We start from the raw sequence: 115,343 nt of genomic DNA, 5'->3' as shown, positions 1-115,343 counted from the left end.
TCTATTTTCCACTTCCCCACGTTTCGACCCGGCATAAGCCGTCGCTTCCATCTCGATTAAGAAGGGTCCAAGACCGCTGGACACCGTCATCCGGACGGGATAAGGCGCAGAGATCATTTCTGCATACACTTCATTATAAGCCGCCTGATCCTCCATCGTAGCAAGATGTGTGTTGATCCGGATAATATGGTCGAGCGTCAAGCCAGCCTCCTGCAGAATAACTTCGATGTTGCGGATGCACTGCTCGGTCTGCTTGCGAATACCGTCCAGCGGCTCCAATGTCTCGGGATCCACGCCTACCTGACCAGCTACGTACACCATTTCGCCAGCTCTGATCGCATGGGAAAACGGCAGTGGAAATTTGGGTGCCTTGTCGCTTGTATATATTGTAGTCATCCTATTAATCCTCCTTGTTCGGCATAGGCTGGACAAGCGGCGCAATGCGCTCATGCCAGCGTGTAGCCTCCTGATAGTGATGGCCGATCGCAAGCAGCTTCTCTTCGCCCATCATCGGACCTGCAAGCTGCACGCCGATCGGCAATCCTGTCTCCTCATCCGCTCCCGCCGGGATGGTCATAGATGGAAGACCTGTGTTCGTGAATGGTCCGTTGAACATCGGATTACCCGTCTTGTAGCCCGCTAACGGCAATGTTGGCGTAGATGGCGTCAATAATACATCAACCTCGCCGAACAGCTTCATCATCTCATTACGAAATACAGTTCGTACCCGCTGCGCCCGCAAGTAATCCACGGCGCTAAGCTCCAATCCAAGCTCCAATTGCTCTCTCATAGACGGGCCATAGAGCTCCGGTGTTTCACGATACGCGTCCATATGGTAGGCGGCGCCTTCTGCACGCATCGTCATCTTGTGAGCGGCAACTGCTTCGTCCATACATTCTGGCATCTTGATCTGCTTGAACCGTATCCCCAGTCCGCGCAGCGTGTCCGCCGCGACCTCCGCCGCTTGTCCGATGGAGAGTTCCTCCGGGCGGAAGAAGCCCTGATGATCAGGTAATCCAACGACCATATCCTTGATTTCCCTGCGCATTGCGCCAGTAAACCGCGGGGACTCGCCAGGCAGCGTCCAAGGATCGCGCGCATCCTCGCCAACAAGCGCCTCCAGCACCATAGCGGTGTCCTCCGCGCTGCGAGTGAACGCCCCGATATGGTCTAGCGTCCAGCTTGCCGTAAATACGCCGAATCGGCTAATTCTGCCGAAGGTAGGCTTCATGCAGGTTAATCCGTTGTAGGCGGCGGGACGAAGCAGCGAACCAAACGTTTGCGTGCCAAGCGTGAACAACGCCATGCCTGCAGCCACTGCCGCCGCCGAGCCCGAGCTGGAGCCGCCTGGAGAATGCGTTAGCAGCCAAGGATTGCGTGTAGGCGGTTCTCCTCCTTGATAAGCGTATTCGGTCGTCGTTGTTTTACCTAACAGGATCGCGCCGCTGCGCTTAAGCCGTTCGACTACAGCCGCGTCATAATCGGGTATGTAGTCGCCGTTTACCTTTGACCCGCCTGAGGTTCGTATACCCGCCGTGCAGATGATATCTTTGACGCCAAACGGGATACCGTGAAGCGGCCCAAGCAGCTCGCCTCTCATCTGCTTCCGTTCGGACTCTTTGGCCGCCAGCAGCGCGCCTTCGGCATCTACCGTAACCCATGCCTTGACGAGCGGCTCCAGTCTCTCAATCTGGCGCAAACAATCCATGGTCAGCTCGACAGGCGAGAGTCGCCTCTCCCTTATCCATCTTGCCGCTTCGGCAATCGTCAGCACTTGTCCGGATATCGCGATCATGGCGACTCCTCCTTCGTCCAAGCGTTAGGCCCGACATGCTCCGTAAGTCTAAAGGCTCTGAGCAAGCGCAGCTCTCTCTCGAAAGCTGCACGCTCCTCCTTCGTGACGGGTCCGCTGAGGAATCTATCCTTTTCTGCCGCAACAAACCGCTCATAGCTTCCATCTTGTTCTCTATTCATGCTGGAGAAGCTCCTTTCTGTCTAGGGCATGAAGCTTGGATCAACCATGTCGGCATACGAGACGTCTTTGTCCAGATTGCCGATAAAACGCTGCATGTCGATTGCCGCCTGGAACGCGGACTCAGTCAAGGTACCGTCCTGCGGATACACGTTGCTGTCAATCATTCGCTGCACAGCATTTTCAACCACCTCAGCGTCGAGGTTAGGGAATTCCTTCTTTGCAATTTCCTTGGTACCTGCCGGATCCGAATGAATGAAGTCAAGCGCAGCCTCAAGCGACTTTACCATGCGACGAACGAGCTCAGGCTGCTCTTTGATCACTTTGTCCGATGTATTGAGGGTGGCAAAAGCAAAGTCCGGGTAATCCTTCGTGAAGTCATATACGATTTCCAAGCCCTGTACTAGACCTTGATCGAGCTGAGGCTCATAGACGACGGCAATATCCGCCTTGCCCGCAAGCAGCGTGCCAAGCTCCGAGCCATTCTGCACCTCGGTGATCGTCACATCCTTTTCCAGATCGATGCTATTATCCGCGAACAGCTTGCGCAGCAGGCTGTTGGAGCTGGTCGGAGCAATGCCGGTCACAATCGTTTTACCTACAAAGTCCTTCGGAGACGTGATGGTTGTTCCCGCCTTGGCAACCGCCCAAACCGGCGCGCTGCCCGACAGAATGCTGATGGATTTGGCTTCCCCGCCCTTGGCTTTGGCGAAAGAAACATGCTCGGGACCATGGAAGGAGAAGGCCGATTCGCCGGATATGACCGACGCCAGCGCTGCCGGACCGCTGCCTGCTGCCGTAATCGTTGAAAGCTCGATATTGTTTTCTTTCAAATATCCTTTTTCCTTCGCGACATACAGCGGCAAGTAGAGTAAATTATGATACACCTCTGCCACTGCGATAACATCAGTTTTTGTTTGCTCGCCGCCTGCATTGCCCGTACCCTCCGAAGCCACATTGACGTTTGCCGCCTCATTGCCTCCGCAAGCCGCTAATACTATAGTCCCTATGAGTGCAATACCCGTTAACTTTATCGATTGTCTCCAACTCATTATTCTCCACTCCCTATCTGTCTCTATTTTGGTTTATTACACCGAGCCTTGCGGTCCCTTGCTCTTGTTATCGCTCCATGGGAGCAACCGAGATTCCAGCATGCTGACGCAGGTATATAACAAGGCCGCTACGATCATTAACGTAAACACGCCTACCCAAACAGCGGGGAGATTAAATAGATTGCCTTCCACAAAAATCATGTGTCCTAGTCCCTTATCCGAGGATATGAACTCTCCGCCTACTACCGAGACAAGCGCCAAGCCGATGTTGATCCGGAATGCGGAGATAATCCAAGGCAGTGAGGATGGCACGATAATTTTCGTAAAAATCTGCAGCTTGCTTGCTCCAAAGGATTTCATTAGATTCACTTGAGATTGATCGATTTGATGCGTAGCTTGATAAGCCGACAGCAGCGCTACGATGAAGGTTGATACGGCCGCGAGCACCATTTTGGAAAAAATGCCTGAACCGAACCAGATAATGATCATAGGCGCCAACGCGATCTTGGGCACTCCGTTTAGCGCAACCACGAACGGATCGATAATGCGGGACACCGTTCTGGAAAACCAAAGCAGCAGACCAGCCAAGGAGCCCACCGCACTGCCGATCGCAAAGCCGGTCACCGTTGCCCTAACCGTTGCATAAGCGTCTTCCAACAATTGGCCTGAAGCAATCATCGATACAGCCATCTTGGCAATAGCCGTTGGCGATCCAAGCAAAAACGCATTAACCGTACCGCTTCGCACAAGCGCCTCCCATATCGCAAGCACGCTCGCAATAATCGCTAATCGCCAAAACACGATCATGAGCCAGTCCTTAAGCGCCGCGGCTTGACGTTTGCGAACAAAGCTGCTCTTGTCCTTTACGACCGAGTTCGATGCCGCCACTCCAACTCCACCTGATGGATTCGCCATTAGCCAACCCTCCCCATCTGAATGTCCAGCTCGGACCATATTTCCTCAAAGAACTGCTTAAACTTCGTGTCGCTCCGCGCCTTCATGGCAGAGCCGTATTGTGCCGACAATCCAATCTCGTAGGTTTTCTTGACAAAGGTCGGACGCTTGCTCATAACAAACACGCGATCGGATACCGAGATGGCCTCTTCGATATCGTGCGTGATCAGCACGCCTGTCTTGCCTTCGTTGCGGAGAATCGACAAGATCTCGTCCTCCAGCACAAGTCTGGTTTGATAATCCAGCGCAGAGAAGGGTTCGTCGAGCAAAATAATATCCGGCTGGGTCACCAGCGTCCTGATCAACGCGACCCGCTGCCTCATGCCGCCCGACAACGTAGACGGATAAGCTCCGGCAAATGCTTCCAGGTGATATCGCTCCAAATAACTCATCGCGATGTCCCGACGTTCCTTTTTGCCGATCCCTTTCACTTCGAGTCCAAGCGTAACGTTGTCCAATATGGATCTCCAGGGAAGAAGCAAGTCCCTTTGCATCATATAGCCGACATGTCCGGTCGATTGTCCGATCTCGTCTCCGCCTACCGTAATACGTCCTGAGGTTGGTGGCAGCAAGCCTGCTATTATATTGAAAATCGTACTTTTTCCGCAGCCGCTCGGTCCCACAATGCTTACAAATTCCTGTTCTCTGATGTCCATCGTGATGCCGTTAAGCACGGATATCTCCTCTCCCTCGGCGCTCACGAATGATTTGGTCACATTGGATACGCTAATGGCGCTCGTACTCATCGCTACAACCCCTCTCCAGCATTGCTATATGTCATGTCAGATAATCTTACATAAGTTATATTGTTATCTTAAACGTATTAAGCCCCTCTGTCATTAGCTCACCCATACATAAACATCTGATAATTTTGTATGCTCCATACAATCAATCTGCTTTGAGAACATCCTCCATGGCAAACGCTACTCGATACCCAAATGCCGTCTGAGCATCCTTCAGCTTGCGGCCTAGCAGCTTTTCGGCTTTTTCAAGGCGATAAACGACCGTATTGCGGTGAACAAAAAGCGCCTTCGCCGTATCGATCAGATTGCAATGATTATCGTAATAAGCTCTCAGCGTACGCAGCATATCCGACTGCTCCTGATCGCCTTTGCCCAGCAGCGTCTTAAACGCTTCATGATAGAATCGTTCGAGCTCATCAAGCGGAAGCATTCGTAATAGTCGAGAAAAATCCAGGCTGCGGTAAGCCGTAACGAATCTTCTTTTGTTCATGGATATTCCGCCCTGCAGCGCGCGAACCGCCTCTCGATAAGACAGTCCAAGGTCCAGCGCCGCAGCATAAGGGCTGCCGATGCCAAGCGAGTAGCTAAGCTTGTCTACCCCATAGATATCCTCTACCATTCGCTCCAGTCTCTGCAGCAGCTCGGTTTCGTTCCAGTCCGCTTGTCCGGGAAATAGCAGTACGCCGAACATATCATTTTTGGCAAACATCACAAACTCGACACCGAGCTTGATAAACTCGCGTTTCAATAGATGGTAGTGGCGGTCTCGCTCCGCGCTGATCCGCTCCGCTAGATTGTCGGCTTTCCCCGTTATTCCGGGGCGCGTCTCTGCGACTGCGTCCTCTCTCGCGACGATAAGCAGCGCACGTTTGTCAGGCTTAAACCCGTATCTGGCGCCGCGATGCATAGCTTCCTGCTCCGTACTGACGAAACCTTCGATTAAGTCCGAGAAAAAATCGTTTTTATACCTTCGTGACCGTTCTTTAACAGCATGCCGCTTGGTCAGCTCAAGTCCAATGACATGCGTGGCCTGCTCCAAAGCCAGCAGCTTGGGACCTTGCAACGGATAGTGCTGAGAAAATGCGAGCAGATAACCTTCTTGGCGATATGTAAAGATGGGGTGGCATTCTAATTGCCTGTAGGCTGGATCCTTTATTGCGGGAAGACAAAGTGAAACGGGGACATCAGGAAGACTCGCGCTCCTCATTGCATTCGCAATTCGCTCCAGCGCAGACGCGCTTTCAGGATTGCCCATTACCATTTCGTCCGAGGAGGAGAGCAGCTCATATTTGGCATCGAGGAGCAGGACTGGGCCGGAAACAATCGAAGCGAGCGCGCCGATAATTCCCGTCAATCCGCCGCCTCGCATCATCATATCCGCAAATTGTTTGTGGATCGTCAGTGTATAATGCAGCTCTTTGTTTTTGTTATCCAATAAAATACCTATCGATTCTCTAAAAATATCGCCTAATGTTGACTCGATCATGGACATCTCTAATATAGGAAAACCGAGCCGATCCGCTTCATCCAGCGCTTCCTGCGGAATACGAAGCGCGAACCGCTGTGTTTTGACAGCTAGACCCGCACAGCCTTTGTCGTGCATGCCGCGAATAACGTCGATCAGCTTCTCCGGGCTGTCCTTGAGCACATATCCGTTCGTGAGCAGCAGATCGCCAGGTTTAAGAAAGACCACAATGTCCGGTGCATCCATAATATTAACCGAAAGCACCTCGCGGACATCAACAGCGCCAGCGCCTGCCAATATGTGAGCTTCGGACATGATGGTCGATTCTATCAACTCGTTCAGCAGCATAAACGAAACACCCCTTCCCATTCATGTTATAAAATCTAACATCAACAGATCGGAGTGTAAAGAACAAAATTTGGTTGATTGAACCTAAATAAGCATGAAATTTGGACGATCTGAACAAATGAAGTTATAGCAGGGGCACGTCACCCACATCCTTGTTCACGAAGACAAAGGTAACCGCGTCCACGATCCGTTCATCTTCATCGACTACTTGAACCACGATCGGCTTGTATTTCTGGGTTGCTACACCTTCACGTACAAATAAGTAGTCCATCAACGTTTGCGGCGAGATACGGTACAGCTTGCCTTCCACGCATCCCCCTGACTCTACGATATCCGTTCCTCCTTTGCCATCCGATGCTCGATAGGCAAAGCCTAGCGTGAACCCTTCAAGTGTGCCCCGACCAAGCACATCGGCGAATTGCGCATCATATCCAGCATGTTGAATCCGCTCCATGTCCATGCAGCTGCCATATGCAAAATAAACCAAGCTCTCCTCCTTGCACATACGATCCAGCTTCCAATCTCCCAACGGAATAATAGCCTCGTCTCTTTGTGCTCCGGTATAAACATAAACCCAGGCCTCAACGACCCCCGCATCCGTGAGCGCTTTGATTCGAATTCGCTCATATTCGTTTCTCCTATCTCCCGGACCATAATAGTCCTCCAACCGATCGAGCTGAAGCAGCACCGTTTCACTTACCTCATACAACTCACCCGATACAAGCGAACTCTGCTCACCCATTCGAATAGCAGGGTAGCCGTATCCTGTATCCACCATAATACCTTCCACATAAGCGGTCTGTGCTATACGTGCAGCATTATTGAGCCAAGCGTGATTACATTCTCCGCATCTAAGCGTGCCATACACAAACACCTTCTCCATCCAGACATCCTCTCCCCTCGATAAACTAGTAGCTTCGACCTGTAAGCGGAGTCTCCTGCCCGTGGCATTAGAATAACCCTCTAACAATCGTTACAATTCGTGTTTGCCAGAAACAAAAAAGACGACCAATGGCCGTCTGAACAATTTGCTTACTGCTCCTTAAAAAACTGCTCGGCTTTCGCACGGTGTTCGTCTGTAATGTGCGAGTTTACCGCTTTGTAGGCAATGAATATTGCAGATGCATCATCAACATATCCGCCAATTGGAATAAAATCCGGAATGAGGTCGATAGGAAGAATCCAATACGCTAATGCAGCGATTGCCGTTGCTTTCACAGCAGTCGGAGTAGCGGAATCCATTGCGCAATAATACATCGCCACTGCTTCCTTGGCGAATGGAACTTTAGAAGCATATTTCTTCACTTTGGACCAGAAACCTTTGTCTACGTATTTCGTTTGCTGCTCTTGATTTCCGATTTTTGAAGTCCATACGCTAATATCGACATTAGGTTGATCCGTATGCGATGGCGCATCAGCTACAGCTACTGCAATTTCTTCATCAGAAATAACGGCTGGAATCACATCTTCATCGACGAGCTTTTCCTTGCAGTTCCCGCATACCGCCGCTTTCAGCTTTTGGGTTTCCACTCGATTCTGTTGTTCGCAGTTGGAGCATTCGACAATGATGTGTGGCATATAAATTCCTCCAATTTATTTGTTCGTAATCTCAATTCCAAATCGTGACTCTCAATCCAGTCACGCCCTTTTTATAGTACTATGGAATCATAAAAATTAAAATCTCTTTTTGCATGCATTTCTAAAGAACCACTTCTGAAGTACCATCTATTTGATGATCACCTGAACAAATGTCTTGTCTACTATTTATTTCAACGTAACTCCAAATGTGTTGCCATATCTCAAACTCACGTTCCAAGGCTGCTTCTTGCCCGTTCCCTCGTTCAGAACCTGGATTTGATTAGGCAGTTGAAGCTCAACAAGATAACTCCCCGGCTTGACCAAACCGTCTTTGCTAGTCATGTACCAAGGCAGCGTCACATCAAATGCTTCGTTAGGGGCCAGCTTGCCCTTAAGCGACGGAAGCTTCGTCTGTGAAATCAGCTTCCGGTTCGTGCCATCGGGATTCGCGCTGTAGACCGCGAAGGCAAGCGGCGTTTCATCGAGAACAACAGCCGATTTGTCCAAATTCGTCAAGGTAACCGAGAAATTCATCACAGGGTGATCCGTCACGCTGCTACCATCGCCAAATCCAGATGATGGAGCCATCATGCCGTATAGTGGGTAGGTCAAATATTCTTGCTCGCGTTCAGGTACCTCTCCAAGCGGGTTATTTTTGATACTCACGATGTTCTGCACCTTAAGTCTATAGGTAACCTTGGGGTCATATGCGAATCCAAGCAACGTTTTGAAAGGCCTAATATCGCCTGGTTTCGGAGGAATCAGATTTTCATCATCGATATAGAAGTATTGAGAGGTCCCGATTACAGATCCGTCTGCACCGATGGCCTCCAGCGCGATTCGTTTGCCGCTTAATTCTTTGTTGATTCGAATAATACCGCCTTTGACGACTCCCTTATCCGCTTCATCCATTGTTAAGTAGCCTGCAGAAAGAATTCCATCGTTGCTATTGATCGTAAGCCCTGTCTGGCTAGACTTGCTAATAATTTGAATCCTGTTGAGGCTGCCGCTCTCTGAGGTAGCGTTCTTAAAGGTAACATCCGCCCCCATGGCATTGGAGAACAAGCGCAGCGGGATATAGGTCTGATCCTTGTAGTTGATCACGGTTGTTCCTGTATCTGTAGTAAGCTCCTTCACTTGGCTTCCGTTCATAATCGTTATTTTGCTAGGGTACAATGTCCCCTGAATCGATTTGGACGTAATGGCCGCAGTCGATACACAAAGGACAACACCGCAGGCTAGTCCTAACCAAAATTTTCTCATTTTTACATCACTCTCCTTATCAACCTAGACGTCGAATAGGCGAAAAAGTTGCGATAGACGGGCAAATACATCAAGGCATCCCTACACGAATGTTGCTGTCAGATTGCATAGAAAAAGCACCTCCAATATTAACGGAGATGCTTTCATGAGCAGCGTGTCAGGATGTGATCAGCCACACTATTGTTTGTCGTATTCCTTATTCGCTGTATCCAGCATGTCTTCCCAATTAGCGAAATCGGTCTCTCTGGCAATATGTCGATCAAAGAGCTCACCGGCAATGTTCTCGATATCCTTTTGTGTTTTGGCTTGAAAGTTGCCTTTCACCAAAAACGCCTCAAAGCTCTTAAACGTAGAATTCTTGCTCATAAACGTTTCATTAAACAGCTTGTCTAATGCAATATTATTCGGGTCTTCTTGCATTGCATTCTGACCTTGCAGGTCTTTTAGTAGATCGTCAAACGACATTGGTTTTTGCTTTCTCAGAATATCACCTCGTAATTTTTTTATTCATTCAGTTTATCTTAACAATAACGACGCCCACGTACCTTCAAGCCACTTATCAAAATCAGCGCCTTTATCACCTTCGTAGGTATCGTATATATCAAGTCTCATCTTTTTGAATTTTTCTTTAAATTCTTCATAAGTATGTCCATTGGGCAAACTTTTTTTAATTCTTACCAGAACTTTTGATACCTCTCTGTTCAATTCGACTGTTTTTCTTGGTGGCAGCTGAACATCCTCGCCGAATTGCTTGAGCTTACGGTAGGCGGCTTCTCGAACTTGATACACAGTGTCGTTATTTAGTCTATGCGTAAGCACATCAATGGTTTTTTGAGTATTCCATTGACCGAGCTCTTCGACGGCATCTAACCGTTCTCTCCAATTCGACGTTCGATTGGCTGCCGTTCTTAATTCATCATAATTGGGGGGCAGCTCGTATTTGCTTTCACTATTATCCAAAGGATCCCATCCTGTTCTATTGTTGATTGCATCAAAGGCCTTGCATCTGCCTTGCTTGCCTTATTTATTTGTCGCGTTTGTCATTATTGGACGCAGCCGAACTGTCTTGATTTTTAGTGCCTTTGCTTTTATATGGCTTTGGCGCGTTTTTGGCTCTGTTGGCGGCCGCTTGCCATCGATTCCAGCCTTTTTTGTCCGTGCCCCTGCCTGTTCCGCCTTTTCCCTTAGCTTTGCTCAAGTGATCACACCTTATAGGATTCAATCTGTTGTTTCGCCAAACCTCATCATAACATAACTGAACGAAGACGGCTAGAAACGTTGTTCACTTGAAAATAACCCGCCCCAGGTTATTGCCCAGGGGACGGGTTATTTGCCAATCATCATGACTCCACAAGCGGCAAATGAATGGTTAGCATGCATCCATGATCATCCTCATCTGTGTCAAGCCACAGCTGACCTCCAAGCTCCTGCACTCTCTCCACCATAGCCCGCAAGCCAAAGCCAACCTTGTTATCCGTATAGGCAAGACCATCATTCCATAACTCGAACTCGATATTGCCTTCGAATGCATACAATTTAAACCGGAATTGCGTTCCCCGCCCATGACGAATACCATTCGTAAGCCCTTCCTTGAGGGATTGATAAAGCGATCTCTGCTGAGGAGGGGAAAGCTCGGGCAATTGATCAATGGCGTATGCAATAGAAACCCCGGTCGTTTCCATCGTTTCTTCAAGCAGTTGCTCCATCGCTACTTCCATTGGAAAAGCTCTATCTTCGTGACGCATCATCCGAACGGATTCTCTAATTTCGTCCAGCCCTTTGCGCACAAGCGATTGGGCGAGCCTCGCCTTCTCAATGCCCAGCTCCTGCCCTCTATCCAGCAGCATAATCGACGCTTCCAATTGCACGATCGAAGCCGTTAACGTATGTCCGACATGATCATGAATATCCTGCGAGATGCGCGTTCGTTCCATCATGACGGACACCTCTGCCAAAGCCTCTGCGCGTTCCCGAACGGAAGCTCTTAATCGATCGGTCGTCTGCTCCAGCTCTCGTGTTCGTTCCTGGACAAGCAGCTCAAGCCTTGTCGTTAAACCAATCAGCCTTAATTGCAAGCGGACGCGAGCAAGCAGCTCATGTCTGGCGGTTGGCTTGGAGAGATAGTCATTGGCTCCAACCTCGAAACCTTCCAGCAAGTCGGTCAACCGATCTCGCGCAGTTAATAAGACAATTGGCAGCTCATGAACATCATGCCGCTTACGGATTAATCGACATACTTCATAACCATTCAAGTCCGGAAGCATGACGTCAAGAAGAATCAAATCCGGCAGCGATGCCTCGATATCCGCTAGTGCCGCCGCTCCTGTAGAGGCTTTGCGAATATGTATAGGCAATGCGGACAGGTAGCTTTCCAATACCTGAAGATTGACTGGCTCATCGTCAACGATTAGGACGGATAGTTTAGGCATTCTCCCATCCTCTAAGTTGTCGTTGCCAGGAATCAGCTGATCCAGTCCGATTTCGGAAGAAGACTCTGCTTCCAATGTACGAATACCATCCCAATTGGTCGGAAGATACGCTAGCGGATCCATAGGAACTTGAGGTGCTTGAGGTGCTTGAACTGCTGGAGCAGGCTGAATAGGCGCCGACAACTCCCCGTTTAAACCTCCCTCTACAGCGACAGGAAGGGTAAATGTACATGTCGTCCCTTGCCCTTGCACGGATCGCACAGCCAAGCTGCCTCCATGAAGCTCCGTCAGCTTGCGTGTGATGGAAAGACCAAGACCTGTTCCTCCCCGATTGACGGATCTATCCTGCTCGAAAGGCTGTCCTAATCTAGAGAGGGTTTCTTCCGCAATTCCGATGCCCGTGTCAATGACGGAAACAGCTATCCAGCGCCCCGTAACTTGAGCACGAACGGTGATGGTGCCTTGATCGGTATACTTGACGGCATTGCCAATCAGGTTATACAAGATCTGCTGCAAGCGATTCGCATCCGCCCAGGCATGCTGCATCTCGTCATCTATTTCGCTATGAAGGGTAATGTCTTTCTTCGCGGCAATGATCTGGAATACGGCAATCACGCTGTTAATGGCATGCTCCATGGATACCGCCGATAATTCCAGATCGATATCCCGATGATTCAGCTTCGAGAGATCCAGAAGATCATCGATCAAACGAGAGAGACGCCTGCCGCTGGACACGACAAGACTCAGATACTCCCGCGTTTTCTCGCCTGTCGTTCCAGCCGGATCATCAAGAATGGATTCTGTTAGTCCGATGATGCCATGAAGCGGCGTTCTTAGCTCATGAGAGGTATTGGCAAGAAATTCACTCTTCAACCGATCAAGCTCCTGCAATCGATCATTCTGCTGCTCGAGACGAGAAGTATAGTCATGTAATTGAGCCCTTGCGCGAATAACGAGTACAATACCTATAATGAAGATCAATAGAAATAACGAGAGAAGAACGATATGGTTCAACAACTGATACAGAGCGGTTGGAAGATACCGAAAAGCGAGATGATTAATGACAGGAAATGTGAATGCCAGACGATCAATCGAAACGCTGAGAAGCACGACCAGCATGCCGATTGACAACCATCTCCATTCATTGCGGCGATGCTCGAAGGCACGAAAAATAGTGAACAGCACATACGGTGCCGCAAGCAGAATAATGCCGAATATATACACGAGTGAATGTTCATAGACTTGGGGCAAGAAAACGGATGTGAGTATCGCCCAGAGAGATAGTGTTAGAAATAGCTTGCGTAAATGCCGAAAGCCTCTGCGATTTCTATCTTCCACCAGCTGCTCAAAGATACCGCTCGCAGCCCAGGCTACGACCGGGTTGCCGATCCCCCCGTAAAACACTAGCTCGGGCAGGCCTAAATAAAGCGAAATAAACAATGTATGAACCAGGGAAGAATACCCCGCCGCTAAAGTGAGGACTACGAAATACAAATACATGCGATTGCGTTCATAGAATATCCAGGCTCCTACCGCAAGAACCATCATGAACAAAAAGCAGATGGACAGAATCATGCGGAGCGAATCCATCCTAATAAAGGTTGCCAACCAATCCTCTTGCGGTCCGGAATGTATGTGGCCTAATGGTCCCAAATCATCTCCATCGGGCCATATTTTCAAGTGCAGCTTGCGTCCCTCAGCTTGATCCGGAAGATCTGCCTGACTCCAGGACAACCACAAATTTGGCTGCGATACACGGCTCTCCGAACGGTCAAGAATTTGTTTGTTGTCCAAGTACGCAACGAAACGTGAAAGTCCGCGGAATTTCAGTTCCGTAGGTCCGGATATTTGATCAAGCTCGGGAGGCAATGTTCTCCTGACCCACAAGATATCCTTTGACTTGCCTTCAAGAGAGTCCATTTCCTCCAGAACCTCTGGAAGCGGCCTCCAATTAGCTCCGCCATCATCAAGCTCTCCATCCACAACCTGAAGGTCTCCTCTTACCGCTTCCCATTTGTCCTGTGAGTAAAGGGAGTAGAACGGAGTAGAGCTGGCTACTTGGGTGGCCTTCTGAAAGGGATAAAGAATGGCGGTTAAGAACATAATCGTCAATGAAAGTCCCATAAGTCCGACAACCCAGCGAGAGCGGGGCAGATAATCTCTTACTGTCGCCTTAATCATGGACGATCAAGCCATTCACGCAGTGTCATCATAGCAAGGGTTCGATCACGCGTTCCAAGCTTGGCGTACACACTGCTCACATAATTTTTGACCGTTCCTTCACTCATGAAGAGCAAGCTTGCGATCTCCTTATTGGTTTTCCCATCCATCATTGCTCTTGCGATTTCCTGCTCCTTGTCAGAAAGCCTAAGACCTCTGGCTTTCAGCCGGCTCGCGCCTACCATGGCCTGGGCGGAGACGTCGGAGGAAGTGATTCTGGCCGCAAGTCGCGCCGCAATAGAAGAAGGGAGCAGCAGCTCCCCTTTCACGGCATCCCGTATTGCTTGAGCGAGCTTCTCCCCGGGAATATCCTTAAGCAAGAAGCCCGTTGCTCCGCCCGCCAGAGCATCAATAATGTAACCATCCTCTGCAAAGGTGGTCAGGATGAGAACGACAGCCTGGGGCCAAGCGGCCTTAATCCGCTTGGTGCCCTCCAGTCCGTCCATGCCAGGCATGCGTATGTCCATCAAGACGATATCTGGCTTAAGCTCAAGCGTCATGGCCAATGCTTCTTCACCGTTGCACGCCATGCCGACGACCTGCATATCCGGTTGCAAGCTTAATATCGTATGCAGACCGTCTCTCATCAACGTCTGATCATCCGCTAATACTATAGAGATCACATCATTGTGCTCCTTCCAAATTGAACATAACTATTAGCCATTATACGAGAAATCATCTCAGCCAGCCATCACCAATTAAATCATGGATAATCCGCCATTAATTCTTGTATAAGTTCCCGTCAGGAACCGGCTTTCTTCGCTCGCCAGGAAAGTAATCATGCCAGATATATCATCCGGCACGGCTACGCGCTGCAGAGGCGTCATCGCCGCAACTTGCTGCTTGATCATCTCGGGCGTATCCTTCGAAGCCTCGGTTTGAACCAATCCCGGCGAAACCACATTCGCGGTAATGCCATGAGGAGCATTCTCCAGCGCTACATATTTCGCAAACGAGTTGAGCGCCGACTTGGCCGGACCGTGAGCAGCCATATAAGGCATGGGAGAATCTGCAGCATTGCTGGATATATAGATCAATCTTCCATATTGTCGAGCAATCATCGCGGGCAGTACCGCTTGCGTGATTAGGAAGGAGGCCTTCATCTCGTTATTCAGCTTCTCCGCAAACTCCTCCCAGCTCATATCACTAAGCGGCTTCATGACAAAGGGCATATTCGCATTGCATACCAAAATATCGATTCCACCCAGCGTTGCTTCAACATGACGGATAGCCGCAGCTACCTGCTCGTGATCCCGGACATCCGCTCTTACCGACTCTGCCTCCCCTCCGGCGCGACGAATACGATCGACAACTTCTTGCGCCGCTCCGGGTTGTTGCACAAAGTTCACCGCGATTTTCGCGCCGTGCTCGGCCATCCTGAGTGCTGCCGATGCTCCGATTCCTCGTGCTCCGCCCGATACAAAAGCAACTTTACCCAATAGATTCATATGTTTATTCCTCCATTACATGATTGTTTATGATAGCTTAAGAAGGCTTTAATACCATTAGAATCAGCAGTACTATGCCCAGGATGGAAGCCGCATCGTACAACAGATTGATACGAGAAAGCAGCTTTGTCCTCTCTACGCTGGCAGTGTGCTCCAAGCTTGACGCTTCCTCGCTCTGCAGAAGCTGATCAAGCTTCGCAGTTTGAGGGCTTAGCAAACCCACTACGATGATCTGGATGACGACATACAAGAGAAGCGACAGGACGATCCACAGCTCCGCAAAGCTCCACCCCGTTAAAGCGACCAACAGCACGCCGGAGACAACAGCAATGGATCCCCCGATTTTCGGAAAATAATTCAAAGCTTGCATAAGCGTAAGAGCCTGCCGGAGCTGATCCGTCCGCTTACTTCTCCTAAACAACACATGACCGAAATACGTCGGCCCAATTCCTAGAAAGGCCGAAACGACATGAATGACGACTAGCCACTCCATTTCCCAACACTCCCCTGTCTCATTATCAATGTTCTATTAACGGATTGGATTACTTTACTCCGTGATGAGCTCCATCCGCGCAAGCAAACGGTACATGATGACCGCGGCTTCACCACGCTTCAGCTTCGCCCTTGGGGCAAGAATCGTCGGCAACAATCCCTTCAGTAAACCTGCCTTGACGGCAGCTTGCATCGCTGGCCTTGCCCAATCGGACACAGAATCCGCATCTTGAAATCCGTCTAAAGCATGGGCTGCTGTCGATGATTCGATACTAGGGAATGCTCGATGCAGGATCGTGGCGAACTCTTCCCTTGTCATCTCGTCGTCCGGACGAAAGCGTCCCTGCGAGCCGCTCACGATGCCCAGGCTTGCCGCGAGTTCTACTGATTCCTTGTACCAGGCTTCGCTCTTCACATCCGAAAACGAGACGCCGCCCCCCGCGTCTTGCGTGCCCGTCACTTTCCCTGCGGCTTGCAGGATGGTTAATAGAAGCGTGACGGCTTCTGCCCTTGTCAGCTCGCGACCCGGCTCGAATTCATCGAGCGAAGTGCCCTGTAAGAGCCATCTGCTGGCCAATACCTCCACCTCTTGGCGGCTCCAATGGTTCTCAATATCAGAGAAGCTGACTTCCCTTAGGAACAAGGCATAGGTGCCCCACTCGGAAATATTCGCTCGAATCATCAGCTTCGACTTCTGAACAACACCACCTATATAGACCCACTTGCCAGGGTTGCGATCATCCTGCCGATAAAGGCCAACCTTGCGAATGTCAGCTTCCTTCAATAAGTTCCCATCCGCCAGCGCCTGCAAGGAAATTCGTTTCAGCGGCGGCAGCTCGGATTGAAGGGAATAAGCATCGCCCATCGGTTTCATCCCGGCGGGAATCATCCCCGTGCCGAGTGTTTGCCGCTTTGCTTGGAGAGCAGCTGATTGCTTGAATGTGCCTGCTGGCCAGCTTAGCGTAAGCGTATGATCGAACAATGTGTACTCGTTCGCGGCAGTTGATAGTTTCATTTCCGCCTGATGCGTATCCGAATTCGTATTTCCAGACCCACCCGTTCCGCCGTTCCCACCTGTTCCGCTTCCTCCATCGCCTCCTCCATTGCCGCCGCCATTGTCGGTTGCACGATGGACGAACGAGATGCCTTGCGAGCCGTTAAGCCGATGATCAAACGTGCGCAATTCGAATTCGTATATGTTGGATGAATCCAGCTGAAGCAAGCGAGCATGCTGTGTTCCTTTCATTACAATAAGAGATTCTTTGTATGCAGAAGCTCCTTTCACACGATAAGCCAGCTCCACGTGGTGGAAGTCAGCATCGATCGGATCCGTCCAACGGATGGCGAGCTGATCGTTCTCCCACACGGCCCTTGGCATGCTAACCTCGGCAGGGGGCGTCAAGTCCGCTAGCGGAGTTTTGACTGCTTTCGTGGCGAACGGTTCTGTTATTCCCGCCGATTCATTCCCATTCCCGTCCACGGTTGCCACTCGCAGATGGTAAGAAGTGCCCGGACAAAGCCCCTCGAAGGAAGCGCTGCTTCGGCTGATGCCGACTTCCATTTCCGTTGATTGGCAAGATGAATTCCCTATAGGTACTGCAGTTAGTTTATACGAGATGCCATCGCCCGTAATACGCGGCGTCCATTGTGCAAGCAATTGACTGGACCCTGACGAAAGCCGAAGATCTGTTGCCGCTTCCTCCGGCTTTGTGCCTGAGGGAAGCACAGTCAAATCAAAGGTCATTTCTTGCTCCATACCGACATGGGCATAGCTCTGCACATGAGACAACACGCGCATGACGTAAACCTCGCCTTCGACAAGCACCTTATCCGGGATGAAGCGGAAGCTCCTGGCGAGCAGTTGGCCGAGCTCATCTGTTTGCTCGTCTGCAGCCTCAACCACTCCGCTGACCTGGTCTCCTCTTGCGTTCTCCACGATAACCCCTGCGTTCTTAACAGATTCTGCAAGCATGTATTTGCTGAATACAAATCCAAGAGCCTGCCCCGCCACCGCTTGCCCGACAGTAGGAATCGGCGACTGTAAGGATACCATGCCTACATTGACATCGAAATGCGGGGGAAGCACCTCCAGATCGGCGCTTTGCGCGGGTTGATAACCTTCCTTCGTGTATAGAACGCGCCAACGCCCCTCCGGCACATCCCAGCCGTATTTGCCTAATGCGTCAGTGATTAGCGGGTTCTGTTGGCCGAACCACTCCGCGTCCCATTCGCTCCAATACCCTGGATTGTCTGGAGCCTCCTGGAGCAATGTCGCCTTAACTCCTTCCAACCGGTTGCTTGGCAGCGCCTCGTACGCATACCCGCTTGGGTCCCAGATCCATACCGGATCGGCGACTTTATTCTGCGGTTCCTCCTCCTCCTTGTCGTCTTCCTTCTTTTTGCAGCGATCAATGGCGCCTGCCGCAGCCATATCATCCCGCCACTTCTTATCCGCCTCGAACTCCTTCTTTAAATCGTCTAAGCGCGAACCCCACTTGCTCATCACGGCATCGTTAATGGCCGTCATATAAGCGGCTGCAGAGGCGGTGGCCCATGTAGGCAGCTTCGATAAAGCGACGCCGGCCACCAGTCCGATGCCGGTAATCGTATTTTTGACAAGCAGCCCCGTGCTGGCCATATCGAATAAATTCTCCGTCTGCTTCACGTAATAGTTGACGTTAGGCGCGTAGCATTCGTTTTGAATGACGTAATCCTGAAACTGCAGAAGTTGATCGGCATAATCCATGAAATCCATCGTATCTGCCACGTAGCTTTTCAAAGTGCCGAAATAGCCGAATGCTTTGTTGAAGGTTTCTGCCTTCGGGAACGCGACGGAAAAGGTGATCCCCAGATAGTCCGTCGATAATTCTGGACTAGGAGCCGAGTCGAATCGAGGCGCGAGCGTCTTCAATTCCTGGAGCAGCTGCGGCGTGATCGCGCTTCGAGCGATGCTGCCCTTCACGACGAGCGTCCCCGTCTCGTAATCCCAGGTTGGCTCAAAGCCAAGGTAGGGATCTTGCGTTTCCGTCAGCTTCTCGTATTTGACGCTCATCCGCACGTTCGCTTCGATAGCTTCCTTGCCGGGATAGACCACTCTGTACGTCGGCGTATACGCCGCTTGCGGATCGGGACCGTCCGTGCTAGGATCGGCTATGCTGTCCTTGACCTCCCCCCAATTGGAAGCGAGCTGCGACTGCTGCGCTTCCCACTGCTTGGCAGTAGGCGCTTCGACGCTAATGGGCTTTGTTAATGGAGCCGTATCATAGCTGACGAATATGCCCGATCCCATCTCACGGCCCGCCGGAATTACCGCTTCGTATTGACCCGGAGATTGCTCTATCAACGGTACGGAGGTTCTTCCGATCGAAACAACGGGATTGGAGATTCGATTCGAATTCGAAATGCCGAGTTTGACGAAGAAGGATTGACCGGGCACCACGACAAAGGGAAAGCGGGAGATCCCTAGCTCAGGATGGAAGACGGCCTTGCGTCCGCCATCTTGCTCGATCGACATCTCCGTAATTGCAGGAGCCGAAGGATCAACCTCTACTAACAGGGGCCTGGATTCTCCGTAGCCTGATTCTGTATGGACTTTCGCCGTCAATCGATAGATAGGCGATTCCTCCCAAATCAAGCCTTGAGACTTATCGGGCAACGTTACGTTCGCTGTCCAAAGCCCGCCTTGCGTCGCTTGAGCGCTTCCGACAAGCGCCATGTCCGCGTAGACAAGCACCTCCTTGCCTGCCGGTGCCCTGCCGCTTACCGTCAAGGACTTCTGCTTCACCCATTTGGGAGCTTCCAGTGTCACATCCCCAACGAGCAGATAGGCTGACCCGAGGGTTTCCTCCACGGCTTCCGAGCTGCCATCTATTCGATATCGTATCGAAAGCTGGTGCAGCGATTGTTCCAAGGCCCCGCTATCGATTCTTACCCGATAGGATAATGTACCTTTAGATCCGGCAGCCACGTCGCCAAGATTTATGGTGTAGCTGCCGCCGCCTTCCTCTGCCACCTCAACAGGAGCATTGTTCAGGATGACGCTATCCTTAAGCAGAGAAGATCCGGCAGCCACACCAATGACAAGCTGCGTATCCGTAACGGATGCTGCGTCATTCAAGAGGTATTCCGCTCTTAATGTGACAGAGTCTCCGACCGATGCCCGGTATTCATTCGATGAGTACCCGTTGCCCGGCTGTCCGGCGAATAATCTTGTTTTCCCCGTTAATGCGATCGGCGGAAGGTTAACTCGCTGGCCCTGCGAGACCTCAAGCTCTGTCCTATAGATTTCAATCGAATGATGATTATAAAATGCAAGCTTGTAATGACCCGCCTTCGGGAGCGACTCCATGAAAGCCCCGGTCTTTGAAAGTGCTTTAAAACGTATAGCTGACCATTTATTACTGCTGTTCTCGCGCCACGATAGCTGCATCGATTGAACGGCCTCCGGTCCCGGTCCTGTAATCGAACCCACAAGCTGAGCGGCCTCTTCAAACCGCAGCGTTGCCGTCGCTTCTCTCTTGCTGTCCAACACGACCGTGTCGCAAGAAGAAGAGAGACCCGCCTCGCTGCCGCTGGCGCATACCTCGAACGTATCGCCAGGCGTTCCGTACACAGGAATCCCCTTTTCATTGACACTGTTGGTCATTACGCCTGTCGATGCATTCAGGGTTTTGACTTTAAGGCCATAATGAACGGCGCTTCTCCAATCCGTGATGGCAACCGGCGTCAAGCTCCCGTCGATGCCCTTCGTCTCGACATCCAACACAATCATTCCGAAGCCTTGCGCGGTGAGCGCTAAATGGTGAGATTGGGTTTCGGATTCCCCAAGCGTGATCGGTACGAGTTGCGGAAGAGCATACAAGGGCTGTGCCTTCCTATCGGCGGATAAGCTGTACTCACCAGCCGGAACGCGAAGCTGATAACGTCCATCCGAATCGGATATGCTCTGCCCGGCCACGCTGCCGAACGATGTTAAAGCTTGAACCGTCACTCCAGGAACAGGCTTATCCTGCAAGGCGGTAATGCCGGTAACGATGGCGTATTCAAGATTGACGAGCTTGATTTGTTGCTCTTGATGGCCAGCTTGTAAGGTGTACTTCACGGGAGAAGGCGACTGGTATGGCGAATGAGCAAAGACGCGCACTTCAATCTCATCCCCCATCGAGAATAGGTTAGGAACATCTAGAATTCCCCATGATAACGTTTTTCCGCTATAGAGCAGCTCTCCTTCGGGCTTGCGAATTTCCAACCGTATGTTGTTTAATGACTTGCCGCCTTCATCCACGACGGATATCGAAAGCTCCGCCGCGGGCTTGACAGGGATATATAGCTCGCTATTTTCCCCGGGGCTCACGACGATGCCCGATTTCTCAGCCAGAAGATTTCCCGAGGCATCTGTAATGCGGGCCACATAATCCGCCGAGCCTTTGACGGCACTAACAACTTCAAGCGAATCGGGAAATACTGCAGCATTGCCCGATTGCTGCGCGCTGCTCCACAGGTGCACCTTTGCGCCTTGAAGCAGCTCAGGAGAGGAGGTTTCCAAGCTCACCTTTAAGGCTCCCGCTACTTCAATCGGGACGAGGATGGCATCCTTCCCCTCTGAAGGATTGCCTTCCTGAGCTACTCGAACGGATACAATACGAGCGGCGCCATCCGGTATGTTCCAATTTGCGCGATAGGAACGTGGTTCTGCAGGATCGGCGGCAAGAGAAACGATCGCTGATCGAGTGCCCGCCTGGTCAACGGTTTCGTATTCGATAGTCGCGGCAAGCTCCAAGCCTTCTTGAGCAAGCGAGCGAACTATTACGCTGCCACCCATTTGTGCCGCACCATTCACCTGATTCGGAAGCTCAAGGCTCGCTTTCGTAATTTTATCCTGCGGAGGCTCTTGCTCCTGACAGCTTTCTAGGCAGACATAGACCAATTGAGCGCCTTCGGGTCTGCTTGGTTCGCCTTCATACTCCTCATACGGAGCGTTCCAGAAGGTGTAAACGCCATGGCTGCCATCGCCCGTCAGAACGGCATGGCTTGCATCCAGCAGCTTCCCCAAGTAGCGATATTGCTTCTCCTTCGTCGTATCAAACAGCAATTCGCCTCTTGTCGTATAGGGCTCTAAGGAGCTGTAAGGATCGTAGTTATAGAAGTCTAAATAGACAAAGCGACCGTTCGTCGTCAGCTTGGGCACCTCTAAGCTGATCAGGGAATTCCCCCTCGTCTCCCACACCTGCTCCGCTTGACCGGAGCTCAGATCAAGCAATTCGGCCCTGAGACCGCGAGCATTGACGAAATTTCTGTATACAATGTAGCGGCCATCCTCGGACAGGCTAGGCCAAGTCACATCGACCGGGTATCGTTCGTCGTCTGCTCTATCCTCAACAGGAATATATTTCAGTGTCCCGTTAGTCGTGTCGTACAGGTATAGATTGTTAGTGTAGCTTTCTTGTACATCCGGGGAGATAAGCTCCGTTGAAGTCGTAACGAAAGCTACATAATGACCATCGGCGCTGATTGCGCCATGCTTGCTCTCTTCGCTTCCCTGTTCTCCGCTTGCAGCAACGCTGATTCGCTTCAGTCTGCTCGCCTCTGGCAAGGCAGCATCATAGAGATACACGTCTTTGACCCCGTTGGTATCCTCAGTGCTGAGGGCAAAGCTCGTATCCAATACAACCTTGGTGCCGTCGCGGCTGATCGCGAAATTTTCTGCTTTTCTGCTCTGCGTGGCGACCTTAGTGATCATGCTCGTAAGCGAATCATAGAGGCACAGCTCATATTGTCCGTCCTGATTCATTTTCCCGTAGACAATGTATCGTCCGCTTCCGCTGACTGCAAGCGAAGACTCTGTGCTGTCAGACCTTGGCGGAATGGCCTGGTCGATTCGTTTTATGCTTCCATCGGCTATTTGATACGAATAGAGGCCGGTCTCGCCTTCCACTGCACCTGGCATCTCTTGTGCATCCGTCAAAAATACGAGAACTTCACCGTCCTCACTGATTGCGAAATCATAAAAGCCCTCCTGATCGAGCGAGAATAGAATCTTCGTATATTGGTGATCCGTTGCCGTCTTTAACGGATAGGGTTCGGATTTATTACCATCCTTGTCGTACACAAACAGTCTGTAATACGAGAAGCTCGCTTCCGGCAGTCCCGTATGAAGGAAATAGAAGTCATCTGTTGTTTCCTTCAGAACCGTCCAGGTATCCCCCGACTTCCATTCCAAAGAATAACGATCGATATTTGGGGCGGGAATGTACTGCCCCGTCACTTCATCGTAAACGTGCATCGCGCTCCACTTGATCTCGATCTCGTTGTATGCCGGGCGGGCCCAGCGCAGATCAACCTCGCCATCCAGCCAGCTTGATGCCGCAGCTTCAACACTCTGAATTGGCGTTTCCTCGGCGCGAACCTCTCCTGCCCCGGACGACTGTTTACCATTCGATTCCGAAGCGAAGACGAAACTCGAACCGACATAATTGCTATTCACCAAGAACGTCAATAGTAATATAACAGCAACGAATTTAATTGCTTTGCTTTTGCCCAATTTCTCTACCTCCTTCTCCTTGTGTGCCATTGGCTTCACGACACTTTCCACATTTTCTCACGCATCGTGACTTTAGCATCAGGACCCTGGTACCCAACCTTGCCGTGACTTGGTCATGAATTGTCTGTATGACTTTCATGACGGCTCAGGCTGCGTGTCATGGGGACAGCATCTGAGGGAATGAAGGCGTTCAAGACCCCCTACGCCAAGATTAAGTTAGATAAACAAACAGCCCTACAGCGCTTCGGCGATAAGACCGAAGATCTATAGGGCTGTCATTCGTAATTGATCGAGCAATTGCTTCGCATGATTAGCAGCTTTCTCTTTCGCCGGCGGATCGATAAACTGATGCTTGCTCCGATCGAAACTGCCTATTCACCGTTTGTTTCGTTATTCCTTCGGAAACGCTACGTCAATTTCAACAAGAGGAAGATCTCCTTCCGTATTTTCGAAAGAAATCTCCACTGTTGACTTATACGCTTCCCTGTGCCGAATATCGATCAGCATCGGAACCTCTTTGTAATCCTTTGGTTTCCAAACGGCTGACACCTCGTAACTGCCCATCGGGACGTCTACTATGCGAGGTCCGTCTTCATTGATCGGCAGCTTTATTATAGTGTGACCCGTGCTGCCATTCATCAGCTTGCCTATCGACTTTAGAGTCAACTCCACATCAAGCAGATCAAACATCGGCGCGGTTGCATCGTCAGGATATTCGAGATCCCAGCTAGTGAGTGCCACTTCGCCCATGTAGCCTGCAAGAACAAAGTCGACGACTGCACCCTCGCTCGCCCCGAATCCCGTATTCGGTTCCGGCTCCAGATCGAACGTAAAGCTTTTTCCATCAGACTGGACCTCTACCTTGCCCCCCATCTGATAAGCCACGCTGACATCCGGAAGCTCCAGTCGATAATACCCGTCAACGTCGCTTACACCTAATACATTACTATTGTATAATAGCGTATTGTCAGCCCACACTTCTGCACCTTCAATCGGCCGTCCATCCGCACTGGTAACGCGCCCCTTGACCACATATGGCTCTGCCTTGGATGACTGGCTAGCTAGAGAAGGTGTTTGAGATTGAACCTGCGATTTATCCTTATACCATACCGCAATCGTTACTAAAACCAACAACGCCGTCACTGCAATTGCTGCTTTTTTCACTACTCGTATCCCCCTACGCAAAAATAGATTCCCCCGCAACAATACCGGATATGCCTTTTCTCAGATGCTCGCAAAGCAAGTAAGAGGCGGATGTCAGCTTGCGTCTGCTAATCTGTCTAAGCGAGAGCTGTTGTCGGTCATCAAATCATACAAATGAGAGACATTTCCGCTTTATAGACATGACTCTCGGATAACAAGCTCCGGCTTGATGATATCATGTTTCTCAGCACTGGGGTCAAAACCATCTTTAACGATGGAGATGATTCTTTCGCCGGCCACTCTTGCGTGCTTATCCACAAAGGTACGGACCGTGGTAAGGTGCGGCGTAAACCAGCGGCCCATGGGGATGTCGTTGCTGCCCATCACGGAAATCTGGTTCGGAACCGAAATTCCATTGTCCTGCAGAGCGCTAATGACCCCCAGAGCCATGGTGTCGTTATAGGCAAATATAGCATCGTACTGGCGCATACGATCCAGGTTGTCAGCAACCGTGTCGTAGCCCGATTTGAAATCAAAATTGGTGTAATAAATATCCTCTTCCGCGATTCCCATACCTTTTTCCGCTAAAGCATCCAACAGGCCCTGCGTGGTTAAATCGCCTGACTGGTGGTTTAGGATACGAATGAACGCAATACGTTTGAATTTACGCTTCGCGAAGTGTTCGCCCACCAGATATCCCATCGTATAGTTGTCGAGAGAGAGGCTGGGAATGAATTGCATTTTTTCGTTGCATCGCGTCATGGAGAATAAAGGGATGGACAGGCCCCTCAAATACTCAATAACCTCGTCATTCTCGATTCTGCGGAAGAGAACCAATCCCGCCAACTGCCGCTTCTTGATCACCCTGTCCAGTGCGGCCACATCGTCAGTCAAAGTCACATCGTTGAGCAGAATGGGATCAAAATCGTGTTGGGAAAGCGTCTCCTGAATACAGCTGAATTGATAGGTCCGGAAATCATCTTCCATGAAGCTGCGAAAATACGTGTACATCAATACTCCAATGGAATTAGAGGTTTGAGTCCGTAGGTTTCTGGCATTGACATTAAACTCAAAATTATGTTTTTGAGCCAATTCCATGATTTCTTGTTTTCTACGCTCTGATATTTGATCAGACCCGTTAAGGGCTCTCGATATCGTGGATTGTGAAACGCCAATAAGCTTGGCTAGCTCCTTTGATGTCATCCGCATTATGTAAATCTCCTTTGCCACACGCAACTTCTCCGCTAAAGGAGCTTGGTGGATTTCTTTAATACAATCTTATTATTCCTATGTGTTAGTTTACCAAAAATTTGCTTATTTTGATAGTTTGAAAAAACGGTAAAGATCCATAGACACGGGGACTTCTCTTCTGTGTGGACACGCCTTCAGCAGATGTGTAAGACCACCCGCTCAGCGGGTGGTCTTGTATTATCACGTACGTTTCAGAATAAAGTTGAGGCCGTTTGCGCTTCCGGAATTGTACCACATCAACAAATTGGCGCCTGGCGAAACGGAACTGGCGCTAATGTCCAGGAATATCCCGCTTCCTGCGTTGATCAGGTTGTATTTTTCCCCATTTTTAACGATCCACCAGCGCTGCGCAGCAGAATCATTGCTGTCGTTCTGGGCTACCGGGTTGCTTAGCGTGTTGACTCCGTTCTTGTTCTCCATAACCTTACCAGTGAGGAAATTTGTTATTTTGTACGTCCCATCGCTTTGCCGCTGGAACAGGAATATCTGCTCCTTGGAGCTTGCCGTTCCTTTGGCGGCGGTTTTGAACTGCGTCCCGTTGTTTGAGTCGGCTATGCTGATATTGGTTGCATTGGTATTGTTCGTGATGAAATAATATGCGTCCAATATCTTTTCTGGAACGATCTTCTTCCATACGGCATACAAGGTCATACTGGCGTCTGTGGCATAGGCTTGTTTCGGAACATATATCCTGGCGCTCCCTGCGCTGCTCGTATCCCATCCGTCAAAATAATAGCCCGCTCGAGTTGGGATTCCCCCTGACAAGTTCAGATTGACACCGCTAACCTTCATCTGTGGCGCCGGCGCTCCCGTGCCGCCATTGGCTTCATAACGTATGGACATACCCGCAGCGTTCAAGGTGAAGTTAAGACCATTCGCGTTTCCGGAATTATACCACATCAAGAGATTGGCTCCTGCCGCAACCGAACTGGAGCTGATGTCCAGGAAGATGCCGCTTCCTGCGTTGATCAGGTTGTATTTGGTTCCGTTCTCGACGATCCACCAGCGCTGCGCAGCAGAATCATTGCTGTCGTTCTGGGCTACCGGATTGCTCAGCGAATTGACTCCGTTCTTGTTCTCCATCACCTTACCGGTGAGCGAATTGGTCACTTTGTAAGATCCATCACTCTGCTGCTGGAACAGAAAAATTTGATCTTTATCGTTAACCGTGCCCTTCGCGGCGGTTTTGAACTGCGTACCATTGTTCGAGTCGGCTATGCTGATATTGGTTACATTTGTGTTGTTCGTAATAAAATAGTAGCCGTCTGTCACTGTTGCAGGAACAATAGGTTTCCATACCGCATACAGGGTGACGCTGGCATCCGCCGTATACGTCTGATTCGGAGCGTATACCCTGGCGGTTCCCGCGCTGCTCGTATCCCATCCGTCAAAATAGTAGCCCGCTCGGGTCGGAATTCCCCCTGACAGGTTCAGGTTCACGCCACTAACCTTCATCTGCGTTGTCGGCACACCCGTGCCGCCGCTTCCGTCGTAGCGTATGGACAAACCTGCAGGATTCAAGGCGAAGTTAAGGCCATTCGCGCTTCCCGAGTCGAACCAGATCAAGAGATTCGCCCCTGCTGCAACTGAACTGGAGCTGATGTCCAGGAATATACCGCTTCCTGCGTTGATTAGGTTGTATTTGGTTCCGTTCTCGACGATCCACCAGCGCTGCGCAGCAGAATCATTGCTGTCGTTCTGGGCTACCGGGTTGCTGAGCGTATTGACGCCGTTCTTGTTCTCCATCACCTTTCCCGTAAGGGAATTAGTAATTTTGTACGATCCGTCGCTCTGTCTCTGGAACAGGAAGATTTGCTCCTTGGTGTTAACCGTTCCTTTCGCGGCGGTTTTGAACTGCGTGCCATTGTTCGAGTCGGCTATGCTGATATTGGTTACGTTCGTGTTGTTCGTGATGAAGTAGTAGCCGTCTTCCACTGTTGCAGGAGCAATAGGCTTCCATACCGCGTACAGGGTGATGCTGGCATCTGCCGTATACGTCTGATTCGGAGCGTATACCCTGGCGGTTCCCGCGCTGCTCGTATCCCATCCGTCAAAATAATAGCCTTCGCGAGTAGGGATTCCTCCTGACAGGTTCAAGTTGACGCCGCTAACCTTCATCTGTGGCGCCGGTGCTCCCGTGCCGCCATTGGCATCGTAACGTATGGACATCCCCGCAGCGTTCAAGGTGAAGTTAAGACCATTCGCGCTTCCGGAATTATACCACATCAAGAGATTGGCTCCTGCCGCAACTGAACTGGAGCTGATGTCCAGGAAGATGCCGCTTCCGGCGTTGATCAGGTTGTATTTGGTTCCGTTCTCGACGATCCACCAGCGCTGCGCAGCAGAATCATTGCTGTCGTTCTGGGCTACCGGGTTGCTCAGCGAATTAATCCCGTTCTTGTTCTCCATAACCTTGCCTGTGAGCGAATTGGTCACTTTGTACGATCCGTCGCTCTGCCGCTGGAACAGGAAAATTTGCTCTTTATCATTAACAGTGCCCTTCGCAGTTGTTTTGAACTGCGTACCATTGTTCGAGTCGGCTATGCTGATATTGGTTACGTTCGTGTTGTTCGTGATGAAGTAGTAGCCGTCTGCCACGGTTGCAAGAATAATCGGCTTCCATACCGCGTACAGTGTGATGCTGGTTTCTGCCGTATACGTCTGATTCGGAGTGTATACCCTAGTGGTACCCGCACTGCTCGTATCCCATCCGTCAAAGTAATAGCCATCACGGGTCGGGATCTCACTTGCCAGACCAAGGCTTACGCCGCTTTGCTTCAATTGCGACGCCGGTGCGCCAGTGCCGCCGTTTGCGTCATAGAACACCTGATTTGAATTGAACGCTAGGTCAACAACCACAGGATAATGGTCGGAAGCATCGATTGAACTACCGTTGACATATACCCTATGAGTCAGTGCGGTAAAGCTGTTTGGATCATAGAATACCAAATCTTCGTTGACTCTGTTTGTCTCGCCAATACCAGCGGTATGGAATGTGCCGTAACCAGGAGTATGCTGGACCAAGGCGTTGTCGGTCGCATCCAGATAACCGTTTTGGATGACTAGATTATAAGGCGCATGACCTTTCCAGAAGAACCAGTCTCCGCTTAAGATAACGGGGATATCTCCGTACTTAACCAACAATTCATTTACTCTATCTATCGTTTGTTCGGCAAAGAAAGTAAACTTCCCACCCGGCATGAATTGATCGCCATAATGGTTGTTTGAGACAAGGAAGACGTGCCCAGTCGCTAGTTCCCTGAACAATCCCCATGTGTGGTAATGAAAGTATACTAGTTCCCCGCCATACAGCCTAAACCCCGAATCAATGACTTCATATTTTTCGGTACGGTATGCAATCGGACTTTCATGATAGGAGCCTATTCTTGGGTCTTCGAGCGTCGATAAGTCATAAACATTCTCGAAGGGAGCTTTATCAATCGTATAATAATCTTCTATTAAATCAACAATCCGATAGGCAATATCATTTAGGAATTCATTAAAGGTAATGATGTCCGGCAAGGTCGCCAAGTAGATATCCGCCGCAAGCTCTGCGCGTTGCTGGAATGAATATCCGTTCACGAATTCGGGCGAAGGGAACAATATATTGCTTTGCATGACTTTAATGTCCGTATCGACAGGAGACACCGCATACGCCTCCGTCTTACAATCCCCGGACAGATTTAGGCCGGTTCCTATTTCCAAGCTGCTTAGTCCGTTCAAATAGGCTTCGAAAGCGTCTTCCGCCTTGTCACCCGACATCTTGCCTTGGCTTACAATTAGCAGCTTATCGGAAGCGGGCTTAATCGTATAATAAACATTCGGCCTGTCGTACGCTGTGTAAACATCGATGCTGGCCTGTCTTGATGTACTGCCCACCAGAATTTCTTTGCTGCTTTCGGGTTCGGTATCGGGAACAACCTCCAGATTCGCTCCTGTTTTATTCAGGATCATGTCATGCACGTTGTTCGCCGATTCCTTTGAGAAAACCAGCTTCGAGTTATAGACGATCTTATATTCCGTGATCGGGTTGTCGTTAATGGTATAGTCTGAGATTCCGCTGTCCCAGTTATCTTCGACCTCCTCGCTGCCCTCCATGATTAGTCCGGCATAAACCTTTATGTTTTTGATGGCGGACTTTACCGTAGTCGGAGTGGTGGAGTCCTCGAAAACATCTTGAATAGCCAAAGCAAGGACATCGCTGGTATATCCGGATTCAAGATGTCTTTGGAGCGGTTTGCCTACATCTCCATTCAGAAGCTTGATGCCGTTGATATAAACGGTGATCTGATAGCCGTCGATTTCAAGAGCTACATGATTGTAGCCATCATCAACATATATACTGCCATCCTCCATCATAGCGTCGTTATATTCAACATAGGACGCATAACCATTAGGATTCTGCCCATACAACAAGGTGCCTTTACCCGCGGGATGGTCCTCGAAACCGGCCGAGCTCATATAGGAACCGTTGGTGCTTATTCGAAGCCCGGTACCTGCGTCTACCGGCATTTTATTCTGATAGGTAATCGTATATTTGGACCGGGAATGAAGAGAGAGGTTCGTATAGCCCCCGTATAAAGCCTGGTTCGCAACATCTAGTCCATATAAAGTCTCGCCGACGACGCTGTGATTCAAAGTCGATATCGTTGCGCCTTCTAATGCGTCATAAGAATAGGTCGCCATATCCTCTGAGGATTGATGATCAATGCCCGGCGTATACACTGCGCCCTGCTCTCCTATTGCGGGCTGCGTTAAATCAGAAATACTAAGTAACGGTTCATCATCTTCCACCGGCGTTATTCCGCCGCGAACCAATAATCCCTCGTATACCTTCACGTCATGAAGTCTCACAAACACGTCGGAACCGAAGGTAAACAATATCATCGATAAATTCTCGGTTCCAAACTCCAAAACAGGGGTAGACCCAACAAATGTATAGATGCCTCCCGATTTAATGTAGCATGAGATAACACCTGTTACGCCGTCCACCTCATACTTAAAGTATTGAGTCGCTCTTCCGTCCTGATCCATATCCGTATCTTTCTCAGGATAGGTAACGAACCGATAACCTTCAGGACCTTGCTCCTGATTGCCTATCTGATAACGTGCTACATACATCTGTCTGGAGCCAAAGGTACTGAAGCCATAGGATAAGGCGCCATTGCCGTTCAGATTCTGCGAATCGTTGAAGGCATGGACGCCCGCGCTTCCCGAGGCCTCGTCGGTACTTCGGGTTATAGAAAACTCAACCGTGTAGGTGTTGTTTTTAAGCGGCGTATTGGGAATTTCGCCGCCCCAGAAATAACCGGATCCCGCGGCTCCGCTAATCGTCGCCGAAGATCCATCCTGCGATATATCCACAATTGGAGTGCGCAAGTCGGCCTTGCTAATAAATCCCCAGTTGGGATCATTAAAATTTGCTTGGTACAGCAATTGTCCCTCCTGTGCTTCTAGCGAATTCGCCATTGCTGGCATAGATGGAAATAAAGAAAGCATCAAGAACACCGTTAGCATAATGGAGATCAACTTATTTTTCATCATAAATCCCTCCTCGCATAGTCGTTCTTAAAGACAAATTCCAATTCACACCCAGCCCCCCGATAGGTGTGAATGCCGCCTTCACCCTTTCCAAATTACTTTCCTTCCGTATCCTCTCAACGCGCGAGCAATACTCGCTTTGCGGGGCGGCCATTGTTGCGTGTGCTGTCGTACACGGCGGCGATTATGCCGCTTGGTCCAACTTCGACCACCCAATAACAGGTGCGGGTCCGCCCATCCACCACCGATCGCAAGGTGTGATAACCAACTCCGTTCGTCACACTCTCATGTCCGGTATGCATATGTCCTTGAAGCACCACCACGGATTTCTTGCAGTTTTCCAGAATGCGGCGTACCTCCGGGGCGTTAATAATGACATGGGGATCCTCGATGTCATCCAGCAATGCATGCACCATCAACACCACAATATCGGGCTCAGCCGCCGCCAAATCAGTCTCAAGCCAGCTTAGCTGCGGCTGGGGAACGTAACATTCGTCCCATTTGTTCATTCCTGGTCGGTAAGGAATGCCCTCGGCGTTGAAGTTACAGTCCAGCGCTACAAAGTGCACACCTTTGTGGTCGAAGGAATACCAGGTTTGTCCGCCCGGCATTTCCCACAATGCGGCGAGCTCGTCTCTCGGTACGGAATCTACGTCGTGGTTGCCTAGCAGATAATACATAGGTCCATTGAATTCGCGCATCACCGGCATGATAGCAGCCAGTGCCTCTCGGCCCTTGTCCGGCTGATCAGGCCAGTCAATGAGGTCGCCCAGGTGTACACAAAAATCCACGGATTGTTCGTTGAACGCGTCCATGCAATGACGCACTTTGCCTAATGCGTTGCGGTAATAACGCCCCATCCGCATAGGCCGCTCTGCATATTGGATATCCGCCAAAAGACCAAAGCTGAATTGTTCCATCTCATTGCTCCTCCGAATATAGGTAGGTGATTGATTTGATTGTCATTATAAATACCAGCCCCGGTAGTCTGGGGCTGGCTTCTATTATTGGAAATTGTATAACAACCCGCTGGTATTTTTGTTCGGGCCATTGGCTGACAGATGCGAAGTGTCGCCAATGCACACGAGTCTCGGGTTAATCCGGTACGTATCATATTGCTCCAAAAGCACCGTAGATACTGAGGTAGGCGGGAGCCACACCGAACGCCAAAGTGCAGCCACCGGTATGTCCATGATCAAGGACAATAACGCTAGCCCAACGCCATGGTGACAGAATATCGCTACGTCGTTGCCCATTAGCGGGATATCGCTCGTCCAGCCTTCGCCGGTCACCTGAATATGGGATTGTCCCAGCCATTCGAGCCAGTTGTTGCGTAAATCCTGAAATCGGTTGGCGGTGAGAGGCTGAGGGAACAGCTCGCTGTTTGCTCCATGCTCTTTTTCTCCACCTTCTACTACCCGCAATTGATGCACGGGCAGGTTCCAGATGACCACCGGGTCTATCAGCTGACTTGAATCCGGAGTGGCTTTCAGTTCATCCATCTCCCGCATCCAATTCAGGATCTGCACGGGTTTATCAATCCGCTCGGCCGTATACCGGGCGGTAGCTTGTGCCCTTCCCATCGGAGAGGAGAAGATCCTCTCCAGAGGCAGATGCTCCATTCGCTGTGCCAGTGCTTGGGCTTCGCGTACGCCAAGCTCTGTCAACGTGTCATTCTTGTAATCAGGGTCGCCATGTCGAATAATATGCAGCCTCATAATCAGTTGTCCAAGAAGGCTTGAGCTTCTGTTTGCGCCCGTCGCAGTGTTTCGGTAATATCAGCATTGTTCAGATAGCTTTCATCCAGCGCCAATTTGAAGGTGTTGGACACATCAGAGAATTTGCTAGAGACCATGAAAGGGCTTCTCAAGATCGGAAGGAACTCTAATGTCGTAGCCATCTGAGGTTTTTCCTCATACATCGCCTTCATCTCAGGCAAATCGTAGGCGGATTGACGCGGGCCGAAGTATCCGCTGGCGATCATCCATTGAGCGGAAACTTCAGGGCTGGTCATGTATTTCACAAACTCCCAGCTTGCATCAATTTTCTCCTCTGCATGCTCGCCGATGATAACGAAGCCTCCGCCGCCCAAGAGCGCAACCGGATCTTTGCCGTCGCCGGCCGGAATGCTGGTGATGCCCCAGTCGAAGGTCGCAGTATTGGATACATTACCCAAAGAACCGCTGGAATTTGTCATCATGGCTGTCGTTTCGGCAAGGAAATTCTCCGCTGCGCCGCCGTAGCTCGTGTTATCCTCTGCAAGGCCGGAGTCCATCAAGCCTTTGAAGTAAGAAACGGTTTCGATAAGCTCGGGATTGTCAAGGGCCATGGTCTCCATATCCTTATGAATGACGCCGCCATTGGACAATGTTAGAGCCTCGGTCATCCAGTTATCGCCCATAAACTCAAAAGGTACAAGGCCATCATCGTAGGCCTTAATGGCTTCACTAGCCGCTTTCAACTCACTCCAAGTAGCGGGTGGGTTCTCGGGGTCAAGGCCAGCTGCCTTCAAGATATCTTTGTTATAGTACATGATCGTGCCGCTATGCTGGAAAGGCATGCCGTACAGCACATCGCCAGGGTATTCGAACAACGTGAAGAAGCCCGGTATATAATCGTTCAGGAAATCCTGCGGCTCCTTGGCGATCAGCGTGTTCATATCCACCAGCGCGTCGATGCTGAGCAGGTTGGAGAGATTGTAGCCGCTAAGTACGACGTTCGGAGCATTGCCGCCGGAGATGGCCGTAAGGGTCTTCTGCAAGGTTTCATCGTAGTTACCCGTGAAAGTGGCAGTTACGCGGATGTCGGATTGCGATTTGTTGAACTCGCCTACGATCTTCTCCATGGCTACAGCTAGCGGCCCCGAGGTCTGAGTTGGGAAATAATAGACCAACTCAACCGGATCGCCTTTACTCCCGGAATTTGTCGACGAGTCTCCTGAGGTGTTGTTGCTGCAACCAGCCATAAATACAAGAGTCAGAGATAACGTGGTGCTAAGCAGTGCCCAGCTTTTGTTTTTCAACATGCTACTGTTCTTCATTGAACTTTTCCCCCATTCTAATGTTCATGCATAGGCCAAACGTATATCTTACAAAGTTACAGACATCATGGGCCGGAGCTCATGTCGCGGCTGCTTACTTGATGCCCGAAGTGACGAAGCTGTCCACCAGTTGGCGTTGGAAAAAGATAAAGGCTACTAGCAGAGGCAACACGACTAATATCGCAGCCGACATGGTTAATCCCCATTCCGAGGCGCTTTCCGCTTGAGTGCCGAAGTAGGCCATGCCCACAGCAAGGGTACGCTTTTGCACCGATTCGGTAATGACCATAGGCCAGAAGTAGTTATCCCATTGATACACGAGCGATGTGATCGAAAACGCGATGATCCGGGATCTTATTGTAGGTAAACCAATTACCAGCATATACCTGAAATCTCCGCAGCCATCGATGCGAGCGCTATCCTTGAGCGCGCCGGGTATCTCCAAGAATGCACCGCGGAATATGATGATGGCAATGGCCGAAGCTACACTTGGAAGGGCAATGCCCAGCAAGGTGTTGTACAGGTTCAGTCCATTGATCGTCATATAGTTGGGCAACAGCAGGCTTTCCGGAGAAACCAGCAGTCTCGCCAGCACAAACAGGTAGAAGAAGCTCTTAAGCTTGAACTTAAGGCTGGCAAACGCATAGGCAGCCGGAATACTTATGCAAAGCTGTGCTACCAATACCCCCACCGCTACGATGATCGTGTTTTGATAAAAAACACCCCAAGGCGCCCGGCGGAACACTTCCTGCATATTCTCCACAAACATGAACTTCGTTGGAATGATTGAAAGCGGCTGCTTCAGCACATCCATCTGATCTTTCATACTGGTAATAATGATCCATGCCAAGGGCAACAGGAACATAAGACTGATAACCAGAATAATGGCGTTAAACACGATCATGGACGCGATTTTTTTGCGTTTGGCCGACGCGCCGCCGCTTTTGTCCCAAACAGAATTTGCTGCTTTAACGCTCATATTCAACCTTCCTCTCGCCGTATTTCAGATACACGATTGTGAAGGCAACCAATACGAGCAAGAATATCGTACTCATGGCACTGCCGTAGCCAAGGCGCCGATTAATGATGCCTTCCTGGTAGATGTAGTACATCAGTACATTGGAGGAATGGCCTGGGCCGCCCTGCGTCATGATTGCGACAAGATCCATTGATTGGAAACTACTGGTGACGCACAATAGACAAACGACGAACAGTGTAGGAGTCAGCATTGGCAGCGTGAGTTTGAAATAGCTCTTAATTGGATTATTCGTTTCCAGCGCCGCCGCCTCGTAATACTCCTTGGAAATGTTCTGCATCCCCGCCAAAATCAACAAAAAGCTGAAGCCAAGCGATTTCCATACCGAGACGATGATGAGTGCCGGCAGCGCGTAATCATAACTGCTCAGCCATGGGATACGTTCGTCCAGCATCAAGTTAATGGCCCCGCGTGACGGATTGTACAGATAGATCCACACCATGGCGGCCACAGCTATAGGCAACACGTAGGGATAAAAAGCCGACAACCGAAATAATGTGCGGAATTTAACAGCCTTACTGTTGGCCACTGCCGCTAACAGCAGCCCCAGCACCATGGTGAGAATAACTTGAGAAAAGCCGTAAATGGCCGTGTTCCCAACAATTCGCCAGAAGTGCCGATCCTCCGTCATATCCGAATAGTTGTCGAGACCGACAAAATCCATTTGGGTCGCAATGACGTTGGTTTCCACAAATGATAAGAATACAGTTCGCAGCATGGGATATACACTGAACACCCCAAAAATGACCACCATGGGCAAGATATATAGATACGGTTTAACTTCCCATTTGGCCGATGACCCTCTTACCAATAGCTTTCCTCCCTCCTAAAGGGGGTTGACTTTGACCCGCTCCGTTGATGTCTTCCGCATACTTTTAGACTACTTTGCAACATGCGTAAGATCCGCCAGTGCACTTGGTGGATGAGTCTGTTGCAATTACGCATTCGTATGCGTTATTCAATTTATATCATACTTCCGAGTCGCTTGCCTAGGTGTTTTACAATTAAAACAAAATAAATTTAAGCGTTTACATTGAATTTACAATGGTTGTTGTGAATCTCATTTACAGCTAATAAAAATAAATATTACAATATTGGCGAGGGATGTAACGATCGTTTTCCATCTTAGCGGAAGCGGCTATTACTTTGCTTAGAGGCGGCTTTTAGGTAATCATCATGTGGATGAGTCTGTTGCTTCTCGCACCAAATCCGGGTTCGCAGGCCAAGCAGGATACAATCCATGTTCCGAGTTATGTAGCCAAATAGAACGACATGAAACCCTTCGCTTCGCATACATGCCTAAAAATGAATTTTCGAAAAGGAGATTTAAAAATCAAAATGCGCTCTCTACATTACCCATAATATGGTTTTGTTTATTGCGCTTACTCTGCCCGCGACGCGGGCAATAGCCCGAAAAAGTCGGGCTATCCCGCTCTCTCCGGCCGCGACGCAGGCAATAGCCCGAAAAAGTCGGGCTATTTCGCTCTCTCCGGCCGCGACGCGGGCATTAGCGAACAAAGAGCCCACTTCTCCATCAAATGGAGAGGCAGACTCTTTGTGCGTTCATCTTCACTACGATAGTTTTTCGCTCTTCGGCGCAACCTTGCCCTTCGCCCCTAACCTCGATGTTCCTCCGCCTCATCATGCTCCTTGGTTCCAAACTCACGAAGTAACGCGCGCACTTCACTCGTTGATTTGGCACTCATTAAGTGATTTCTAAGCTCGCTTGCTCCTCGGAATCCGCGAACATAAATTTTGAAGAAACGGGCCAGAGCACTAAACGAACGTCTTACCTCTGCCGAATAATGATCATGAAGATCGAGATGCAATCGCAATAAATCAAGCAATTCCTCACTACTGTGCTCTTGCGGCTCTTTCTCAAAAGCATATGGATTTTGAAAAATACCGCGTCCGATCATAATTCCGTCCACACCGTATTGCTCAGCGAGTCGCAAGCCTGTCTGACGGTCAGGAATATCCCCGTTAATGCTCAGCAGAGTATCTGGTGCCACCTCATCGCGAAGCTTCTTAATTTCCGGAATCAGTTCCCAATGTGCATCGACTTTGCTCATTTCTTCTCTTGTGCGCAGATGAATGGACAGATTGACAATGTCTTGTTTCAAAATATGGGTCAACCAGTCGCGCCATTCGTCTACGTCACTAAAGCCGAGCCTTGTTTTCACACTGACGGGCAGTCCCCCGGCTTTAGCCGCCTGGATGATCTCCGCAGCGAGTTCGGGTCGGCAGATCAGGCCGCTTCCCTTTCCATGCTCTGCTACATTCGGTACAGGACATCCCATATTAATGTCGATGCCCTTGAACCCTTCCTTCGCCATGCCAATGCTCATTTCGCGAAAAAATTCCGGCTTATCTCCCCAGATATGTGCTACAATGGGCTGCTCATCTGCGGTAAACGTCAAGCGCCCGCGCACACTGTTGTACCCTTCCGGATGACAATAGCTCTCTGTGTTCGCAAACTCCGTAAAGAACACATCCGGTCTGCCTGCCTCACTAACAACATGACGGAACACCACATCCGTCACATCCTCCATCGGCGCCAGTACAAAAAAAGGTCGCGGAAGCTCACGCCAAAAGTTCTCTTTCTTCATCATTACCAAACTCCTCTATGCCTGCCAGAACAAATTGCTGTCCCGTAAATAGTAAATTTCTTTGATAAAGTATAACACAAGCCCACGAACATCATAATCAACTGCTATCATTTTTTCATTTGACAAATTCGGGACTTGAACCCTGGAGATCGCGCCTACGCTTGGCGCACCATAAAAAAATCTCCCTTTGGTTAAATTCCAAAGGGAGATTTTCCATTTCATTTACTTAGTAAACCCCGTCACAACATTTTTGAAGATGGTGGCTACTGCCGCTCTGTCGGCATATGCGGTTGGTGCGAATGTGTTTCCGCCAATTCCGCTTATGATGCCATAACCTTGAATAGTTGTCACAGCATCCTTCGCCCAATCGCTCACCTCGTTTGCATCTGCAAAGGCTGGTTTGTTGGTGCTTTCTAATTGAATGCCCTTGTACTCCAAATAATTATGAAGCATCACAGCCATTTGCTCGCGAGTGATGGGCGCGTTTGGTTCAAACTTGCCATTCCCAACACCCGAAACAATGTTGTTATCAACTGCCCAAGCGATTGCAGCGCTATACCAAGCATCCGTATCAACGTCTTCGAAACTGGATGTATCGTAGCTGGCAAGGTCTGCTCCCTCCAGATTCGCAATGACCTGAGCAAACATAGCTCGCGTCATCTCCAAATTCGGTGCAAACTCATTGTCGCTGACTCCATTGAAGAGCTGGCGAGCCGTTACAAACGCTACTGCGTCCGCATACCATTGTGCGCTTGAGACATCTGCAAATTCCACTTTATTATAGCCAACAACATAGCTGGAGAAATGATTAACCGTCATCTTGACTGTACCAGTCGCAGAATCATATAACCCCATAACTTGTTCAAGTTTTCCGTCCTTACTCAGGTAGTATACGACTACAGCGTTTGGATTCTCTCCTTGGCGTAGTGTATACGGAACCGATACGCTTGCTGAACCGCCCTTGAAATCACTGATCTCTTCATCGCCGCTTGTAATTGTAAAATCAAATATCGGTCTGTCCGCAATCTGCTCTTTCGTTGCTCCGGACACTGCAAGCGTGCTCGAATCAACAACTTTTGCAGATATTTTCACGTCGGCTTTTGCCGCTTCGGCAATTGTTTTTAGCGTTAGCTCGTCAAGCGTAATGGTTGCAATAGGCGATGCAATAACAAGAGCCTCTACCCGAGCTTCGGCTATGTCTTTCATCGATTTGCTTGGAATCATCGCTTCAACGGTCTTGGACTCCGGAGCAGCTTCAACTTTGATTTCAAGAGTGGTTTCTTTATCGCCCGCAGCTTCCGCGAAAGCAATTACATCCTTTATTGCTTGCTCGGTTAGAACGGCTCTAGCTATGCTGCCTTCGGCAGTTTGTATGACCTCAGAGGTGACATTGATTTTGTTTTGGTCTACATTCGGCGCGCCTGGATTTACGATTACATTGCCATTGCCACCTGTGCCGCCAGTACCTTCATTGCCTGTATTTCCAGAATCATCATCTTCTTTATAATCAGATGCGATAGAACCTATAGATAGAGAGCCCGATTGTTCTCCATCCTTGAATCGATAGACCGGTCTTTGACCCTCTCTAGTAAAACTCGCCTCTGCTATTGCAAAGCCTTCATTGTTGGCGCTAGGATCGACGCCGCTTGCAGGCATGATGTGAGTCGTTTCCGGATTGACTTCTCCATGAAGTGCTATTTTTGCCGCGCGGTTATTATATCCATTATCCGCAACAACCCAAAGCACATTTTCATAGGTATCATAGTCAAGAGCCATTGCTCCACCAATCTGCGCGTCAATATCAGCAATTTGTACAAAGCTTCCATCCTGGTTTAGAACATAAGCATATACATGGCCATTATCTTCTAATGCCACAAAGAACACGCCGCTTGCAATGGCATCGGGATATTGAGTGGCATCAAAAACAGCATTCGTATTTTGGTCATAAAGTTTGCCGTTAACATTAGCGTTTGATACCCACTCTACAGCCTCGATCCCCATATTGGCCGAAACCTGTGGTAAAGAAGCAGTCAAATCCCACTCCTGCAAAGCTACCAAATCGTTACCCTCAACATTCGGATCAACTTGCAAAATCATATTAAAGTTAACGCCCTTATCGCTGTTATCACGTTCAGAGGCAATATAAACCAAACCATTCTGATCGACTGTAATTCCTTCTGCATCCGGACCTGCTGCGTCTGCATCTTCTGCGTCTTTTGTGAATCTAATTCGCTTCCCGTCTTCAAAGCCCGATGCAAAGCTTAACTCTCCATCTTGTGCAACGTCCAGAATCCAAAACTTCCCTGTACCGTTATCAACTGCATATAGTTGACCATTAAAGAAATCCAGCCCTGAAGAATCTTCTAAAAATGTCGGTTCAAGGTCGAAAATCACAACGTCACCATCACCTGGCCACGCAATGACATCAGGGATACCATCGAATGTATTGGGTGCGCCTGGGGTTGCTTCTTTTGTATTCCTATACTCGTTTCCACTTAGGTCAGGATACAATCCCCATGTAGGATTAGTATGCTCTGGCCAAGTTGTGCTGGCTATCAATCTCTCATTTTCAAACAAACGTACATAATCATTTTTCCCAAGTCCAAAGCCAAACACCTCATCGGTCAGGACCAAAAATCCATTTGCAGCAATCGTTGTGCCGCCTGGGATCACATATTGATGGGTATCATCATCGTCTTTCATGACTAGGCCCGAAATATCTAACGTTTCGCCTGTTGGATTAGCAAGCTCGATCCAGTCAGGTCCGTCATTGGAGTCATCAGACTGCACTTCATTTAATATAACTGGATTTGTTACAACATTGGCCTTTCCTTTAGTCGAGGTCGAAAATTCCACAAGCTCGCCGGTTCCATCCGGAATTCGTGCGTATACACCAATTGCATGGTCTGTCCACGAATATTCTGCAATGGAAACACCGTCTTTATTAAAAATAGTAACAACATCCGCTTTTCCTAAACCAAATGTAAAATGAATATTTTGATCAAACACATAGAATTGACCCGGATTAAGAGTAGTTCCCTCACCTACAGGCGTAATATCGGCAGCATGTCCTACTGGATCATTATCATATAAGAACCAACCGGATAGATCTACGACTGTTGTTCCACCATTATAAATTTCAACCCAATCCGTTACATCATCGTTAGACTCTACTTCATTGACTACAATTTGAGGTTTATACCAATCGTTCTGCAGTCCCTTTGTTTCTCTCATTAAAACAAACGAACCCGTCCCGTCTGGATATCTTCCGAAGGATGCTGATGCTTCGTTGCCTTCATAACTAGCATGCCCTGTCCATGAATATTCGTCCAATACATTGCCTTCCAAGTCATATAAACGAATCGAATCCCCGGAACCAATCCCGATTGCTGCCGCGAATTCACCTGCTGCGAACGTATCTGACTGATCATTATAGACTTGTCCGGCTGTATCAGCCTGGACCACCAACAACTCGCCTGCTGGCAGCATTGTTCCTTCTGCAAACCTCCAGCGGTGGTCATCAGAATTGTCACGAATCTCATAACCAGACAGATCCATTTCTTCTGTCCCTAAATTCATAACCTCTACCCAATCATCCGGCGACGAATTAATTTCGTTAATGACTAGTTTATGTGCGGGCAGCTCTTCTTGCTCTACATTATTCAACAAACCTTTGGTAGGCGCCTGATCAACAAATGCCCCACTACCATCCGGAGCCCTCGAATATGTGCCTACTGCATGACCTGTATACAGATGTGAGTCCATTAACGTACTGCTAGCATTATACAAAGAAACGGTATCATCTTTTCCCAGAGACAGATTGTCCAGCACGGTATCATGCTCGATAACCAGAATTTCGCCAGCTGCTAATAGAGTACCGTCCTCAATGCGCCATTCCGATTCTTCTTCCACACGCTCTAACCCTTTATCATCTGTAACAAACCATCCACTGACATCTACAGCTGCATCTCCGATATTTATAATTTCAATCCAATCGATATCTGAAGCGGTATCATTTGATTCGATCTCATTAATAAAAACTGTATTCTCTGCTTCAGATGCCTGTACATCCTGCATGGGGAATACTACCATGGATAAAATAATAAACAGATTTAATATGCTTATCGTCTTTTTCCTTTTGCTCATCTTCAATGCCCCCTATTCGATGGGACTCGTAAACTACTCCTATTTCCGAGCCGCTATCGCTAATAGTAAGACACTATTGTAAAATTACAGCTTTATTTGTGTGGTGTATTTGTAAATTCAAAGTCTGGTTTCAAAGCGAATATCAACTGGTATCCTTAGCTTCTACTTCCTCATAGAAACCATCGTACGCGGAATCCATTCACTACTCTTCAAACCTTTCAATTCTCATCCATTGTTACCATCGCAATGAGATTCTCCACATTGCGGTAGCCCCTAGCCCGTCGTTTTGCAGCTTGCACGAGGCCATTAATTCCTTCAAGCAAACCGTTTGTCATTATGCTGTGAAACCAACGAAGAATCCCTTCTTCATCCTTTTTGACGGTTTTCGCAAGATCAATCATGGGTTGTAGCTGCGAACGTCTCGCGAACAACGTAATGTAGCGATGCCCTCGACGCGACGAGGTTCATCGACGGCAAACCGTTTCAAATAAAAACGACCCGCCAAAAGGTCATTTTTTTCAAAATGTCCTCTTGCGGGTCAGTCAAATCCGCCTTACCAACCAACGATAATCTTGTCTGCAATCTACAATGTAATCCACGTATACCATCTCATCTTGTATCTGATACAAAACCAGATACCACTTCTCAACGTACATCTTGTGGTACTTGTTTGGCGGAATAAACTCCTCTTCCAGAAACAGGAACCGCTCCGGCATACGAACCAGTGATCTTATCGCCTGAAGCATCTCGTTCTTTCTATTGCGAGCAGACTCAGGACTCGCCTCGGCAAGAAATCGAATATGATTCGCGAGCATGTTCCGAGCACGATCTGATACGATCACCTTATATTTTGGTGTTTGATCCATGTTCAGCCTCATTTATAATATCCTCTAAATACGTATCCAGTTCATCCAGCGTCACTCCAGCACGCCCAGACAAACGATCCTCTTGCACAGCCATTAGCTCCTCACGCAATTTAAGCATCTTTTCTCGGCGAGAGAAGGCTTCTATGTCCATAACTACAAGGTCTCCTTCTCCATTTTTAGTTAGATAGACCGGTTCTCCAGTCGTTTTACACAGATCAGCTATCTCGTTGTAATTTTGCCTAATACTTGCCGATGGTTTTATTAACAACTCGCCACCCCCTTTAATAGTAATTTGATGATCATATTATATCCTTATTATGCTATCCAATCAATTATTGTACCTATAAAATCAAAATAAAAGCGACCCGCCAAAAGGCCATTTTTTTTCGTATAAATCCGGAAGATCACGCCAAACTTGTCGGTGACATCGCCGAAGCCGGGGAACAAGTTTATTTTGTGGGGAGGGATTTTGCCCCTGGTTATATAGGTCCCATTCCAATAGACTCTGCCGGCGCGATCGTTCTGGATTGATCGAAGGCAATATCGGTTGCTTCAATATTCCTGAAAAAGCTCGTATTTGGCCCTAATAGGGTGAAGAATCCGCCATGTCTCGACATAAACTCGATATACCAGGCTTCATCGGCGAAAGAACCGGAGAAATCTCCCCATACTTCAATCGGCTTATTCATGGGATCCAGAATATCCCCGAACAAATCATATCGATCATCCTGAGGAATATCGCTTAATCGAAACGCAAAGCTCTTCTCTGCTGCTGTACGGTCAAGATTTACCGGTTAAAATCCAAACGCGTTTATAGAGTTCCCACCCATGGCAGTATCCGTCGCAATGGCCATTGCAGTCGCTAAATCCTTGGATGCACCTGGCATCAGATTCACAAGCGCCCATTGATAGGCATCATTATTGTCTGCGAAATCCCCTCGATAGTAGTCCGTGCATTCACTTCAGTCAGTTGCCGTGTAGCTCCAACGATATTCTGAAATAACTTATGTGCCTGCTGCTTGACCAATGGGTAGGTATCGAATGGCTCATTGCGATAATGGCCATAAGGCCCGACGTCACCCGAGAACCCTTGAATGAACAAGGAAATAAAGTCCCCACCCGTTTTTTCTTCCCATTCCTCCATCGCCATCCCTACAAATTCGGATGATATTCGATTGAACGGATTGCAGAGCAAGGTGGGATGAACCGCGCAATTCACCATTGCACCTAACCATTTTCCGTCTTCTTGTTCAAATACAACTACATTCAGATCCTTATTTATCTGAATGTTGTCGTTATGCTGCAAGAGAGGCCGCCTGTTGACAGCTACCTCCGTAAAACCGGTAGCGATTTTCATATGAATAGGCATAAGATTTGCTATTGCTTCCCCGATCTCCTCTTCGACTCTTGCAACACATTCCTCGTCAAAATACGCTGGCGCACTATGCGTATGCGTTGCGCTTACCAGAACAGCATCCTCAGACGTCTCGCCTGCCAGCGCCCATCTATGTCGAGAACCATTCGGCAAACTATGTTGAAGAATGCGATAGTCCCCGCCGTTGCCGTCCGGATCAGATGCCAGAAAGTCCTGTTCACTTACTAAGCAGCAATCCATGCTAAGGATTACTTTGCGAGCAAACCCATCATCAATAACCGCGATTCTCGCAAAGAGATCATTCAAGAGATCTTTGTCAGAGTCTGCAATATATAATTTCGGATCATATCCTTGAAGCGGTGACGGTACCTCCGGCGTTAACTTGACTTTACGAAAAGCAGCTTTAAGCTGATTACTGGTCATATTCCGCTCCTTTACCGGTTTAACTTAGTCATTATCTTAGCAATGTTTTATGATCATCTGAAGGATGTACAAATGTAATATATTCTGATTTTTTTAGATTACTTCATCTATAGCACTAATAGGCCGCCCTCACTCAGGGCAGCCTGTATGGAGTCATCAAACCTCCCTCTTGTATGCGATTCGTTTGTAGTTTCCAAGCTGTTGTACGAGGTGCTAGTAAATTCATCGATTTCCGCAGTCAACCAGCCATTATAGCCAATTTCGATTAACACTGCTGCGATTTCCGATTGCAACTGCTCCCGGCTCGGAATCCCGCTGACCGCCTCGGAGCGTTCCACATTGCATGCTCAGAATTATTAGATTCATGATATTAGTACTTCGGCGACCATCCGATTCGTTAATGAGCCCAACTTCTCGATCTCGATCGTAACGACATCGCCATCTTGCAGCCATACTTGCTTGTGTTCCGGATAGCCCAATATGACGCCTTCCGGCGTACCCGTAAGAATAACGTCGCCGGGAACGAGCGTCATATGTTGGGAGATATAGCTTACGATCTCATCGCAGTGGAAGACCATATCAGATGTATTGGAGTTCTGACGAATCTCTCCGTTAACGAAGCTGCGGATATTCAGATTGTTCGGATCGCCGACTTCGTCAGCCGTCACCAGGTAAGGGCCGAGGGGACTGAATCCGTCGCAGGACTTGCCTAGCAACCATTGAGGAGTACGCATCTGCAGATCGCGGGCAGACAAGTCATTCACGCAACAATAGCCGAACACATAATCCAAGGCGTGCTCCCGGTCGATATACTTCGCTTCCTTCCCGATGACGATGACGAGCTCGGCTTCGTAATCGACTCTAGAGGTCACTCTCGTCGGCAATGGAACGTCTGTACGGTGGCCGGTCAGCGTATTGTTGAACTTATTGAACAGAATCGGATATTGAGGCAGAGGCATATGCGTCTCTTCGGCATGTCGCTTGTAATTAAGGCCGACGCAGATGATCTTATTCGGGACCGTTACGCATGGCTCAATCGCTAAGTCTTCTTCATTTAATAGGATGGAAGATAGTGCAGCGGGAGCCCATTGTTGATCTAAGAGTGATTGCAGTCGCACAATCGCCTCAGCTCCTCCCGCTATAACCTCCATTACTGTCGTTGGAGTCGATAGATTCGGATTGGGCGATAATTCGATGGCCTTCGAGACATCGAATATGCCTTGGGTTGTTACGACTCCGAGACTAGATCGTTCATTGCGTCTGAACGTTAACAGCTTCATAATAAGTCGCCTCTTTCCTGAATATTAAGTTATCACTCATTAGTCATGATCCGAACAAGTTGCTAGGGCTTTAATAGAATCTTGGCGATGCCCCCGGGACTGCCTAGTAAGGTCTCAAAGCCGCTCGCTCCTTCTGTTAACGGCAGTATGCGAGTCCACTGATCCATTTGTAACAATCCCGACTCTAACCACTCTAGCGCAACCGCGAAGTCTTGCGGCGCATAGGCGAATGCGCCCATACACACAATCTCACGTCGTATGATGTCATTGATCGGCATCTCGCTGTCTGATTCATGCAATCCCGTGAATACGACTGTTCCCCCTGCTCGAACTGCCTCGACACAACGCTTGCGTGTGACGGTTGCTCCGACAGCATCCACCGCCTTGTCATAATCGCCTTCCGCAGTGGTTGCCCCTTGACCGCCTAATGCATTGGCAATCGCTAATCGATCTGCATTAATGTCGACGATATCAATATGCTTAAGGCCATGAATGCGAGCCGCTGCTAGTACGAACAAGCCGATCGGCCCCGCTCCGTAGATAAGAAGCCGGTCCTGCGGCTGCCACTGCAGCAATCTGCCGATATGCGCCGCGCACGCCAGAGGCTCCGCAAGTACCCCTTCCTCGAGAGATACGGAATCCGGCAGCCGCAGCACATTGCTCGCAGGTACCGCTACATATTCCGCGAAAGCCCCAGGGCGATGAGCACCGAGCAATGCACGTTTCTCGCAGAGCTGTTCCCTAGCGCTTAAGCATTGCACACATTGACCGCAAGTGACGAGTGGATTCACGACAACCCTGTCTCCCTGAGCCCAATGGTTCACAGCGCTTCCCATCCGTTCAACGACTCCGGTGAATTCATGCCCCATGATCAGCGGTGGCTTGCGGAGAGAATTATGTCCCAGATATCCGCCAAGCTCGGAGCCGCATATGCCGGCATATGCGACTCGCACGAGCAATTCATTCTCCTTCAGCTCAGGAATGTCCGTATCCCTGATATTCATCACGCGCGGCCCTTCGTATACGAGTGCTCTCATGCTCACACCTGCTCTCTGAATGTTCAATTCACCCGATATCGATTCAAGACCTCTTCATTGACTTCCACACCCAGCCCTGGACGGTCAACCGGCACAGTAACGTATCCGTCCTTGAACTCGATCTCCCGACTGACCAGATCGCGAGCGAGCGGAGAAGAAGACACCGTATGCTCAATCATAAATCCATTCGGAATAGCTGCTGCAAAATGAGTGCTGGCTGCGACAAGAATGCCCGTCTTGAACGCATGCGGCACGACCTTTTTGTGTCGGTCATAAGCCAGATAAGCAATTCGTTTGCCCTCGGTTAGTCCGCCTACTCTGCCAAGGTCCGGTTGAATAATGTCCAGATGCCCTTCGTCCAGCAGACGCTGGAAAGCCAATCTCCCGGCTTCCTGCTCACCGCCGGCAATCATGATTTTGGAGCGATCGGCCAGTTCACGATAACCGTTAAGATCATTGGAATGCACCGGCTCCTCCAGCCAGTAGATGCCGTACTTCTCGTATACCTCGGCCATGCGCAGCGCCCCCTTAAGATCCCATGCGAGACCGGCATCGATCATAATATCGATGTCATCGCCAACAGCACCCCGGATCGCCTTGACCTGCGCTTCGTCAAACCTTGCGTTGCGGCCGATGGGCCCCCAGCCAAACTTCATCGACTGGTAGCCCTGCTCCACATAACCTTCCGCCATCGCCACCGCTTCTTCGATCGTCTCCGGCATCAGAGCGCTGGCATAGGCTCTCAGCCGCTTGTTAAAAATGCCGCCCATCATCTCACAAACAGGCCGATTCGATGCTTTCCCTACAATATCCCACAAGGCCATATCTACGCCACTGATGGCGTGCAGTGCGGGACCGCTTCTGCCGAAGTAGATGGTTCCGCGATACATTTTGTCCCACAATCGCTCAATCTCGAATGGATTCTCGCCAATTAACAAGCTTCTGAGACCGGTAGCAATCGAATGAGAAGGCGGCGTATCTACAACGGCCTTGGCTACGAGCGGAGAAGAATCCACTTCTCCAATCCCCGAGATTCCTTCATCGGTATGTATTCGAATCACTAACGTGTCCTGCGTGCCGTCGCATTGACTGGCATCCAGATCAGGCAATCGCAAATAAATCGCTTCTACTTCCGTAATTTTCAAGGTCGATTCCCCGTTTCCTTATGAATGATAATGCCGGCCGCTTGGAGCAAATCATTCCGCAGCGGCGTAAAGGTTTCCAGCACAAGCGAATCTTCGAGCGCAAGCACGTCATGCGGCACGTCGCCAGGTACGTAAATCTGCTCTCCGGCGTGTACTACTTTTTCTTCTCCGCCAAGATTCATCATGATCTTTCCCGACAATACGAAGCCAAGCTGCTCATGCGGATGGGCGTGCTCGGCGCCATACCCGCCCTTCTTGAAATCGATTAACATGCTCATCATCCGCTCTCCGGGGGCAAGCACCTTGCGGCGAATGTCCGGACTGATGGTCTGCCACTCGCCATCCCTTCGATGTGGTTCCGTCATCGCATATTGTCCTCTCTTCCTCATATCCCCTATCAGAAGGTGATGGATAATCCGCCGTCTACCGGCAATATGGCTCCCTGAATATAAGAGGCTTCCTCCGACGCGAGAAATAAAATCGCGCGTGCGACCTCATGCGGCAAACCGGGCCGTGCAAGGGCGATCTTGCGCTGCTCTACATAGTAGCGCTTGAAGTCCTCCGTCTCCAGCTCATTGACACCGCCAATAACCGACAAAGCCGTATCGATAAAGCCAGGCGATACGCCGTTCACGCGAATGCCAAGCGGAGAGAGTTCTAGCGCAGTACCACGAGTCAATTGGTCAAGCGCACCCTTGGCCGCATTGTAGTGACTTGACTTCATCAAAGCCCGCACACCGTTGATAGACGACACGTTGACGACGGCTCCGCCGCCCGTTCCCTTCATGGCCCGCGCCGCATACTTGGTGCACCAGTAAGCCCCGTTTACAATCGTATCGAATACGGCCCGCCATCGCTCCGTGCTCTCCTCCATAAAATCGCTTTCATAGAACATTGCCGCATTGTTGACAAGCACGTCGATCCGTCCGGTGAGCGTCATCGTCCCCTCGATCAACCGCTTTACGTCATCCTCAACGGAAACATCGGTCGCAATAAAATGTATTCGTTCTTTGTACCGTTCCAACCGAAGCAACGCCTCGGTTCCGCTCTTGGCGCTGCGTCCTGCCATGACCACATTTGCGCCTTCGGCGGCAAAATGCTGGGAGGTCTCTAGGCCGATGCCCGTTGCCCCGCCCGTAATAATGACCGTACGGCCGTTAAACCGACTCATTGCATATCCCTCCTTTGCTCCCGTTTCCCTCGCGTATCAATGCGGCAGCAGGGATCCTGTATAATTGCGGGGATACGCCTTGGCCCGAACGAACCCTTCTGCATAACGAACGCCGCTCTGAATTCCGCGGAACCTCGACATGACCTCGATCATCTCGATCGCATTGGAGCCGTATTGATCCTGCAGCCAGTCCCCTACCTGACTCACATGTTTGCCCAGCATTTCTTTTTTGGTGTTCATAGTCTCCGTGATGTCCACGTATTCGTCCGGCTGGAAGCCGATGCCCGCCACACTGTCGATAAAATAGACAACAGGAATTTTTTTTAACGGTTCGCTCACCGTAACGATGTTAGGTACGGTTGTCATAATCGCCACATCATTCGCCACCTGCCCCGTTACCGTGTGGTCGGGATTGTATAGATCCTGCGGCCAGTGCGTCAATACGACATCGGCATTACTGCAGCGCATCGCTTCAATAAAAGCCAGTCTGACCTCGGCTGTGTCGAACAGAAACTCGTCCGGATAATTGAGCCAGAGCAGCTTTGCGCCAATGACCTCGGCCGCAGCAATCGCCTCCAGCCTCCGAATTTCCGCAATTTCTTCCTTAGGCAATACGGGAGACCCTACTTCTCCATTTGTTGATACCGCAATCGTCACTTGATCGCCGCGCGCGGCATATTTGGCAAGCGTCCCGCCGCACAAAATTTCTGCATCGTCGGGATGAGCCACTATGGCAAGTACATTCATTTCCTATGACCTCCTACTATTATCGTTTCTGTTGTCGTTTCTGTTATCGTGGCTTGTAATAACTCCATCATACTTTCATGAATAGTTGATTGTCAACAATCTTCAATTGATCGTTGAATGAACATCGAGATTCGCGTATAATACCTATTAATACTTGTGAATAACCTCTAATAGGAAATAGAAATAGACTTAAAGGGAGAAATCATAGATGAAGCCACATCAATTCAAAAGTCAGGAAAACTTGTCCTTGCGGCAGCGAATCTTCTCCGATATTCGGGACGCCATTCTGCGCGGTCATCTTAAACCTGGAGACAAGCTCCGTGAACAGGACATCTCTGCCCAAATGTCGGTCAGCCGAGGGCCGCTTCGCGAAGCGTTACGCGATCTGGAAGCGATCGGACTTGTCGTCAGTCAACCATACCGAGAAACGGTAGTCGCCGATGTACAGGTGGATGAAGTTGTCGGGTTGCTGATTCCGATTCGCCTGCAGCTGGAGCTATTTGTTCTAAAACAGCATAACAATCAGCTAGACGAAGAGCTGTTTCAAGATCTGGAGGGAATCGTTGCCGACATGCAGCAAGCCGCAGAAGAAGATGACCTGTTCGCGCTTGTCGAAGCGGATATCCGTTTCCACGAGCGAATCATCGCACTGGACAAAACATCCTATGCGCAACAGATTTGGCTCAGCATCGTAAATCGGCTCCGTCTGCACTTTATTAAAAACACAGGCATTTTTCCAGATCTGCATAAGGTGCCGAAGGAACATCAGGAGTTGATAAAAGCCCTTCGCTCGTATAATGAGGAAGCAGTAGCTAAGGTATGGGGAAGCCATATTCGCGACGAGGATTGCCTGTTGTGTTTTAATCAAAATTAGGAAGGAGCTTGGGCAACTTGGCCACTGAGCTCGAAATGCTAATGAACCGCCATCACGGCGAATTTGCTGCTTTGCAGGGGATGGACGGTTCTTCCCTGCTGGTGTTGCCTAGAGGCGGGAGACTTCTGGGCTTAGTGCCCGGAAAAACCGATGCCCCCCTGCCATTTTGGACGCCTGCCACAGCAGCTTCTCGGGATCATTGGAATGTAGGCGGAGACCGTACCTGGATCAGCCCTGAGCTGGAATACTTCGTGGATTCCGAAGGCCAGTACAGTGTTCCTGGCTCTCTGGATCCCGGTAACTGGACGCTGGAGTCGCACTCAACAGAAGAAATTCGACTGGGCATGGATGGCGTGCTCCGTCATCGCACCTCAGCGATACCCATCAAATTTCAAATCAAAAAACGGTTCACCTACGCGCCCAATCCCCTGCTCCAAAATGGCTCTACGGTTTCGCTGGCCGATCCCGCCGTCAGCTATGCAGGCTGCGAAACGACAACCGAACTGTCACTGGAACCGCTGGGGAATGCAGACCACCGTACTGAGGCGGAAGGCAACGGTTATTGCAACTTATGGAGCATCCTGCAGCTCCCCTCGGACGGCGAAGCGCTGATCCCGACGTTTGGCGGGGCGCAGCCACTCATCATGTTCGCCGACAGTCCGCCGGAAACGCTTGGAATCTCTCCCTATGGCATGCGTATTCCATGCGGCGGGTCGTCCAAGTTCAAGCTGTCGTTCGACGCTATTGCCTCAACAGGACGATTGGGCTACATTAGGCGTCTCAGCGAAGACGTAAGCACACTGATTATTCGTCAGTTTGCCGTGCAGTCCGCAGGGATTTACCCGGACTATCCACCCGATCAGCCCTCCTATCGCGGGTCGTGCGTGCAAGTCTTTAACGATGGCGGGCAGTTCGGCAACTTCGCAGAGCTGGAGTATCATGCGCCTGCCCTGCCGATTTGGAAGCCGGGACAAACATCCGATCACTCTACGCTGTTTTACTTTTCAGGGCCTCCGTCCTCCATTAAACGTATTGCAGAGCATATGCTTGGCATGCCTGTAACCTAAGTGTGTAAACCTATTCCGCCAGAAACCAACGGGGCGGCAGTCGAACAAGAGGCGTACGCCTCGCTGTTCAACTGCCGCCCTTTTTTCTGCCTCTACAGCATAGCTGTTTCGCGATCCCATTCCAGCATACAAAAATCCCGCTACATAAGTAAATCAATGGCTTGCGAGAGCCGCCTTGCGATATACTCATTAACGAAAGGTGACGGATGAATGGTGTCGTCGAACAACAGCTCATAATCCAGTATTCCGTCATGGACGCAACTCTCAAAATAATGAGCGAAATCAATAAAACCGGCACCGCTTGTGCGAGCAAACTCCCTTGCCGCTTCGTAGTAATCCTCATAGCGGATAGGAGCCGATTGTTCGCCTTCAAACATAATCCGCTTGTCCCCCGGCGTCGTTAGGAAAAGATAGTCAGTACGCTTCTTTCCATCCTCATTTAAATGTCGGCTTAACTTGTCTGTTAATTCATGCAAATGGCTAGTGAATACCGCAAGCGGCGTTTGACGAAGATACTCGTTTACAATCGGCGCCTGAATCACGACCAGAGTTGGTGTAAAGGGAACATATCGAAGCAATTGATTCATATGCGGCTGAGACTCATCGTTATAACTTGGCGTTCCATCACCCAGCCATTGACCGACCGTATGACCGCCCATCGAAAAATTACGAACATTGTTACCGTCGAACACTACGCCACGCAATGCGACAATCGGACATGACAATGGTTCATGCTCCGGTTCGAACGATTTCGCTTTCGTATTCGCGCCGGCATGGGCAAAACGGAGACGCCCCTTTTGTTTCTGCCCATAATTGATGCAATAAACGACCTCTGCCTCACCCCCGGCAAAGTATGTATCTATTATAATGCGTTGACCATGCAAGACTTCGACTTCACCTCCAGCGGCGGGAATATGCGTACCCGAGACCAATCGCGTAACCTGAGGATAACCTTCACGGGGAGGATAGACATATCCGCTTGCAAATTCCTTGACTCCCCCGAAAGTTTCGAAGCTCACCTCCAGTCTCGCTCCCCAACTGCTCGCAACAACACCGATATAGAGCTTTGTAGCATACGAGGTCATATCCCAATTCAGCATAGACTCTCCTACTCGACGCTCTGGCAGCACGATCAACTCTTCGCTGAATTTGTGATCCGTAGCCAGGTAACCCCAGGTTTTGCGATCATCCCGATCGCTGGCTCTAGGCGCATAGATACCTGTTGCATTATATTTATCACGGATTGGGCGTGTCATCCGTACAACCGGACCGCTCCCGCTGCTTGGAGCGAATCCTGCCGTCGGATGGCTATAATCTACCTGACCTGAATCTGCTACATACCATCCGTATTTGCCAATGATATGTTGACGCAGCCTGCCGTAAAAACCATTGCTGTATGGAGCGGCCATATGCGGGCGTTTAGCCGAATGAACATCGTATTCCGGCGAGCCTTGGCCCCAGCCGTGGCTGTCGCCTAGCAGCAGTATTTCGGCATCCGTTGTAAGATGCGTTCTGCGCCTCTCTGTAAGCGCAGGGAAGTTGCCCGCCGTTAAATGGAATACATATTTTGAAAAAAAGTTGAGTTCATCCACTGCTACTTCTCCTCTGTTTTTGCTTTATTTTACTATTCCACTCGAAAAATTGTCAACAATCTACTGTTGTCAAAAATCAAAAAAACAAAGGCCGCACTAAATGAGAATCTCATCTCGAAGATTTTGACATCCGACGGTTCGTTTTTTCGTTCCACTCGCGAATATGCTGCAGCCATGCTCTGGAGGCGTGGGACAAATAATGCTGTCGACTCCAGAAGTAACCGAGAAAGATCATCTTAAAGAGCACGAGAGGATCAATCGCCGGACGCCATTATCTTGGCAATATAGGTGGCGAACCTTTTCATATAAGAATGGCTGTCGAGACTTCTCGACAACCTGAAAGGCATAGGAAAATTCCTATGCCTTTCGTACTCATTATGATTATGCGTTCTGTATCGCCTGATCGCTTAACCGCAAAACCAGTGGCTGCAGCGTAGTAAACGATCCTCGGATATTCATGATCTCCCTATCCTTCAATGATACATTGTCATCCAGATCCAGCAACGTCCAGACACCGTCTTCTTGCAAACGGTGGACATACGGCTTGCTCCAGCTCGCATCGATGGTTAACGAAACTTGCTCAAGCGGATCGAGACTCAAATTGTACACAGCAATCAGCTTGTCGCCGGTCTCAGGATGTTCTTGCGCGCTGACGAACACATTCGGAGCCTTGGCCGCATAAACCGGCAGCTTGCTCCTCCCTAACCATTCCGTAATACCTCTGATCTGTTCCTTGCGCTTATAGTTGAAAATAGATGCCGAAACATTCTGCTGCAAGTCATATGCCATTACCGCAACCCGACCGCCCAAGCTATTTTCATATAGTGTAACCGCAGGAACGATTGCTTCTTCGACGTCGTTCCAGAACTCTGACATGACCAGAACCTCCGGATGCTGGCACGCAATATGGAATACACTCGAATATTGCTGAACAGCCTGTGCCAAATTGGTAAAATACATCGTAGTCCCAGCCCCTGGATCCGTCCATTCATCCAGCTCCGTCAATCGTTCGCTGACAAGCGTATCGAGCAGCGCAGCTTCGAGCTCTGTCACATTAACGCCGAGCAAATCTCCATATCCTCTGCGGCATGCGTACATGGCGGCAAGTCCGTCCAGAAATACACCGCCCGAACTCAGCAGCTCACGCAGCTCCGCATCGGACAGATCGAGAATATGCTCGCCGCAAATCATCACCGGTCCCTTCCCTGCTTGAGCGGTGTAGGGAATACCCATCTTGCCTAATACCGAGGCCCATGCCGATGTCACCAACACGTGGGGGTGGTTGCCGACAATAGGCCGATGCACATGTGCTTGAGGTCGGTACAGGAGATGCGGTCCGACCATACGATAACCTTCCACTGAACGCTTCAGCTCGGTAAAAAACGCCCTGTTTCGAGCGATCATCCGGAAGTAGCCTTCCTCCTCGAGCGGACCATCCGTATATTGCGTCACATAAGACAAGGAGCCGTCAAGACCGTAGAATAATGCCAGCGAAATAAGCGCGCGCAGCTTGGTCGCCGAAAAAAAGAAACGTGAATGCGGGAACGGATCGGATTCGTGAATCAGCTCAAAATCTTCGCCCAGCGTCTGCTTCGAATGAAGCATATGAAAGGTCAACGTTGCAAATTGATCCGCCTGATCGCTGCTGTAATCACTGCCGAACAAACGGACGAGCGGTTTCGTCGTCCCTGCCAATGCTTTGGCTACGTCTTCTGTCAGATTGCCGTCCACATCGCAAACATATGGCTGACATAATGCCATACGCGTTTCCGGCGCGATCTCGTCAACCGCTCTCCGCATGCCGGCCGCCAACTCCACAAGGGAATCCCTCATCAGGTTCGCCCATACCTTTCGATATTCCACAGCTTGATCGCCGCCTAAGCGGAACTGTGCCTCAAGCTCTTCCCTGGATACCTCTTTGCCTACAAGCTTTGAGAACCGCTTCATATGCAGCGGACAGAAGCAGCCAAATCTGACGATCCCCTGATTGCTCAGCTCATAATCATCTTCGAAGAAAATATAAGGCGGTCTGCCCCGCTCAACTACCGTTTTCATATATACGTTCATCGATGCGATGAACTGTTCGTCCAGCGGACAATATGCCCCTTTGGAAACAGCGCCGTCGACGCCCATAATTTTATGTGCCTGCGCATCTAAGCTGGATGGCAACAACTCGATCGACAAGCTCGGCGAGCACCACCAACCTACTTCTATACCCTCGGGTGCCAAAGCTTGACCTACTTCGCCGACGAGATCGCCGAAGGCTTGGAACGATTGCAAGACGGCAGACCCTGTCGCCTCTCCATCCCACACCGGAAAACAGAGAATGAATCGGCGCAGCCCCGCTTCCCGGTTTAGCTTTCTCATGGCTTCTATCATGATTTCTTTTCTATTTTTTATAAACAAGATCGGAACGATTGGATCAAATAAAAAGTCCTTTATTGCCACAACACTACATCCTCTCCACGTTCTTCAAATAGTTATACATGGCTTGTGCCGCTTCAGCACGATTAACAAAAGCCTTTGGCGCGAACTGGTTATTTCCTCTTCCTACCATGATGCCGCGCTCTGCCAAAGCTTGCGTCGCTTCCTGCGCCCATGGAGAAATTTGTGCGTCATCCGAATAGCTATGCGACATAGAAGACTGGAGCGCTTGCTTTGATTGCCACTCCATAGCTCGCTTAAGCATAACCGCCATCTCCTCCCGCGTAATTGACGCATGTGGAGCAAAGTTACCTACGCCTTGGCCCTCGATCAATCCAGCCTGTGCCGCAGCATTGACCGCGCCTGCAAACCATGCACCGGAGCTTACGTCTGCAAACATGCCGCTTCCGCTCTCTGCAAGCCCCAGCGCTCTCGCAAGCATTGCAGCAAATTCAGCGCGTGTAATCTCTCCGGCAGGTGTAAACGCTGTGACTGATGAGCCTTTAACAATTTGTCTGGCGGCAAGCTCTTGGATCGCATCATGAGCCCATTGGAACTTGGATAAATCATCGAATTTCTTCACAAACAACAAGCCGGCTATCCTGCCTTCTTCCAGCAGATGAACGGTTATGCGACCTTCGGATAATTCACCCTTCAAATAAACGAGCTCTCCGTTCGCTTCTATACGATATAGATGGAGGTTTGCCGTTTCTCCCGAGAACGGCCAGGTAAGCGTCAGTGGCGTGCTGAACGGCCGCACCGCTTGCTCGTTCGCGCTTTGTTTCCATGTTACCGACACGCTCCATACCTGGTCCTGCAAGAGTAGATCAGCGTTTTGTTTGTTGGCAGCGAGCGAAACAAGACTTTGACCTTCCTTCTTCGTCGCGGCTTTCAGTTCGAGCGTCAGCATGTCGGAGTCGGCCGCTTCGTCCGACCTCAGCATTTCATCCACCCATTCGGGACTCAGCGTAAGCTGTGCGTCGCCCTGCCCAATAATCGTAAGCGGCTTATGCTGCGCAAGAAGCTGCTTGAGCAGCTCAATCGAGATAACTGCCCTCTCTTGTCCTGCTCCAAGCGTAATTTGCGGCTGCTGCGATACAATATCCTGCAGCTTCAGAACATACTCGATTGTAGATCCGCCATTTTCTGGCGTGCCTCCCGTATTGCCGCTGCCAGTGGATGGCTCAGACGGTTCTACCGAGTTGGCTGTCCACTTCGCATATGCCGTTACATGGCCTGTGATCGGCGCCTCGAAGTCGAACGCAGTGACATAGGTTTCATCCGTATACCAGCCGCTGAACGTATAATTCACTTTCGTCGGGTCGGCAGGCTTTGTCGCCTTGCTGCCGTGGGTAACGGTTTGATCCGTCAGCGATGTGCCGTCATTGGTCTCAAAGCTCACCATGTAGCTGTTTACTGTCGGCAGCGCCTTCAGCTCAAATGCAACATAGTTTACCGTTGTCAATCCATCCGAGAGACCGTTGTCCGCCAAGCTGAGCGCTACTCCGTTCGGATTGAGCGGTAGCACCAGATTAATATGCGCCGTAGCTCCTATCCGCTTTCCAGCTTCAGCCGTGATGCCGATCGTGGTCCAAGGAATGGCCATCTCGACCTGATAGCCGTCCGCTGTACGCGTGCTCTGTTGTATAATTCCTTGTGTCAGGCTGGCATTCGCAGCACCGTTGTAATAGGTTACAGGATCATCAACCCTGATTGTGTATTGATGAGTGCCGCTATCGCGCGTTCCTTGAACGAAGTTGCTGTCCACAAACAATTCGACACTTGAATCTGCCCACACCGGATTCGTAGTCGTGGATCTGATGTAACTATCCGCTACATCGAAAGCCGCGTACAAATAATCGGGGCTCCATAGTAATCCCAGTCTGCCGCCATTGTTTGAATCCAGCAATTGGCCAAAGGCTTGATAGCCAATATTCCAGTTTGTTTTCCAGACCGCTTCATTGATTTCGCCATCGATCTCTATCTCAGTGTCGTGTGCGCCTTCAAGTCTATAAATCTTTTTTTCTTTCGCAAATCTTTTGGGCAGCCAGGCCTCCGAGGTTTCCGGGTCCTGCGAGCTGCTCGTTGTCAAGGATAGCTTGCCTGCCGCTGGAGCGTTGGCGTCATTAACATTCTTATCATTCACATGAGCGGTGATGCCAATAATATTATCTTCTATCGGCGAAATGCCGAGCGAGCTCCACGGTATGGCAACCTCGATACTATAGCCATCAGCTGTAGTGGAGTAGCCATATATAACCCGTTCTTCAGCTTTGGGCGTCTGTCGATATACGTGTACCTCATCGTCATTTACTCGGAATACATAACGTACCGTGTGATCATCATAATGGCCTCGCTTGCCCGTTCCATCCACATAAATTTCGACCGAGTCGTCATCCCACGGATTCGCCGCACCAGCATTCACAATGTGCTGATCCTCTACCTCTACCGCTGCAAACAAATATTCGTCATTGTAGGAGAAGGAGGCTGAAGACTGAATATCCGTCGTACCCGATCGATAAGTCAGCGGCGCTCGCGTATCCCAGATTTGCTCCTGCAGCTTGCCGTCGGCGTATGGGAGCGCTTGGCTGAATGGAAGATCGTACTGCTTCATCGCCTCTGTATCCACGCCCAGCAGATGCAAGTCGCTGAAATAAAAATCCGCAGCTTGTTCGCCTTGCCATGTCCAGAACAGAATAGAGGAGATTTGAGATTTGTTATTTTTCAAGAGCGACACATCGAACGAAAAGTGATTGCTGCCAGGACGAAGCGTCCCGAGCAAATGGTCAGACGATGCGCCCATGCTGTCAAATAATTTGATGTACATGAATCTGTCCGTACTGTCCGCATTAAATATATCGACTTCTATCGTTTGCGCCCAACTCAAATCCTTTAACGTTTCGTTTACCGGAATTCGGATGCCTGGATAACGTTCTTGCTGATTGTTTGCAGGAATGGTCACCTGCAGAGCTTTGCCGTCTCCCGTTGCATGCTCCTCCGTCACGCCCAAGATCGTAACGCCGTCCTCAGCGGTAATTCCGCTAATCGATCCCTCATCCTGGAAATTATGAATGACCTTTTTCAGCATAATCGGCTCAAGCCCGCGTGATTTCAACCACACCCGTTTCGTCAGCGTGCGCTCGATGCCGCCTTTCGTCAGCTCGATAGATAATTCATTCATGCCTAGATTAAAGTCCATCACATAACGATATTGGTCGCTCACGTTATTGCCGGGAATTGATTCAGCAGGAACAGACACGTTATCTATTAATACTACTGTCCCCTTTTCGGTGTATACAACGACTTCCTTTTGAGATTGTTGATTAGGCATATCCCTGAACAGGACAAGCGCTTGCGGATTCAATGCCAGCTCTTCGATAAAATCGGAGATTTCGCTTCTTACCTGCTGCAGGTCTTGCGGATTTTTGGTAAATGCTTTTACATTCGTAAACAATCGGTCATAGTAAGGCTGGATTAATTCCTTGGCAGATACTTCTACTCCTAGCTGCTGAGCAGCTTGTTTAATCCGCTCCTCGAGCAGCCACAAATATTCGAAATCCTGGTTTCCATCGCGAATCGCCTGCAGTCTCAGCGTAGCGATCGGGCTGTTCATGCCGTATTTGTGGCCAGGGTACATAAGAAAGCCATCTCCGTTGGCGCCATGGAATGCCAGAGGATCATTCCAAATATCTCGCGCTACATACGATGCTCCGTTCCATTTGGCATAAAGGTTAGACAGCCAATACAAATTCCCTTCAATTCCGTAAGAACGCTGCATCCACGGGATGAGCCGCGCGCTGATCAGATCATCATCAATATGGTAGGTAGGATAAGGATGAGTAGGTATGACACAGCCGTACCACCACATATTTCCACCGTTTGCTTGAAAATTCTCTACCTGCTCCAAATACTCTTCGCTTTCGAAATCTCTATATAATGGTGCAAACGTATTAACATCATCGCTGAGATCTGGATGGAGACCAACCGTAACTATATGTCTTAAATCAGGATCGATATCCGCGATTTGCTGGCTTCGAAGGTTAACCAACGGGTATTTTTCCGGACCCGGCTCATCAATTTCTCCCCCCAGATAGTAATAAGCTTTATCGAACAAACCTTTATCCTTCAAGCTTTGAACCAGCTTCTCCGCTCGGCTGTCCTCGCCGTTTGGCCCTTTGTCAAAATCGCCTATCGTATAAGGAATATTGAATGCCGATACGCGTGGATCATTGACGTAAGGCGCAGCCATATCAGCATAATTGTCGTAATCATCTGACGGAATAGGCAGGTAGGTTGGCGTCACGTGATAGTTCAGTAGAAACTCATAGTAGTTCCGCATGACCTGCCAATATTCTGACGAGTCCTCTACCAATCCCGGGTAACCATATGAAAGGTTCCAGCCACCCCATACCGCAAAAGCAGTTTGCGCATGATTTTCTACCGGCAGTGCAAAGTCTCTGACCTTTACCGAAATCGGCACTTGCTGCACTGTACCATTGGCCGTAATCGATATGGTTCCCGTATACAATCCTGCTGGCGTATTCTCATCGGTCTTGACGGTAAACCAGATCGCTTGATTGTTTCCGCTTTGCACCTGTATCGACCCATGCAAGGCCATGTATGGCGAATAAGGAATTAAAGCATCCGGATACCAACCGGGCTCATAAGCGCCATTAGACTTGCTCGTCGTTTCGACATAATGCTGCACGAACTTCTCAATCTGACTTGCTGCAATGGTTCCATTGCCCGAGGTCAAATCCGAAACTTCGGCGTTGGTGATATTTACAATGCCATCCTCAGCAGTTAACAGCACCTGTCCGCTCTGATATTCACGTCTTGCCATCTCCAAATGTATGGAGGTCGATGCAAGCGGTGCAGCATCGCGTTTCAGATTCGAGATGCTCGAAGCTGTCCATACGTGATAGGTGCCTTCTGTCGTGTCGGGGTCGCCAGCGTTTAATTGAACAAGCGACACATCGTCGAAGTATGCCTTGCCCGTACCTCCTGTTATTAGAAGGTATGGCGTCACTTGTCTCATGCCAGGCAAAATCTCAAATCGGAAGACAAGCTTCTGCCATTCGCCTGTAATGTCAGTCTGGACCGTCATTCGCGATGTCATCCAGCCATTGTCGCCGTAATAATCCAAATTTACCGCAGGCCGTCCGGCCATATTGGGATCGTCCGCCTTGACCCATACGGACAGCTCGTATTCTTTGGAATCGTCAATCGGTATGTTAGACCCGTATCTCCAGTAATAGTTCCAGGATTGCGTATCTCCGCTATTCGGATATTCAAAATAGATGCTGGAGTCGCCGGCATACTTAATATCATTGCTGATTCCAAAATTGGCGTTTCCCGAATTTCCCCAACCGACCGGCAAACCTCCTGCCTGCTGTTCAAACCCTGCGTTTTCGAACAAATTTACGGCTGCCGCTGCTGCATGCTTTGGCCCGCCACCTGCTCCGGCAAATACCGGGACGATTAAACATAAGATCAGCCATTGCATTGCCCAACGTTTGCTCTTGCTTCTCCAATTTGCCATCTAGACTCACTGCTCCTTTTCATCCTGATAAAATGAGAGCGTTTCCAAATATAATCCCCGAGCTCCCTCAACCTGCGGAGGAGCTCCGTTCAGCTGCTTTCATCGCAATGAGCAATTATTCCTTTACGCTCCCCATCACGATGCCTTTCATAAAGAAACGTTGCAAGAACGGATAAGCGAGCAAAACGGGAAGTGCTGCAATAAAAATTTGTGCGGCCCGGCCTGTCCGGCTATTCACCCGCAAATATTTCTCAGCTTCCTGTGCGCTCATATCCGATAAATCTTTGGAAACAATCGTTGTTTGCAAGAAGGTTTGCAAAGGATAATTTTCAGGCTGATTCATGTAGATGAGACCGTCGAACCAGCTGTTCCAATGCAAGATAATTGTGAACAACAGCACTGTCGCAAGTGCAGGCAGCGATACCGGTACGTAGATGCGCCACAGAATCGTCCAATGATTCGCTCCGTCCAGCTTGGCTGACTCCTCCAGCTCCTTCGGAAGATTGCGGAAGAAGTTGAGCAGCAGTACCACATTGAACACGATAATCGCGGACGGAATAACGAGCGCCCAGATCGAATCAATTAATCCCGTTGATTTGACCACCATATAGGTAGGAATCAGGCCACCGCTAAATATGATTGTAAAAACGAAGTACCAGGCATATATCGATCGGAACCGAAATTGCTTGCTGTCCTTCGACAACGGGTAAGCCAGCAGCGTCATGAGCAGCATGCTGATTGAAGTACCGAGAACGGTACGCTCCAACGTGACCCAGAACGCTTGGAGAAACGCTTTTTTTGCTAAAGCCGCTTCATAGGAAGCAAAGGTAAACTCGACCGGCCACAGCCTGACTGCTCCGGCCGATACGGCTTGAGCCGAGCTTAACGAAACGGCGAAAACATGAATGAGCGGAAATAGACAACTAAAGGCCAACAACGTCAGGAAGACCATGTTACCTATCGTAAAAAGCCGGTAGCCGATACTTTGTCGATACGACGGCATGACGATCACCTTCCTTAAAAAATTCGATAGTTGGCCAAACGATATGCCAAGTAATATGAGATCGTAATAAGCGTGAAAGATATTACCGACTTAAACAAGCCGACAGCTGTAGCTACGCCGTATTGGAATTGCTGTAAGCCGAGACGATATACAAATGTATCGATGATATCGCCCGTTTCGTATACCTGCGGGCTGTACAGGTTAAAGATTTGCTCAAAACCTGCGTTGAGGATATTTCCGAGGCTTAATACAGCCATCAGCACAATAATCGGTGTCATGCCTGGCAGCGATACGTGCAGGATTTGTCGCCAACGCCCGGCACCATCCACCTCTGCCGCTTCGTACAGCGTCGGATTGATCGAAGTTAATGCCGCTAGGTATACAATGGTTCCAAAGCCGAATTCCTTCCAAATATCGGACATGACGACTGTAAACTGGAACCAGCGATTATCACCAAGAAAATATATCGGCTCGAAGCCAAGCCAGCTCAGCATCTGATTGACGATTCCCGACGACGGAGACAATATGTCGATCAGTATCCCGCTCAAGATGACCCAGGACAGAAAATGCGGCAAATAAACAAGCGTCTGAAAGGTTCTGCGGAACAGCGATTGCCGGACCTCATTTAGCAAAATAGCTGCCGTGACCGGCACGACGAGGCCAAGCCCCATTTTCATAACGGCGATAACGACCGTATTGATAATAATGCGCGGCGTATCCGGCATAAGCATGACATATTGAATATTTTCCCACCCTACCCAGGGTGAATCGAAAATGCCTTTGGCGGGCAAAAATTTCTTAAATGCGATGATGGTACCTACCATTGGTCCATAGCTATAGATCAGAACGATGATCAAGCTTGGGAGGATCATCAAATGCAGCAGCCGGTTTTGTCTCCATTCCTTGATTAGCAGTCTGCTCTCCTCCTTGAGGAAAGGAGAAGGCCGTGAACTTCTCCTTCTCCCTCCGAAGCCATTGTTATTGTTGCGACTTGTACCAGTCGTTTACTTCTGCTGTAATCTGATCGCCGCCAAGCGACTTCCACTCGGAGATAAAGTTATCGTATTCGTCCACGGACGAGGCGCCCATAATAATTTTGGTAATCATCTCGTCCTCCTTCGCCTTAAGCACACTCATCTTATCGCCCATTGTCGGCGTAGGAGCGCCATAGAAGCCATTAAAGTGGAACAAATCCTTCTCGTAGCTGTCATTCATCATGGCAAATGTGCCTCCATCCTTGACAATCAAATACTGAAGCCAATTCGGGAAAGAAACTTCGCCTTCGATATATTTTTTGGCTGCTTCATACCTGGCGATCCGGTCTACATCCACGCCTAATATCGATTTGTCGCCTGTTTCCAGAGCTTGAGGGATCAGCTTTCCTCCAAGTATGTAAGCATCCATAGAGTTTACAACGATTGGATTGATGTCCCAGAAAAACTTGCCAGTATCTTTGCGCGCTTCTCCGAACACAAGAACGCTGTTCTCTTCTGTTGGGTGGAGGCTGTAATCAATCCACTCATTCAGCAGCTTGATAACCGCTTCCGGATTCTTCGCATTTTTGTTGATGACATAGAATCTGTCGACAGCCGCACTCGCCGGGTTTAGCGCTGGCTTATCGTCAATGGATGGGATCGGATAGACTTGCCAATCCTGAACAAGCTTCCCGTCCTTCACAGCACTCTCGAATGCGGCGCTGTACCAGAAAGCGCCATAGGTCAAGCCGACACGGTTATTGGCGATTAATTCAAGTTCCTTGCTCGTGTCCTTAACTCCGAATTCAGGATCAATTTGTCCTGCCTTGAACATGTCTTGCAGCTGCTTCAGCGCCGTCTTCATGTTCGGATCTATACTGCCGTATTGCAAATTGCCGGCATCATCCTTCACCCACTGTTGCGGATATAAGTGATTGCCCGCGAAGAAGCCGGACAATGCCAATGATTTGGACAGAGACAAACCGTATGCTTTCCCTGCGCCGCCCGTATCACGTTTCGAGAACGCTTCTGAGATCGCAAACAAATCCTCCATCGTCTTTGGTTCCGGCAGGTTCATCTCTTCCAGCCAATCTTTGCGAACCCAGACGTAGTTCATCGCGTTGAATGGGCTGTTCGTAACAGGAATCGCCATCAGCTTACCGTCAAAGGTACCTGCCTTCAGCTGTCTTCCGTCATCCTTCATAAACTCGTTTTTTGTATCTTCCGATGCAGCGTTGTCCCACAGCTCGGTTATGTCCATAATCATGTCATTGTCGACCAATTGTTTAAGATCGTTTATGCTGACTTTGTAGAAATCCGGCAAATCGTTGGATGCAATTGCAATTTTCAACTTCGAATCGTAGTCGTTGACAGTGCTGACGACCCAATCGTTTTTCAGCTTAATCCCCAGCTTTTCTTCGTAATAATTGTAAATCGTATTATTGTCGATCGTATCGTCCGGATCGAATGCCTGTTCTGCATCGATGGTGCGGATCGTTGTCAACTCGATCGGCGGATCGTACTTGCCAAGTGGGTCGATCGGTTCCGAAGTTTGACTTGCGGTTTCCGTCGCGTTAGAAGATGCGTTGCCTTCCTTCGTATTCGTATTTTGGCTGCTGCTGCAAGCGGTCAGCGTCAGCAGTATTGCAGACAAACATGTAGCCAGTACGACTTTGGTATAACGTTTCACATTTAGTTCCCCCTGATCTCATAGTGTTGTACCATGACTCGTTGTAACGACTGCAGGAGCGCTTTTCTCCTCCATGACACAAGTATAGTAACTCGCACACACCCGTACTAGATTCACCTGTTGACAACCCGTTACATTCCTTGACTACTTCACAACAAGCCGCAACGGCTACAGATCTCGATACTCCTGAGGCGTCATGCCCATGTTTGATTTGAAGAAGCGGATGAACGATAACCGGGAATCGTAACCAACCATACCGGAAATTTCATAAATTTTACAAGCGGTATGCTTCAGCAATTCTTTTGCTTTCTCCATCCGCGCCATATTGATATATTCAGACAACCCGATTCCCGCCGCCCTTTTGTACAATCTCGACAAATAGGAAGGATTGAGGTGAACGACGCCAGCGAGCTTCGCCAAGGATACATCGCCTGCCAAATGACTGTCGATGTAATCGTTAATTCGGAGCACGACAAAATGTTCGTCCTCCACGACCGGATAGTCGCGATTGTCGAACAGCAGCTCGGCCAGCTTACGAAAGTAGGAGCGCAGCTCCTCCCAGGACAGATTGACATCGACATGCGACAAGCGGTCCAAGCCGATCTGCGGGGCCAGATTTCCATCCAGCGGGTACTGATTAAGGTGAGAAAGGAAAACAGAAGCAAGCCCGTGATATACCTCCAGCTTAACGAAGCCAGAGCGGTTCTCGAGCACCGCTTGATCGATAATTTCATCAAGTAAGCTATTAAATTCAGACTTTTCATCATGCTCGAGATAATGGCTGAGTAGTCCGATCTTTTTCATTTTGCGATTGGCCAGCTTCGCTTTGGCCGCTTCAAGCGAGGAACGCGGGGCATGCTGACCGGCCAGACTTCTCAGTCTCACCTCGCTGCCCGTCCCCTGCTCTCCCCACAGCCGCGACAGCAGCGCGTCATTGGCCTCCGGAAGTGCTTCCCATCGCACAGCGGCATGACTGATTGCAAATGATACCGCCAGACCGATCGTCTCGCGACAATTCATCTGAATGGAATCAAGCTCATCATATACCCATTCAAACCAGGCATCCTCCGCTTCGTCTTCAGAACCTGCTCCGGTCTCTCCGTGCGATTCGGCCGGCTGTAGCAGCCAAGCCACATTCGAACCGTCCACCTCCGCCGCTACCAGCCTTACCGCTGATTGCAGCCTTTCCGCTGCGATGTTCTGAACTGCGTACAACATTAGCTTTCGGCCTTCGCGCGTTTCTTTGCCGCCCCACGAGTCAATGCGTCCAAGCAGTACATACACCGGTTGCTCCGTCGACAAACCGATCTTCATCTCGTCAAATCGGGAACGAATAGCGGATTCGGATAGAGGGGCATTACCCTTAAGCAGCTCGTTAATGTACTGCTGCTGCAGGAGCAGTACCGCTTTCCTGTTTTGGGAATCCACCTCCAGCAGTTTCCGGTTTGCCACCGCTGCCACATTAAGCTCTGCAAGCGCCTTATCAACAGACTGCACGATGTTGTGATCGCTTTCTGTCTTCAACAAATAATCAAAGCCGCCGCCAGATATCGTTTGTTTGACATATTGAAAATCGTCGAAGCTAGTCAGGAATATGACTTTGCATATCGGCCAGCGCTGCTTGATTTCGAGCAGCATCTCTGTTCCTTCCATACCCGGCATTCGAATATCGGACAGCACGATGTCAATTCTCGTGCGACCTAATATTTCAAGTGCCTGGTGTGCTGAATATGCCTTATACAGCTCAAGCTCCGGCTTCATCTTGCCAAACATCTTCAATAACCCTTCAACAATGACCGGCAGATCATCCACAATCAGCATTCTATGCATACGTCTCCGCCTCTCCGTTGCTATGATGTTTAAGCCGAATTTCCACACATAAACCGCCGAGCTGCGACCTCGACAACCTCAAGCCGCTTCCAGGGCCGAACATCAGCTCAATTCGGCGATGCACGTTGATGACGCCAGTTGTTTCTTCCATAAAGTTTTCATTCCTGGACATATTCGCCGCCAATGCCTCCAATTGGGCATCTGACAGCTCTTCGCCGTTATCCTCGATCCAGATCGACAAATAACCTTCCGATTCGGAGACGTGTACCCAAAGCTCTCCACTTTGAACAAGCGGGCCGAGTGCATACTTATAGGCGTTCTCCAATATAGGCTGAACAATCTGCCGCGGCACGAGCAGCTCCCCATACCCGTCTGCAAGCGGCTCAAATTCGACATCAATACATTCTCCGTAAATGATCGACTGCATATCCACGAAGATGCCCGCTTGCTTCATTTCCTCCCGCAGCGGAATTTGATCGTCCGCATTACGAGTGATGAACCTGAAATACTCGCCCAAATGCAACGAGAACTGATAGGCGTCGTCATTCGCACCATTTTGAATCAGGCGGTTAAGGCTAAACAGGCAGTTGTACAAAAAGTGAGGATTAATTTGGGATTGCAGCCGTTTGAGCTCGGAGCGCTGGCTGAGAATCTCCTTCTTGTACACTTCACTGATCAGCACGTCCAGCCTGCCTACCATGCTGTTGAACCGATGATATATGTATTGAAACTCGTCGCGTCTCTCGCTGACCTCAATCGGCAAGAGCTTGCCGTCCTCCACCTTGCGAAAAGCGGCTACGAGACGGCGCAGCGGATGATGGATGATGCGGTAAATCGAAATAGCAAACAAAAGGACAATACATAATGAAAATCCGAGCAGCGCCCAAATCCAGCGTTCATAACGATGCAACGGACCAAGAACCTTTTCCTCCGGAACATACACAAGCAAGGTGGTATTCAATACATTCGATTTGTGGTACGAAATTAGATAGGGATCACGCTCGAACACAGAAGGGCTCATACCTGACGACATCTCTTCCGCCAATTGCGTCTCCGCAAACTCCATCATCCCCTGCGTAACCTCATCGTTCTGCTCATTAGTAATTGTCCAGTCCTCATTGGCGTTCAACAGGATCGAATTCCCTTGATCCGGACTGACTATATGCCTCAGACTTTCGCGCAGCTTGTCTGCCGATAGCTCGACAACAATGACGAATACAGGCTTCCTCTCGGATGATGCGCTCACAGGAAAACGCATGCTCATAAATAACCGTCGGCCAATTGCCATGACCCGGCTCGGATCTACATTATTCGCCAGCTTCTCATATTCATCTGTGGGAATGTAGGACAAATAATCGTTGGAGACGACCGTTCTGTTGCTAAATGGGAGAAAGACCTTCGCCTCTGCAATGTACACACTGGAGGCTTCCAGCATATGGAGTCGATCTTGGACGACGAGCACTTGGCTTCTGCGACTATAATCCATGATCGGATCCTCCGAAATGCCAACCTCCATCAGTTGTTTATCAATCGCAAATTCCAGCATCAGCTGGCTAATACCTTTAAGCGCAATCTCCAGCGACTGTATATAGAACTCGTCCCTACTCTGAACAGATTTGAATATTTCCTCATAAATCGTACGGCTCCCTTGCTGGTTCAGCAAAAGCGTCATCCCTGACAGCGGTAACAAGACCGCCAATAAAGCTGTAATCAGCTTGGCAAAGATCGTAAATCTCGTACGTTTCTTCGATGAGGCGAACATGATCTGTCCCTCCTTTGCTATCATTGTATGAAATGCGCACTGCGCATCCAAGTTACATCTGTTGACATCGCATTGCATCTATTTACTTCTAGTAGTAATGAGTATTTTAACTCATTTATCTCCAGGAGTTGGAGGAAATCGGATATATTTGATACGACTTAAAGGTGCAGATTGAGCTCATTTCTCCGGGAATGCCGATTTGCACAAAAAAAGACGTTTCGCATCCATACACGAAACGTCTTCTCCTTCTTCTTCGTCTCCTTCTTCTTCAGTCCCTCACCCGCAATAACCTCAACCCGTTCAAAGTTACGAGCAGGGTAGCCCCCATATCAGCAAAGATCGCCAACCATAATGTCAGCCATCCTGGAATAATAAGAAGCAAGGCGATTATTTTAATTGCAAGTGAAAATGTAATGTTCTGCTTAATGATCGACAGTGCTTTACGGCTCAATTTTATTGTGAAAGGCAACTTCGACAAATCATCTGCCATAAGAACAATATCTGCTGTTTCCAGGGCTGTGTCCGTTCCTCCTCCGCCCATTGCAATTCCAACTGTCGCAGTTGCCAATGCTGGAGCATCATTGATGCCGTCACCTACCATAGCGACCTTTCCGTGCTGTTGCTGAAGCTGCTTCATGGCTGTTAATTTGTCTTGTGGCAACAGTTCAGCCCGGTATTCATCTATGCCCACTTGGTGAGCAATCGCTGCAGCTGTACCCTTGTTATCGCCTGTAAGCATAACGGTTTGTGAGATGCCTAATTTGCGAAGCTTTTCAACGGCTTGCTTGCTTGTGTCGCGTACTTCATCAGCCACTGCAATCAGTGCATGTATTTCATGTTCAGTTCCAAGAAGCATCACGGTCTTACCTTGACCTTGAAGGAGGGCAATATCCTGACTGATCGTTTCATCAATATGATTTGACAGCACTTCTTCATACAACCGGGGGCTTCCAATGAAATACAATATACCATCGATTTGCGCTCTAGCCCCTTTACCCGTAAGCGAAATGAATCCATCAGCAACGGGAATTTGCACCTCAGAATTGTCAGCCTTCCTTACGATAGCAGAAGCTAATGGATGTTGTGACCACTTCTCAATTGCCGCCGCAATAGCGAGACACTCCCTTGCAACAGCAGTCCCGTAAACCTTAATATCCGTTACATCAGGAACTCCCTTCGTCAACGTTCCCGTTTTGTCAAAAGCAACAACGGAAAGCTTTCCCGCTTCCTCCAAGTGGACTCCGCCTTTTATCAAGACACCGTTCCTTGCGGCGTTACCTATAGCCGTAACAATTGCAACAGGAGTAGACACAACTAATGCACAAGGGCAACCGACAACCAGGACGGCTAATCCTTCATAAATCCACTTCGACCACTCTCCGTCACCCAGCAGAGGCGGCAATATTGCGATTGCCACTGCAATGATCATAATCGCAGGCGTGTACAGCTTAGCAAATTTGTCAACAAACGCTTGAGAAGGAGCACGTTCTGCTTGCGCTTCCTCTACGAGGTGTATTATTTTTGCAATTGTCGTATCTTCAACCCTTTTCGTTACTTTCACTTCCAATAATCCTTCTTCATTAATCGTGCCTGCAAATACTTCATCATCGATCCTTTTGCTGACCGGTATAGATTCTCCTGTTATTGCGGCTTGATTTACTGTCGAGTTACCCTTGATGACATTTCCGTCCATAGCTATTTTCTGCCCCGGCTTAACGATCATCCTATCACCCACACGGATTTCATCCACATGAACCGTAAATTCCAGGCCGTTTCTTATAACAGTCGCTTCCTTCGGGGCAATGTCCATAAGGGAACGGATGGATTGTCTCGCTTTATCCATCGAATAGGATTCCAAGGCTTCACTTATTGCGAATAAGAATACAACGGTTGCCCCTTCGCCCCATTCTCCAATCGCCGCTGCTCCAAGTATGGCAACGGTCATAAGCGTATTCATGTCGAACTGCAGGCGAACCAAATTCCGAAGACCTTTCAGAAACAGCTTAAATCCGCCAATGAGTATAGAAAGAAGGTAGGCAACCATCGAGAATATGTTTTCCTCGCCCCATTGCTCCGATATCCCCCATCCTATAAGAAGCAAAAGTGCAGAAACCGCTGTGCGAATGGTTGATTCGCGCTTCCAGAACGGTTCTTTGGTCATCTCAAGCTGTTGCTTCTCAGGATACACCTTTAGCCCCTCAAACGCCCCTGCTTTTTCCAGCTCCTCCATGCTTGCGTCACCAAAGATCGTAATTTTAGCCGCACCAAAATTAACCTGCGCATCTTGAACATTTGGAAGTGCTTTTACATTTTTCTCATACGTGCCTGCACATCCCGTGCATGTAAATCCCTGTACTCTGTATACGCTTCTTTTCAGGCCCTCAGTCATACAGGTACAACCTCCTTACGATGAGCCATTGCAAGCATCACAAGTTGTTTCACATGTTCATCATCCAGCGAGTAGAACACCAGCTTGCCTTCTTTGCGTGAGGTTGCCAACCCCATATGTTTGAGCAGACGCAAATGATGTGAAGCAGTGGCAATACTTGAGCCGATAATATTGGCTGCATCACAGACACATAACTCCTCTTCGATGCAGAGAGAATAAGCTATTTTCATTCTCGTATCATCCGCCAGCACCTTAAACATACTTGCAACGGTTGTCGTATCCTGCTTCTCCAGATCGTTCCTTACTCTATTCACCTTTGCTTCATCAAAGCATAAAATTTCGCAACAATCTTTTTTGGACATGTCCCCATCCGCCTCATTCAAATACATGTTTGAATAGATTATAACCTATCCTGAGAATTAATCAAATGATTGTTTGAATGACTTGTCTTCAAACGAATATGCCCAATATTGATGGTTTGCATGGAGTCATTCCTTTCGTATAACCGCAGCTAATGAATAGAAAAGGCCGAGCAACGATTGCTCGACCTTTTATTTGATACAAGTGAACCTATAAACCACCATTCGTTTTCCTTTCAACAAACCTTCATTCTACCGTTGATCTTGGCGATATGATTTTGGGCTAACCCCTGTTATTTTTTTGAATATTCGGCTAAAATGCTCCGCATTGACATAGCCGACCATCTCAGAAACGTCGTATATTCTATGACCTGCTTGAAGAGCCTCTTTCGCTTTCGTTATTCGCAATTGCGTCAAATATTGTATAAAGCTATTGCCGATTTCCTTTGCGAATTGTTTGCTTAAGTAACTTTCACTGACACCGACCAATTTGCTGATCGTGGACAGATGGATTTCTTCGTTATAATGTTTATCTACGAATGCTTTCGCTTTCGCTACGGGCCGGCTAAGCCAGCCTTCAGCATCGTTCTGCATAGGCTTAAGAACCATACGGAGCTGCTCGATCAGTTGTTCAATCCACACAGAAGATTCGCGAATCGTACTCAGCTTGCGAAGTTCTTCGATTGGATGCTCGCCTTGCGTTTCGTTAAGCACATCATTCCATGACAATTCTTTCTGATACAGCAGCGATCCGAGATCCCAGATCAGCTCGCCTAATGCCGATACAATAGCGTTGGACTCCGCCGGGAATCTCTCGACCAGCTTGTCCATGCATGGCGCAAGCTTCTCTCTCCAAGCAGCTTTTTCAGGATCGGTAATCGCTTTCAATAGCGCAGCTTTACTGAGCGACCACGTTTTCTTCCAATCTTCGTCTTGCATATCCGCAATCGCAGTAAGCGGCTTGTCTGATTCTGGATAATATAATCGGTCGTAGCCTTCGTAGTATGCAAGCCCAGACAGTCGTTCGGCTTGACGATACAGTCTGCTCCAATCCTCCACAGCTCTCCCTTGATCACTTATGCCGATGGCAAAGCTAAGATTAAGAAACTGCTGGAGCCGAATCATCGCCGAGGATAAGATGCCGTTGACTGTCATCCTCACGGTCATGGTGCTCATATGACTAGGGCAAGAGAAGAACAAACAATAATGGCGTTCGTCAATTTGGCATACCCAGCTCGAGCATTCCTTATCCCATGATTCGATGACCGAACGGAGTGTTTGAACAATCATGTCATGCGTATTTCTAGCCTCAATGACATTGGCAAAGCGAATAATCGCAACAAGATTGTTTTTCTCCCCGATCATTCGCCTCACATAATCCTTATCCGTACTGGAAGGAGTACTTGAAGTGGCAAGACGAAGGACAGTTGCAATAACCTCCTTGTCTTCTGAATCTTCCTCCTGTGGTCGGACTATGCGATCTTGTTGTCTCGTATTCAATTCTCGTACAATCTTCTCTATGACTGAAGCCAAATAACTTTCATCCAAATCGGATTTGAGCATGTAATCATATGCTCCTAACACGAATGCGTCGCGTACGAAGCTATAATCCCCGTACGCACTCAACATAACGATAAGCGGTTTGCGAGCAAATGACGCTTGACTGATCGAGGTCAATAGCTCCAAACCATTCATACGGGGCATCTGAATATCGGCGAACACGATATCAATATCGTCGCGGCTTTGGAGCAATTCCATGGCCTCTATCCCGTCTCCAGCCTCGCCAACAAGCGTGATCGTTGACGAGACAGAGCCTATATATTGCCTGAACGCAAGTCGAACGAGCGGTTCATCGTCTACAATGATAGCTTGATATGTGGACACTTGTCTCCCCCAATCACAACACTTGCTTCATTCCAAACTATTTTATTACCCTTTGACTGCTCCGTCCATCAATCCTTTGAAAATATACTTTTGGAAAATGATGTATACCGTTACACTTGGCACTAGAACAAGGATAATTCCTCCGCAAAGCGAGGACAAATCTGATGATCGCTCGCCTACGAATGACATCAATGAAGTCGATAGCGTGGCTAGTTCCTTTGATGGCATATACAGATAAGGAATATAAATATCGTTCATAATCGTTACTGCCTTCAAGATCCCGAGCGTTGCTGTCGCAGGCAGAAGCAAAGGGAAAATGATAGACATAAAGGTTCTAAGGTAGGAGGCGCCGTCCAGCATCGCACTTTCATCCAGCTCTTTCGAAATCTTCTCGAGAAATTGCAAGTAAATATAAATTTGTAGAATGTCCGTCCCAATATAGATTAGAATCGGTCCCACTAACGTATCGTACAACCCTAGCGAATGGATAATTTGGAACCGAGCAATTTCTGTTGTGTATGCTGGAATGATCATTGAAGTGACAAACAGCATAAAGATGATTTTCTTCTGCCTGAACTGAAACCGATTCAATACATATGCCGTCATCGTTCCTAATATCGCATTAAAAAAAATCGTAATAGCGGTCAATCTGACTGTATTCCACAGCCCGACGAGCATGTTGCCTTCCTTAAAGGCGTTTACGAAGTTGTCGAAATAGAACCAGCTATTCGGAAGCGCAAGCGAAGACGAATTAATAAGCTCCTCACCTGACTTCAATGCTCCGAACAATACGATTAATAAAGGCACGAATACGGTAAGCACGATCGCCGCATATACGAAATAATAAAAGACGTTACCTGGCAACGCTCTTAATTTTTGATTCATCGACGTTCGCTCCTATCTTTAATGATCCAATTCTGCACTGCGGAGAAAATAATAATGAGGAACAAGAGAATAACAGCCATTGCGGACGCAAGTCCGTAACTGTTGAACTTAAATGCCGTGAACAACGAATACAGACCGAATGTGCTGCTCGCATTTCCCGGACCTCCGCCAGTCAGTATGAACGGAATATCGAATTGCAATAGAGCGCCGGTAATATTCATGAATAGAACGATCTCCAACACGCGTCGCACGCCTGGCATCGTAACATGCAGTTGACGTTTCCAGAATCCGGCTCCATCAATCTCTGCCGCCTCATACAAGTCTTTCGGAATCGATTGCAAACCAGCTAAGAACAAAATGACGTGAACGCCTGAGAACCGCCATACCGATACGGCCACTAGCGAATAATTGACAACATTAATGTTGCTAAGCCACCCTTGGATCCAGCTCTCAAGACCAAGAGCCGTCAATGCTGCATTCAATGGGCCATCCAATGGATAATAGATAAAGCTGAACATATACGCCACGGCCACGCCGTTAATTATGTATGGCAACAATACGGAAAAACGGAAGAAAGTACTTCCTCTCATCGCACGGTTCAACATGACCGCCAACAGAAGCTCCAGTGGAATAGCGAGCAAATGGATTAGAAAATATAGTCCATTGTTTCGAATCGCAATCCATACATCCGGCATTTCATACAGCACCTTGTAGAAGTTGCTGAATCCAACGTAGTTCTTCGTTAAGCTATAGCCATCCCAATCCGTAAAGCTATAATGGAACAGCTGCAGTGTCGGATAGATCAGAAACAGCAGCAATAGCGAAATGGGAACGAATAAAAAACCGAAAATAACCAATCGTTGCTGTGTGCGAAGATTCAATTCTCATACCTCCTGACATAAAGAAAGACGGGCAATCTCGTGAGTCGAGAGCGCCCGCCTCGCTTATATCTATCTAATTATTTCGTAGCTTCAACTGCTTTCTTCCAGCTAGCGTTCAATTTCGCTTCAACGTCGGCAATATTTGCGCCTGCAAAAATTTCTGCTGCTACTTTTTTCTCATCATATTGAGCGGCTGCTTTCACCTTAGCAAACTTCTCATCAGTAGCGTAATACATAAGCGGCTCGAATGGATGATCCGCATCCACTTTGACGAAGAACGGCAAATCAGCAGTAACATCTGTCATCGTAGATGTATTTTGCTTCTTGTCGATGTATTCTTGGTAAACATCCTTGCTAAACATCCACTCGAGGAATGCTGTTGCTTCTTCTGGATTTTGCGTGTTTTTGCTAATGCCATAGAATTGATCGGACATCATCAAAGAAGTAAGCGGCTCGTCCTTCGTTGCTCTCCAAGGCAGCGGGAACGCATCCAAATCGGTGTCATTCGGTACTTTAGCCATATGATCGGCATAATACCATTGTCCTAACGCAATCATCGCCGCTTTGTTCGATTGGAACAATTGTGTAGATTGATCGAAACCAATTCCTAGCGCGTCTGGACCAGCAAGCTTTTCTTTGGCAATCGTGCTAACAAGATTCGCTACTTTATCAAACGTTGACCCTGCGCCGAAAGGCTCTGGAGTATTAGCGAGATTAGTTAAGTATTGCTCATCATTCGATAGAATGTGTGGGCCGAATTCCGATATCGGATAGAACGTCCAGTCGTCTTTGCCCCCGATGGAAAGCGGGATATACTTTCCATTGTCCTTGATCTTCTGCATGACTGTTACAAACTCATCCAACGTCTGAGGTACTTCTACTCCAACCTCCTTGAAGATGCTAGGACGGTAGTAAACGTACTCAGAGAAGGAAACAAGCGGTAACCCTAGAACGTGATCTTCGATCTTGCCAGGGTACTTATTCCGCGCAGTCGCATCCAGGTCATCGAGCGGCAATAAGGAATCTTTATAAACGGGTAAGTGAGCAGGCTTCATCATGAATACGTCCGGCAAATCCTTGGCTGCAAGTCGCACCTTCAAATATTGACCGCTATTGTCAGGAACCGTCTCAACTTCAACGCTAACGTTCGGTTTAACTGTCGAATATTCTTTTACCTTCTCCGTCCAGAAGTCAATATCTGTTTTTGATTCCCACATGGCTAGCTTAAGCTTCACCGGCTGAGCGTTATTTTGCGTAGAATCCTCAGTCTTCTGATTGTTCGAGGTCTGAGAACCATCCGTGTTATTCGTCGCGTTACTGCCGCATCCTGAGAGTATGCCCACCGATACTAATCCTACTGCAAGGGTAGCATTGATCCATTTCGATCTTTTCATCTTCTAAAAACCCCCATATTCTGATTTTTTCCTGCTGGTCCTTCGTCTAACCTGTTATAAATATACATCGAATGAAAGCGCTTCTACATGATGGTTTTTATACAAATCTGATCTTTTTTGATGCTTTATCATGATCATAAAAATCAGGGATCAAGACGCTTCAGCATCATCAGCAGGCTGAATAATAATCGGCAGACGAACGAATACCTTGGTGCCGTGCGGCGTATTAGACTCGAAGCGGAGCCCATATCGGATTCCGTAATGCAGCTGAATACGATTGTGCACATTCACGATTCCCATCCCGCTGAATGTGTCCTGCGTAATTCCAGTTGAAATTTGATGCATCATATTTTCCGAAATACCTTTTCCATTGTCCGAAATTTCGAAGATGAGGTCATTCCCCTCTTCTCTCGCTGTGATTTCAATGGCACCTGGATAATTAATGTTTTTTAAGCCGTGCGTGACAGAGTTCTCTATGATCGGCTGCAGCAGCAGCTTCAATAGACTGCACTCCGTAACACTGGATTCGATATTCCACACTGTCGTGAACTGAAGTCCGTACCGTATTTCCATTATGTATAAATAATGTCTCAGATGATCGATTTCGTCAGAGACCGTTGTATGCATGCCGCCTCGATTAAATGAGGAGGATAGCAGGCGAGTAAGCGCATGGGTCATGTTGCGAATGTTATCCGCCTTACTGATGAGTGCCATGAATTTAATGGAATTAAGCGTATTAATAAGAAAATGAGGATTGATCTGCGACTGCAACGCTGCGAATTCTGCTTTACGTTTATCCTTCTCATTAGCCTCCTTTTGCTCAATCAGCACCTTCACTTGATCCGTCATCTGATTGAACGTATTACCGATCTTCATCATTTCCATACTTCCTTGTGCATTAATCCGCACATCCAAATCCCCTCCCGAGACCCTGTTCATTACGCGCAGCAGCTCACGCAAATACTTGGATATATTCGAGACGAAATAAAACGAAAGCAATAGAAATGCGATTCCGATAACCGCGCCAATTACGATGATTATCGCAAAGGCTTGTTTATATTTCATAATTAAATCGTCATAAGGAATACGCTGAACGATTTTCCAATCCGAATTAAATACATTCGAATATGTAACGAGAGATTTTTCGCCATTCGAATCTACAAAAGAGCCTTTATTGCTATTTCCAAACCTATTCATCCAATCTTCTGGTATCATGCTACCTCTCTCGACCAACGTATTTGTTGCTACCAGCTTACCTGATTGGTCGACGATCGAGATTTCAGATGTTTGGTTATCACGGGATAGTAGGATGTTGTCGAATGCATCGCTATTGAAGGTGAACAAGATGAGTTCAATCTCATTAAGAGCGTTATAATCGCTAACGGCTATCGCAGACGCCATCATGTACGAATTATAGTTACCGTATATCAGATTCGGTAGCATACCAAGAAATTGAACGCGGTTCGGCTGTTCAAGCGTTTCATTGTACCAGCTCTGCTGGCGTACACTATGATCGTCCTCTACCATATTTCGTTGATACGAATAGGAGTCTCGCTCTGAATAGAAAAAGTTGATCGACAATAACCGTCCCGATACCGTAGAGGTATATTTTTCGATGATGGTTTTCAGCTTATTGTTCGCCGATTGTTTAGCTATACCTGATGACAGATGTATGTCCGAAGCGACGGACTGCACCTCGGGATCTACGCCGATGGATGCAAACAATCCTGCCATTCGGTTGATTTCCTGCTGGACAGAATAGGCGATCGCCTCGGTCGTCTGCAGCGATCGCATTGTATTCTGCTCTATCAAATCTTGCTTATACATGTTTAATACGAAGAAACAGATCAGTAGAATGGGAAGAAATACAACAAGTATAAAAAACATCCTCAATATCGTCGTAATGCGCCATTTTCTTACCATGGATGCTCTCTCCTTAAAAACAGCAAGAAGCCGTCCCAGTGGACGGCCCTGCTGTATAGATGTGGAAACTACTCCAAATAGTCAAGTAACCTATATAGTAACACCGCTGTTTGTGCTCTAGTCAGTTCTCCTTTTGGATTGAGAGAATTGTCCGTATTACCTTTGAAAATGCCGAGCTGGAGGCAAATGCTTAGTGCGTGTTGGGACCAGCTTGCTACTTGATCCGCATCATTAAACAGATCCAAAATCTTATCTTCCGAGCTGTTAAGCGTCGGCAGCTTGCCTTTCATCTGAAGCACTCTTGTAATGATAACCGCCATTTCCTCACGTGTAATGGCACGTTCAGGATCAAAGCTGTTGTCACCGGCTCCATTCATTAATCCTGCTTCCGAAATTGCAGCAGCCGCTTCAGCATACCACTTATCTTCTTCCACATCCGTAAACGAAGATGAAGTGCTTGCTTTCAGATTAAGTATCCGTGTGAAGAGAGTTGCGATTTCGGCACGGGATGTAGAAGCATTCGGAGCAAACTTTTCACTGGATTGACCATTGAAAATGCCTTTTTTCACTAATGCTTCGATTTCCTTGCTCGCCCAATGTCCGACTGTGTCCTGGAATATAGACGAGGCATCCGGATCTGTTTCCGGATCTGTTTCCGGATCTGTTTCTGGATCTGTTTCTGGATCTGTTTCTGGATCTGTTTCTGGATCTGTTTCTGGATCTGTTTCTGGATCTGTTTCTGGATCTGTGACCGTTCCTGGATTAGATCCTCCGCTGTTAGCCGTTACTTGTACTGTAACAATCGCTTTCATTGCAGTACCCGCAACAGTACCTTCAACTTGGAAGGAGCCTGCTGCCGCATATTGCGAAGGGTCAATTGAATCCCATACTACAGAGACCGCTTGCGTCGAATCGTCACTGTAGGTTGCGATCACTGTCGCCGGCAACGTTGGCGCTTGTCCCGCCTTTGTCTGCACCGTCACGCCTTGGATACTTGTCATTTCGACAACTTCTACAAGCTCAAGATCGGTTATAGCATTCTCCAGATTCGTTCTCGCCAAGTCGACTGTCTCGATCGTTGCATCTACGTCTGTCATCATCGCAATTGCTTGCTCCAGCGCTGTTGCAGCAACCTCCCATGACTCGGCAGTATAATCCGACTCCTGCAACAACTGTGCATCAGCAATCGTTTGTGATAGAAGTGCGATAGATGCGTCAAGTCCATAATTCTTAATATAGAAATCATCGATGATTAGTGCAAAATCAGAGCTTGCAGAATTGGAGCCCGCAGTCAAAATTTTGAATACAACTTGATAATCTGCTAGATTACCCGTCGTAAATATCTTGCTGTAGCGTGCAAATCCACCAGCTGCTTCCCCGGCTTTATTGCCCGGATTCGCCTTTGGTTGCAGCGTCTCGTTCCATAGAACGGTACCATTAGCTCTCGATCTCACGGACACTTCATAAGTAACCTTACTTTCCATTGTGTAAATGAAACCTAATTCATATTCCTTATTAGGCTGTAATTTTACACTGGCTTCATTTGATTTAATATGTTTGCCTACGTCCTTCTCATTGAGCTTTAATGAGTTATTCCCATCAAGCACCCATGTCATCGCAGGGCCAACTTGATCAATGCCTGGCAGAACGATTGGGTTATTATCCTGCGGATTACTTTGATCCGAGGCAATATGAATCTGACGGCTTCCGCCACCATATTCGAAAGGCCCCCATCCTTCATGTACATTCTCGAAATCTTCGTAGATGATGTAACCTGTATTATTGACGTTCATCTCAGTCGTCGTATGCTGCCAAATTCGAATATCATCGAATTGTACCGCGCCTGTTCCTGCTTCAGCTATTAGCTTAACGGTCCCCGTCGTTACACCGGCTGGAACTTTGAACTCAACGTTCATTCTCTGCCATGACGTTCCCACGTATTTGAACGAGCTCTGGTGAACACCATCGATGCCTGTTACATAATTCGAATAGGTTTTGCCATCCAGGATAACTTCAAGCGAAGACTTCCTGCCCTTCGGCGTTTGAGTCCATACGCTGACCGTATAATCCTGTCCTGGCTGCAAGTCTGTAATCTGCTGCTCCAATACGCCTGCATTGCTGCCAAGCTCTGCGAATCGATTCCAGTTGGACCTTCCGACTTCTTTCGTAATATCATATTCCACATCGCCTTGTACCATCTTAATGGAAGCGTTGGACTGGTCATCCGCGAACCATGACCCTGCAACGTTCAGCTTCTCGGAATTGAAGGCAAAGTCCTTAATCAAGCTGCCATTACCCCAGTCCCCTGCAGAAGGAACAATCGACAGAGCGTCAGCCGTCGCAGGATACAATACATAAGGAGTGTTCTTGTTCGCCCCAGTGATCGTTAACTCTCCGCCCACATTGGTAAGCGTATCGATTAACACCTTTCCTTGTTGCGTCAATTCATACATGTCAAACGAAGCTATGTCTTTGAACTCATCAGTTAACTGCCATGTCGTTGTATTACCGGTCGTATTCCAGTGATACAGCTTAGCCCCATTATTGACGTCTAACTTTTCATTCGTCTGGATATCCCAAGTCCAAGGAATTAACGAGTCGGCTTCTCCAGCATGACGCTCAGATGAATCCGTCGTTGTTCCCGTATCCATCCATGTAGAAATAATTTTACCGTCTTGGGAGAGCTCAATCTTGTTCGTGTTACGATTCCTCTTGGAAACAACACCATCTTCGAAAGTGACTTGATCCGTTTCATACTTCAATACACCATGATGCTGCATGAACTTAGTCGGGAGCACTTCATTATAGAATACGGTCACGCCCTGCTGAACATCAGGCTTAGAATCTCCCCACGTCGTAACGCCTGGAATTTTCAGACCTTTAAACAGTGCATTGCCAACAAAGATATCCAAGTTGTTTTTAACCATTCTGGACAATATGCTTTTGTTCCCTTGGTTCGGGTATCCCAAATCCGGTCCCCAGTGAACAAAGTTCACACCAGGCTCCATAGGTCCCGAGAATTCTGTGCCTACTTTCACCCCGAGGTCATTGGCGTAATCCAACAGCTTCTGTCCGTTAAATTCATTGCCTGTATATACGTCAATATAGTAGAAATCAACTGCAGGATCGTTCGGGTTAGCTGGATCTTTGGTCAGATTATACAAGTTAGCCATGCGAGACTGAAGTTGACCGGTCAACACATCCTTCGTCTGATCGACATAATAACTTGTATCGATCCAATCCCAACCTTTCAGCAAATTATCTTGCTTATATCCGTTCGATGTTGCTCGACTCAAATTCGGATAATACAATTCATTCGCATCGAGATGATATTCTGTGGCGTTAAGATGAACGCCTACGCTGAGGTTATATTTATGACCCTCGTCAATTAAATGGTTAAACTCCTTTAAACCACCTTGTCTTACTCCAACATTGGAATACGATGGAATATCATCATCATGCCCTTCCGCTTGATAACCCTTCTCCAGAATCATTTGACCGAATCCATCGGTATAGTTATAGAGTACTTTACCGGTATCCAGCGCGTTCAGGAACGGATCATTCGCTTGGCTCGCGAAATTGAACGCAATGTACATCATATTGTTCATCATATCTTCTGCGCCGAACGGCTGCGTATAAATATTTTGACGGTAAGCAACTGCTGCATCTTGCCAATCTACCTTCGCATCCTCATTCTGATCTTCGGTAAGAGCAATCTCGAACCAAGGCAGATTTTCCGTTACATCACTTTGAACATGACGATACGTCCATGAGCCGGCTTTCATTGCAATCTTGCTGACAAGCGGCTTCTTTTCCGCCTTCACCAATATTTTATTACCGCCACTCATCACATTGTTTTCCATCGAACCGCCTAGTCCGTTAGCGCTCACCATCGTCATAGTCGTACCGAACGACCCCGACACTGCCATATTAGCCAAGTTTTCTACAATTTCTTCCGTAACTCCGTGCCATTGGCCATCTGACTTGCTCCATGCATAAGTGGCGCCATTCATCGCACTATTCACGAAGAATACCGTACTGTTCAACTCCATGGTTCTGATCTTGATGTCGCCGGACTCTTGGATGTCAGTTGCTTCGAATCGGATTACATGATCAGGCATGATTTCAATGAATGCTTTAATAACAACATTGATTTCATCCACGCTCATCGTATATTCGTATTTGCTCTCGCTTACTTTCTCCGATACCGTCGTCGTCACATAGTCCATATTGTTAATTTTGATCGTATTTGTTTGATCTTCAGCTGCTAACATCGTCTTACCATTCAGCTCATAAGAAACAAAACTCGGGAAGTCCTTATTAATCGTAACAGTTAATCCGTCTAGCGCAATTGTATCTGTTTCCGATGCCAGTTGAAGCTTCGGCATAGACTCCTGCTCTACGATTTTCAGATTAGCAACCGTCATGCTTTTACCGCTGTACCAACCCCGAACACCGAATTTCCCGGCGTCCATCGAAGCTTCGTTGTCCGTGACAACTCCCATATCCTTCCTCACGCCATCTGGGCCGGTAATAGCGAAAGACACCGTGCTTCCTATTAATTGAAGTTCAACTTTATATACAGTATTTGCTGCCATCTCATAATTGACAGGGAAGTTGGAATCATTTCCGTTAGCAGAAAACTTCCACTGACCGTTAATATCATGAACGATAGACACGTAATGCGTAATATCTTTACCTCTCAATATAAAGCCGTAACGTCCGCCATCCGCTCCAGGATTAGCACTTGTTTTGAAATCAAAGGTAACCTTCTGGTCTACCATTTCAGGGCTATTATGATCTGTTACAAAAGATACGCCTGGCAGGTTCAACTCTACACTACCTTCTTCGCTTGCCACGACAGTTGGAGAGCTCGCATCCATCGCTTTCCAATTAGGCTCTGGAGTCGTATAATCCGGCGTATAGATTCTAATTTCCTCGGCTGTCATCGCATCAACTTTCACATGAACGGCTGCATTTCCAGCATTTACAATTCCATAAGGCCCTTTGACGAAACCTTCCGCTGGAACCGTGCCGACAAATACCCCGTTCACATAAAGCGATAATTGATTATCAACAAGGTGAACCCTCATAACAACATCTTTGTTTGGAACAACTGCAGTACCGCTGCCAATTGGTACATTACCTGACACACCGTCAACGCGATATACCCAGCCCCCTTGTCCTTCATGAACAATGGACGCATTACCAATCTTCATCCCCACAAGCGATGTATCTGCCTGTAGCTTCAACTGATACATGCCGTTATCGACAGGGAGAACCGTATTGTTAACTGCAACACCTTCCGCTACTATGTCGCCTTCCAAATACCCATTGCTAACCAGATCATGACTAAGTCCAGTCCAGTCAGATGCTGAGACGGTCTCATAATATTCTTCAAAATACAGCTTGTTTGCCAGTAGGGACGTGTCCATGTTTAAGAATTCTTCTGTGAATACGATATTATCCACATACAATTCTCCAAGGCCATATACACCAAATTGGCCTATTCCAAATTGCTGGCCAGCTGGCAGCTGAGCTGTCAGCTTGGCGCCATTAATGCTTAATGAAACAGAAGAATCGGAATATTGCACACCAACTTTATTCCAATTCAACAACATAGGAACTGAATTTAGCCCGTCTGTTCCTGTGAAATTATAGGTAGCTCCTCCTGTTTCCAACTTCCATTGGCCATCCGAATACTTCACAATGGAATTGCTGCCAATCGCGAAACCGATGTCTTGCGTTGTCGGTTTCACATCCAACATATATGTAGCACTTTGTAATGAAGGTGCATCCGTGTTGAAAGATGTTCCTGACAGGTTGGACAGTTTCAAGACGCGATTGCTGCCCTCTTTTATAATGGCACTCGTAGCATTAGTCCAGTTGCCTTGCACTTCATCTTGGAAGTTATTGTTATATTCTACAATAGCTTTCGGCGATACGATCTTATCCGTGTACTGCACGTTATCAATGTAGAGTTCCACCGAGCTCCTGATCCGAAGACCCAGACGTCCGGCTGTTGAACCGAATTTATCTAACGTAATATTGCCAATCAATTTTTTATTTAAGTAGACCGTTATCGTTTGTCCGTTAAAGTTATACATCAGATTGTTCCATTTTCCTTGAATCGGATATGGAATATTAAGCTTACTGCCCCAACCGGAATTGGATTCCGGTATCCACTGATTCGGATCGACACCAATCTCGTTAAATACGCTTCCAGAGTCGTTCATTCCGAAACCAAATGCGAAGCCTTGGCCATTGCCAAGCGTAGCAGGCGAAACCAGCTTGAAATCTAGTGACAGCGTGCCCTTCTGAAGCTGTGGCGCATCCAAGTCTACACCACGTTCACTAGATGTTCTCTTCACAGACAGCACTTTGTTTCCGGTAATGTCCGTTTTAACTGTCGCATTAAGATTGGACCAATTCGGTGTGTAAGACGGATCCTCATAGTCCTGCACATAGTCAATGCTCGGTTCTTCCATCGAACCGGTGCCTTGGATATTCAGCGCTTTAATCAACACCGTTCCCTCTGCATACCGTTTATATAATGCAACCTTGCCCAGCTCGGCCACCTGACTCAATAAATTGGTATCTTTGTTGTAGTAGGTTATGCCATCAACTACGACTAGTAACCTTTCTCCTCTAAATCCGATTTGAATCTGATAATCCGTGTCCCGCAACAGCTCAGGACCTGTGAATGTTTCCCATGCTCCTGAATTATCAGGGGCTTGAATGACCCATGTCGTCCCGCTGTCGTAACGAATGGCCAAGCCTTGTGTTGAATTGTAAGTACCTAGTACAAAACCTATATTACTTTGAGCTGTACTAGAATATCGAAGTGTTGTGTCTATAACACCCGCAGACAGCCATGGGCCATTATCCCAGGCAGCCACAATGCTGCCTCCCGACAATGTGCTCATATTCACGGTTAATCCGTTATTTACAGAAGTCGTTCCGCCGCCCCTTACAAAAGTCATAGGCTCAGGCTGCATCGACTGATAGTTATTGGCGTAGGATACCAAACTCTCTCCTGCAGGAATATTATCCTGAATGTCGGTCAATAGTTGCGAGTAATCTGTATCCGGCTCAGCCTCATCAGCAAACGCCGCCTGAGCTGGCAATGCTGCAAGCTGAGCAATAATAGCAAAACAAAGCATCCAAATATGCCACTTGTACCTATTGCTCTTATTATTCTTAATCATACTCTCAAAGCTCCCCCTTTTTTTGTTCACGAAGATTATTAATAATATAGAATAGATGAAAACGCTTTAAAATGATCATTTTTGGTTTTACATGATTATTTTTGATTAATTATATCATTCACATTAAAAACCTATCACAAGAAACAATTACCAATGGTTGCATTTCGTCAGCAACGGGAGTTACTTGAGGAGCACCTTCCATGGAGTCCAGCAATTAGTCAACTTTGTAACGTGGAACTTATGATTGATACATTTCGTTAGATGGAGCGCGGAGTGCTCTGGAAACTGGCACACTCCATGCGGAGCAGGGGAAAAGCTGGAGATAGCATCAAATGCTTACCTATTACTACTATCGCAGCTTGATCGGACTGTCAAACAATAGGAAATCCATTCAATCGTTAATTGGCACATACCTAAAGAAAATATCCACTAGGATATTTTAGGGTTGTGGGAGCAACTAGCTGAATCGAGGTTATCGAACTTGAGGGCATGTGGACAACTGGATCAGGAGGAAAATAAAATGAATGAATGGTTTACAGTTGAACAAATTGATGAAGACACTTATGCGATTAGTGAATACAAACGTTGGGAGGGGAGGCTCACTGTTGTTTACTCAATGGAACAGAACAGAGTAGGCTATATACTTTGCATAATCCTCATAGCAACCGATAACCCTCCGTTTTCCATACGTTGGAAGCCTCATTGCTTGAGTCTTATAGAAATCCGGATTCTGAAATGTCGCAAGATTTTATAGCCGCTTAATGAACGGTGACGACAAATCCTTTTTTTCAATATAAACCATATTGGAATAAACGACATTTACTTGTGAGGGCAAGTCAACCGAAAGTACAGCAGTTTGTTCGCTGTTTCCTGTTTTTTTCCAGGGTGGATCCTGCTCGGCAGTTTCGTTCCAAGCACCGGCACTGAGCAAAGAACCTTCTTTTGTCATTTCATAGATTAAATGTTGAACTCGATCTATCGAAAGCTTCTCTATTCCCGTTAGATAACTCCACTGGTCCTCATAAGGCTGAAACGTCTCGTCCACAAATACGCTATTTCCATCCCGACGAGAAACTCCCTGCAGAGGAAGTGCAATTAAGTTACCAAAACCGCCTTTTGGTAGAGTATCTTGGTTCGGAAACAATCGATCATAAGAATCTAAAGAAATCTGATACCGGCGTTCCATCGTCTTCGTTAATATGACGTATCCAAATTTCCTTGCGATAATAGCATCTATCGGTTGCTGAAAAAAGAACCAGATATGTCCTCCATTACCCGAACGAGATCGCTCAAGCGAAGCCGGAATGTGCCATTCCTTGCAGGTTACCACTATAGCTGCAACATCTTGCTGCCAATTTTGCTTATCGAAATCCATAGCAAGAAACCAACAAGTCTCATCTTTAAGCATAGGGTAGACACCAATTGTACGATTTATTGAAGCATCGAGATGCCGATAAAAAATTTCATCTGACAAAGGCTCAAATGCTTGATAGGCGCATTCCGAGCATTTTATTTGAGGCTTTTTGCAAACATTCGTCCATTCTTTCTGGCAAACCGGCGAATATCCTGATTTTCTTAAGAGCTTCTATTTCTTTCAAAGCCCTAAATAATTGTTGTTCCAGGTCGTTACTCATACTATCTCCTGAAATTATAGGGGTTTTGGACTTGTCTTTATTCTATCATAGGGGACTAGCTAGATTGATATGAAAAAAACCGGCTCTCTAACTTATATTAGAAGAGACGGTTAAGCTTAATTTGAATCATATGAGTTCCATTCCTCACGCGATTTGACCACTTCTTCTAGAAGTTCTTTTCCTCGTTCAGGCGTTAGAGTACCGGCCGCTTCCAAAAGGTCATCAACGGAATAGTCGTCTTCTTGAGCTTCCACAGTTTGCTTGTCAAGGTCAATCAATACACGAGGGTTATTTATGTTGAGATTTTGAAGGATGGATTTTATCGCATTCGCAGCTTGTTGATCCCTTTTTGTGGGGATCATGGTTATCCCTCCATTGTCAAAATTGATAACTAATTATAACACAGAAGATGCCAATTCAATAATTACAAATTCCCACATTAGCGTGGAAATTCAACTCCGAGTATGTATGCGTCGTATCCTACCTGCTTTCCAACACATGCAACTGGAGGACATCAAACCCAACCATATTGTAAATTTTCTTCTTTAGATTCGGTGATGAATTTCGATCTTTCCGGAGGACAAGCCTCCGTTTTTTTTATCTCCACGGCTGCCTTCTTTTTCGAGTTTATCAAGATCTAAGCCGCACAATGACAATAACGAAGACGCCTAGGAGTTTCCTGGCGTCTTCGTTTCATTTCGGTTCAATTTATACTGAACTCTTCTTGAATAGCTTTATGACACTTTTAACTTATGTATGCTTAAATTCTTTGTCCTTGAGAATGAAATCCTGGATGGATTTACTGAGCTCCTCTAGTTCCATTTCACTTTATACAGGGGAAGTGAGCACAGCTTGTCCCGAATCCGTAATACGCTCAAGCACTTCTTCAAAATTTTCTGGAACGAGCTGAATTTTTATTTTGCTCATATTCCCCTCCCACGAATAAACGATTAATTCGATGGTTGATACTACTCTGTATCATACTTCACCAACAAAGCGACCGACTCCACGTGCAGTCCAAGGAAACATATCCACCGGCGTTACCTCCACCGTGCGGTAGCCGCCGTCCTCCAGCACGCGCAGATCGCGGGCCAGCGTGGACGGATTGCAGCTGACGTAGACGACGCGCTCTGGGCGCATCTTCAGGATCGTGTCCAGCAGTGCAGAGTCGCAGCCCTTGCGAGGCGGATCCACGACGATGACGTCGGCCTTTGCGCCTTCTTTGCGCCAACGCGGAATGACCACTTCGGCTGGTCCCGCCTCGAAGGTCGCGTTATCCACACCATTAAGCGCAGCATTGCGCTTCGCATCCTCAATCGCCTCAGGTACGATCTCTACCCCGTACACATGCCCGGCCTTGCGCGCCAGAAACAAGCTGATCGTGCCGATGCCACAGTAGGCGTCAATAACGTTCTCGTCACCAGACAATGCCGCATATTCCACAGCCTTGCTGTACAAGGCAACCGTCTGGGCAGGGTTGACCTGATAGAACGACCGCGCCGAGATCGCGAACCTGATGCCGTCCAGCTCATCATAGATCACATCGCTTCCCCATAATGTACGTGTCTCGTCCCCAAAGATGACATTAGTGTTATGTTCGTTCACGTTCTGCACGATACTCTTGAGACCCGGCAACTCGGCGCGCAGCTGCTCGATCCATTCTGGCTGTCGAGGGCTATTCGAGTTAACAGTAATCAACTCATCGAACGCGTCACCGCCCTCCTTGTTGATCCCGAGCCATTTGGCGATAGGTCCGAGCGAATGGGTCGGATACGTGTTTGCGTTAAAATCGCAAATCATTTCGCCTCGCCAAGTTAAGCTGCCGTCACTGTAATGCAGCAAATCTCTGACATCGTGGATGTAGCCGCACTCCGCATAAGTAATTTCCCCAAATGCCCCACCACTGGCCATATGCTGGATCATCATATTTTCACGTGTATAACAATAATTTTCTGCCATCATATAAATAAGTCCGGTTTCCTTGACCGCTTCAATCATCTTCCAGCTTTCTTCCACGGTTTGTGATCCGATCACTTCGCTTAATACGTGTTTCCCTGCTTTAAGCGCTAAGATTGCCTGACCTGCGTGAATCAACATCGGCGTTGCCAAGAATACTGCATCAACCTAGGAGCTCTCGAGCAATTGCTCGTAGCTTGTGAATGTGATGATGCCCGGAAACCTCTCTTCCCACCCCTTCAACACGTCCGAATTCAAATCACACACGCCGTTAATTCCGCCTTATCCATAAGGCTGCTAAGCGCATTGGTGAATGCTGATCCTCTTTGCCCGCCTACAACCACAAGCCTAATCTTCTTGCTCACCTATACTCCTCCTTCTTCAACAAATCGATTGGTCAAGCCGAATACTTAGCTTTTAGAAAAACCGGCAAGAATATATTCGCTCTTGCCGGGCAGCATCGAATGGTTCCTACTGTTTAGCGCTTCTTTAACTCGAAATCGTCTACATACAGTACTTCCCCATTGAAATTGCTAAAGCCAATGCCAATATACAATCCTTTTACTTCTTTCCCATTACTAGTCTCAGGCACTGAGATATCCCAAGTAAGCGTGGTCCATTCTCCATTACTCTCTGTCGCGAAAACACTTGGCCCAAAAACAACATCAAATCTTTCATTTGCTTCATCAGTATAATAGGCATGCAGTGATATAGTCTCACTGCCACTTAACACTGCCGAAGTTTTGAAATCGAAAGTTACCTTGTAATCCCCTTTCTCCGGCAAGGTAATACTTTGGACCGCATACGTTTCTGGATGGGCAATGACTTTCAAGCTATAACTACCGCTTTTTGCTTCTTCAGCTACCCTGCTAATTTTTCCGGCTGCTACATAAAACTCCCACGGCAACGCGCTGTACGGACCGTCATAACCAATCTCGAATGAAGCATTCCGATTGACTGGCGCCCCGCTTACACCACCAATGGTTACGACATTACTTAAAACTTCAGAGCCGCCAAGATACTTCACCTTGTAAGCTAACTGCTGGTCGCCGGACGTTTCCGCTAGTGACGTTACGGTTAATGTAGCCGTTCGTGAAGCGGCATCCCACGCGACTGCGGCAGGCGCCTCGGACATAGCATCTTGCCCATTCACCACTGGAATGATCGCAAAATCACTAACGACTGGAGGATTGGGAACTATGCCATCCAATTTCACTTCTAACTGGCCATTCATGGCCATTACGCTCGCAACCGTTGGAACCCCTGACAATTCTCCTTCAATTAAAGAGAAGTCATCCACATAAATCGCACCTTCCCCGGGTTCACGATAAACAACAATGGTTGCATGTGAAAAATAATGCGGTACCGTAAACGTAACCGAGTATTGTTCATAGGTATCCGTATTAATGGTTGCCCAGTCTCCAGCTAATCCCACGTTAGGGACATTCCAAAAGTTAATCCCGACTAGGTTTTTCACGCTCATATTCCCGTCAAGCTTACCATGGAAGGAAAGTGTATACGTCTTTCCGCCCTCAAGATAGATCGTTTGCTCACGACTGCTCACCTTTACACGAAGCGCCTTCGTCCCCGTATGCGCATCATCTGTCAACTCAGCTATTGTATCTGGCCAATCATGCCAATGTTCAAATCCTTCTTCAAAGCCGGGGTTTCGAATGTCGAAACTACCAGTAGCAGCAATTAATTTCCCGAGAAAATGACGTACATTCTCTTGCTCGGCTGTATTTGCCATAGAGTCTATATATTGAGCAGTCGACCCATTTGGTTGATTAGAGATCCAGTTAACAAGGAGCCAGTTATGGTTGTTAGAGACGATCTCCCAATTAATAGAAAACGGAACACGCAAATACTCGTCATTCTCATATCGCTTAATATGAGCCAGGCGTTCGCTATCAAACTCTAATCGATCAATCGCAATTTGTAATAATGCCATGGCTTCTTCTTCTGTTGTAGGCTCCTCAAATACTTCCGTCAAATTCGGATAAGAATGATAGGATAGTTCATAATAGCGGAACATGGTCAACATATCCTCTGCCCGTTTCTTTTGCTTCGGTGTCACTGCCTTTGCTACAACTGATTCCAATAATACTCGGCTTGCATTCATATCCGCAGCGGAAACATCACTCAAATAACTAGCTGAAAACAGCGGCATAAAGTTCGTTCTTGGAAAGTTGTTTTTCCAACCCTTATACCAGCCTAAGTCCTCGAGTTGCCCTTCCCAAAACTGCTCCCAAATTTCAAAATAAGCCTGCAAATCCGCTGCTGCATCTTCCCCTACAGCGCGCTCATACCACTCTTCCAACAGTGCATCCTTGTCTTGGTAAGGGTCCCATTGCAATTTCATAGACAGCCAACCCTTAGGCCCCTCCCCAACGTTCGGATTCAGCTCTCCATAAAAGGCGCCCACTCCCTGTTCAGCCGCATAAATATAGCTTTCTTGCATCAAATTCGTATACACTCTCGGCACCATATAAGGCATTCCGTATAAATATTCATAGAACGCAACCGTCGCGCCTGTCTGTGCCCATCCCTCTGTTACCGCATGCCCTTCTGCTTTCAAGTCTGGGTCTTTCCAAGAAAGCCTGTCGTCCGTAATATAAACAACGACACGAGGATCAATCTGCATGTCTGTAGGTGGATCGTATACATTATAGTACGCATAAGTTCCTAAATATTTGTCAGGATGCTTTGCAAATACACCAGCAGCAACTTGATTAACCCACTCGAAGAAAATATTAGATGTATCTACCATACCGATTGAATTCAGTTTGTTAGGATAATCTGGGTGAGCAGGATTCGCTTCACAGAAGCTGGTTGTATCATTAATTCCGATCGAGTATGATTCAGCCTGCGGATGTTGGTCAAAGTAAGTATTAATATTCGCAATCGCTTCCTCTACAATCCCCTCAGCAGTAAAACAAGGCTGCCATGTATGATCCTTGCTCAAGTCTGCCCCTGCTGCATAAAATTCTGGATTTGTATCCTTGTACACAGCTGGGGGAAATAAATTGTATAAGTTGTGTCCAAAATCAATATGCCAGTGTATTTTATTGTTCCGCTTCCACTGCTCCTCTGTAGACCACGGCGACACTTCGAATGTACGGGAGAAAAAGGCAGGTTCTTCACTGACTTCATCCCCGATTGGGACTGAAAGCTGATTCGACTCTGGAACATCCTCCCAGTCCTCTCCTGGCATTAGCCAGAGAACACCGACATATCGTTCCAAAAATTCTGAAACACCGAACTCTGTCCCCCATGAAGTAGGACCTGCAATTGTAATCTTCTTTCCATTTTGGTGAATGACAAAACCATCGCTATCCAAATCCTGTAGCAGCGTTAATTGCTCTTGAACACTCAAGCCAAACTTTCCAACATAAATCAGCGTTTGAGCAGCTTCAAGTTCAGATTCAACCGACGCTGTCGATTGATCTCTCTCCTTCAGCGTCTGATCATCAGACTCCAAGAGTAAATTACCAGAATTGGTAGTATCAATTGGTTGATTTTTCATAATTAACTGGGCATCATCAATAAACACATGCTCTTTGCCTACGAAATTCTCCAATGTTAAACCAAGCCTTGCTATGCTTACTTGCTTGCCATTAACTTGTTGAGAAATCTCACCCTCCCATTTCAACTCTGTCCATACACCCTGACTCGTTTTCGCATTTACTACATCACCCCATTTTGTATCAATAAGTTGGCCATCCGCATCGACTAACTCAATGAACACTCTAATGGTACCGTTCGTTGTTAACGATTCTGGAGTGAGAAAATAGGCTGTATACTCATAATCTCCATAATGTGTTAAACTAACTTCTTGATTAGGCCACGCCGCTGGCACCCCGCTTGCTTTAAAGCTATAGCTTCCGCTTCTAGCCTGTTCATTGCTGCGCATTTTGATGCTCTTTCCAGAGCCATCAACCCAAAATCTCCACGGCAGGGCTTCCGTTACTCCGTACTGTGTTTCAAACGATGGATTCAAGTTTAACGGTGCACTCGGATCCGCCTCGATCGTCATTGTTTCACTATACAACGGCGTAGTGTTTTTATAGGTGATCTTATATACTACGCTTTGCTGAACACCTGCCACGGCAAGGGGAGGCAGATATAAAGTCGCAGTTTTTGATTCTGTATCCCATTCAACAGAGCTCGGACGAATGCTTGCACTTTCAGCCATCCCGTTAATAATCATCGAAATACGATAATCCATTACAATCGGAGCAGAGGGAAGCTCTTCATAATAAGTCACTTGAATAGTACCATTCTCCGCTGCTATTTTATTGGACTTGGAATTATCAACAAGCAGCTTTAGTTGTGCGCCTGTTGATTTCTTCACATATTCGATCAACTCATCTGCAGCAGACTTTGTTTGCATATCCGCATCTCCAGATATCACAACAGCAGCAACTGGACTACCATCCTTTACAATGACAAGTTCATCTGGATCTGGTGTCGGTGTCGGTGTTGATGTCGGTGTTGATGTCGGTGTTTCTGATGTAGGCGTCGGTGTTGGTGTTTCTGGTGTGGGTGTAGTCTCCTTTCTTTCTTCTTCGATTGTTCCCCCGGAAATCAACTTCGTCGCCGCGATTTGTGAATAACCCGAAGTAACGACTCGAATATTGGAATCCCATTTGTCTACAATTAGCGTTCCTTGAATAGTGGAGTTCCTAATGGAAATTTCACCGCCGCCCCAAACGTACGTATTGCCATGTACGATGACGCCGTCAAGCTTGATATTCCCCTGTCCCGCTCCCTGCGTAATGAATAGATCGCCGTAGATAACGATGTTCTCTAGTATTACTCCCTCAGTGTTGATGACTAGATTACCGGAAGCATCACTTGAGTAGCTGCCTTCTTTCTGAATCAAAGTTCCCATTACGTTGTCCAGAAGCTGAATAACCTCTGCTCTTGAAATATTGCTTTTAGGGGAAAATTCCCCATTCCCTCTTCCCTTCGCATATCCTTTATCATACATGGCTCTAACAGCTTCAAGCGCATATGAAGATATGCTTTCCTCATCCTTGAAGCTGTCTGTCTTGTGACCACTAGACATAAGCTTAAAAGCTCTGCTGATAATGACTGCGGCATCTTCACGGGAAATATTCTTATTAGGTTCAAATTTACTTTTGCTTACACCTTGAATAATTCCTGCCCTATAAATCTTCGCAATATCATCTGCATACCAATCGCTTGCTGCTACATCCTTGAAAGGGTGCTCTGATTTCTGCGTGAACTTGAACACTCGGTTAACAAAGGTAACAAATTCTGCTCTCGTGATAGGCTTGTCAGGCAAATACTGATCTTTCCCCTTACCATTCAGCAGCCCTTCCATCAACCATTTATTCATGACTGGATAAGCCCAGTGATCAAAAAGCTCTGATGTCTCAGCATCATTAGCTGTTTCTCCTCGCACGACAGCACTATTTGGAAACATGATCGTAACGAGAATGCAGTAAACCACCAATAAAGACATCACAATTCTCAATTTCCGATTCATACAAGTGTCAACTCCCTTTAATTTAACTTGTTCGTCAGGTTACTCTTTCACGGCTCCCAATGTAATCCCATGAATGAAATAACGCTGCAGAAAAGGATATACCACTAAAACCGGAATCATCGTAACGAGTATTTTCGCAGCGTTCAACGTTTTATTGGACAGCTTGGCTATTTCTTGCAACTGAGTGGAATCCATCTCCTGAAAATTAACTTGTACAACCAACTGCTGAATATAGGTTTGAAGCGGATAATTCTCAGGCCTGCTCATTAGGATTAATCCCTGAAAAAAGTCATTCCAATGGGCTACTATACTAAACAATGTAACGGTAGCCAGCGCAGGCAATGCAAGCGGCACATAAATACGAAGCATTAAGTACCAAGGCCCCGCACCATCTATATAAGCAGCTTCTTTCAGTTGCTTGGGCAGATTTCTGAAGAAATTCATCACTAATATAATACTGAATGCGGGTACCGCACTTGGCAGCACCAAGGCCCAAATGGAATTCATTAGCCCTAACGACTTGATAACAAGGTACGAAGGGATCAATCCTGCACCAAACAGCATTGAAAATACGATCATCCACATATACACATTACGGCCTTTAAACTCGCGAGTATTCATGGAAAGCGGGAACGCCATTAATATAATCATTACAAGTTGAATCGAAGTGCCGAGCAGAACCCGTTCTATCGATACGGCAAATGATCGAAAAAACTGCTGATCATTTAATATTTTCATATAGGCATTCCAGGTAAATTCTATGGGCCAAAATAAAACTTTCCCACCCTCAGCCGCCGACTTCTCACTAAACGAAATTGCGACCGTATGCCATATTGGTGCTATGCATATAAGGGTGATTACAATTAATAGAGCTGCCAGTATATAATCCGTCCGTGTCATCCGTCTTTGACTTATCCCCATACTTTGCATAATTCTCCTCCATTAAAATATCCGGTAGTTGGCGAATCGGGAAGCCAGCCAATACGAGATGACAATTAATACAAAAGAAACAATCGATTTCAATAGCCCCAACGCGGTTCCAAGGCTATATTGAATATTGAGAAGAGCAACCCTGTACACATAAGTATCTATTATATCTCCTGAATCATAGACCAAAGGATTGTACATATTAAAAATTTGATCGAATCCTGCGTTTAATATATTACCTAGGCTTAAAGTTGCGAGTAGGACGACCGTCGTACGAATACCCGGCAAAGTAACATGATAAAGCTTGCGCAATCTGCTGGCTCCATCAACCTCCGCAGCTTCATACAAATCAGGACTAATACCTGTAAGCGCTGCCAAATAAATAATGGTACCGAAACCAAACTCCTTCCACACATCACTAAGAACGATTACGGATGGAAACCAACGATTTTCTCCTAAGAACATAATAGACTCTCCACCCAATGCTTGAATGAAGCCATTAATCGGCCCATCTGTGGACAGCAGTTGAATAATGATGCCGGAAAGAATAACCCATGACAGGAAGTGTGGTAAGTAAACAATCGTCTGAATCCATCTCTTTAGCTTGGCAAACCGCAGTTCATGGAGCATAAGAGCAAATAGTAATGGCACAATCAGATTGGCAAGCATCTTCATGACCGCAATAGAAACCGTATTCGTAAATATCGTTCTGCTATCTCTCAGTTCAAACATATAACGGAAGTTGTCTAGTCCAATCCATTCTGAATGTATAAATCCTAATCCAGGATTATAATCTTGAAAGGCGATCACAGCACCCAGCATTGGAATAAAACTAAAAATGACTAACAAGATCATCCCAGGCAGCAGCATGATATGGTAATGCATTTGAAATCCCCGGTTTTTCATGTATCATTTCACCCACTCTTCCCCAAAAAAGGGCGTTCGTAAAGATTCTATCCAATACGAACGCCCCTCCATTCTATTTATCATTTAACATTTCTTCAATTTCTTTCATAATTTGTTCGCCCCCGGATTTTTTCCACTCTTCAACAAATCTATCAAAGTATTCCAATGGCTCTCTGCCCATAATAATTTTGGTAATCATTTCTTGTTCCATTTTTTGCAGAGCAGGCCACTTCAACTCCATTGATTTGGTTTGGGAATAGAAAACGCCTGATACTTTATTCATCGGCACTTCGAGCGCCCCTCCGCCTACTATATACGCATTGGCGAACGTCCAATTGCCTGCTTCAACTCTTGGATTTCCTCTCTCTGCAATGATTTTATTGTATACATCTAGTCGTCCTGCATCTAAATCCTCTGTCTTGATTTGACCATCCAAAGCTTTCTTAATATCCGCCAATCGTCTCGTTACAATATTGGGTTCAGCAAATGTAGCACGTAACGGGAAGTATATGGCATTCACTCCGTTATACAATTGAGCTGTAGCTTCTGCGTCAGCTTCAATATTTGAATATAGATTCATATATTTAACGAGTGCTTCTGGATTGGAGTAACCTTTTTTGACTACAAAATACTGTGAACTTAAAGCCCCTTGGTTAGCATTAAATTCTCCTTTTCTATCAAGAGGCAAGGCGTAAGCTTTCCATTCAGCCTCAGGGTCATTTTTTATAGAGTCGTAGATTGCCCATGGCGCTGACCAGCTGCCAAACAGAAACATACCTGCGCTTCCCCCATTGACCAGTTCCATTACATTTTTGCGAACCGCATACTCCTTATCGAGCAATCCTTTTTCATACCAATCACGCAGTTTAGCAACCGCTTCTTTCATTTCTGGCGCCGTTGTGCCGTAGTATACCTTACCTGCATCATCTTGATGCCACATGAATGGATGTGCATTGTAAGCTCCATATACAGGTTGGAAAGAATTATAATCATCTCCAACTAAACCCATTGTATCTGGTTTCCCGTTCCCATCCGGGTCATCCTCAATAAACGCTTTCATAATGACTTCAAGCTCATCTACAGTTTTAGGCGGACTAAGTTTTAGCTTATCCATCCAATCCTGTCTCAGCCAAAGTAACTGAATAAAATCTTCATCGACATTCAAATTGGGAAGTGCCAATAATTTCCCATTAGATGTCGCCCCCTTAAGTGCTTCGCCTTTCGTTAAATCATACATTTCTTTCAAATGAGGGGCAGCATATTTCTCATACACCTCTGTCAAGTCTTCAAGCTGGCCTGCCTTAACCATAGCTCTAAACTCTTTCTCGCCTACCACCATCATATCTGGCAAATCATTGCTGGAAATAGCGAGCGCCAGCTTTTGCTTAAAAGGATCTCCAGAAGCAGCTATCCAATCCGCTTTGAACTTTATGTTGAGCTTTTCCTCGAAATAACGTGTAAACTGATTGTCCTCTACCGTATCCCCGGCTGGTAATGTACTGTCTCCTGCTGGAACCTCTTTCCCAATCGTAATAATCACTGGCTCAGAGTACTTGCCGAATGGATCCTCCGCTGTTTCTGCCTGATTGTTCGAACTCGTTGATGTTGCTTCCGGTGTTTTACTCTGTTCCCCATTATTAACTTGGCTTTCAGCCTTTCCGCAAGCGGTTAACAATAGTGAAATCACCATTGTTAAGCTAATCATGATACGTGCTGCCTTCATAGTTACATCCCCTTCTTCTCAACTTTTACTGTGCTACATCTTTATTGTAGAACAAAAAAAATCGTCCAGAGAGACGATTTGTTCACATGAATAGATTAAAAAACCACTATCTTTAATCTATTCCTGACTATCCATCGTGTAAAAGTATCCCTATTTTATGATCTATTGCCTAAGCTTGTTATATTGAAGCCGATATTCACTTGGCAGCATCCCAACCTGTGACAGAAACACTCTGCTAAAGTACTTTTCATTAGGATACCCGCACTGCTCGGCAATACGATAGATCGAATGAGAGGTTTGTTCTAGCAGCAATTGCGCGTTTTCCATTCTGATCTCGCGAATATAATCCTTGAAATTTTTCCCTATTATATTTTTGAAGCAAAGACTGAAATAGCCTTTACTCATATTAACCTTTCTGGCTAAATCAGAATGCAGTATATCCTCTTCGAAATGATGATTTATATAGTCGATCGCCAACATAATACTTTGAGTAATTTCATTCGAAAAATCCTCTTTTTTAACAAAACCACTAAGTCGATTGCCAGCTTCCTTTAACCATGCTTCCCAAGCCTGCCAACTCAATTGACCTTTCGGAACTTCAAGCTGTAGAGATGCTTCTTCCGGTACAATACGTCTCCAATTAATTTGTGCTGCATAAAAAACGCTTTCCAATTGAGCGACACTGGGTCTCATCTCCTTAATCTTGCTAACTAATTCGTTAAAAACATGTGGTTGAATTGTCCATAGCAATGATGACCATTCCGTACGGTAAAAATGGTTATCTGCCTCGCCCCACCCCGGATACTCCTTCTTCAGTTGCTCTGCCTGATAGGTGTGGATGACCTGTGTTATGTTCATTTCATAAAACATGGATTTCTCCTTAAAGACAAGTAAACTTTTACGATAACTGTCTATCTCGACGCGCAACAGTCCTTTTATTCTAAGTATCATCCATTGCTTATTTACATTTGTTCTAATCACTTCTTCCTTTAATACACGACAATCAATCGTCACATTCCTAATGGGTGCAGACCAAATACCAAGACTTACTTCATTAAGCTCGTCCGTATGAAGGAAGGGTAGCTGTTTGATTAAAGAAAGCTCCGAATGGTCACCCAAAGCTATAAATACAATTGCTTCATCATGATCTTCCATTTCCTCTATTGCCTGGGCGGATTGAACCTGCTGCGGGGATCGTTGAATTCTTCCACTTATTCTGCCGAGCACCTCTTCCATTCTGGTTTCTTCAATTTGTACTTTTGCAATATAATCAATCGCACCAATTCTAAGAGCCTCTTGTATAATTTCAAAATCCTGATGAAAGGTTAACGCTACACAATAAATATTTGAATATAATTGTTGAACACGACGCATCAGCTCGAGACCAGACATAATGGGCATCGCAATATCGGTGACTAGAAGATCTACTTTATGCTTTTCCATAAATTCCAGCGCGGTTACCCCATTGTTAGCTTCTCCAACAACAGTCATACCGAATAACTCCCAAGGCATTTCTGATATAATACCTCTACGTGCCAATTTATCATCATCGACCACCAATACTTTCAGCATACTAGCTTCCCTCCTATGAAGATCCATTCAATTCTATCGGTATGCATAATGTCATAATGGTTCCTTCTCCAAGCTTGCTATGAATATCAAATTTTGCCTGATCACCAAATTGCACGTTAATAATTCGATTTACATAATACAACCCAATTCCCATTCCTACCTTGCGTTGCTCTAGCGATTGATTTTGCAGAAGCTGTTCAATATCTTCCTCTGTCATACCCGCCCCATTGTCCTTCACTTGAATGATCATATAGTTGTCCTCTTCCAAATGAATTTGCACTCTAATTTCCCCTTCGTCCTGGAGGCCATGGTATAAGCTATTCTCAACTAATGGCTGCAAAATAAATCTGGGGATCGGTTTCTGAAGCAATTCACTATCCGCCAAAATAACAACTGAGAAATCAAAATCATACCGAATACGCTGAAGCTCCACATAATTATTCATAGCATTTAATTCTTCCTGCACGGTCGCAACGCCGCTTTTGCCCATGTTATAGTACAATACTTGATTCAATGAAAAAATTAATTTATCTATTTCATACAGACCTTTTGATCGAGCTAACCAACGTATCGTATCCAATGTATTATGAATGAAATGAGGATTAATTTGGAATAGCAGCTTCTCCATTTCCATCTCTGATTTCCGTTTTTCCTTCTCTTTCACCTCTTGCAGAAGCTCCCATATTCTTTTCCTCATCACTTGAAACTGACGCAAAACAAAATCAAACTCTATAATCTTGGTCATTTCTAAAGGGGAATGAAAATGGCTGTTTTGCATTTTTTTTATTTCATTATTGAAACGTCCTAGCGGCAATCGGATCGTTCTCCATATGACCCATGCAAACATCAGCGCAATACCAATAGCTAAACATATAAAAAAGCCAAATTGACGAAACCATAAGTTTTTCTCACTGTTATAATCTGCTTTAGGGATAGCGGCAACTAGCTTCCAGCCCTGATTATGATTTTCTTCAAATAAATAGTGGCCTTCACTTTCATTCATGCCGTTACCAGCTTGATAGGGCTTATAGTCAGCACCGACTACAAAATGATCTGGATTTTCACTATAAGTAATTCGATTCTGTCCATCCACAATCAAATGAGATATATTCATAGCGGATTTATCCGCAGCCAATACATCCTGTGTGAGCTGATAGCTCGTCTCAATATATACATACAAGTTATCATATTCTGGAACATCAACCTTACGCGTAATAGACAACACCATCCTGTCAATATATTTACTCAATGTTGTCGGGTGTGGACCATAATAGGTCAGTTCTCCAGTAGATAGAAGTTTAGGATGCTTCTCGAAATCAAACTTCTCTTCTACTAGCATGTCAGAGAGCACATAATTTTGTGTATCCGAAAAAAAATAAAACATATGACCAAGGTCAGGGTTAGAAAATCGAATCAAATTCACATTTTTTTGTATTTCTTTCTCTAGCTGCAGTTTTTCCAGCAAATCGCGGTTTTCTAAGTACATGGCTAGATCATTTCCAATAGAGCCATTGAAGGCTAATTGTTGAGATACATGATTTAAGTTTGCAAGTGTGTTCTCAAAGGATATCTTCACCTGTCTCAAATTGCTTTGAACGCTGCTATGTATTTTATTGTCAAGGATAGATGTGATGGAGACATACGAAATAGCACCGCTTAATAGTAACGGTAATAATGTGCTTAGCAATAACACAGTAATAACCCTATTTTTCAATCCATAAAAAATGGGGTGCAAACGTATTCTATCTGCGATCTTTCCGTTCATCTCTGCTGCCTCCAATAAGTGTGAAACTTATTAATGCTTATAATTTCAGCAAAATCGCCAGGAGCTTCCCTGACGATTTTGCTTTTGTAATATATCAATATACTACAGTCTCGCGACTAAAAATATAACATTATTTCAGCGGTACAATCTCGCAAATCTACTATGACTGCTTCTTCCTCAGCCTTATATTCCCCGCCGATCACCCTGCCTCCCTTCTTACCACTTGGATGTGGAAGACGGAGCTTAATAGATGAAGGCTTTCTATCTGCTTCACAAATAAACTTGGCTGAAATAACACCATTTCTCACGTCAGATTTAACAGTAAGGGAAAACTTGCCGAAATAGCTGTTCACATTGTTTAAAGAAATCTCTTTATCTTGTTCGAGCCATTTGCGCGGGATCGCTGGAAGCAATTGCAACTGGTCTCCTTCCTCCATATAAAGCATCCAGCGGCTTTGCATAAGGAACCAAGCTTCCTCGTGGGTTTTATGTGGACTAACCTGATAATAATGCTCCCAAAATGTATATGTCTCCCTATCCGCCAAGCCAGCAAACGAGTTATAATAGGCCTTTAGAAAGGCCTTCACCTCGCCTCGTTTAATATGAGCCCAGGGATGAATACAATAATAAGGTTGACTAAAACCGACATTCTGGGTGTACATGAGCTCATTATGATAACTCAACATGAAATCTGCAGCTCTTTCATTTACATCAATAACCTCATGAAATAGAAGGTGAAGAGGGCCGAGTATCGAGTCTCGAGCTACAAACGTTCCATGAGTAAAACATTTCTCTGCTGTTTCATACAAGGCAAGCGGCGCTTTCGCCTCCACCCAAGGCGGAGCTGTAGGAACCCAGCTCCCATCGCCAAGGGGAACAACAGGTGACAACGCTACCGATTGCAAAAAAGATTTTCGAATATCGTCCTTCATTAGAATTGCTGTTTTTTTTATTTTCTCTGCAAGCTCCGGATCACTCTCTGCAAGCATCTCTGACAACCTACTTAAGCCAAGATAAGCATACCCATTCAACATAAATGAATGATAAGGATCTTCAGGATCAGCTGTCTTTCCATCAATCATACCATTGCCCGGTTTATCAAGCTCATCACTTATATTTCGCTCACGCCAACGTAATAAATAGGAATAGGATTTCATGAGTTTAGGTTTAATCGCGTTCACCCATTCCTTATCCTGTGTATAACGGTAATGCTCTCCCATACACCATAGCGCAGCTCCTGTTTCCAGCATATAACCGCCAAAATTTTGAATGAAGCCGTCGTCATGCTGCTTTTCCAAAAAAAACGATAGTGCCCTTTCAGCTGTTTCTCCAAGACCCATTGTATCCATAAATTGAATAATGGGAGAGCTTTCGGAACCAATTGCAGTATAAATGCCAATGGCTGGAACAATCGTTCCATCCGGCCCTTCCCCATATGATGAAATATCCAAATGCAATAAGCCTGCTTGTATCATTTCCTCAATTCGTTTTTCTGGCAGCTTGATTTGTGCGCTGCTGTCGCTTTTTCTTTTCCAGAACGACCGACATTCCTCTAGCCGATGATTCATATTTTGTCCACGCAATCGTTCTGCACGCTGCTTGCTAATCGGTTCATGCGGAAGTAACAAATGGATTTCCAGCTTTTCGCCAGGCTTTAGCAATAGTGCCACTTCTTCTGCATTCAGCGGTTGACCGTTAATAAGAGTAATCGCGAACACACGATCCTCCGTGAATTGCCCGTAACCATTCTGACTATCGAATGAATAAGGTATTTCCCCCACATTAGGAACCACATTTTTATACCAAGCATATCTAGGAACCTTACCTGTATTTGTAATTGTAATCTGACTGTAGAAGAGCGTGTTTTCTTCAGAGCTCGTATCCCCATCCAGCAGCTTGGTCCGAAGCTTCGTCTGCTCATCTGTCAACATATGCCCAAAACCATACCCATCAGCAATCAGGTAGTGAGTGCCCATTACCGTTTCCTGCTGAAGAGGAATAGATTCATAGGAGACAAATGATCGGGAATGATATTGTACCTCATCATCTACAACAATTTGATTAAGAATAGGGAGTGTCCCGTCCTCTAATGAACGCGTTACTGGATCCGTACAACCGATCCCTCTGCCAAGCATATAATAATAGCGAACTGCCTTTCCTTCATTCTCGGGCAAGCCACGCTCAATACCATGCATACGAGGCTGAATCCAATCCCATTGCAGGTCTGAGCCAACCACAGGAGCTGACCAGAAATTATTGCTGCCTCTTCCCCTAGACTGTGTTTCGAATATCCGTGCATCACGTCCCGTTCCCAGCCAAGTAGGACAAGGTTGATTACGCGTGCGTGCCGCAGCAGCCTCGAAGCATTCTTCGTGCTCAGCCTCCAATTGTGCTAAATTAGTTAAAAGCCCACGATCTGCTATATCCTTTTGCAATTCGCTATACGAACGTGGGTCATCATGCTCAGTAACTGCCACACCATACGCCGGTATATAAATCGGATATTCCTTGCACACATCCGATATAAAAAAGCTAAATGGATTTATTGCTGCATGAATCGTAACAACCGTCTTATTATTGCCTGGCAATCTATTCACTTCTATCTCAACCCGTAAAGGGTCGCTTTCTGTAATCGTCCAATCACCATTTAATGCTGCAACAGATCCCGAGCCAACCTTACAGGAGCCCAGCGTCCCATGTCTGACTGCTATATAACCGCTAGTTGGTCCTTCTTCCCACAAAATCGCAACTTTCGTCAAACCTTTGTCCCCCTATCCCATTACATAACTTTCAACTATTAGTGTAGATTAAAAGATATGAACCAAGGGAGATACTTTGTTCATCAAATTAGATTAAAAATCCACTATTTTTTACTGTGAAAGGATTTTAAGCACGTAGTAACTGCCACATACAAATCCCGGTTTAGAATATGTGAATTTGATCGCCATGATGAAGAAAAAAGCAATAGGATGCCCGGTACGTCCGTTTTGGAAGTATGTTGTTTAAACACTCTTCGTTTGGGCTATGCTGTTAAGCTACAGGTCGAGCAGGCTCTGGTCCACCTTCAACATAGGCAGTCTTGTTCTTCAACATCATATAAACTTCGTTGCAGTCCAGGCTGCCTCACATAATGCGGTTTTTACATGCTGATTTCCCTTGCGAGTTCGTATACTTTTTTTTACCAGCGCTCTCATGATTGCCTGGAGCAACGCCTGCCCAAGAAGCAAGGTGATCGACTGTGGGAAACTGCTCCATGTCTACGCCAATTTCGGCAATGATTGCATAAGCGGTCACCGTGCTGACACCCGGAATGGTTTGAATCAGCGTATGGGCTTCCTCATATGGTTGTAGATGCGCTTCGATCTCGGCATCGAGTTCTGCGATGGACTGCTCAAGCAAAGAAATATGCTCCCAGCAATTGCGAATCATCAGCATTTGATGGGTATTGAGCGTGCCGAATAAGAATTCTGCTGCACGTTTCTTACGGAGCCGGGTCAAGTCGCGGAGTTCTCGGTAGAAGCGGAGTATTTTCAAATGTTAATAGAGATCCCGAATATCGAAGATGTGTTTCATATTCCGGAGCCGTGGTACATCGAACGCTGTGAATTTGATGAAAAGATGGAGCGATTGGATGTCTACATCAAGTTTCGAAAGGAAGTGCTGTTTGCTTGTTCAGGATGCGGGAAAGAGACCCAGCCGGTATAGTACATTGCAAACTATGATCAGGTGTGGCGCCATCTCAATTTTGCCGAATATTCAATCTATTTTCATGCTGAACATCCGCAAACCTGTTGTGGGGGATGTGGTCGGATTCTGCGAGTGAATGTGCCTTGGGCTATTCAGCCGCGAGCGGGATTTACCTTGCTCTTCGATGCATGAATTATTGCAATGGCCAAAGAAATGACCATGAGCGCCATCAGCCGAATCGTGGGCGAAACGGATAAGCGCCTTTGGCGAATCCTTCATTATTACATGGATCAGGCGATTGCGAAGCAAGATCTGTCCCATGTTACGGCCATCAGCACCGATGAAACCTCAGCGAAGTGCGGCCAAGACTACATTACCATCTTCATGGATCCAGAACAACGTAACGTGATTCACGTCGCCAAAGAAAAAGATGCTTGGACATGCAAAGCTTGTAAAGCGCATCTGGAGGCTCATGGCGGAAACGCTGACAACGTAACGGAAGTCTGTATGGACATGTCTCCCGCCTTTATCAAGGGGGCGCAAGAGAACTTTCCTCACGCTGCCATTACGTTTGACAAGTTTCATATCATCAAGCTCTCCAATTTTGTAGCCGCTTAATGAAAGGTGACGATAAATCCATTTTTTCAATATAAACCATATTGGAATAAACGACATTTATTTGTGACGGCAAGTCAACCGAAAGTACAGCAGTTTGTTCACTGTTGTTCGATTCATTTTATTAATCTTATGTAATCAGAAAAGGACGGAGCTCCTAATTTTCGACGTTTCTTAAGCATAGATGCCCAAATGGTATTTCCTTCATCTTCTGTGATAAAGCCTTTCCTTAGTGCTTCAACCAATATCTCACCGGTAGTTATATGTCTCAATCCAAATTCGCTAATATATGAACTAATGTCTTTTAAGTTATTACTTGCGACAATGCCGTTACTGGTTTTTGCCAGAGCAATAGATGCAGCTTCTCCTGGCCCAATAATCTTTTGTCCTTCATTTTGATAGGTCGTAAGCTTTTGATACAAAGTATGAGTTTCGCTCCCTACGATGATATCCGCCAAGCTAGCCTGTTTATCTTTAATCAGGGAATCAATTCGCTGTTTAAGATGTGGTGTGGTTGGATATGACAATTCGTCATATGCTGGCTTCGGAATCACAATCATTCCAGGATATAATAAAGTCAATAAATTTTGTTCATTCACCCACAAAAACGCTGAAATACAGTCGCTATCAAAGAAAAGCGAATCAGTCATTTAAATCGCCACCTTCAAATTCATCACCATAAACCAGATCAGGTCTAAAAGCGGCAAGTAGTAGTTGCTCATATTTTCCAGATGAAACAAGATCTTTTGCCAGAAGTTCTTCGGCTTGTTGAATATAATATCCGTATGTTTTGTATTGCTTAGTCTCCGGAAGAGGTCTATATAGAGTTTCGTCATAACCCAAATTTATTGCCGACCGGATTACACCCTGTCTAAACGGTTCTGCTTGTTGCGGGGTTAATTTGTTATCTTCAATTAACCTGCTCAGCATTGCCTGTCTACTTACACCAAAATATTGTTCCAGTCTGACAATTTCTTTAATTTCTAAGCTGTTCGATAAATTGCTTTGCATTTTTTTAATTGCTTCAGATAAAGCTAAGGGCGGCATAAGAAAATAGGAAGCAAACTGGTCGGCAATTTTTTCAATTTCATTACCACTACCGATTTTCATTGCAGAAACCATCGAATACGTATTCTCATCAAAATATAAGTGAAATAATTCATGCGCCATAGAGAAACGCTGTCTGCCTACAGACATAGAAGAATTTATTGCAATGACTGGATTACCATCATTTTTTATACACATTCCACTCAAATGGTCACCCATTGGATAAAAAACTAAAGTTAATTGTGGGATTGTGTGTACCAACGAAAAAATATCGACCGGAGATGCTGTATCTTCGCCAAATTCCTTGCGTAAACTTAATGCTTTAGTGCAGATATCTAATTTATCTATCAATAAAATTGCCTCCTAACAATCGAGTCATAAAATTTGAATTCATAGCAATTCTATTAATGGCACTAATTGTCTCAAGATCATTTTCATCTATCTCGTTAGCTCTAAGAGCAAATACAATTCGATTTGTAGGGGCAGAGTCTTTGTTAAAGTTCTCTATTTCAACTCCAAATAATGCGGATAATTGATCAAGCATATCTGAAGTTATAGAGCGTTCGTTCTTTTCAATTTTTGATATTAAGCTTTGATCAACCTTTAAATATTGGGCAAGGTTACTTTGTGTAAAACCACTTTGTTCCCTCAAAGTTTTAATGTTCTCACCTATATGAGTAACTGCATTGTTCATAATCGTACCTCCTTCTTTACTTTTATTATATGCAGTTTTAGTCATAAAAACAATTGAATATATAAGAATTTTTATGACAAGAGATAAACACACACCAATCCACTCTCTCACGAAACAAAAACATCCAACCTGCTCTATCACCAAGCAGTGACATCCAATCCGCTCTGTACGCGGATTTTCTGCTCCTTGGACATGTTCCCGCAAGTATTAAAAATAGGGATTTCAGAGCCTCCGGATTCTAGCCGGCAAACCCCAAAATCCCTTACCTACAAGGCTTTCACTGCCTTACTCTTTTACCCTAGACATCCATACTACGCACTCCACATGCACCGTCCACGGGAACATATCCACCGGCGTTACCTCCACCGTGCGGTAGCCGCCGTCCTCCAGCACGCGCAGATCGCGGGCCAGCGTGGACGGATTGCAGCTGACGTAGACGACACGCTCTGGCTGCATCTTTAGAATCGTATCGAGCAGCGCTGGGTCGCAGCCCTTGCGCGGCGGATCTACGACGATGACGTCTGCCTTCGCACCCTCCTTGCGCCAACGTGGAATGACAACCTCTGCTGGTCCCGCCTCGAAGGTCGTGTTGTCCACACCATTAAGCGCAGCATTTCGTTTTGCGTCCTCGATTGCCTCCGGTACAATTTCTACGCCGTACACATGCCCCGCCTTGCGCGCCAGGAACAAGCTGATCGTGCCGATGCCGCAGTAGGCGTCAATAACGTTCTCGTCACCCGACAATGCTGCATATTCCACAGCCTTGCTGTACAAGGCAACCGTCTGGGCAGGGTTGACCTGATAGAATGACCGCGCCGAGATCGCGAACCTGATGCCGTCCAGCTCATCATAGATCACATCGCTGCCCCATAACGTACGTGTCTCGTCCCCAAAAATAACATTAGTGTTATGCTCGTTAACATTCTGCACAATACTCTTTAGTCCCGGCAGCTCGGCGCGCAGCATCTCGATCCATTCTGGCTGCCGCGGCAGCCGCTGACCGTTCGTGATCAGCACGACCATGATCTCCCCAGTCACGACTCCGGCTCTGACCATAACATGGCGCAGCACCCCAGTGCCCGTCGTTTCGTCATACGGCTTGATGCGCAAGTATTGGGCAATCCGCTTTACAACGCGAATCGCTTCGTCGTTGCGCTCACCCTGGATGAGGCAATCGTCCATGTCAATGATGCGATGCGTTCCGCTTGCGTAGAAACCGGCGATTAGTCCTCCGTCTTCAGCCGAGCCGACTGGAACTGCAGCTTTGTTGCGGTATCGCCAAGGATCGGACATACCAATCGTCGAACGGACAATGACGCCTTCGCTTGTTTCGTTCTCGGCAACCGACAGCTTGCCGATACGCGTCAGGTTATCAATGACATGCTGTCTCTTCCAGGCAAGCTGCGCTCCGTAATCGAAGTGCTGCAGTTGGCAGCCGCCGCACTCCTCATAGATATCGCAAGGCGGATCTAGCCGATCAGGACTGCTTGTTAGCACATTCTCCAGCGAGGCATACCCATATTGTTTCTTCTGTTTCGTAACACGCGCCTCGACTTGCTCACCAGGCAAGGCCCCATGAACGAACAACGTGTATCCGTCCACGCGTCCCACGCCTTCGCCGTCATGCGTAAGCCCGATCATATCAAGCGTCACCTTGGCATGCGGAGCAAGTGGTCCGACCTGCTCCTTGGCAGTTACTGCACGCTCCTGTGTACGCCGTCCTCCACCGCCTAATCTGTTATCAGTCCGCGCCGAGTCACGCCGTCCTCCACCGCCCGCTCTGTTATCTGTCCGCGCTGGGGAACGTCGCTCTCCTTCGCCTGATCTGTTATCAGTCCGCGCCAAATCACGCCGTCCTCCACTGCCCGCTCTATTATCAGTCCGCGATGGTGATGGTGCAGAGGCAGCTTTCACCTTACTTTTGGCGCCATGAGGGCCTCTCTTCCCATTCCCTTGTTTCTTCATTGTTCGTCTTTCCTTCTCCTCGTCTCGGTCCCGCCATCCCCTAATCAGAGCAAAACAGCTAATCGCACGCGACTAGCTGTTCACAACGACGATCCGAGACATTCATATGTTTAGCTATCTTACAGCGTTACAGTTACTCGTTACTCGTTACCGATAAGTAGATTCTCCGCTTTCGTCCGCGAAGATATGCAGATGCGACGGCAAGACGGAGAAGTTGCACGGCAGTACGCCGCCATATTCGCCGTCGAGGTTGATCTGTACATAATCCGGCGTCGTCACCTTTAGTTCATTCGTCCGGAAGTGTATCACATGCGAATCGTTTAAGTGCTCGCCTCTGAGCGCAAGCGTAACCAGTCTTATAAATTCGGCAAGATTCATCCGTTTGATGAGCAATACATCTAGCAGTCCGTCATCCAGCTTGGATTCTGGCGCTAGTCGCTCAAAGCCGCCAACAGAATTACTGTTGCAGATGAGGAACATCATAAATTCGTCATGGAAGTCGCCGACACCTGCTGCCTCGAACTTAAGCTCCGTTGGACGAAGGCGCGTCATTTTCTCAAGACCCTTCATATAATAAGCCAGCTGGCCAATCATCGTCTTAAGTTTGCTTGGCACATCGTAGGTCAGTTCCGTGAGCGAGCCCCCGCCTGCAATATTGATGAAATACCGTTCATTCGCTTTGCCGACATCAATTGGGCGCGTATATTGCCCGATGATTAAGTCGCATGCATATTCCCAATGCTTAGGGATGCCCGTTGCACGAGCAAAATCGTTTGTTGTACCAACCGGCAAGATGCCAAGCGGCGGACGGTTAGGCTTATTGGCGAGACCGTTGATCACCTCGTACAACGTGCCGTCACCACCTGCTGCGATAATCATATCGTATCCGCGCTCCGCAGCGTCAGCAGCCGCAATCGTTGCATCACCTTCGCCAACCGTCGCATGGACAGTTGCCTCGATGCCTCCTTGATCGAGTCGCTGCAAGATGTCCGGCAGTCTTCGTTTCATCTCTTCCCTGCCTGAGGTCGGGTTATAGATCAGTCTTGCCCGTTTCATCGAAACTTCGTTCCTCCTTCGCCAACCGCTCAATAATTCAACGCTTTATCCATCCGATCGTCCTTACAACGCTCAAGCATTGCTTGTACTTAACAACCACTCCGCCATCTGCCGCTTAATCCAACGAACAATCGCAGGATGCGGCAGCATAGCTTGGCCGTTATATTGATAAGTCAGACCGTTCAATCTCGTTGGAATGACATGATTCGTAAAATAGCCTGGGCTTAAGAACAGCGGCACGACGATCACGCTGCTTTCCGGGTCTTCTCGCTGCAGCGTCCTTAACCTGTCAGCCGCCATATCCGGAAGCAGCATCGCATAATCAGCTCGCGCGAAGCCGCCAAGCTCTCTTAGTCGCTGGGCTAGTCCGGATAATCCGTCTCGCCAGCGCTCGTGAAAGATCGGCTCCTTGCTCCCATGACCGACCAACAGCAAGGTTTCTCTTGCAGGGTCTGAGGAGAGATTCGCTATATTGGCTAGCAACAGCTCCGCAATCTCGGGATCGTCGTCAATCGGCATTCCGTAAGCCACCGTAACATTAGCGCTAACCCGAAATGTTCCCAAATCGCCTATTATTTCAGACAATGGTGCTAATCCAAAGGCTTGTCCGATCTCATCGACATGTGTGCTGCCAGAAGACACAAACAGCGGCAATACAAATATCTCGTTCACGCCAAGACGTTCAAGCTCGTCAATGCCATCTTGAATAAGTCGACCATCCACAATTTCAAGAAACGACGAAACGACGGGGACTAGGGCTTCATGTGCAGCCGCATTCACCGCTTCATCGACGAGCTTGATCCAATTGTCTTCTCTGGAGCCGTGACTCACTACCAATACGCCGGATTGCTTCACGTTTCGCGCCTCCTTATTTGCCGAGACGCTCCAGTGCCATCTTGTATCCGTCATTACCGTAGTTCAAACAACGTTTGACACGTGAGATCGTCGCTGTGCTAGCGCCAGTCTCCGCCTCGATTTGGTTGTATGTACTGCCTTTGCCTAACATACGCGCTACTTCGAGCCGCTGGGACAAGGATTGAATTTCGTTCACCGTACAAAGGTCATCAAAGAAAATATAACACTCTTCCACCGACTTCAAGGTCAGAATGGCCTCAAATAGTTGGTCAATTGCTTTATCGTTCAGCTTCTTCAGCTGCATGTGCATTCACTCCTATGATTACTATAACTCTTATTGTATCCTTTTGTAGCCATTAGTTCAAACATTACAGTAGTTCCGCTTTAGAGAAGGACAGCATGAAGACGGGCTAATAACTATATTTTGTTGCGGTACCCGTGACATTAGTCCAATCCAAGCGTTTGCCTATGCCATAAGCTAGTAGAAAAGAAGGGTTGTGATCCGTATTGAATCCATATCAAAATCCGGGAGCCGGTAACGGGCACGGCAGCGGTCTCGGGAGCGGGCAAAGGAACTTAAGCGGCAGCGAGCAAGGCTACGCCCACCGGCAAGGCCAGAACGTGCTGGGCCGTCCATATAGCGGTCTGCACGGCGGCTTCCACTACGATGACGCGCCAAGAGGTTTGCCACAACTTCAGCAACAGCCTCCATTCCATCAGCCGTCACACCAACAGACACACGCGCAGCAGCCGAATTCAAATGGCTCATCGCAAAGTCCATCCCGTGACATCAGTCCCAGCCTAATGCCAACCGTCATTCAGCCATCACAGAGCTCGCTGCTGCCTGCTGCCCCAGATTCACCGGCGAAGCCAGGCTTCTCTCTCGCCAATTTGACCAAGTATGCGAATCTCACGGAGATTAAAGGATTTGTCGACCGGATGGGCGGCTTGGATGGCATTCTGTCTACCGTAACGAAAGTACAGAAGGTTGTCGGCAGCGTATCTCAGATGGCTCCACTCGTTAAGGTGTTCATGGGCTCCTTTGGCAAGAAGTCAGAGTCCACCAATAGCGGCAGCGCACAGCCTAGCTACAGCCGCCCCAAGACACGCAAACGCCGTCCCAGCACGACGAAACGCACATCAGTCAAACGCCGCAATCGTCCAAGACGCAGAAGATAACTGATCAAAGGCCACTCAACAATAACAGCTCCCGCTAATTTCTTCATGATCATTGATCATGAGGGAACAGCGGGAGCTGTTTGAAGTTGCCACATATGCCTGGCACATTGAATCCGAATCGAATGTTATAGGAACAATGCTTGGATAATCCAGAAGAAAATCATCGCAAGAAGCGCTGTAATCGGAATCGTGATAAACCAAGCGATCACGATTCGTCCTGCTGTGCCCCAGCGAACGGCAGAGAAGCGTTTGGCGCTGCCTACACCGAGAATCGATGATGTAATAACATGAGTTGTCGATACGGGCAGGTGAATCATCGTCGCCGTTAAGATAACAGCCGCAGAACCGATATCCGCTGCAAAACCGTTAATCGGCTCGATCTTGAAGATTTTGGTGCCCATTGTTTTAATGATCTTCCAACCGCCAATGGATGTACCCAGCGCCATTGCAGTAGCTGCCGATAGCTGAACCCAGAATGGAATATGATCAGTACTGTCTTGTACGCCTGCAGCTACAAGGGCAAATACGATAATCCCCATTGCCTTCTGAGCATCATTGGTACCATGCGAGAACGACTGGAACATAGCCGTGATGACCTGTCCACCTCGGAAACCTTTATTAATCGAATGCGGGCTTTTGTTCGCGAAGATACGCTTGAGTATCCACATGATGATAAAGCCGAGGGTAAATGCGATAAGCGGTGAAAAAATAAGAGCTTTAAGGATGTCGATAAAGCCGCTGGCATTAAGTGAATCCATCCCCGCTCCTGCGATAACCGCACCCGCCAGGGAGCCTACCAACGCATGGGAGGAGGAAGACGGAATGCCGAACCACCAAGTAACCAGATTCCATACGATTGCCGATAACAATGCGGCGATCACAATTTCGATGCCGAACTCGAGGTCAGCGGGATTGGCAACGCCGCTGCCGATCATTTTGGCTACGCCAGTGAAGGTGATTGCACCAACAAAGTTCATGACAGCAGCCATTAAGACGGCAAGGCGCGGCTTGATCGCACGCGTCGAGACCGATGTTGCAATCGCATTGGCGGTGTCGTGGAAACCATTAATAAAGTCAAAGGCCAGCGCTAAGAATACGACGATCCATAATACGTATAGTTCCATGTGTACGACTCCTGCTCCTCTGGATTAGCTGTTGCGCATAATGATCGATTCCAGCGTGTTGGCTACATCCTCGCAGTAGTCGGTCGTCTGCTCAAGCCTCTCGTAAATTTCCTTGCGCTTGATCAGCTCGATTGGATCTTGTACTTTGGCGAACAATGTCGTTACGGAGACGCGAAGCAGATCGTCCGCTTGGTTTTCCAGTTCATTGATTGCGATACAATGTTCGCGCATAGCAAGAAGTTTCTTCTGCGTTAACAGCAGGATCGCTTTACGGATTTGATGCGCAGAACGTACGATAACGTCTGCAAAGAGTGTAATATATTCATCCTTCTCACGGATATTGTACATCTCGAAACGAGATGCGCACGCTTCGATACCATCAAGGACATCGTCCAGCGAGGTCGTAAGCGCCATAATATCCTCGCGCTCAATTGGTGTGATGAAGGTTTTGTTCAATTCTTTCAGAATGGTGTGGGTGTATTGATCGCACTCACTTTCCATCTCTTTCATTCTCTTGGCGAACGCTGTCAAGTTAGACAGATCCGAAACGCCTGTTGCAAAGTATTCAACGGCTTCTACAAGTGTGTCCGCCATTGCTTCGAGCGATGTGAAAAAAATGTCCTTTTTCTTAAACATGTCAATCCCCTTATCCATTGCAAAATGGTATGCATCAGCTGGACAGAATTATTGCCCTCACGTAGTGTACACCACAATTGTTAAGGGAATGTAAACGTCCATGAAAAATTTAAACATATTTTCGTTCCTACTACAATAGCCAATCGAATAAAGCGTATTTGCAGGGCAAAAAGTAAGGAGATTCCATGAACGGAATCTCCTTCTTGTTATCCCGCGGTCCGCATAGTTTAACCAGCGCTGGCGGTTTGTACCCAAGAAACATGCTCAGCGATTGCTGGTTTGTTAGGTACGATATGGATGTAGGTCTTGCCCGGGAGCAACGTAATCTCGGCACCGTCACTCGTTGCGAAACGGATCATACCATCTGAAGCCGATACCCAGTCAATGTCCGTCTTCTTGCCCTTCTGGAACAGATAAGCCTTCCCGCCCGACTCCAAATCTACGGAGAGTCTCCCGACATCATCAAGCGTTCGGTGCGTCGTCTCGAACACA

At 47.5% G+C, this 115,343-nt stretch carries 78 protein-coding genes and 4 pseudogenes (2 of these 82 only partly in view); 5 read left to right on the top strand and 77 right to left on the bottom strand.

The genetic code is table 11. The features are described 5' to 3' along the window. From ACX1C1_RS13070 to ACX1C1_RS12880, 39 genes and pseudogenes are all read right to left on the bottom strand, one after another. On the bottom strand, window positions 1–396 hold the 5' portion of the coding sequence (locus tag ACX1C1_RS13070) for a RidA family protein (RefSeq protein WP_458957503.1). Its footprint begins 3 nt before the window's first position; only the first 396 of its 399 coding nucleotides appear in the window; it begins with the start codon at window positions 394–396; its stop codon lies off the left edge, out of view. 4 nt (window positions 397–400) lie between these two features. Continuing rightward, the gene (locus tag ACX1C1_RS13065) at window positions 401–1,795 is read right to left on the bottom strand and encodes an amidase (RefSeq protein WP_458957502.1); all 1,395 of its coding nucleotides are present in this window, start codon (window positions 1,793–1,795) and stop codon (window positions 401–403) included. Beyond that, window positions 1,792–1,974: a hypothetical protein gene (locus tag ACX1C1_RS13060; RefSeq protein WP_458957501.1), complete on the bottom strand. Its 183-nt coding sequence runs from the start codon at window positions 1,972–1,974 to the stop codon at window positions 1,792–1,794. Before ACX1C1_RS13060 ends, ACX1C1_RS13065 begins: the two co-directional genes overlap by 4 nt. Window positions 1,975–1,995: 21 nt before the next feature. Further along, window positions 1,996–3,024, bottom strand: a complete 1,029-nt coding sequence (locus ACX1C1_RS13055) for an ABC transporter substrate-binding protein (protein WP_458957500.1) — start codon at window positions 3,022–3,024, stop codon at window positions 1,996–1,998. A gap of 36 nt (window positions 3,025–3,060) precedes the next feature. Next, window positions 3,061–3,939, bottom strand: a complete 879-nt coding sequence (locus tag ACX1C1_RS13050) for an ABC transporter permease (RefSeq protein ID WP_458957499.1) — start codon at window positions 3,937–3,939, stop codon at window positions 3,061–3,063. Continuing rightward, window positions 3,939–4,724 carry an ABC transporter ATP-binding protein gene (locus ACX1C1_RS13045; RefSeq protein ID WP_458957498.1) on the bottom strand — a complete coding sequence of 262 codons (786 nt, stop codon included), beginning with the start codon at window positions 4,722–4,724 and terminating at the stop codon, window positions 3,939–3,941. The genes ACX1C1_RS13050 and ACX1C1_RS13045 overlap by 1 nt, the downstream gene beginning before the upstream one ends. A 142-nt stretch (window positions 4,725–4,866) precedes the next feature. Beyond that, window positions 4,867–6,534 (bottom strand): PucR family transcriptional regulator, encoded by a 1,668-nt coding sequence (locus ACX1C1_RS13040; protein ID WP_458957497.1) that lies wholly within the window; start codon window positions 6,532–6,534, stop codon window positions 4,867–4,869. 124 nt (window positions 6,535–6,658) lie between these two features. Continuing rightward, window positions 6,659–7,417, bottom strand: coding sequence for a gamma-glutamylcyclotransferase (locus ACX1C1_RS13035; RefSeq protein WP_458957496.1), 759 nt, complete (start codon window positions 7,415–7,417; stop codon window positions 6,659–6,661). Window positions 7,418–7,566: 149 nt separating this feature from the next. Then, complete coding sequence (locus tag ACX1C1_RS13030; protein ID WP_458957495.1) at window positions 7,567–8,112, bottom strand: YkvA family protein; 546 nt, start codon at window positions 8,110–8,112, stop codon at window positions 7,567–7,569. Between the two features lie 186 nt (window positions 8,113–8,298). Beyond that, the gene (locus ACX1C1_RS13025; protein WP_458957494.1) at window positions 8,299–9,375 is read right to left on the bottom strand and encodes a hypothetical protein; all 1,077 of its coding nucleotides are present in this window, start codon (window positions 9,373–9,375) and stop codon (window positions 8,299–8,301) included. A 177-nt stretch (window positions 9,376–9,552) separates the two neighbouring features. Continuing rightward, entirely contained in the window at window positions 9,553–9,840 is a 288-nt protein-coding gene (locus tag ACX1C1_RS13020; RefSeq protein ID WP_458957493.1) for a hypothetical protein, read from the bottom strand. A 51-nt stretch (window positions 9,841–9,891) separates the two neighbouring features. Next, window positions 9,892–10,335 (bottom strand): HEAT repeat domain-containing protein, encoded by a 444-nt coding sequence (locus tag ACX1C1_RS13015; RefSeq protein WP_458957492.1) that lies wholly within the window; start codon window positions 10,333–10,335, stop codon window positions 9,892–9,894. 64 nt (window positions 10,336–10,399) lie between these two features. Then, window positions 10,400–10,573, bottom strand: a complete 174-nt coding sequence (locus ACX1C1_RS13010) for a DUF3934 family protein (RefSeq protein WP_458957491.1) — start codon at window positions 10,571–10,573, stop codon at window positions 10,400–10,402. A gap of 142 nt (window positions 10,574–10,715) precedes the next feature. Next, window positions 10,716–13,985, bottom strand: coding sequence for an ATP-binding protein (locus ACX1C1_RS13005; RefSeq protein WP_458957490.1), 3,270 nt, complete (start codon window positions 13,983–13,985; stop codon window positions 10,716–10,718). Continuing rightward, window positions 13,982–14,647 carry a response regulator gene (locus ACX1C1_RS13000; RefSeq protein WP_458957489.1) on the bottom strand — a complete coding sequence of 222 codons (666 nt, stop codon included), beginning with the start codon at window positions 14,645–14,647 and terminating at the stop codon, window positions 13,982–13,984. The genes ACX1C1_RS13005 and ACX1C1_RS13000 overlap by 4 nt, the downstream gene beginning before the upstream one ends. Window positions 14,648–14,722: 75 nt before the next feature. Next, window positions 14,723–15,472: an SDR family NAD(P)-dependent oxidoreductase gene (locus ACX1C1_RS12995; protein WP_458957488.1), complete on the bottom strand. Its 750-nt coding sequence runs from the start codon at window positions 15,470–15,472 to the stop codon at window positions 14,723–14,725. 37 nt (window positions 15,473–15,509) lie between these two features. Next, window positions 15,510–15,965 carry a DUF2269 family protein gene (locus ACX1C1_RS12990; protein ID WP_458957487.1) on the bottom strand — a complete coding sequence of 152 codons (456 nt, stop codon included), beginning with the start codon at window positions 15,963–15,965 and terminating at the stop codon, window positions 15,510–15,512. Window positions 15,966–16,019: 54 nt separating this feature from the next. Then, the gene (locus ACX1C1_RS12985) at window positions 16,020–23,504 is read right to left on the bottom strand and encodes an S-layer homology domain-containing protein (RefSeq protein ID WP_458957486.1); all 7,485 of its coding nucleotides are present in this window, start codon (window positions 23,502–23,504) and stop codon (window positions 16,020–16,022) included. Window positions 23,505–23,894: 390 nt separating this feature from the next. After that, a complete protein-coding gene (locus ACX1C1_RS12980) occupies window positions 23,895–24,668 on the bottom strand; it encodes a peptidase associated/transthyretin-like domain-containing protein (protein WP_458957485.1) in 774 nt (257 codons plus the stop codon). A 171-nt stretch (window positions 24,669–24,839) separates the two neighbouring features. After that, window positions 24,840–25,856, bottom strand: coding sequence for a LacI family DNA-binding transcriptional regulator (locus ACX1C1_RS12975; protein WP_458957484.1), 1,017 nt, complete (start codon window positions 25,854–25,856; stop codon window positions 24,840–24,842). Between the two features lie 222 nt (window positions 25,857–26,078). Beyond that, the gene (locus ACX1C1_RS12970; RefSeq protein ID WP_458957483.1) at window positions 26,079–31,442 is read right to left on the bottom strand and encodes an RICIN domain-containing protein; all 5,364 of its coding nucleotides are present in this window, start codon (window positions 31,440–31,442) and stop codon (window positions 26,079–26,081) included. A gap of 113 nt (window positions 31,443–31,555) precedes the next feature. Further along, the gene (locus ACX1C1_RS12965; protein WP_458957482.1) at window positions 31,556–32,359 is read right to left on the bottom strand and encodes a metallophosphoesterase; all 804 of its coding nucleotides are present in this window, start codon (window positions 32,357–32,359) and stop codon (window positions 31,556–31,558) included. Between the two features lie 84 nt (window positions 32,360–32,443). Beyond that, complete coding sequence (locus tag ACX1C1_RS12960; RefSeq protein WP_458957481.1) at window positions 32,444–33,157, bottom strand: histidine phosphatase family protein; 714 nt, start codon at window positions 33,155–33,157, stop codon at window positions 32,444–32,446. Window positions 33,158–33,159: 2 nt separating this feature from the next. Next, on the bottom strand, window positions 33,160–34,479 hold the full coding sequence (locus ACX1C1_RS12955; RefSeq protein ID WP_458957480.1) for an ABC transporter substrate-binding protein: 1,320 nt from the start codon (window positions 34,477–34,479) through the stop codon (window positions 33,160–33,162). Between the two features lie 94 nt (window positions 34,480–34,573). Next, a complete protein-coding gene (locus tag ACX1C1_RS12950) occupies window positions 34,574–35,458 on the bottom strand; it encodes a carbohydrate ABC transporter permease (protein ID WP_458957479.1) in 885 nt (294 codons plus the stop codon). Continuing rightward, a complete protein-coding gene (locus ACX1C1_RS12945) occupies window positions 35,448–36,326 on the bottom strand; it encodes a carbohydrate ABC transporter permease (protein WP_458957478.1) in 879 nt (292 codons plus the stop codon). Before ACX1C1_RS12945 ends, ACX1C1_RS12950 begins: the two co-directional genes overlap by 11 nt. 805 nt (window positions 36,327–37,131) lie before the next feature. Next, a complete protein-coding gene (locus ACX1C1_RS12940) occupies window positions 37,132–38,124 on the bottom strand; it encodes a tRNA dihydrouridine synthase (protein WP_458957672.1) in 993 nt (330 codons plus the stop codon). Window positions 38,125–38,346: 222 nt separating this feature from the next. Continuing rightward, the gene (locus ACX1C1_RS12935) at window positions 38,347–42,270 is read right to left on the bottom strand and encodes a lamin tail domain-containing protein (RefSeq protein ID WP_458957477.1); all 3,924 of its coding nucleotides are present in this window, start codon (window positions 42,268–42,270) and stop codon (window positions 38,347–38,349) included. Between the two features lie 218 nt (window positions 42,271–42,488). After that, window positions 42,489–42,734, bottom strand: a pseudogene (locus ACX1C1_RS12930) (transposase); the annotation flags it as partial. Window positions 42,735–42,812: 78 nt separating this feature from the next. After that, entirely contained in the window at window positions 42,813–43,136 is a 324-nt protein-coding gene (locus ACX1C1_RS12925) for a type II toxin-antitoxin system RelE/ParE family toxin (RefSeq protein WP_458957476.1), read from the bottom strand. Beyond that, on the bottom strand, window positions 43,114–43,404 hold the full coding sequence (locus ACX1C1_RS12920) for a type II toxin-antitoxin system Phd/YefM family antitoxin (RefSeq protein ID WP_458957475.1): 291 nt from the start codon (window positions 43,402–43,404) through the stop codon (window positions 43,114–43,116). The genes ACX1C1_RS12925 and ACX1C1_RS12920 overlap by 23 nt, the downstream gene beginning before the upstream one ends. 211 nt (window positions 43,405–43,615) lie before the next feature. Next, window positions 43,616–43,849: a hypothetical protein gene (locus ACX1C1_RS12915; protein WP_458957474.1), complete on the bottom strand. Its 234-nt coding sequence runs from the start codon at window positions 43,847–43,849 to the stop codon at window positions 43,616–43,618. Between the two features lie 179 nt (window positions 43,850–44,028). Further along, a complete protein-coding gene (locus ACX1C1_RS12910) occupies window positions 44,029–44,934 on the bottom strand; it encodes a hypothetical protein (protein WP_458957473.1) in 906 nt (301 codons plus the stop codon). A 362-nt stretch (window positions 44,935–45,296) separates the two neighbouring features. Continuing rightward, the gene (locus tag ACX1C1_RS12905; protein ID WP_458957472.1) at window positions 45,297–46,214 is read right to left on the bottom strand and encodes a fumarylacetoacetate hydrolase family protein; all 918 of its coding nucleotides are present in this window, start codon (window positions 46,212–46,214) and stop codon (window positions 45,297–45,299) included. A 62-nt stretch (window positions 46,215–46,276) separates the two neighbouring features. Further along, window positions 46,277–47,251: a zinc-dependent alcohol dehydrogenase gene (locus ACX1C1_RS12900; protein ID WP_458957471.1), complete on the bottom strand. Its 975-nt coding sequence runs from the start codon at window positions 47,249–47,251 to the stop codon at window positions 46,277–46,279. Window positions 47,252–47,274: 23 nt separating this feature from the next. Beyond that, entirely contained in the window at window positions 47,275–48,396 is a 1,122-nt protein-coding gene (locus ACX1C1_RS12895; protein ID WP_458957470.1) for a mandelate racemase/muconate lactonizing enzyme family protein, read from the bottom strand. Then, a complete protein-coding gene (locus tag ACX1C1_RS12890) occupies window positions 48,393–48,761 on the bottom strand; it encodes a cupin domain-containing protein (protein ID WP_458957469.1) in 369 nt (122 codons plus the stop codon). Before ACX1C1_RS12890 ends, ACX1C1_RS12895 begins: the two co-directional genes overlap by 4 nt. Window positions 48,762–48,793: 32 nt before the next feature. Next, window positions 48,794–49,567, bottom strand: coding sequence for an SDR family NAD(P)-dependent oxidoreductase (locus ACX1C1_RS12885; RefSeq protein WP_458957468.1), 774 nt, complete (start codon window positions 49,565–49,567; stop codon window positions 48,794–48,796). A 36-nt stretch (window positions 49,568–49,603) separates the two neighbouring features. After that, window positions 49,604–50,314, bottom strand: a complete 711-nt coding sequence (locus ACX1C1_RS12880; RefSeq protein WP_458957467.1) for a PIG-L deacetylase family protein — start codon at window positions 50,312–50,314, stop codon at window positions 49,604–49,606. 208 nt (window positions 50,315–50,522) lie between these two features. Here ACX1C1_RS12880 and ACX1C1_RS12875 point away from each other — a divergent pair, with 208 nt between their 5' ends. Both ACX1C1_RS12875 and ACX1C1_RS12870 read left to right on the top strand, forming a co-directional pair. Beyond that, window positions 50,523–51,188 (top strand): GntR family transcriptional regulator, encoded by a 666-nt coding sequence (locus ACX1C1_RS12875; RefSeq protein WP_458957466.1) that lies wholly within the window; start codon window positions 50,523–50,525, stop codon window positions 51,186–51,188. 17 nt (window positions 51,189–51,205) lie between these two features. Beyond that, a complete protein-coding gene (locus tag ACX1C1_RS12870) occupies window positions 51,206–52,255 on the top strand; it encodes a DUF6786 family protein (protein ID WP_458957465.1) in 1,050 nt (349 codons plus the stop codon). A gap of 140 nt (window positions 52,256–52,395) precedes the next feature. On the opposite strand, the gene ACX1C1_RS12865 is transcribed toward ACX1C1_RS12870, so the two are convergent. The 19 genes and pseudogenes from ACX1C1_RS12865 to ACX1C1_RS12775 all read right to left on the bottom strand — a co-directional run bounded on the left by ACX1C1_RS12865 (window position 52,396) and on the right by ACX1C1_RS12775 (window position 87,991). Continuing rightward, complete coding sequence (locus tag ACX1C1_RS12865) at window positions 52,396–53,847, bottom strand: SGNH/GDSL hydrolase family protein (RefSeq protein ID WP_458957464.1); 1,452 nt, start codon at window positions 53,845–53,847, stop codon at window positions 52,396–52,398. A gap of 381 nt (window positions 53,848–54,228) precedes the next feature. Continuing rightward, window positions 54,229–56,295, bottom strand: coding sequence for a hypothetical protein (locus tag ACX1C1_RS12860; protein WP_458957463.1), 2,067 nt, complete (start codon window positions 56,293–56,295; stop codon window positions 54,229–54,231). A 4-nt stretch (window positions 56,296–56,299) separates the two neighbouring features. Then, complete coding sequence (locus ACX1C1_RS12855) at window positions 56,300–61,813, bottom strand: glycoside hydrolase domain-containing protein (protein ID WP_458957462.1); 5,514 nt, start codon at window positions 61,811–61,813, stop codon at window positions 56,300–56,302. A 115-nt stretch (window positions 61,814–61,928) separates the two neighbouring features. Next, window positions 61,929–62,816 carry a carbohydrate ABC transporter permease gene (locus tag ACX1C1_RS12850; RefSeq protein ID WP_458957461.1) on the bottom strand — a complete coding sequence of 296 codons (888 nt, stop codon included), beginning with the start codon at window positions 62,814–62,816 and terminating at the stop codon, window positions 61,929–61,931. A gap of 14 nt (window positions 62,817–62,830) precedes the next feature. Then, window positions 62,831–63,688 carry an ABC transporter permease gene (locus tag ACX1C1_RS12845; RefSeq protein WP_458957460.1) on the bottom strand — a complete coding sequence of 286 codons (858 nt, stop codon included), beginning with the start codon at window positions 63,686–63,688 and terminating at the stop codon, window positions 62,831–62,833. A gap of 106 nt (window positions 63,689–63,794) precedes the next feature. After that, complete coding sequence (locus ACX1C1_RS12840) at window positions 63,795–65,480, bottom strand: extracellular solute-binding protein (protein ID WP_458957459.1); 1,686 nt, start codon at window positions 65,478–65,480, stop codon at window positions 63,795–63,797. Window positions 65,481–65,648: 168 nt separating this feature from the next. Next, window positions 65,649–67,310, bottom strand: coding sequence for a response regulator (locus tag ACX1C1_RS12835; RefSeq protein WP_458957458.1), 1,662 nt, complete (start codon window positions 67,308–67,310; stop codon window positions 65,649–65,651). Continuing rightward, on the bottom strand, window positions 67,303–69,072 hold the full coding sequence (locus ACX1C1_RS12830) for a sensor histidine kinase (RefSeq protein ID WP_458957457.1): 1,770 nt from the start codon (window positions 69,070–69,072) through the stop codon (window positions 67,303–67,305). Before ACX1C1_RS12830 ends, ACX1C1_RS12835 begins: the two co-directional genes overlap by 8 nt. Before the next feature lie 268 nt (window positions 69,073–69,340). Beyond that, entirely contained in the window at window positions 69,341–71,461 is a 2,121-nt protein-coding gene (locus ACX1C1_RS12825; RefSeq protein WP_458957456.1) for a heavy metal translocating P-type ATPase, read from the bottom strand. Next, complete coding sequence (locus tag ACX1C1_RS12820) at window positions 71,458–71,823, bottom strand: ArsR/SmtB family transcription factor (RefSeq protein WP_458957455.1); 366 nt, start codon at window positions 71,821–71,823, stop codon at window positions 71,458–71,460. Before ACX1C1_RS12820 ends, ACX1C1_RS12825 begins: the two co-directional genes overlap by 4 nt. 249 nt (window positions 71,824–72,072) lie before the next feature. Beyond that, window positions 72,073–73,704, bottom strand: coding sequence for a response regulator transcription factor (locus tag ACX1C1_RS12815; protein ID WP_458957454.1), 1,632 nt, complete (start codon window positions 73,702–73,704; stop codon window positions 72,073–72,075). Between the two features lie 45 nt (window positions 73,705–73,749). After that, window positions 73,750–74,589 (bottom strand): carbohydrate ABC transporter permease, encoded by an 840-nt coding sequence (locus tag ACX1C1_RS12810; RefSeq protein ID WP_458957453.1) that lies wholly within the window; start codon window positions 74,587–74,589, stop codon window positions 73,750–73,752. Further along, window positions 74,586–75,470, bottom strand: coding sequence for a carbohydrate ABC transporter permease (locus ACX1C1_RS12805; RefSeq protein ID WP_458957452.1), 885 nt, complete (start codon window positions 75,468–75,470; stop codon window positions 74,586–74,588). The genes ACX1C1_RS12810 and ACX1C1_RS12805 overlap by 4 nt, the downstream gene beginning before the upstream one ends. A 77-nt stretch (window positions 75,471–75,547) precedes the next feature. Then, the gene (locus ACX1C1_RS12800) at window positions 75,548–76,864 is read right to left on the bottom strand and encodes an ABC transporter substrate-binding protein (RefSeq protein WP_458957451.1); all 1,317 of its coding nucleotides are present in this window, start codon (window positions 76,862–76,864) and stop codon (window positions 75,548–75,550) included. A gap of 150 nt (window positions 76,865–77,014) precedes the next feature. Next, window positions 77,015–78,787 (bottom strand): sensor histidine kinase, encoded by a 1,773-nt coding sequence (locus tag ACX1C1_RS12795; protein WP_458957450.1) that lies wholly within the window; start codon window positions 78,785–78,787, stop codon window positions 77,015–77,017. 68 nt (window positions 78,788–78,855) lie between these two features. Beyond that, window positions 78,856–85,995 carry an endo-alpha-N-acetylgalactosaminidase family protein gene (locus ACX1C1_RS12790; RefSeq protein ID WP_458957449.1) on the bottom strand — a complete coding sequence of 2,380 codons (7,140 nt, stop codon included), beginning with the start codon at window positions 85,993–85,995 and terminating at the stop codon, window positions 78,856–78,858. A gap of 748 nt (window positions 85,996–86,743) precedes the next feature. After that, a pseudogene (locus tag ACX1C1_RS12785) lies at window positions 86,744–87,511 on the bottom strand (TOTE conflict system archaeo-eukaryotic primase domain-containing protein); the annotation flags it as partial. Further along, window positions 87,474–87,629 carry a hypothetical protein gene (locus ACX1C1_RS12780; protein ID WP_458957448.1) on the bottom strand — a complete coding sequence of 52 codons (156 nt, stop codon included), beginning with the start codon at window positions 87,627–87,629 and terminating at the stop codon, window positions 87,474–87,476. The gene ACX1C1_RS12780 and the pseudogene ACX1C1_RS12785, both read right to left, overlap by 38 nt. Before the next feature lie 116 nt (window positions 87,630–87,745). Continuing rightward, window positions 87,746–87,991 carry a hypothetical protein gene (locus ACX1C1_RS12775; protein WP_458957447.1) on the bottom strand — a complete coding sequence of 82 codons (246 nt, stop codon included), beginning with the start codon at window positions 87,989–87,991 and terminating at the stop codon, window positions 87,746–87,748. On the opposite strand from ACX1C1_RS12775, the gene ACX1C1_RS12770 reads away from it, so the two are divergent. Beyond that, entirely contained in the window at window positions 87,990–88,178 is a 189-nt protein-coding gene (locus ACX1C1_RS12770; RefSeq protein ID WP_458957446.1) for a tyrosine-type recombinase/integrase, read from the top strand. The two genes, ACX1C1_RS12775 and ACX1C1_RS12770, sit on opposite strands and share 2 nt — an antisense overlap. A 419-nt stretch (window positions 88,179–88,597) precedes the next feature. Here ACX1C1_RS12770 and rlmD (ACX1C1_RS12765) read toward each other — a convergent pair. The 9 genes and pseudogenes from rlmD (ACX1C1_RS12765) to ACX1C1_RS12725 all read right to left on the bottom strand — a co-directional run bounded on the left by rlmD (ACX1C1_RS12765) (window position 88,598) and on the right by ACX1C1_RS12725 (window position 105,527). Next, window positions 88,598–89,540: pseudogene (gene rlmD, locus ACX1C1_RS12765) on the bottom strand (23S rRNA (uracil(1939)-C(5))-methyltransferase RlmD). A 523-nt stretch (window positions 89,541–90,063) separates the two neighbouring features. Then, a complete protein-coding gene (locus ACX1C1_RS12760; RefSeq protein ID WP_458957445.1) occupies window positions 90,064–95,100 on the bottom strand; it encodes a DUF4838 domain-containing protein in 5,037 nt (1,678 codons plus the stop codon). Between the two features lie 39 nt (window positions 95,101–95,139). Further along, the gene (locus ACX1C1_RS12755) at window positions 95,140–96,030 is read right to left on the bottom strand and encodes a carbohydrate ABC transporter permease (RefSeq protein WP_458957444.1); all 891 of its coding nucleotides are present in this window, start codon (window positions 96,028–96,030) and stop codon (window positions 95,140–95,142) included. Window positions 96,031–96,042: 12 nt separating this feature from the next. Then, window positions 96,043–96,933 (bottom strand): ABC transporter permease, encoded by an 891-nt coding sequence (locus ACX1C1_RS12750; RefSeq protein ID WP_458957443.1) that lies wholly within the window; start codon window positions 96,931–96,933, stop codon window positions 96,043–96,045. A gap of 73 nt (window positions 96,934–97,006) precedes the next feature. Beyond that, the gene (locus ACX1C1_RS12745; RefSeq protein WP_458957442.1) at window positions 97,007–98,656 is read right to left on the bottom strand and encodes an extracellular solute-binding protein; all 1,650 of its coding nucleotides are present in this window, start codon (window positions 98,654–98,656) and stop codon (window positions 97,007–97,009) included. A 162-nt stretch (window positions 98,657–98,818) separates the two neighbouring features. Next, window positions 98,819–100,228 carry a response regulator gene (locus tag ACX1C1_RS12740; protein ID WP_458957441.1) on the bottom strand — a complete coding sequence of 470 codons (1,410 nt, stop codon included), beginning with the start codon at window positions 100,226–100,228 and terminating at the stop codon, window positions 98,819–98,821. 13 nt (window positions 100,229–100,241) lie between these two features. After that, window positions 100,242–101,993 (bottom strand): sensor histidine kinase, encoded by a 1,752-nt coding sequence (locus ACX1C1_RS12735; protein ID WP_458957440.1) that lies wholly within the window; start codon window positions 101,991–101,993, stop codon window positions 100,242–100,244. 116 nt (window positions 101,994–102,109) lie between these two features. Next, a complete protein-coding gene (locus tag ACX1C1_RS12730) occupies window positions 102,110–104,752 on the bottom strand; it encodes a glucosidase family protein (protein WP_458957439.1) in 2,643 nt (880 codons plus the stop codon). Window positions 104,753–105,116: 364 nt separating this feature from the next. Further along, the gene (locus tag ACX1C1_RS12725; RefSeq protein ID WP_458957438.1) at window positions 105,117–105,527 is read right to left on the bottom strand and encodes a transposase; all 411 of its coding nucleotides are present in this window, start codon (window positions 105,525–105,527) and stop codon (window positions 105,117–105,119) included. On the opposite strand from ACX1C1_RS12725, the pseudogene ACX1C1_RS12720 reads away from it, so the two are divergent. Then, window positions 105,528–106,283 (top strand): annotated as a pseudogene (locus ACX1C1_RS12720) (transposase); the annotation flags it as partial. A 128-nt stretch (window positions 106,284–106,411) separates the two neighbouring features. On the opposite strand, the gene ACX1C1_RS12715 reads toward ACX1C1_RS12720, so the two are convergent. The 7 genes from ACX1C1_RS12715 to ACX1C1_RS12685 all read right to left on the bottom strand — a co-directional run bounded on the left by ACX1C1_RS12715 (window position 106,412) and on the right by ACX1C1_RS12685 (window position 112,216). Then, window positions 106,412–106,945 (bottom strand): hypothetical protein, encoded by a 534-nt coding sequence (locus tag ACX1C1_RS12715; protein WP_458957437.1) that lies wholly within the window; start codon window positions 106,943–106,945, stop codon window positions 106,412–106,414. After that, window positions 106,938–107,693, bottom strand: coding sequence for an ImmA/IrrE family metallo-endopeptidase (locus ACX1C1_RS12710; protein ID WP_458957436.1), 756 nt, complete (start codon window positions 107,691–107,693; stop codon window positions 106,938–106,940). The genes ACX1C1_RS12715 and ACX1C1_RS12710 overlap by 8 nt, the downstream gene beginning before the upstream one ends. Then, complete coding sequence (locus tag ACX1C1_RS12705; protein WP_458957435.1) at window positions 107,683–108,036, bottom strand: helix-turn-helix domain-containing protein; 354 nt, start codon at window positions 108,034–108,036, stop codon at window positions 107,683–107,685. Before ACX1C1_RS12705 ends, ACX1C1_RS12710 begins: the two co-directional genes overlap by 11 nt. Before the next feature lie 285 nt (window positions 108,037–108,321). After that, window positions 108,322–110,001: a 23S rRNA (uracil(1939)-C(5))-methyltransferase RlmD gene (gene rlmD, locus ACX1C1_RS12700; RefSeq protein WP_458957434.1), complete on the bottom strand. Its 1,680-nt coding sequence runs from the start codon at window positions 109,999–110,001 to the stop codon at window positions 108,322–108,324. Between the two features lie 147 nt (window positions 110,002–110,148). Further along, window positions 110,149–111,057, bottom strand: coding sequence for a diacylglycerol kinase (locus tag ACX1C1_RS12695; RefSeq protein ID WP_458957433.1), 909 nt, complete (start codon window positions 111,055–111,057; stop codon window positions 110,149–110,151). Between the two features lie 72 nt (window positions 111,058–111,129). Next, window positions 111,130–111,912, bottom strand: coding sequence for a sirohydrochlorin chelatase (locus ACX1C1_RS12690; protein ID WP_458957432.1), 783 nt, complete (start codon window positions 111,910–111,912; stop codon window positions 111,130–111,132). A 13-nt stretch (window positions 111,913–111,925) separates the two neighbouring features. Beyond that, window positions 111,926–112,216: a YerC/YecD family TrpR-related protein gene (locus ACX1C1_RS12685; protein ID WP_308098865.1), complete on the bottom strand. Its 291-nt coding sequence runs from the start codon at window positions 112,214–112,216 to the stop codon at window positions 111,926–111,928. Between the two features lie 203 nt (window positions 112,217–112,419). Here ACX1C1_RS12685 and ACX1C1_RS12680 point away from each other — a divergent pair, with 203 nt between their 5' ends. Next, a complete protein-coding gene (locus ACX1C1_RS12680; RefSeq protein WP_458957431.1) occupies window positions 112,420–113,091 on the top strand; it encodes a hypothetical protein in 672 nt (223 codons plus the stop codon). A 125-nt stretch (window positions 113,092–113,216) separates the two neighbouring features. Here the strand turns inward: ACX1C1_RS12680 and ACX1C1_RS12675 are convergent, their stop codons facing one another. The 3 genes from ACX1C1_RS12675 to ACX1C1_RS12665 form a co-directional block, all read right to left on the bottom strand. Beyond that, window positions 113,217–114,215 (bottom strand): inorganic phosphate transporter, encoded by a 999-nt coding sequence (locus ACX1C1_RS12675; protein WP_458957430.1) that lies wholly within the window; start codon window positions 114,213–114,215, stop codon window positions 113,217–113,219. A 24-nt stretch (window positions 114,216–114,239) separates the two neighbouring features. Continuing rightward, the gene (locus ACX1C1_RS12670; RefSeq protein ID WP_458957429.1) at window positions 114,240–114,851 is read right to left on the bottom strand and encodes a DUF47 domain-containing protein; all 612 of its coding nucleotides are present in this window, start codon (window positions 114,849–114,851) and stop codon (window positions 114,240–114,242) included. 227 nt (window positions 114,852–115,078) lie between these two features. Further along, window positions 115,079–115,343, bottom strand: partial view of a DUF3048 domain-containing protein gene (locus ACX1C1_RS12665; protein ID WP_458957428.1) — the 3' portion only. It continues 839 nt past the right edge of the window; the window shows 265 of its 1,104 coding nt (coding positions 840–1,104); its start codon lies beyond the right edge, outside the window; its stop codon occupies window positions 115,079–115,081.

It is taken from the genome of Paenibacillus sp. strain BS8-2, assembly GCF_054483835.1.
This window is presented reverse-complemented; position numbering and strand designations above follow the sequence as displayed.

Coding starts and splice junctions, on each gene's coding strand:
- ACX1C1_RS12745 (WP_458957442.1), bottom strand. CDS start 98,656: ATGAAGGCAGCACGTATCATGATTAGCTTAACAATGGTGATTTCACTA.
- ACX1C1_RS12715 (WP_458957437.1), bottom strand. CDS start 106,945: ATGACTGATTCGCTTTTCTTTGATAGCGACTGTATTTCAGCGTTTTTG.
- ACX1C1_RS12970 (WP_458957483.1), bottom strand. CDS start 31,442: ATGATGAAAAATAAGTTGATCTCCATTATGCTAACGGTGTTCTTGATG.
- ACX1C1_RS12790 (WP_458957449.1), bottom strand. CDS start 85,995: ATGATTAAGAATAATAAGAGCAATAGGTACAAGTGGCATATTTGGATG.
- ACX1C1_RS12750 (WP_458957443.1), bottom strand. CDS start 96,933: ATGAAAAACCGGGGATTTCAAATGCATTACCATATCATGCTGCTGCCT.
- ACX1C1_RS12925 (WP_458957476.1), bottom strand. CDS start 43,136: ATGGATCAAACACCAAAATATAAGGTGATCGTATCAGATCGTGCTCGG.
- ACX1C1_RS12705 (WP_458957435.1), bottom strand. CDS start 108,036: ATGAACAATGCAGTTACTCATATAGGTGAGAACATTAAAACTTTGAGG.
- ACX1C1_RS13005 (WP_458957490.1), bottom strand. CDS start 13,985: ATGATTAAGGCGACAGTAAGAGATTATCTGCCCCGCTCTCGCTGGGTT.
- ACX1C1_RS13035 (WP_458957496.1), bottom strand. CDS start 7,417: ATGGAGAAGGTGTTTGTGTATGGCACGCTTAGATGCGGAGAATGTAAT.
- ACX1C1_RS12905 (WP_458957472.1), bottom strand. CDS start 46,214: ATGAAGCTGTTAACGTTCAGACGCAATGAACGATCTAGTCTCGGAGTC.
- ACX1C1_RS12735 (WP_458957440.1), bottom strand. CDS start 101,993: ATGAACGGAAAGATCGCAGATAGAATACGTTTGCACCCCATTTTTTAT.
- ACX1C1_RS13060 (WP_458957501.1), bottom strand. CDS start 1,974: ATGAATAGAGAACAAGATGGAAGCTATGAGCGGTTTGTTGCGGCAGAA.
- ACX1C1_RS12825 (WP_458957456.1), bottom strand. CDS start 71,461: ATGACTGAGGGCCTGAAAAGAAGCGTATACAGAGTACAGGGATTTACA.
- ACX1C1_RS12820 (WP_458957455.1), bottom strand. CDS start 71,823: ATGTCCAAAAAAGATTGTTGCGAAATTTTATGCTTTGATGAAGCAAAG.
- ACX1C1_RS12940 (WP_458957672.1), bottom strand. CDS start 38,124: ATGAAGAAAGAGAACTTTTGGCGTGAGCTTCCGCGACCTTTTTTTGTA.
- ACX1C1_RS13055 (WP_458957500.1), bottom strand. CDS start 3,024: ATGAGTTGGAGACAATCGATAAAGTTAACGGGTATTGCACTCATAGGG.
- ACX1C1_RS12830 (WP_458957457.1), bottom strand. CDS start 69,072: ATGTTCGCCTCATCGAAGAAACGTACGAGATTTACGATCTTTGCCAAG.
- ACX1C1_RS13030 (WP_458957495.1), bottom strand. CDS start 8,112: ATGCCACACATCATTGTCGAATGCTCCAACTGCGAACAACAGAATCGA.
- ACX1C1_RS13045 (WP_458957498.1), bottom strand. CDS start 4,724: ATGAGTACGAGCGCCATTAGCGTATCCAATGTGACCAAATCATTCGTG.
- ACX1C1_RS12685 (WP_308098865.1), bottom strand. CDS start 112,216: ATGCAGCTGAAGAAGCTGAACGATAAAGCAATTGACCAACTATTTGAG.
- ACX1C1_RS12950 (WP_458957479.1), bottom strand. CDS start 35,458: ATGAGCGTTAAAGCAGCAAATTCTGTTTGGGACAAAAGCGGCGGCGCG.
- ACX1C1_RS12995 (WP_458957488.1), bottom strand. CDS start 15,472: ATGAATCTATTGGGTAAAGTTGCTTTTGTATCGGGCGGAGCACGAGGA.
- ACX1C1_RS12775 (WP_458957447.1), bottom strand. CDS start 87,991: ATGATCCCCACAAAAAGGGATCAACAAGCTGCGAATGCGATAAAATCC.
- ACX1C1_RS13025 (WP_458957494.1), bottom strand. CDS start 9,375: ATGAGAAAATTTTGGTTAGGACTAGCCTGCGGTGTTGTCCTTTGTGTA.
- ACX1C1_RS12965 (WP_458957482.1), bottom strand. CDS start 32,359: ATGGAACAATTCAGCTTTGGTCTTTTGGCGGATATCCAATATGCAGAG.
- ACX1C1_RS12795 (WP_458957450.1), bottom strand. CDS start 78,787: ATGGTAAGAAAATGGCGCATTACGACGATATTGAGGATGTTTTTTATA.
- ACX1C1_RS12800 (WP_458957451.1), bottom strand. CDS start 76,864: ATGAAAAGATCGAAATGGATCAATGCTACCCTTGCAGTAGGATTAGTA.
- ACX1C1_RS12760 (WP_458957445.1), bottom strand. CDS start 95,100: ATGAATCGGAAATTGAGAATTGTGATGTCTTTATTGGTGGTTTACTGC.
- ACX1C1_RS13065 (WP_458957502.1), bottom strand. CDS start 1,795: ATGATCGCGATATCCGGACAAGTGCTGACGATTGCCGAAGCGGCAAGA.
- ACX1C1_RS12875 (WP_458957466.1), top strand. CDS start 50,523: ATGAAGCCACATCAATTCAAAAGTCAGGAAAACTTGTCCTTGCGGCAG.
- ACX1C1_RS12755 (WP_458957444.1), bottom strand. CDS start 96,030: ATGCAAAGTATGGGGATAAGTCAAAGACGGATGACACGGACGGATTAT.
- ACX1C1_RS12890 (WP_458957469.1), bottom strand. CDS start 48,761: ATGACGGAACCACATCGAAGGGATGGCGAGTGGCAGACCATCAGTCCG.
- ACX1C1_RS12885 (WP_458957468.1), bottom strand. CDS start 49,567: ATGAGTCGGTTTAACGGCCGTACGGTCATTATTACGGGCGGGGCAACG.
- ACX1C1_RS12835 (WP_458957458.1), bottom strand. CDS start 67,310: ATGCATAGAATGCTGATTGTGGATGATCTGCCGGTCATTGTTGAAGGG.
- ACX1C1_RS12845 (WP_458957460.1), bottom strand. CDS start 63,688: ATGATCCTCCCAAGCTTGATCATCGTTCTGATCTATAGCTATGGACCA.
- ACX1C1_RS12770 (WP_458957446.1), top strand. CDS start 87,990: ATGGTTATCCCTCCATTGTCAAAATTGATAACTAATTATAACACAGAA.
- ACX1C1_RS13020 (WP_458957493.1), bottom strand. CDS start 9,840: ATGTCGTTTGACGATCTACTAAAAGACCTGCAAGGTCAGAATGCAATG.
- ACX1C1_RS12880 (WP_458957467.1), bottom strand. CDS start 50,314: ATGAATGTACTTGCCATAGTGGCTCATCCCGACGATGCAGAAATTTTG.
- ACX1C1_RS12740 (WP_458957441.1), bottom strand. CDS start 100,228: ATGCTGAAAGTATTGGTGGTCGATGATGATAAATTGGCACGTAGAGGT.
- ACX1C1_RS12695 (WP_458957433.1), bottom strand. CDS start 111,057: ATGAAACGGGCAAGACTGATCTATAACCCGACCTCAGGCAGGGAAGAG.
- ACX1C1_RS12910 (WP_458957473.1), bottom strand. CDS start 44,934: ATGACCAGTAATCAGCTTAAAGCTGCTTTTCGTAAAGTCAAGTTAACG.
- ACX1C1_RS12780 (WP_458957448.1), bottom strand. CDS start 87,629: ATGAGTAACGACCTGGAACAACAATTATTTAGGGCTTTGAAAGAAATA.
- ACX1C1_RS12670 (WP_458957429.1), bottom strand. CDS start 114,851: ATGTTTAAGAAAAAGGACATTTTTTTCACATCGCTCGAAGCAATGGCG.
- ACX1C1_RS12975 (WP_458957484.1), bottom strand. CDS start 25,856: ATGCGGATGACATCAAAGGAGCTAGCCAAGCTTATTGGCGTTTCACAA.
- rlmD (WP_458957434.1), bottom strand. CDS start 110,001: ATGAAGAAACAAGGGAATGGGAAGAGAGGCCCTCATGGCGCCAAAAGT.
- ACX1C1_RS12955 (WP_458957480.1), bottom strand. CDS start 34,479: ATGAAGAACAGTAGCATGTTGAAAAACAAAAGCTGGGCACTGCTTAGC.
- ACX1C1_RS12900 (WP_458957471.1), bottom strand. CDS start 47,251: ATGAGAGCACTCGTATACGAAGGGCCGCGCGTGATGAATATCAGGGAT.
- ACX1C1_RS12855 (WP_458957462.1), bottom strand. CDS start 61,813: ATGGCAAATTGGAGAAGCAAGAGCAAACGTTGGGCAATGCAATGGCTG.
- ACX1C1_RS12850 (WP_458957461.1), bottom strand. CDS start 62,816: ATGCCGTCGTATCGACAAAGTATCGGCTACCGGCTTTTTACGATAGGT.
- ACX1C1_RS12960 (WP_458957481.1), bottom strand. CDS start 33,157: ATGAGGCTGCATATTATTCGACATGGCGACCCTGATTACAAGAATGAC.
- ACX1C1_RS12935 (WP_458957477.1), bottom strand. CDS start 42,270: ATGAGCAAAAGGAAAAAGACGATAAGCATATTAAATCTGTTTATTATT.
- ACX1C1_RS12810 (WP_458957453.1), bottom strand. CDS start 74,589: ATGAATCAAAAATTAAGAGCGTTGCCAGGTAACGTCTTTTATTATTTC.
- ACX1C1_RS13050 (WP_458957499.1), bottom strand. CDS start 3,939: ATGGCGAATCCATCAGGTGGAGTTGGAGTGGCGGCATCGAACTCGGTC.
- ACX1C1_RS12990 (WP_458957487.1), bottom strand. CDS start 15,965: ATGGAGTGGCTAGTCGTCATTCATGTCGTTTCGGCCTTTCTAGGAATT.
- ACX1C1_RS13040 (WP_458957497.1), bottom strand. CDS start 6,534: ATGCTGCTGAACGAGTTGATAGAATCGACCATCATGTCCGAAGCTCAC.
- ACX1C1_RS12675 (WP_458957430.1), bottom strand. CDS start 114,215: ATGGAACTATACGTATTATGGATCGTCGTATTCTTAGCGCTGGCCTTT.